The organism is Microbacterium aurantiacum (genome assembly GCF_040532595.1).
GTDB lineage: Bacteria > Actinomycetota > Actinomycetes > Actinomycetales > Microbacteriaceae > Microbacterium > Microbacterium chocolatum_B.
Genome location: NZ_JBEVYX010000001.1, coordinates 2,354,333 through 2,468,172, shown reverse-complemented (window position 1 = coordinate 2,468,172; position 113,840 = coordinate 2,354,333). Strand labels below are relative to the sequence as shown.

The following is a 113,840-nucleotide window of genomic DNA, read 5'->3' as shown; positions in this document are numbered from 1 at the left end:
GAGCTTGATCATCCAGTCCAGGTCCCACAGGTCGTCGGCGACGCCGACGACGACGATGAGCGCCGTCGCGCCGAGAATGGCCCACACCGGCCCCGGGTTGACCCAGAACAGCGAGAAGAACGGATGCTGCGACGACACCAGGAAGGCCGCGACCACGCCGAGGAACATGGCCACTCCCCCGAGCCGCGGGGTCGGGGTGGTGTGCACGTCCCGCTCCCGGATGCCGGGATAGAGCTTGTACTTGAGACTGAGTCGCCAGACCCCCCACGAGAGGGCGAAGGTCACCGCTGCCGTGAAGAGGATCGTGAAGACGTACTGCTTCACGCGGAGTCCGCGTCCTCGGGATCGGGGTCGGGCTCCAGCAGGTCTCCGAGCACCCCGCGCAGCTGTTCGCGCGACACCGCGCCGTCACGGAGCACACGCACCACCGGCTCACCGTCGTACCCGGTCACCAGCGACGTGGCGTCCACGATCGTCGAGGCCACGCCGTCCTTCGACGATCCGTCGTCGAGGTAGACCCGTACGCTCTCGCCCAGCATCGCCTCGGCGTCGCCGGCGGTGACGGCGGCGGCCTTTCCGGTGAGGTTGGCACTGGAGACCGCGAGGGGCCCGACGTCCTCCAGGACCTCGAGGGCGATGCGGTGCGCGGGCATCCGCACCGCGACGGTGCCCTTCGTGTCACCCAGGTCCCAGGACAGCGACGGCTGCGCCGGGAGGACGATGGTCAGCCCGCCCGGCCAGAACTCCTCGACGAGCCGTTCCACCGGCTCGGGGATCTCCGAGACCAGCGCGCGGAGCGTGGCGACGCCCGCGACGAGCACGGGCGGAGGTGACTGACGTCCGCGCCCCTTGGCCTCGAGCAGGCGCGTGACCGCCTGCGGGGAGAAGGCGTCGGCGGCGACGCCGTAGACGGTGTCGGTGGGGATCACCACGAGCTCTCCGCGACCGAGGGCACGGCGGGCTTCGCGGAGTCCGGCGAGGAGATCGGCCTCGCTCCGGCAGTCGTAGATCGGGGACATAACCCGCACATTCTACGGCGCGCGGACGCGCGAGCCGTGTCGGTGCACTCCGGGACGGGGGCCGCGTCGGGATGCGCCGCGGGTCAGGGGCGGACGGCCGTGGTGGCGCGGTCGCGCAGGGTGAGGTCGGGGTGGGTGGCGGCGGAGCGCCATCCGGCGGCGGTGAGGAGGGCTCGGATCGGCTCGCCCTGCCACTCGCCGTGCTCGAGGACGAGCGTCCCTCCGGGATGGAGCAGGCGCAGCCCCACCTCGCTGAGGACCCGCACGACGTCCAGGCCGTCGGCTCCGCCGTAGAGCGCCGCGGGCGGATCGTACAGGCGGACCTCGGGGTCGCGCGGAACGGCACCGTCGGGCACGTAGGGCGGATTGGACACGACGACGGAGACGGTGCCGTCCAACTCCGGGAACGCCTCGGCGAGGTCGATGAAGGCCAGACGCGCGTTCGGAGCGGCGACCCGGTCGAAGTTCTCCCGCGTCCAGAGGAAGGCGTCGACGGAGTTCTCGGCGGCGTGGACGCGGGCGTGCGGCACCTCGGTGGCCAGGGAGAGGGCGATCGCGCCGCTGCCGGTGCCGAGGTCGACGGCGATGGGCTCCGGAGTCGCCGAGGCCACGAGGGCGTCGATGGCGATCTGGGCGACGATCTCGGTCTCCGGGCGCGGGACGAAGACCCCCGGCCCCACGCGGAGCTCGAGGTGACGGAACCCGGCGACGCCGGTGATGTGCTGCAGCGGCTCACGGGTGGCCCGCCGCTCGATCGCGCGGCGAAGCTCCTCGCGACGCTCGTCGTCGATCGCGCCGCCCGTGATCAGCCGCGCCTGCAGCTCGCCGCGGCCGACGCCCAGCACGTGGGCGGCGAGGAGCTCGGCGTCCACGCGCGGGTCCTCGATGCCGGTCCGAGCGAGCGCCGCCGTGGCGGCATCCAGCTCGACGGCGAGAGGGACGACGGGGGGAACGGACGCTGGGGCGGGGCTGGTCATGGCGGATTCCACGATAGACCGCGCGGGGCGTCACATTGCGAGCGGGCAGATCCCCCTCCCAGGCCGGTCGCCTACGCTGGAACAGTTGTCACGACCGACTCTGAAGGGGCCCGAAGATGACCGGCATCCACTCCGATATCACCAGCGCGTTCGGGAACACGCCCCTGGTGCGCCTGAACCGTGTCGCCGAGGGCCTGCCCGGCACCATCCTCGCGAAGCTCGAGTTCTACAACCCGGCCTCCAGCGTCAAGGACCGTCTCGGCGTCGCGATCGTCGACGCCGCCGAGGCGTCCGGCCAGCTGCAGCCGGGCGGGACCATCGTCGAGGCGACCAGCGGCAACACCGGCATCGCTCTGGCGATGGTGGGCGCGGCCCGCGGCTACCGCGTGGTGCTGGCGATGCCCGCGTCGATGTCGATGGAACGGCGGCTCCTGCTCAAGGGATACGGCGCCGAGCTCGTCCTCACCGAGCCCGCGCAGGGCATGAAGGGCGCCGTCGCCAAGGCCGAGGAGCTGGTCGCCGACATCCCCGGCGCTGTGCTCGCCCGTCAGTTCGAGAACGAGGCGAACCCCGAGATCCACCGCCGCACCACCGCGGAGGAGATCCTGCGCGACACCGAGGGGAAGGTCGACTACTTCGTCGCCGGCATCGGCACCGGCGGCACCATCACCGGCGTCGGCCAGGTGCTGAAGGAACGCGTCCCCGGTGCGAAGGTCGTCGCGGTCGAGCCGGCGGACTCGCCCCTGCTGACCACCGGGACGCCCGGCCCTCACAAGATCCAGGGCATCGGCCCCAACTTCATCCCCGGAATCCTCGACCGCGATGTCATCGACGAGGTCTTCGACGTCGCGTTCGACGACGCCATCTCCACCGCCCGTGCGGTCGGCACCAAGGACGGCATCCTCGTGGGCATCTCCTCCGGCGCGGCCGTGTGGGCGGCGCTGCAGATCGCCGCCCGCCCCGAGGCCGCCGGAAAGAACATCGTCGTCATCATCCCCTCCTTCGGCGAGCGGTACCTCTCCACGGCGCTGTTCGAAGACCTCCGCGAGGGATGACCGCGCCGGCAGCGCCGGTCGAGATCCCCCCGCGCATCCACGACGACATCACCACAGCCTTCGGAGGCACGCCCCTGGTCCGGCTCAACCGGCTCACAGAGGGCCTGGATGCCGAGGTCGTGACGAAGCTGGAGTTCTACAACCCCGGCCGGAGCGTGAAATGCCGTCTGGGCATCGCGCTGCTCGACGCGGCGGAGGCCTCCGGCGAGCTCCGTCCCGGTGGGACGATCGTGGAGTCCACCAGCGGGAACACCGGCATCGCTCTGGCGCTCGCCGGCGCGGCGCGCGGCTACCGGGTGATCCTCACCATGCCCGCGTCCATGTCGAAGGAACGACGGACGCTCCTGAAGGCCTACGGCGCGGAACTGGTCCTGACCAACCCGCACAAGGGCATGACGGAGGCGGTCGAGACCGCCCGGCGCATCGTGGCCGAAACGCCCGGCGCGATCCTGGCGCGACAGTTCGAGAGCCCGGCGAATCCCGAGATCCACCGCCGCACGACCGCCGAGGAGATCTGGCGGGACACCGACGGCCGCCTGGACTACTTCGTCGCCGGACCGGGCACCGGCGGCACGCTGACCGGTGTCGGGCAGGCCCTGAAGGAGCGGTCGCCCGGACTGAAGGTCGTCGCGGTGGAACCGGCCGACTCCCCCATGCTGAGCGAGGGGCGCGCGGGCGGCCATCGGATCCAGGGCATCGGTCCGAACTTCGTTCCCGAGGTGCTGGACCGCTCCGTGATCGATGAGGTGATGACCGTGGGCTTCGACGACGCGATCGACGTCGCCCGCGACCTCGGCACCCGCGAAGGGATCCTCGCCGGGATGTCCGCGGGCGCCGCCGTGTGGGCGGCGCTGCAGATCGCCGCCCGGCCCGAGGCACGAGGATCCCGCATCGTCGTGATCGTCCCCGACAGCGGCGAACGCTACCTCTCGACCGCGCTCTACGCCCACCTGCGCGAGCCGGAGGCGAGCGCGTGAGCGCCGCTCGACCTGGCCTCCGCCGGGTGGTCGTCCGGGCCCTCTCCGGCATCCGCGAGGACCTCGCCGCGGCCAAGCTGCGCGATCCCGCCGCCCGGGGATCGCTCGAGATCGCCCTCCTGTACCCCGGGCTCCACGCCGTATGGGCCCACCGCGTGTGGCACGCCCTGTGGCGTCGGCGTGCTCGCTTCGTCGCCCGCGCCGGGTCGCAGGTCACCCGGTGGCTCACCGGGATCGAGATCCACCCCGGCGCGCGCATCGGACGCCGGTTCTTCATCGACCACGGCATGGGGGTCGTCATCGGCGAGACCGCCGAGGTCGGCGACGACGTCATGCTCTACCACGGGGTGACGCTCGGCGGCCGAACCCGCGACAGCGGGAAGCGGCATCCCACGCTCGGCGACGGGGTCGCCGTCGGCGCCGGTGCGAAGATCCTCGGTCCCATCTCGATCGGGGCGGGAAGCGCGGTCGGCGCGAACGCCGTGGTCACCCGCGATGCACCCGCGGACAGCGTCCTGGTGGGCGTGCCCGCCAAAGCGCGTCCTCGGAAGGTCGGCGAGGACACCCGCGCCCTCCTCGCGGCGCCCGAGTACATCATCTGACCCGCAGCGCGCGGATCAGGAGGCGGCGCCGGCCTTCTTCTCGCGACGCTCCTCGAGGCGCCTCTTCAGCAGCAGCATCGGCAGGAACAGGGTCGCCAGCGCCGTGACCAGCCACACGATCACTGGGGCCAGCACCCATGTGAGCAGGAACGGCTGGCCGATCGTGAGGCCGGCTCCCGGGATGAGCACCACGATCACCAGGGCGATGAGCGTCGAGAAGATGCCGATCCCGCCGAGGAGCGCGGGCGCGTTGCGGCGTGCGACCGTGGCGATCCACGGACTCAGCACGCTCTGGAGGGTGGCGAAGATCACGATCGCGAGGACGAAGCCCCACCAGTTCGACCAGTCGATCCGGAAGCCCGGCAGGAGGAGGTCGGCGACGATGAGGCCGAGAGCAGCCGACGCCACGAAGATGAAGGCGCGGATGAGGAACGTGATCACGGGCTCAGGATAGCCCGTGCCCGTGCCCGTGCACCGCCTCTTCCGCGCCGTCAGGCGTCGGTGCCGAGGGCGGCCAGACGCGCTTCCTCGTCGGCGGCGATCGCCGATTCGATGATCGGACCGAGAGCGCCGTCCATGACCTGGTCGAGGTTGTACGCCTTGTAGCCGGTGCGATGGTCGGCGATGCGGTTCTCGGGGAAGTTGTACGTGCGGATGCGCTCCGAGCGATCCATACCGCGGATCTGCGACTTGCGCGCGTCGGCGGCCAGCGCGTCGCGCTCCTCCTGCTGCCGCGCCAGCAGGCGGGCGCGGAGCACGCGCATGCCGGCCTCGCGGTTCTGCAGCTGCGACTTCTCGTTCTGCATGGACACGACGATGCCCGTCGGCACATGGGTGATCCGCACCGCCGAGTCGGTCGTGTTCACCGACTGCCCCCCGGGACCGGAGGAGCGGAAGACGTCGATCTTCAGATCGTTCTGATCGATCTGGACCTCCTCGGGCTCGTCGACCTCGGGGAAGACGAGGACACCGGTGGTGGAGGTGTGGATGCGGCCCTGCGACTCGGTGGCCGGCACGCGCTGGACGCGGTGCACACCGCCCTCGTACTTCAGATGGGCCCAGACCCCCTGGGCGGGGTCGCTGGAGGAGCCTTTGATGGCGACCTGGACGTCCTTGTAGCCGCCGAGATCGGACTCGTTGCGTTCGAGCAGCTCGGTCTTCCAGCCCTGCGCGGTGGCGTACTGGATGTACATCCGCAACAGGTCCGCAGCGAACAGGGCGCTCTCGGCGCCCCCCTCCCCCTGCTTGATCTCCATGATCACGTCGCGGGCGTCGTCCGGATCCCGCGGGATGAGGAGCCGGCGGAGCTTCTCCTGCGCCTCGGCGACGCGCGCCTGCATTCCGGGGACCTCGTCGGCGAAGGCGGCGTCCTCCTTGGCGAGCTCCTGCGCCGCGGCGAGGTCATCGGATGCCGCGACCCACGCGTCGTGGGCCGCGACGATCCGTGACAGCTCGGCGTAGCGCCGATTGACCCGCTTCGCCCGCGCGGCGTCCGCGTGCACCGCGGGATCCGAGAGCTCGACCTGGACGGCCTGGTGCTCCTGGATCAGTGCGGCGACGGAATCGAACACGACGGCGGGGCCGACTCAGCGGATGCTGTTGTCGTGACCGTGGCTGTGGCCGCCGGCGTGGGAGCCGGTGGGAGCCGGGATCGACTTCTGCATCTGCACGAGGAACTCGACGTTGGACTGCGTCTCCTTGAGCTTGCCGAGGACGACCTCCAGCGCCTGCTGGGGGTCGAGGCCCGCGAGCGCGCGACGCAGCTTCCAGGTGATCTTCACCTCGTCCGCGGACAGCAGCATCTCTTCGCGCCGGGTGCTGGAGGCGTTGACGTCGACGGCGGGGAAGATCCGCTTGTCGGCGAGCTGCCGCGACAGGCGGAGCTCGCTGTTGCCGGTGCCCTTGAACTCCTCGAAGATGACGTCGTCCATCTTGGACCCCGTCTCCACGAGAGCCGTCGCGAGGATCGTGAGCGAGCCGCCGTTCTCGATGTTGCGCGCGGCGCCGAAGAAACGCTTCGGCGGGTACAGCGCCGACGCGTCCACGCCGCCGGAGAGCACGCGGCCCGAGGTGGGCGCCGAGATGTTGTACGCCCGCCCGAGGCGGGTGATCGAATCCAGCAGGACGACGACGTCGCGACCGAGCTCCACGAGCCGCTTCGCGCGCTCGATGGCGAGTTCGGCGACCGTGGTGTGGTCTTCGGCCGGGCGGTCGAAGGTCGAGGCGATGACCTCGCCCTTCACGGTCCGCTGCATGTCGGTGACCTCTTCGGGACGCTCGTCCACGAGGACGACCATGAGGTGCACCTCGGGATTGTTCGTCGCGATCGCGTTGGCGATCTGCTGGAGCACGATCGTCTTGCCCGCCTTGGGCGGCGCGACGATGAGTCCGCGCTGGCCCTTGCCGATGGGGGCGACGAGGTCGATGATCCGCTGGGTCAGCTTCTCGGGCGCGGTCTCCAGGCGCAGGCGGTCCTGCGGGTAGAGCGGGGTGAGGTTGCCGAACTCCACGCGGGTGCCCGCGTCGTCCACGGACAGGCCGTTGACGGCGTCGACCTTGACCAGAGCGTTGTACTTCTGGCGGCCGGTCTGCTCGCCCTCGCGCGGCTGCTTGATGGCACCGACCACGGCGTCGCCCTTGCGCAGGTGGTACTTCTTGACCTGACCGAGGGAGACGTAGACGTCCTGCGGGCCGGGAAGGTAGCCGGTGGTGCGGACGAACGCGTAGTTGTCGAGGACGTCGAGGATGCCGGCGATCGGAATGAGGACGTCGTCCTCACCGATCTCCGTGTCGAACTCGTCTGCGTTCTGCGCGCCGCGGCGCTTGTTGCGCTGACGACCGCGGCCGTTCCCGCTGCTGTCGCCGTCGTCGTCGGACGCGTTCTGGGCGGCGGGTCCCGCATTGCCGCCCTGGCCGTTCTGCGCGTTCTGTCCACCGGAGTTGCGGTTGCGGTTGCGGCTCCGGCTGCGGCCGCGGCCACGGCCCGAGGTCTCGTCGCCATCGGAGCGGTCGCCCTCGGAGCGACCGGCGTCGCCGGCGTTGTCACCGGCATCCGCGTCGGGCGTCGACGGCGAGGCGTCGGCGGCCGGCTCGGGCGCGGCGTCCGCAGCCGGCTCCGCGGTCTCGGTGGCAGGGGGCTCCTCGACCGCGGGCTTCTTGGCGCGCGAACCGCGTCCACGTCCGCGGGGGGTCTTCGGCGCCTCGGCGGCCGGCTCCTCCTCAGCGGCGGGCTGAGCCTCCGCGGTCTCAGCGGTCTCGGCCGGAGCGTCGACGGCCGAGACAGCGGCGTCCTGCACCGGCGCGGCGTCCGCGTCGGTGGTGCTGTCGACGGTGCCCGCGTCGGTGGACGCCGCCGCGGCGTCCGCGGACGCCTCCTCGACGGGCGGATCGGCGGGGACGGCGGCCTCGTCGGCCGCGGCCTTCTTGGCGGTCGTCTTGCGCGCCGGCGCGTCCCCGGTCTTCGCCCGACGCGGTGCACGCTTGCGCGGCGCCTTGACGGGCGCTTCCTCCTCGGCGGGCGCAGCCTCCGGCGCGGGCGCTGCATCCTCTGTGGGCGCGGCGTCCTCGGCGGGCGCAGCGTCTTCGGCGGGCGCGGCGTCCTCGACGGGCGCGGCGTCCTCGACGGGCGCGGCATCCTCGGCGGGCGCGGCGCTGTCCGGGGCGGCGTCGACGGACTCGGCCGCCGGCGTCTCCTCGTCCGCGGCGGCGGCCTCGGCGGTGTCGTCGACGGATACCGCGTCAGCGGCGTCGTCGGTGGTCTCGACGTTCTCGGCGTTCTCGGGCGCCTCAGCGCGCTCGTCGGCCTGGGCGTCGGTGTGGATCTCGGAGATGGACTCCACGAGTTCTCCCTTGTGAAACGAATGGAATATGCACGAACGCGCGGCGATGATGGGCGCCGAACCCGAAGCGTGCTCAGAGAGCCGTTACGACCTCGAAGGTCGCGATGGCGTACAGAGTCCGTCAGCGGGAAGGGGCTGTGCGGGTTTCGCAGATTGCGACGGAGGCCAGATCACGTGTTTACGTGGCACTCTCCGCGTACTCGCCCACTGTACCACCCTTGACGTCGACGGCGAGCATGTGCGCCTCCCACGGGGTGTCCGCCGTCTCCGCCGCGAGGGCGGCCGCTTCGAGCCGTCGGCCCGGCCCGTCCGCGAGCACGAGGACGCTCGGACCTGCTCCCGAGACGACCGCCGCGAAGCCCTCGGCGCGCAGCGCGCGGACCAGCTGGTCCGTGCCGGGCATCGCCTGAGCGCGATAGCTCTGGTGGAGCTTGTCCTCGGTCGCTGCCAGCAGCAGCTCGGGGCTCTGCGTGAGCGCGGCGATCAGCAGCGCCGAGCGCGAGACGTTGAACACGGCGTCCTCTCGCGGCACCTGCAGGGGCTGCAGACTCCGCGCGACGCTCGTGGACATCGTGAAGTCCGGCACGAACACGAGCGGCGACACGCCGCGATGCACGATGAGCTTCTTGTGCTGCGGCCCGGTCTCATCGACCCACGCGATGGTGAGGCCGCCGAAGAGTCCTGGCGCGACGTTGTCGGGATGTCCCTCGAGCTCGGTGGCGAGGCGCAGCAGCGTCTCGTCGCCGATCTCCACGTCGCCGCGGAGGAGGCCCTTGGCCGCGAGGAGGCCGGAGACCACCGCGGCACCGGACGAGCCGAGTCCGCGGCCGTGCGGGATCACGTTCCGCGCACGGAGGCGCAGACCCGGCATCCTCCGCCCGACCGCCTCGTAGGCATACGCGATCGCACGCACGACGAGGTGCGAGGCGTCGCGCGGGACGTCGCCCATCCCCTCCCCCTCGACGTCGATCTCGAGCTCACCCTCCGGGAGGGCGGTCACATCCAGTTCGTCATAGATGCTCAGCGCGAGACCGAGGGTGTCGAAGCCCGGCCCGAGGTTCGCGCTGGTCGCGGGGACCCGCACGAGGACGCGTCGCCCCGGTTCCGGCGCGACGGGTGCGGTCACGCCGGCGCCTCGACCGGGACGAGATCGAGCACAGACGCCACTTCGGACGTCGCGGCGTCGACCACGGTGGGCTCGACCTGGGAGCCGTCGGCGTTGCGGAGGGCCCACTGCGGATCCTTCAGGCCGTGGCCCGTCACGGTCAGCACGACGCGGGAGCCGGCGGGGATGATGCCCTTCTCGGCGCGGTCGAGGAGTCCCGCGACGCTGATGGCCGAGGCCGGTTCGACGAAGATGCCCACCTCCCCCGCAAGGAGCTTCTGTGCGGCGAGGATCCGCTCGTCGTCGATCGCGCCGAACCAGCCGTCGGTGGCGTCGCGCGCCTCGAGGGCGAGCTCCCACGAGGCGGGGTTGCCGATGCGGATCGCGCTCGCGATCGTCTCGGGCTGGCGCACGACCTCGCCGCGGACGAGGGGCGCAGAGCCCTCGGCCTGGAATCCGAACATGCGCGGCACGCGCGTGGCGGCTCCCCGAGCGGCCTCTTCGCGGTACCCGCGCGAGTACGCGGTGTAGTTGCCGGCGTTCCCGACCGGGATGAAGTGGAAATCGGGCGCGTCGCCGAGGACCTCGACGACCTCGTAGGCCGCGGTCTTCTGGCCTTCGATGCGGTCGGGGTTGACCGAGTTGACCAAGTGCACCGGGTAGTGGTCGGCGAGCTCGCGGGCGATCTCGAGGCAGTCGTCGAAGTTGCCGCGGATCTGGATGAGACGACCGTTGTGGGCGACCGCCTGGCTGAGCTTGCCCATCGCGATCTTGCCCTCGGGGACGAGGACGGCGGCGGTGATGCCCGCGTGCGCGGCGTACGCCGCGGCCGAGGCGGACGTGTTGCCCGTCGACGCGCAGATCACCGCCTTGGCGCCGTGCTCGACGGCACGCGAGAGGGCCACGGTCATGCCGCGGTCCTTGAACGAACCGGTGGGGTTCATGCCCTCGAACTTCACCCACACGTCGGCACCGGTGCGGTGCGACAGCGCGGGGGCGGGAAGCAGCGGCGTGCCGCCCTCGCCCAGGGTGACGACGGTCGAGGCGTCGGTGACGCCCAGCCGGTCGGCGTACTCGCGGAGGACTCCGCGCCAGAGGTGTGCCATGTCAGTCTCCTTCCACGCGCAGGACCGACACGACCCGCTCGACGACCCCGCTGGCGGCGAGACGGTCGACGGTGTCGCTGAGATCCTGCTCGCGAGCTGTGTGGGTGCCGATGACGATGCGGGCCGTGCCGCCGGCGGCGGCGTCCGCGACCACGGTCTGCTCGAGGGTCGCGATCGACACGCGCCCCTCGCTCAGGATGCCGGCGACGGTGGCGAGGACGCCGGGCTCGTCGTCGACCTCGAGGGTGATCTGGTAGCTGGTGATGACGCGTCCGATCGGGACGACGGGCAGGTTCGCGCGCGTGGATTCGCCCACGCCGACGCCGCCGGCGATGTGACGGCGCGCGGCGGAGACCACGTCGCCGAGCACGGCGGAGGCGGTCTGCACACCGCCCGCTCCGGCTCCGTAGAACATCAGGTCGCCCGCGGCCTCGGCCTGGACGAACACGGCGTTGTTGGCACCGTGCACGGTCGCGAGCGGGTGCTCGCGGGAGACCAGGGCCGGGTAGACCCGGACCGAGATCGACTCGCCGGATGCCGCGCCGTCGGCGGGCTCGGGCAGACGCTCGCAGATCGCGAGGAGCTTGATGACCTGGCCGGCGCGGCGCGCGGCATCCATCATCGCCTTGTCGATGCGGGTGATCCCCTCGCGATGGACGGCGTCCAGCGGAACGGCGGTGTGGAAGGCGAGGCTCGCGAGGATGGCCGCCTTCTGCGCGGCGTCGTAGCCCTCGACGTCGGCGGTCGGGTCGGCCTCGGCGTAGCCGAGCGCCTGCGCGTCGGAGAGGACGTCGGCGAACTCCGCGCCCTCGGTGTCCATCCGGTCGAGGATGTAGTTCGTGGTGCCGTTGACGATGCCCATGATCCGCACGACGCGGTCGCCGGCGAGGGAGTCGCGCAGCGGACGGATGATGGGGATCGCTCCCGCTGCCGCGGCCTCGTAGTAGACCTGCGCACCCACGCGGTCGGCCGCATCGAAGATCTCGGGGCCGTGCGTGGCGAGGAGGGCCTTGTTGGCCGTGACCACGTCCGCGCCCGCGCCGATGGCCTGCAGGAGGTACTCGCGCGCAGGATCGATGCCGCCCATCAGCTCGATGACGATGTCGGCGCCCAGGATCAGCTGCTCGGCATCGGTGGTGAGGAGCTCGCGGGGGAACTCCGTCTCGCGCGGCGCGTCGAGGTCGCGGACGGCGATGCCGACCAGCTCGAGGCGGGCACCGGCCCGGTCGGCGAGCTCATCGGCGTGCTGGCGCAGCAGCGAGGCGACCTGGGAGCCGACGGCTCCGGCGCCGAGCAGAGCCACGCGCAGGCGGCGGTAGTCGGTCGTCATGCGGTCCCTTCCATCGGGGATTCGGGTGCGGGTGTCACGAGAGCGCGCACGGGGCCGGTGTACCCGGCGTCGCGCGAGAGGAGGTCGTCCACGGTCTCGCCGCGCACGATGACGCGCGCCTCGCCGCCGCGCAGGGCGACCACGGGCGGACGCGGCACGTAGTTGTAGGTGCTCGCGAGCGAGAAGCAGTAGGCCCCGGTCGCGGGGACGGCGAGGAGGTCGCCGGGCGCGACGTCACCGGGGAGGTGATCGGCGTCGACGACGATGTCGCCGGACTCGCAGTGCTTGCCGACGACGCGGACGAGCGCGGGCGCCGCCTCGCTCGTGCGGGAGGCGAGGCGCACCGAGTACTCGGCGCCGTAGAGCGCCGGGCGGGCGTTGTCGCTCATGCCCCCGTCGACGCTCACGTAGAGCCGAGCGCGGCCCTCGTCCAGGGTGACCGGCTTGGTCGTGCCGACCGAGTACAGGGTCACGCCCGCCCGGCCGACGATGGACCGGCCCGGCTCGAACGCCAGATCCGGCATCGGGATGCCGTGCGCGGCGCTTTCGGCGGCGACCGCGTCGACGATGCCCCGGGCGAGGTCTTCGATCGGTGTGGGGTCGTCGCGGACGGTGTAGGCGATGCCGAACCCGCCGCCGAGGTTCAGCAGAGGAAGCGGTCCGTCCGCCGACAGCGCGGCGTGGAGGTCGACCAGACGCGCCGCGGACTCGACGAATCCGGCGGTCCCGAAGATCTGCGAGCCGATGTGGCCGTGCAGGCCCACCAGCTCCAGCCCCGGGGCCTCGCGGACACGCGCGGCGGCGGTGACGGCATCCGTCAGGGTGAAGCCGAACTTCTGGTCCTCGTGCGCGGTGGCGAGGAAGTCGTGGGTCTCGGCGTGCACGCCGCTGTTGACGCGGATCATCACGCGGGCGGGAGTGGGACGCGCCGCCGTGAGCTCCGCGAGACGCGCGATCTCGACGAAGCTGTCGATCACGATCGTCCCGACGCCGGCGTCGAGGGCGGCGCGGAGCTCGAGCTCGCTCTTGTTGTTCCCGTGGAAGCCGAGCCGGGCGGGATCCACTCCGGCGGCGAGGGCGACCGCCAGCTCTCCGCCGGTGCAGACGTCGAGGGACAGGCCCTCCTCGGTCACCCAGCGGGCGACCTCGATGCTGAGGAAGGCCTTGCCGGCGTAGTAGATCCGCGCGGTGACCCCGTGCGCGGCGGCCGCCGCGGTGAAGGCGGCGCGCGCGCGGCGGGCCTGCGCGCGGACCTCGTCCTCGTCGAGGACCCACAGGGGCGTGCCGAACCGCGCGCGGAGGTCGGTCGCGGAGATGCCGCCGAGCGTCAGGACGCCGCTCTCGTCGCGCGTGGCGCCGCTCGGCCAGACCGCCGGGACGAGTTCGTTGACATCGGCGGGCGCACCCGATGTCGCCGACGAGGGCGAGGCGGAGTGCGGGGCGGCGGACACGGGTGAGACCAATCGATGGATGCTTCGGCGCGGCCCGCCGGGATCCGAAAGGTGGCGGGCGTCCCGGCCGGTGCGATCACGCGCCGGGGCGTCCCTGCGGACAGTGCCTGAAGTCTACGGCACGCGCCCGCGGCGCCCCGCGCGCTGCGCACTCTGCGACATCCGCGCCCTGCGGGCCGTGCGCTACGCGCAGGCACCCTCGGCTTGGAGTGCGGAATCGGAGAGGATCGCGCCGTCGATGTCGAGCTCGGCCACCACCCCCCGCTCCTGTACGGAGATCTCGCGCAGGGTGACCCCGGCGGGGATCTGGTCGGCCACGCACACCGTCCAGTCGCGGAGGATCACGTCGGCGACCAGGCCGAACTGCTCGCGGATGCGGTCGGCGGACAGCGCTGTGCCGGCGACGTCGATCTCGGACGGCGTCAGGACGATGTCGCCACCGTCCGCGACCGGGGTCAGCGCCACCCCGACCGGGATCTCCGCGGCGAAGACGGGGACGTCGATCGACACCGTCACATCCGGCGCGGCGAGGTCGACCGTGTCGACGGGGAAGGAGTCGATCGTCGCCAGGAGAGCGCGGAGCTGATCGGCGTCCATCGTCACGGTCGCGGATCCGGCATCCATCGCTCCCCCGCGGATGGGCACACCCCGGGCGACCACGAGGATGTCACCGGTGAACGCGTCACCGAGGGCGACGTCGTCGGACGACAGGGTCAGCTCGTCCAGGCGCCCCGCGATGAGCTGCGGGAGGACGGTTCCGGCGACCTCGACCTCCAGAGGCTGGTCGGCGGGGAGGTCGAGTGCGGTGATCACCTGCTCGCGCACCGTCGCGGTCACGATCGACCGCGCGATCGCCTCGCCGGCGAACCAGGCGCCGATCGCCAGCGCGCCGATCACGACGACGGCGGCGATCCAGGGCCAGACCCTGCGGCGCCGACGCGCGGGCGCGGCGGTGGGAACAGCCCAGTCGGGGAGGGGCTCGGTCGGTCGGGTCTGTCCCTGATCTGCCATCTCCACCCGTTCCTCAGTCGGTCACATGCGCTCGGGAGCACCGACGCCGAGCAGACGCAGGCCGTTGCGCAGCACCTGTCCGGTCGCGTCGTTCAGCCACAGCCGCGTGCGGTGCACGGGCTCGATCGGGTCGTCGCCCTGCGGGATCACGCGGCAGCTGTCGTACCACCGGTGGTACAGGCCCGCCAGCTCCTCGAGGTAGCGCGCCACCCGGTGCGGCTCGCGCACCTCTCCCGCGTAGGCGAGCACGCGCGGGAACTCCTGCAGCGCACCGAGGAGCGCGGCCTCGGTCTCGTGCGTGAGCGTCTCGGGGGCGAAGTCGCTGCGATCCACGCCCGACGCCGCGGCATTGCGCCCGACGTTGTGCGTGCGTGCGTGGGCGTACTGCACGTAGAAGACGGGGTTGTCGTTCGTACGCCGCTGCAGCACGTCGAGGTCGACGTCGAGGTTCGAGTCGGCGGAGCTGCGGGTCAGGGCGTAGCGCGCGGCATCCACTCCGACGATCTCGACGAGGTCCTCGAGGGTGACGACCGTGCCCGCACGCTTGGACATGCGGACCGGCTGGCCGTCCTTGACGAGGTTGACCATCTGCCCGATGAGGATCTGCAGGTTCACCCCCGGCTGGTCGCCGAACGCCGCGCACATCGCCATGAGGCGCTGGACGTACCCGTGATGGTCGGCGCCGAGCATGATGATGCACCGGTTGAAACCGCGCTCGCGCTTGTCGAGGTAGTACGCCAGGTCGCCGGAGATGTAGGCGGGGTTGCCGTCGGACTTGATGACGACACGGTCCTTGTCGTCGCCGAAGTCGGTCGAGCGCAGCCACGTGGCCCCGTCGGACTCGAAGATGTGACCGAGCTCGCGCAGCCGCGCCACGGCCCGCTCCACGGCACCGGAGTCGTGCAGGTCGTTCTCGTGGAAGTACACGTCGAAGTCGACGCCGAACTCGTGCAGGGACTGCTTGATCTCGGCGAACATGGCGTTCACTCCGAGCTCGCGGAACGCCTCCTGCTTGGCCGCCGGGTCGAGCGCGTCGATGTCGCCCTCGTAGGCCCGCGCGACGCGGCGCGCGATGTCGCCGATGTACGCACCGCCGTAGCCGTCCTCGGGCGTGGGCGCCCCCTCGTGCGCGGCGACGAGGCTGCGGGCGAAGCGGTCGATCTGCGCGCCGTGGTCGTTGAAGTAGTACTCCCGGGTGACGCGGGCGCCCTGCGAGGCGAGGATGCGCGCCAGAGCGTCGCCGACGGCGGCCCAGCGTGTGCCGCCGAGGTGGATCGGACCGGTCGGGTTCGCGCTGACGAACTCGAGGTTGATGATCTCGTCGGCGCGGGCGTCGGAGGTGCCAAACCTCTCCCCCGCGTCGACGATCGTCTTCGCCAGGGCACCGGCGGCGGCGGCGTCCAGCCGGATGTTGATGAATCCGGGGCCGGCGACCTCGACCGAGTCGATGCCGTCGACCGCCTCGAGGCCTGCGGCGATCTCCGCGGCGAGTTCGCGCGGGTTGGCGCCGGCGACCTTGGCGAGTTTCAGCGCGGCATTGGACGCCCAGTCTCCGTGGTCGCGGTTCTTCGGCCGCTCCAGGGGGAGGTCGGCGGCGGTGAGACCCTCCGACGCGCCGGGGCGTCGCGCCTCGACCAGGGGCGTGATGACGGCGAGCAGAGCGGCGGAGAGGACGTCGGGATTCATAGACCGATCAGTCTAGTTCGCCGGCCTGGACGCTCCCGTTCGGCGATCAGCCGATCTGGACGAGCGTGGTGAAATCGTCCGGCTCCGCGGCGGGCGGCGCGGAGCCGGCGTCCACCGTCTCGTCGTCGCCGGCGACGGCGCTCGCGTCGGCGACCCACGCGTCCACGCGGAGGCGGCGGAGTCCGACGTTGCCGCCGTGGTAGCTGAGGAATGCGCAGTCCGCGGCGTCGCGCCCGGTGGCGATCCGCACGAGCGAGCGACGGTCGGCCAGGCGCGTGGCGTCGATGACGTACCAGGCGCCGTCGAAGTAGGCCTCCGCGACGGCGTGGAAGTCCATGGGCTCCAGGCCCGGGGCGAAGCATGCGGCGTAGCGCGCGGGCATGTCCATGGCGCGCAGCAGCGCGATGACGACGTGCGCGTAGTCGCGGCAGACGCCCTGGCCGGTCATGAGGGTCGTCACCGCGCTGTCCGTGCCGTGGCTGAGACCCGGGGTGTAGGTGGTGCTGGTGGCGACGAAGTCCGACACCGCGGCGATGAGGTCGTAGCCGCTGAGACCGCGGAATTGCCGACGGGCCTGCGGGAAGACCTCGTCGGACTGGCAGTACCGGCTCGGACGCAGATACGTGATGGCCTCGAGGTCGCTGGTCCGGCTCGCCGTGGTGACGCCGTCGACGACCGCGTCGTAACGCACCGAGAGGAGGCCCGCCTCGCCGGTCAGGCGGTGCAGACGCGTACCGGACTGGTCGACGATCTCGGTCGGGGTGTACACGCGATCGTCCTGCGTGAAGCTCAGCTGCTCGCTCGATCGGGGCACCGGCTGGGCCGCCGTGATCTGGAAGATGAGGTCGACGGGAGAGGCGAGCTCCAGCTCCATTTCGGCGGTCACGACGCGATGCACCGGAGTATCCTCGCACGCCGGAAAGGCCGCTCGGGCCGCGTGCAGTACCGTCATCCCATGGGGCGCGGGGACGAGGTCTGGCACCGGCGTCCCGTCTGGGTCCTGACGGGCGTCGCCGTCGTCCTCGCGATCGTCCTCGGGCTCGGCGCGACCGCCCTCGGGACGGGGTTGTTCGGGCTCTTCCGGGCCGCCCCCGCGACCTCCGCCGACACCGCGGCCGACGCCGAGGCGCCGGCAGCGCCGCGCCCTCTCGTCCTCGAGGACGGACAGCGGATGCTGGTCTTCGGCGATTCGTGGACCTACGGTCTCGGGGCGCTGACCCGCGCCCTCGGCTATGCCCCGCGGGCCGCGGCGATCCTCGGCGCTCACGCGGTGGTCGACGGCGAGCCCGGCAGCGGATACCTCCGGGAGGGATGGGAGGGCGGCACCTACGGCGAGCGCATCGCGACGCTGTCGGCGGAGGCCGCGTTCGACGTCGTGATCGTGCCGGGGTCGATCAACGACCGCCGCGCGTACCCCGACGGGTACGACGCCGCGGTGACGGCCGCGTGGGATGCCCTGGCGGCGACCTATCCCGGCGCGGCGTTCGTCGTGCTCGGCCCGGCCCCGCACGTCCTCCCCGTGGACGACGCCGTGGCGGCGATCGATCGCGATCTCGCCGCGCTCGCCGCCGCGCGCGGGTGGGGCTACATCTCCCCCCTGTCGGAGGCATGGATCACGGAGGAGAACTACCTGTCGGTCATCGACATCGGTCCCGTGGGGCTCCGGCATCCGTCCACCGACGGCCACGCGTATCTCGCCGAGCGGCTCGCCGATGCGCTGCGCGCCCTCGCCGCCCCCGCGGTGGCTGCGGCGGAAACGCCCGCGGGCGGGTGGTAATCTCGACCGGTACGCCTCCGTAGCTCAGGGGATAGAGCGTTGGTTTCCGGTACCAAAGGTCGCAGGTTCGATTCCTGTCGGGGGCACGTCATCGCGAGAGGGGACCGTCCGGAGGGCGGTCCCCTCTCGCGATCTCTACACCCCCTGTCAGGCGGGCCCCTGCCGCCGGAGGCTCCGCGCGGCGCGCAGCGTCGGGTGGAGTGGCGGTAGGGCGCGGGGGCACGTCATCGCGAGAGGGGACCGTCCGGAGGGCGGTCCCCTCTCGCGATCTCTACACCCCCTGGCGCGCCCGGTCCCCGGCCTCGCGGGCGAGAGAGGTCAACAGCTCGAGGGCGGCGTCGACGGTCGCGGCGAGGATCTCGTGCGGCTCCCCCTTCAGCTCCAGGCGGCGGTGGCCGACGGCATCCGCGGTCGCCCAGCCGAGATAAACCTCGCCGGGCGGGTGACCGTCGTCGTCCTCGGGGCCGCCGACACCGGTGGTCGAGATCGCGAGGTCGGCCCGGAGGAGGTCGCGCACCCCCGCGGCCAGCTGGCGGGCGACCTCCGGTGAGCACGGATCCAGGTTCCCGTCGACCCCCAGGACCTCGTTCTTGACCGCGGTCTGGTAGGCGACGACTCCCCCGCGGAACCATTCGCTCGCGCCCGCTCCGCTGCCGATCGCACCGGCCAGGAGCCCGGCGGTGAGCGACTCGGCGACGGCGATCTGGACGTTTTTCACCGCGGCGATCTCGGACAGCTCGGCGGTTCCCATGCTCATCCAGCGTACGGATGCCGCAGCTCCGCGCAATCCCGAAGCGGCGCGTCTCGGGGTCGGCGGCCGCACGGCATCCGCGCCGCAGCGCGCTCAGGCGTGGTCGCCGCCGACGAGCTTCAGCCCGATGACGCAGCCGACCAGGCCGAGGATGAGCAGCATCCGCACGAGCGAGAAGCTCTCGTCACCGGTGATCATCGCGTAGCCGACGGTGAGGGCCGCGCCGATGCCGACCCACACCGCGTAGGCGGTGCCGGTGGGGATCTCGCGCATCGCGTAGGCGAGGCCGCCCATGCTCACCACGAGCGCGACGCCGAAGATCACGCTCGGCCAGAGCTTGGTGAATCCCTCGGTCTTGCCGAGGGCGGTCGCCCACACGGCCTCGAGGATTCCGGACAGGATGAGGATGATCCACGACATGGCACGTCTCCATGGCCAGTCTTGTCGCTCACCGGGTACTGAACCCTCGTCCGGGGATCCGGTCGGGATCCACGTGCCACTCTAGCGCCCCACCCTGCGCACCCCCTGGGCAGAGCGCACCCGGCACTCCTGTGGCGCTCGTGGCCGCGTCCGCGCGATCGAGGGGGCCGCGGGCGCCACATGAACGCCCGGCGAGAGCCCTCGCGACGCCCGGACCCGCGTCAGACGAGGAACCACCCGTCGAGGAGGCCCGGATTGTGGGCGTGGACGAGCACGGCGAAGACGACCGCGTCGAAGAGGAGGTGCACCGTCACGACGTAGGCCAGCGACCGGGTCTTCATGAAGATGAAGCCCTGGAGAAGGGCGAACGGGATGGTCAGGAACGGCCCCCACGCCTGGTAGCCGAGCTCCCACAGGAACGACACGAACACGATCGACTGCAGGATGTTCGCCTGCCAGTCCGGGAAGTGCCGGCGCAGCAGCGCGAAGCAGGTGCAGATGAAGAACAGCTCGTCCCAGATGCCGACGGCGCCGACCCCGACGAACAGGCGCGCGATCAGGTCGGGGGTGTCGACGACCGGCCAGTTCATGTAGACGCCGGAGGTGATGAAGTAGAACGGCAGGATCAGCCAGCCGAGGACGAGGACGGCGACGAGCCACGACCACTGGAACGCCGTCCACCGGCCACCGCCGCGCCACGGGAACCGGATGGCGTAGTCGCGGTACACCCACCGCGACAGCACGTAGGGCACCGCGACCGCACCGCCGAGGGCGAGGGTGAAGCGGAGGAAGGCGAGGTTGTCCAGCTCCGCCTTGAGCGGGATGACACTCACGACCAGCAGACCCGCCGCGATCAGCGAGAGGTCGCGCGTGAGGCTGGGGCGACGGATGCCGTCCCCCGCGGCGTCCGTCGACGGCGGCCGCTCGAAGGCCTCGCGCCGCTCGATGAGGAGGGCCGCCCCCACGCCGACGGCGAGGAGCACCCAGGCGAGCCACGGGGTGAGGAGGACGAAGAACGCCGGGGCCGCGAGGCACACCGCCAACGCCGGGAGGAGTCGCCACGTCCAGGCGGGACGGGTGGCGACGGGGGCGGCGGCGTGAGCGGGCATGAGTGTCCTTTCAACGGTCCTGCGGGTCGGGGGGTGCTGCGGGTCGGGATGGGTCCTGCGGATCAGCGGTCGAGCGGATGGGCGATCTCGTCCTGCCGCATACGCGCCACCCACAGCACCACGAAGCTGAGGACGAAAGGCACGAGACCGGCGACGATGAAGATGGTCGGGATCGGCACGACCTGGGCGAGGGGGCCCGCGAGCGCCATCGAGACCGGCATGAGCGCGAGCGAGACGAAGAAGTCCAGCGAGGAGACCCGCCCCAGCATGTGTCGCGGCACGCGGCGCTGCAGGAGCGTCCCCCAGATGACGTTGCCGTAGCTGAAGCCGAAGCCGATCAGGAACACCGACGCCATCATGAGCGCGTACACGTCGGTCAGGCCGATGACGATGAACGGAAGGGTCGACGCGCCCCACACGAGCGTCATCACGCTGAGGTAGCGCCGCGGAAGAGGCCGGGCCGAGACCACGAGCGACCCGACGACACCGCCGACGCCGTAGACGGCGAGGAGGAAGCCGAACCACCGCGGGTCCTCGCCGATGCGGTCGCGCGTGAGGAAGGGCAGCAGCACCTCCTCGGGTCCGAGAACCACGAGGACCCACACCGTCGCGAACAGCAGCGTCCACAGCAGCCAGCGGGTGCGGACGGTGAAGCGGACGGCGTCGGCGAGGTCGCCGAGCATGCCGCGTGTCGGCGCCGTCTCCTCTTCGGTGTCGGGCGCGGCATCCTCGTGGCGGACGAAGAACAGCAGCACGAGGGCGACGAGGTGGGCGAGCGCGACCCCGACGGTCGCGTGCGCGGGCGCGACGACGGCGGCCACCACCATTCCCGCCGCGGCCGGGCCTGCGGCCTGCTGCAGCGCCGGTCGGATCGCGCCCTCCAGGCCGTTCGCGGCCAGGAGCTGGTCGGCGGGCAGGATCCGCGGGAGGATCGCGCTGTAGGCCGGGAAGAAGAACCCGGCACCGGCGCCGAGGATGAACGCGAACACCGTCAGGTGCGGAATGGTCACCGTGGCGGTGAAGCTGACCACGACGACCGACCCGATGGCGACGACGTTGGCGGCCTCGACCACCCGCAGCACGGCACGGCGCGAGACCCGGTCGGCGACGATCCCGCCCGGGATCGCGCAGGCGAGGAGGCCCACGGCGCTCGCCGCCGCGACGATCGACAGCGCGACCTCGTCGCCCCCGGCGTCGATGACGGTGTAGACCATCACGACCGCCCACATGCCGGCGGCGAAGACCGACAGGACGACGGCGGAGAACAGCATCCGGAAGTCGGGGTGGCCGAGCGGCCGGACCATGCGCCAGCGATCCCGCGCCGAGGAGTCGGGGTCGTGCGCGCCGACCGGGATCGGCCCGGTCGGCTGCGGGCCCGTCGTGCGAAGGTCCGGTGTCTCGCTCACACGCGGTCGTCCCGCCGGTAGGCGAGGTCGCGGATCTCGCGCCCGACCCGCATGCCCTTCCGCTCGAAGGCCGTGAGCACGCGCCCCTCGAACCGTGGCGCCCACGCTCCCTCGAACGCGCGGGAGAACCGGTCGGCACCATCGAGGACGTCGCGCATCTGCAGCGCGTAGTCCTCCCAATCCGTTGCGAGCCGCAGCACTCCCCCGGGCCGGAGGGCGGATGCCGCGATGCCGGCGAACTCCTCCGTGACGAGGCGCCGCTTGTTGTGCTTCTTCTTGTGCCACGGATCCGGGAAGAACACCCACAGTTCGGCCAGGGAGCCGGGCGGCAGGAGGTGGCGGAGGACCTCGGGTGCGTTGGCCTCGACGAGGCGGAGGTTGCGGACACCCTCCCGATCGGCGTCGAGCATCGTGCGCGCGAGTCCCGCGGCGAAGACCTCGACGGCCAGGAAGTCGGTCTCCGGGGCCGCCGCCGCGGCGTGGACGATTGCGTGACCCTGCCCGGAACCGATCTCGGCGATCAGCGGTGCCGTACGTCCCCAGACGGATGCCGGATCGACCGTCGTCCCCGGCCGGATGCTCGTCGCAGCCTCGTCGCGGTCGACCTCGAGGACGAAGGCGGGGGCGAGCTCGCGCCAGGCGCGTTCCTGCGCCTCCGACATCCGGCCGCTGCGGCGGACGAACGAGACCGGTCGGTCGCGGAATCCGCGGGAGGGGACGGGGCTCGGCGACGCGGTCTCGGACACTCCCCCAGGCTACCGGCGGGGTGCCCCGCCGACGGCGCCGCCTCAGTCCACCGCGGTGACGAAGTCGATGAGCTCCTCCACCCGCCCGAGCAGCTCCGGCTCGAGGTCGCGGTACGAGTGGACGGAAGCGAGGATCCGCTGCCACGCGCGGGCGAGGTCGGCCTGATCCCGCGCGGGCCATCCGAGCGCGCGGCACACCCCGACCTTGTACTCGATGCCGCGGGGGACGTCGGGCCAGCGTTCGATCCCGACCGCGCGCGGGGTGACGCACTGCCAGACGTCCACCCACGGGTGTCCGACGATCCGCACGTGGGCGCCGTGCGGGCCGCGGGCGACGGCGTCGGCGACGCGGGACTCCTTGGAGCCTGGGACGAGGTGGTCCACGAGCACGCCGTAGCGACGCGCGGCCGAGGGCGGCTCGTCGTCGAGGGTGGCCTGGAGGAGGTCGACACCCTGCAGGTACTCCACCACGACGCCCTCGGCCCGGAGGTCGTCGCCCCACACCTTCTCGACCAGCTCGGCGTCATGGCGACCCTCCACGAGGATGCGGCTCGCGCGCGCGGTGCGGGCACGGGCCTCGGGGGCCGCGAAGGATCCGGATGCCGTGCGGCGGGGCCCCGCGGGCGCCGTCGGCGCCGGCGGGACGAGCACGACGTCGTCGCCGTCGATGAGGAAGCCCGCCCCGAGGGGGAACAGACGTCGGCGGCCGACGCGGTCCTCGAGCTCGACCATGCCGCCCGAGACCGCTGTCACGGCGCCGCAGAATCCGTCGTCGGCGACCTCGACGACCGTGTCTCGCGTCGCCTCCACCCGCGCCAGCTGTCTCGCCGCGCGCTGCTTCCAGCCGGCTGCCAGCACGTCGGTGCCGTATCGATCGTCCATGCGTCCTCCGCCACGGCACGCTACCCGCATAGCAGGTCGCGGGCGGCCCGACCCGCGGGAACGCCGAGAGGATCCCGGCGGGCTTCCCCGGTATGCGCGGCGGTGCATAGACTCGCCCCGTGGGTCGGAAACGACTCTCGCCGAAGGGGGATCTCCATGCGCGCACGGTGGGCGGCGATGCTCGCGCTGATGCTCGCGCTGGTGTGCGTCCCCGCGACCGCCGCGTTCGCGACACCCCCGGTCGACCTCGGCTCGGGCTACGTCCTCGACGATGCCGGCGTGCTCTCGAGTGCCGACGCGGATGCCGCCGAGGAGCGTCTGACGCAGCTGCGTGCGGAGACCGGCGTGGACCTCTGGGTGGTGTTCGTGGACACCTTCACCGACCCGGACTCGTCGGAGGCGTGGGCGAACGAGACCGCATCCCGAAACGGCCTCGGGCCGACGCAGTACCTCCTCGCCGTCGCCACCGACACGCGGCAGTTCTACATCTCCGGCGACAGCGAGGGCCCGGTCACATTCGACCAGCTCGGCGCGATCGAGCAGCAGGACGTGCAGCCGGCATTGGCGTCGGGCGACTGGCTCGGCGCGATCGACGCGGCCGCGACCGGGATCACCGAGGCGACCGGCGGCGGATCCGGTGGCGCGGGCGGGTCTGCCGGCGGCTCCGGAGGCGGCGTCCTCACCGTGATCCTCGCGATCGCCGCGGTCGGTGCCGCGATCGCCGTCATCGTGGTGTTCGTCCGGCGACGCCGTTCTGGCGCGCGCGGGGGCCCCGCGGGCACGGGACCGTCGGGTCCCCCGGCCGTCGCGACCGCCGAACTCGTCCGCCGTGCGGCATCCGCCCTCGTGGAGATGGACGACGCGATCAAGACGAGCACGCAGGAGCTCGGGTTCGCCACCGCGCAGTTCGGCGAGGCGGCTACCGAGGAGTTCTCGCGCGTCCTCGCCGAGGCGCGGGCGGATCTCGACACCGCTTTCGAGACCCAGCAGGCCCTCGACGACGAGACCCCCGAGTCGGATGCCGAGGTGCGGGCCGCCGCCACCCGCATCATCGAGCTGTGCGAGGGCGCGGGCGCCCGCCTCGACGCCAAAGCCGAGGCGTTCGACGAGCTCCGTCGTCTCGAGCAGAACGCGCCCGAGGCCCTCGCGCGTGTGCAGGACGAGCGTGAAGACGTGCTCGGCGCGCTGCCGGCCGCCGACGCGACGCTCGAGCGGCTGCGTGCGTCCTACGCCGACGAGGCGCTGGCGGCCGTGGCGGACAACCCCGCCCAGGCGCGCGCGCGGATCGAGTTCGCCGACGAGCAGATCGCCGTCGCGACCGCCGCGATCGGCGCCGGACGCGGTGGCGAGGCCGCTGTCGGCATCCGTGCCGCCGAGGAGGCCGTCTCGCAGGCGCGCCTGCTCGAGCGGGCCGTGGAGACGCTGGCCGCCGACCTCGCCGAGGGTGAGCGCGGGGCCCACGCCCTCATCGCGGAGCTCGAACGCGACCTCGCCACCGCATCGACGCTGCCCGACGGCGACGGTCGGGTCGCTGCGGCCATGGCCGCCACGCGCGCACAGATCGACACCGCGCGCGAGAACCTCGCCGGCACCGATCGGCGGCCCCTGGCGATGCTGCAGGGCCTGGAATCGGTCGACACGCAGATCGACGCGGTCGTGCAGGGCGTGCGCGACGCGGAGGCCGCCGCCCAGCGCGCGCGCCAGATGCTCGCGCAGCACCTGATGCAGGCTCAGGCGCAGGTCGCCGCCGCCGAGGACTACATCACCGCCCGCCGCGGCGGTGTCGGCGCCGAGGCGCGCACGCGCCTCGCCGAAGCCGGCGCCTCGCTCGTGCGCGCGCAGCAGCTGCAGGCGACCGATCCGGCACAGGCGCTGCAGCAGGCTCAGCGCGCCGAGCAGCTCGCAGGTCTCGCGATGCAGCGTGCGCAGGCCGACGTCGGTGCGTTCTCGGCCGGACCCTCGCAGGGCGGCGGAGGCAACGGGATGATGGGCGCCGTCCTCGGCGGGATCGTCCTCAACTCCCTCCTCGGAGGCGGCTCCTCGCGGGGATCGTCCGGGGGTTTCGGGGGCGGGTTCGGCGGGTTCGGCGGCGGCGGTCGTTCCGGCGGGGGAATGCGGCCCGGCAGCTTCGGCGGCGGCGGCACCCGCGGTCGCCGGGGAGGTGGCCGCTTCTGAATCACGCCGTCTCACCCGCGCAGGCCGCCTCACCCGCGCAGGCCGACCCACTCGCACAGGCCGCCCCGCGGCACCCGCTTCTCCCCTCATCGTGAATCGTTCGACAGGAAGGAACACCATGGCCAAGCAGTCCATCTTCGGTCGCATCTCGACCCTCGTGAAGGCCAACATCAACGCACTCCTCGACTCCGCCGAGGACCCGCAGAAGATGCTCGACCAGCTCGTGCGGGACTACACCAACTCCATCGCCGACGCCGAGGCCGCGATCGCAGAGACCATCGGCAACCTGCGCCTCCTCGAGCGCGACCATCAGGAGGACATCCAGGCGGCGGCCGAGTGGGGCAACAAGGCGCTGGCCGCGAGCCGCAAGGCCGACGAGCTGCGCGGACAGGGCAACACCGCCGACGCGGACAAGTTCGACAACCTCGCCAAGATCGCGCTGCAGCGTCAGATCAGCGAGGAGAACGAGGCCAAGGCCATCGCTCCCACCATCGCCGCGCAGACCGAGGTCGTCGACAAGCTCAAGGACGGCCTCAACGGCATGAAGCAGAAGCTCGACCAGCTGCGCTCCAAGCGCAGCGAGCTCCTTTCGCGCGCGAAGGTCGCCGAAGCGCAGAACAAGGTCCACGACGCCGTCAAGTCGATCGACGTCCTCGACCCGACGAGCGAGCTCGGCCGCTTCGAAGACAAGGTCCGCCGCCAGGAGGCCCTCGCGCAGGGCAAGCAGGAGCTGGCCGCGTCGAGCCTCGACGCGCAGTTCACGGCGCTCGAGGACGTCGGCGAGCTGACCGAGGTCGAGGCGCGTCTGGCGATGCTGAAGTCGGGCGGGTCCACCCCCGCCGCGATCAACGCCCCCACCACCCCGTGACCCCCGACCGTGGGGCGTCGATCATCGCGATCGGCGCCCCACGGTGCTTTCCGGACGCGGTGCCGGAGCGAGCGGAAGGAGACCGCCGATGACGCGGTTCGTCGTCGTCCCCCAGTGGCAGGGCAGCGCCTCGTCGCGCGCGATGCAGTTGATCGACGGAGCCGAGGCCCTCGCGGGCGACCTGCCGCGGCCGCGGACGGTCGTGATCGATGTGCCCATGGAGGCCGGTGAGGCGCTGGACACCGGGGTGCTCCGGGCGAGCTCCCTTGGCCGCATCCGTGCGCAGCTGGAGGCCGCTCTGAGCCTCTCCGACGAGCCGGTCCTGACCGTCGGCGGCGACGCCGGCGTCGCGCCCGCCGCGATCGCGCACGCGGCCGGACGATGCGCGCGGCTCGCGGTGCTGTGGATCGCCGCCCACCCGTCGCTCCATGACACGTCGTCGTCGCCGAGCGGCGCGTTCGAGACGATGGCGCTCGGCGCCGCGCTCGGACGGACGGATGCCGGACTCGGCCTCGCGCCCGGCATCCTCGCCCCGGAGCGGGTGCTGCTGGCGGCGGCGCGGGCCGCCGACACGGCGGAGGAGGCGGTCGCGGCGGAGCTCGGCATCCGTGCCTTCACGATTCCCGGCGACACCGACGCGCTCGTCGACGCGCTGTCGGCCGGGGACGCGGACGGCCTCTACGTGCACGTGGATGTCGCCGCCCTCGATCCGTCGGCGATCGCCGGGCTGGTGCGCCCCGTCCCGTTCGGGCCGAGCGTGACGGAGCTCACGACCGCGATCGCGCGCGCCCGCGAGGCGGTGCCGCTGGTGGGGTCGTCGCTGAGCGGCTACTCCCCCGCCTCGGCCACCGCCGCGACGGACGACCTCGGCCCGCTCCTGCGGATCGTGGGGGCACTCGCGTGAGCAGCGCCCAGGCGGCCGCCGCGGCGCACGCCCTCGCGACGGGGCGTCGGATCGATCGCTGGATCCCGCCCGTGCTGCTGGATTCGCCGATCAGCCGGCTGGGCTACCTGTACGGCTGCACCGTCGGCTGGGTGTGGGGGACGCTCTGGAGCACCGGCCGGGTGCAGCGTCGCGGCGGACTGTGGGTCTTCCGCGGAATGCCGTCGTGGGCCTTCCCGCGCGGCGGCGTGTGCGTCGGCGGGTGCTTCCTCACCGGCAACGGCGCGATCGACGATCGACTCCTGCGGCACGAGGCGGTGCACAAGCGGCAATGGCAGCGGTACGGCTTCCTGATGCCGCTCCTCTACGCCCTCGCGGGGCGCGATCCCCTGCGCAACCGCTTCGAGATCGAGGCGGGCCTGGAAGACGGGCGCTATCTCCCGCGGCGCCGCGGGGCAACGCGGACGGACGGGGTCGCCCGCTGACGGTCGTCTCGGTGGGTCGGCGGTGAACGGGACGATCTGTCAGCGGCGGACGCTGAGACCGAACCGCTCGGGCGTCTGGATGCGCTCGGCCGCGATGCCGAGGTCGCGGAGACCGTCGACGATGTCGGCCGTGCCCAGATAGCCGCCGAGGAGGTGGATGCGGGTCTGGTCGTCGTCGGCGCAGAGCATCTCGTCCGCCCAGGCACCGACGGCGCGGGCCAGCGCGAGACCCGGCGTGCACGCGCGCGCCGAGCCCGGGGCACCGGAACGGCGGGATCGATCGAGCCACGTCACCGTCATGCGCGCCGGGGCGCCGACCGCGAAGACGTGCCCGGCGTCGGGCACCTCGATGAACACACGGCCCGTGGAGCAGAGCGGCAGCGTCGAGAGCAGGGTCTCCAGCTCGACGAGGGACGACTCGTCGGCGGTGATGAGGTGCTGCACGCGCGTGTGACGGGAAGCCCGGCACGCGGCGGCGGAGTGCTCGGTGCTGTGCGACATGGTGCATCCAGCATAACCCCGACGAAGGGTTGGCTAACCTCACTCGTTGATATCGGCCGACGCCCGCGCACCCGGACGACGACTCAGCGCGAGACGAGCACCCGACCGAGCTCGACGACTTCGTCGTCGCTCAGTCCGTGCGCGAGCAGATAGTCGCGCGCGGAGCCGTACTCGGCATCGATGCGATCGAGCAGCCGCGCCATGACCTCCGCGGGCGAGCCCGCCACGAGCTGCTCGAGCTGGGTCGATTCCGGATGCTGCGCGCGCAGCCAGTCGATGACGGCGCGCGTCCGCTCGACGGGGAGGAGCGCCGCGGTCCGCGCGTAGTCGGCGACCACCTCGTCGCGGTCCACCCCGGCCGCCGACAGGGCGACGGCGACGGTCACTCCGGTGCGGTCCTTCCCGACCGTGCAGTGCACGAGCACCGGCTGATCGATCACCACGGCACGCACCGCGCGGACCACCGCCTCGGACGAGTCGTCGACGATGCGCCGGTACATCTCATCCAGCCCGATGTCCTCGGCGAAGAAGGACGTCACCGACCCGAGGAACAGCGGCACGCGCTCCACCGGCACGTCCGCCGGAAGGCGGCTCGGGTTGGCCTCGACCTCGGCCGCATCGCGGAGATCGACCACCCGTCGCAGGGACAGGCGTGACAGCGCGGCGACACCGTCATCGGCGAGGTGCGCCAGCGTTCCCGACCGGTAGAGCGTGCGCTCGCGCGTCACGCCGCCGCCCGCGCGCAGACCCCCGACATCGCGCAGATTCATCGCCCCGGCGACGGCCGCGAGATCGACCGGTTCCCCGCTCACCACGCCGAGCCCGCGGCGGCGTCCCGGTCCTCGCCCTTCAGATCCTCCCGCGGCGGCACCGCGTAGCGCCCGGCGATCGCCACCCGGTTGAACGCGTTGATCGCGACCAGGATCCAGCTGAGGGCGACGTACTCGTCCTCGCTGAAGACGCCGCCGACGCGGTCGTACAGCTCATCCGACACGCCCCCGTCGTGGATGCGCGCATACGCCTCCGCGAGCTCCAGACCCGCCCGCTCGCGGTCGGTGAAGACGCCCGACTCCCGCCAGACGGGGATCTGCGCGACGATGTCGGCACCCAGCCCGATCTTGGCCGCACGGTCGACGTGGACGCGCACGCAGAAGGCGCAGCCGTTGATCTGCGACGTGTGGATCTGGACGATCTCGCTCAACCGCGGCTCGATCGAACTCGAGGCCGCGAGCGACCCCACCGTCGTCGAGAACGCGGCGAGCGCCTTGTACACCGTGGGGGCCGAGCGGGACAGGTGCACGCGCGCTTCCGGACTCATGCCGTCAGCCTACCCACGCACCGGGCGCCTCCGACCGGACAGAATGGGCGGATGACCGAGCCCGAGAACGAGTTCTCCTTCCTCTCCGCGCAGGCCGTCGATGCGGGCGCGACCGGCCCGCTCCCCCGGGCCGAACGTCTCTTCCGCACCCTCGCGGACGGCCGCACGCTGAGCGCACTGCGCTACACCCCCGCAACGGCTCCGACGGCGGGCCCGGCGGTCACCTTCCTGCACGGGGCGGGCTTGAACGCCCACACCTGGGACACCACGATCCTCGCCCTCGGGCTCCCCGCCCTCGCGATCGACCTCCCCGGCCACGGCGACTCCTCCTGGCGCGAGGACGCGGCGTATGTCGGCCGCGTCCTCGCCCCCGACATCGTCGAGGGGATCCGCGCGTGGGCCGACGGACCGCAGGTGCTCGTGGGGCACTCGCTCGGCGGCCTCACCGCGGCGGCGGTCGCGGCATCCGCTCCCGAGCTCGTCCGCGACCTGGTGGTCGTCGACATCACCCCCGGCATCGACCCGAACGGCGGCGCCGCGCAGCTGCGCGCCTTCTTCGCCGGGCCCACCGACTGGGCCACCCGCGACGAGGTCGTCGACCGGGCGCTCGCCTTCGGTCTCGGCGGCGGCGCCCGCGCCAAGGTGGCGCGGGGCGTCTTCTTCAACACCCGGGTCCGCCCCGACGGGCGGGTGGAGTGGAAGCACCACTTCGCGCGCCTGGCCCACGACAGCGCCGCGTCCGCGGCGGACGGCAGCACCGCGGCCGCCGGCCCGGACGCCGTCGCCGCGGTGCTGGGCGCCGCAGGGTGGGAGGACCTCGCCGCCGTCACCGCGCCGCTCACGCTCGTCCGTGCCGAACGGGGCTTCCTCACCGACGACGACGAGTGGCAGTTCCGCGCGCGGCTCCCCTCAGCCCGGATCGTCCGCATGGATGCCGGTCACAACGTGCAGGAGGATCAGCCGCAGACCCTCGCCGCCCTCGTGCGGAGCATCTAGGCTGGTCTATCGCGGTCTGCACCCGAGCGGCCCGCGCCCCCTCGGTCCCGTCGTGTCCGGATGACACGGCCCCCTGAAAGGACGGGCATGCTCCGCCGCACCACCCTGGCCGCATCGACGCTGGCCCTCGTCGGCACCCTGGCCCTGAGCGCCTGCACCGCCGCCCCCGCCCCCGCCCCGACATCGACCGGCACCCCCGACCCGAACGCGTCGGTCGCGATCCGCCTCGTGCTCGAGCCGAGCAACCTCGACATCCGTCAGACCGCCGGAGCCGCGCTCGACCAGGTGCTCGTCGACAACGTGTATCAGGGGCTCGTGGCCCGCACCCCCGAGCAGGAGATCGTGCCCGCGCTCGCGAGGGAGTGGGACATCTCACCCGACGGGCTGACCTACTCCTTCACCCTGCGCGAGGGGGTCCTGTTCCACAACGGCGAAGAACTCACCCCCGAGGACGTCGTGTGGTCGCTGACCACCCGACGCGGCGACGCCGAATGGCGCGACTCCGCCCGGCTCGCCGGCATCCGGGAGATCACCGCCGACGGCCAGGAGATCACCCTCACCCTCGACGAGCCCGACTCCTCGCTGCTGTGGAACCTGTCCGGGCGCGCGGGCATCATCCTCGACGAGCAGACCGACATCGACTACAAGACCACGGCCAACGGCACCGGTCCCTTCGCGCTGGAGACCTGGCTCCGCGGCGACAGCATCGTCCTCGCCCGGAACGCCGACTACTGGGGCGACCCCGCCGGTGTGGCCGAAGTCGTCTTCGACTACATCCCCGACAACCAGTCCGCGCTGAACGCCGCGCTCGCGGGCGAAGTGGACGTCGTCACCGGGTTCGACGCGAACCTCGGGCCGCAGATCGAAGCCGACGGCACCTTCGCCCTCGAGATCGGGCCCTCCACCGACAAGGCGACGCTCGCCTTCAATCAGCAGGACGGCTCGCCGCTGGCCGACCGGCGGGTGCGTCAGGCCATCCGTCAGGCGATCGACCACCAGGCGTTCGTCACCGCGCTCGGCGCGGGAGAGACGCAGTACGGCCCGATCCCCGAGCTGGACCCCGGCTACGAGGACCTGTCGGACCTCGCACCCTACGACCCCGCGGCGGCCCGCGAGCTCCTCATCGCCGCCGATGCGGAAGACCTCGAGCTGACCCTGACCATCCCGAACTTCTACCCGACCACCATTCCCCAGGTGCTCGTGTCCAACCTCAACGAGGTCGGCATCGAGCTGCGTGTGGAATCGGTCGACTTCTCGACGTGGCTCAACGACGTCTACGTCAACCGCGACTACGACCTCAGCTTCGTCCTGCACACCGAGGCGCGGGACTTCGAGAACTGGGCGAACCCCGACTACTACTTCACCTACGACAACGAGGAGGTGCAGGAGCTCTACGCCGATGCCCTCGCCGCCACCGACCCCGCCGAGGTCGACGAGCTCCTCGCCCAAGCCGCACGCATCGTCTCGGAGGACGCGGCCGCCGACTGGCTCTACAACGGCGCCTCGGTCGTTGCCGTCGGCACCGGCATCGACGGGATGCCGACCACCAACGTCAACGAGCGGATGAACCTGGCCGCCCTCACCAAGAGCGACGGGTGATCCGATACGCCCTGACGCGCACAGCCCTGCTCCTGCTCGGGCTGTTCGTCGCCAGCGCGGTCATCTTCGTCACCCTGCGCGTGCTTCCCGGCGACGTCGCACAGCTCATCGCGGGAACCGGATCCACACCTGAGCAGCAGGAGGCCATCCGCACCCGCCTGGGCCTGGACCGCCCACTGCCCCTGCAGTACCTCGACTGGCTCGCGGGACTCCTCCGCGGCGATCTCGGCACCTCCCTGCTGACCGGCGCCGGCGTCGGCGAGGAGCTCGTGCGCCGCGCGGCCGTGACCGTGCCGCTCGGCATCCTGTCGCTTCTGATCGCCCTCGCCGTCAGCCTCCCCCTCGGCGTCGTCTCGGCGGTTCGACGCGCGCGGACCGACGGCACGGCGCTCAGCGTCGGCGCGCAGACGCTCGCCGCCGTACCCGTCGTCTGGGCCGGGATGATGCTCGTCGTCGTCTTCGCGGTCTGGCTCGGGTGGCTGCCCGCGCAGGGCTTCCCCCGCGAAGGGTGGGCGGACCCTGCCGCGGCCTTCCGCGCGCTGATCCTCCCCGCCCTGACGATCGGACTGATCGAGGGCGCGATGCTCCTGCGGTTCGTCCGGTCCGCGACACTCGCCGCGCTCGGGCAGGACCACGTCCGCGCCGCCGCGGCACGCGGACTCACCCGCACCACCGCGTTGGTCCGCCACGGACTCCCCGTCGTCGGCCTGTCGGTGGTGACGGTCCTGGGCCTGCAGATCGCCGGCATCATCGTCGGCGCCGTCGTCATCGAGCAGCTTTTCTCGCTCCCCGGGATCGGACGGATGCTGGTGGCCGACGTCGCCGCGCGCGACCTCCCCAAGGTGCAGGGCGCGCTGGTCGCCCTGACCGGTTTCGTCCTCCTCGTCGGCTTCGTCGTCGACCTGACCCACCGCGCGCTCGATCCCCGCCAGCGGGAGACCGCATGAGCCGCGCCGCCCTCCGCCGTCAGCGCCGTGCGCGCGTCCGCGCCGTCCGCTGGGGCTGGCTCGCGCGCCTCTGGGCTCTCGGAACGGGCCGATTCGGACTGGTCGTCATCGCCGCGGTCGCACTCACCGCACTCGTCGCCACCGTCTGGACGCCGTTCGACCCGCAGCAGGTCGACTTGGCCGCGCGATGGAGCCCTCCGGGCCTCGCCCATCCGCTCGGGACGGACGGGTCGGGACGCGACATCCTGAGTCTCGTGATGGCGGGAGCACGCACGACCGTCGTCGTCGCGATCGGTGCGGGCGCGATCGCGACGGGCCTCGGGCTCGTCCTCGCCGCCCTCGGCGCGCTCACCGCCCGTGTCGTCCGCGAGTCGGTGGCGGTGCTGGTCGACATCCTCATCGCGTTCCCGGTGCTGCTCATCGCCATGATGATCTCCGCCGTCTGGGGCGGGTCCCTCGCCGTGGTGATCTGGTCCGTCGGCATCGGGTTCGGGGTCAACATCGCCCGCGTCACCCGACCCGAGCTCCGCCGCGTACTGCACAGCGACGTCGTCCTCGCCGGGAGGGCGGCAGGGCTCACCCCCGTCCAGAACCTGACGCGCCACCTGCTCCCCCACGTCGCGCCCGTCTTCATCGTGCAGCTGTCGTGGGGCATGGCCGTGGCGGTCCTCGCCGAGGCAGGGCTGTCGTACCTCGGGTTCGGTGCACCCGTGACCGAACCCTCATGGGGTCTCCTCCTCGCCGAGCTCCAGCAGTACCTCACCGTGTACCCGCTCTCGGTGCTCTGGCCGGGTCTGGCGATCACCGCGACGGTGCTCGGCCTCAACCTCCTCGGCGACGGCCTCCGCGAGGCGACGGATCCGACGCTCCGCGGTGCGCGCGGAGCCGCTCGCACCGCGCGCACGCACGTGCCGGAGGTGGTCGCGTGAGCCTCGCCGTGCACGACCTGACCATCGACATCGGCGGACGCCGGGTCGTCGACGGCGTCTCGTTCGCCGTTCCCGACGGCGCCCGGGTCGGGCTCATCGGCGAATCGGGTTCGGGCAAGTCGCTCACGGCGCTCGCGATCCTCGGCCTGCTGCCGGATGCCGCCACCGTCGGCGGCCGGATCCTCTGGGACGACCAAGATCTCCGCGATCTCGACGATCGCGCGCTCGCGCGGCTCCGAGGCCGCGACATCGGGATGGTCTTCCAGGAGCCGCAGACGGCGCTGAACCCCGTGCGCCGCGTCGGGCGGCAGATGATCGAATCGCTCCGCATCCACGACGGCATGTCGCGCGCGGACGCGGCGGGTCGCGCGATCGAGCTCGCCGAGCGGATGGCGCTCCCCGACCCCGCGCGGATCGTCCGCCGCTACCCGCACCAGCTGTCCGGCGGACAGCGGCAGCGGGTCGCGCTCGCCGCGGCCCTCGCCTCTGCGCCCCGCCTCGTGATCGCCGACGAGCCGACCACGGCCCTCGACGTCACGGTGCAGGCCGGCATCCTGACCCTCCTCCGCGATCTCGTCGAGGACGAGGGACGGGGGCTCCTCTTCATCACGCACGACCTCGCGGTCCTGTCGCTGATCGCCACGCACGGCGTGGTCCTCCACCGGGGCCGCGTGGTGGAGGATGCGCCGGTGCAGACCCTGCTGACCGCACCGTCGTCGGAGATCACGCGCGGGCTCCTGCGCGACGCGCGGGCGACGTCCTGGGTCCCGCCGGCATCGACTCGACCGGACGAGGAACCGCGATGACCCCCGCCGCCGCATCATCGCCCCTCGTGCGGGCGCGCTCTCTCGCCCGCGTCCACGCCGGCGCTCGGGAGCGGCCCTTCGGCCCCCGCACCCGGACGACGGCGCTGCACGCGACCGATCTCGACATCCGCGCCGGGTCCTCGCTCGGCATCATCGGCGAATCGGGATCGGGCAAATCCACCCTCGTACGGCTGCTCGCCGCGCTCGACGTCCCGACCTCCGGCACCGTCGAGGTGGACGGCCGACCGGTGGATGCCGCGGGCGCGACCCGCTCGCTGCACTGGCTGCGCGCGCTCACGGGCGTCGTCTTCCAAGACCCCTACGCCTCCCTCGACGCACGGATGAGCGTCGGCCGCATCGTCGGCGAGCCGCTGTGGGCGCTCGGGATGCCGGGTGATCACCGCGCCCGGGTCGCGGAGGTCCTCCTCCGGGTGGGGCTGGACGCCGACGCGGCCGACCGCTTCCCGCACGAGTTCTCCGGGGGGCAGCGTCAGCGCATCGCGCTCGCGCGCGCCGTCGTCCACCGCCCGCGCCTCCTCCTCGCCGACGAACCGCTGTCGGCGCTGGACGTGAGCGTCCGGGCCCGCATCATCGAGCTGCTGGCGCAGCTGCGGACCGAAGAGGATCTGACCCTCGTCCTCGTCTCGCACGACATCGGCGTCGTGGCGCACGTGTGCGACGAGATCGCCGTCATGAAGGACGGGCGCATCGTCGAGCGCGGAACGACGGCCGTGGTCCTCGCCCGGCCGCAGCATCCGTACACGCAGGCGCTCCTCGCCGCGGCGCCCGTCCTCCCTCCGCCCCCCGACGGTATCGCGCCCGACGGAACGGATGTCGCCCGCTCGGACTAGGGTCTGTCCATGGCCGCCGCGATCGTCCCCCCGTACCTTCTGGCCCGCCTCGCCGCGGCTCCGCCCGAGCGCTTCGCGCACGCGGCGCACGCCGCGCGCGCGACGCTGGCGGTCCGCCGTGAGTACCGCCCGGGACGCACGCGTCTGCGCCTGTCGATCGATGCCGACGGCGCGCTCGTCGCCGAGACGGCTCCGGGCCCGGACCGCGCGATCTCCGATGCCGGGAACAGCGAGCGCCTCCCCGGACGCCTGGTGCGACGCGAAGACGACCCGGCGACCTTCGACGACGCCGTCGACGAAGCCTTCGACGGGCTCGGGGCCACGTACGACCTCCTGTGGGACGCGTTCGGCCGCGACGGCCTGAGCGGACGCGGCGGCGAGCTCCCCGCCACCGTCCACTACGGCATCGACTACGACAACGCGTTCTGGAACGGCGAGCGCATGGTGTTCGGCGACGGCGACGGCGAGGTGTTCACCGGGTTCACCCGCTCACTCTCCGTCATCGCGCACGAGCTGGCCCACGGAGTCATCGACGCCGAGGGCGGCCTCGACTATCGAGGGCAGTCCGGCGCGTTGAACGAGTCGTTCGCGGACGTCATCGGTGCGCTCGCCGAGCAGCACCTGCGCGGCCAGACCGCCGACCAGGCCTCCTGGCTCATCGGAGAAGGCATCTTCACCGCTGCGGTCCAGGGCCGCGCCCTCCGCTCGCTCGCCGCCCCCGGCACGGCCTACGACGACGACGTGCTCGGTCGCGACCCCCAGCCCGGGCACATGCGCGACTTCGTCGTCACCGACGACGACAACGGCGGGGTCCACATCAACTCCGGCATCCCGAATCGGGCGTTCCATCTCGTGGCCACCGCCCTCGGCGGATTCGCGTGGGAGCGCGCCGGGCGCATCTGGTACCGCACGCTCGCGGCGAGGGAGCTCCCTACGGATGCCGACTTCACCGCGTTCGCGGCCGCCACGGTGCGCACCGCCACCAGGGAGTACGGTGGGCAGTCCGAGGAGGCACGCGCCGTCCGGGCCGCATGGGCGGAGGTCGGCGTCGACAGCGATGAACCACCCGTCCCCTGACCCGACAGACGCCGAGCGCGCACAGGCGGGCGCTCTCGAGGTCGAGGTGACCCGATCCGGCGGAATGGCCGGGATCCGCCGCCGATGGCACACCGTCGCCGTCGACGACGCGCGCGGCCGCTGGGACGCCCTCCTCGCGCGCTGCCCGTGGGAGGAGCAGGCGCCCGAGACCGCGGGCGCCGATCGATTCGTCTGGCGGATCCGCGCCTCGTGTCCGGGCGAGGAGGTGCCCGAGCGCACCGCGACCCTCTCGGAGTCGGCCCTCGTCGGCCCGTGGCTGGAGGTCGTGCGCGCGGTGCAGGACGCCGCCGAGCGCCCGTGACCGTCAGCGGCCGAACAGCCGGCGCTTCTTCTTGGGGCTCAGCGACTTCTGCAGGTAGATCGTTCCGAGCCAGCGACCGAACTTGAATCCGACGCGGCCCATGCGGCCCACCTCGGTGAAGCCGAGCTTCTCGTGGAGGGCGACCGAGCCCTCCGCGCCCTTGTCGCTGATCACGGCGACGATCTCACGGATCCCCTGCTCCTCGCAGGCCTCGATGAGCGCCTCCAGAAGCGCCCGCCCGAGGCCCTTCCCGGTGGCGGCCTGACCGAGGTAGATCGAGTTCTCCACCGTGTAGCGGTACGAGGACTTGCCCGACCACGGCGCCACCAGGGCGTATCCGAGGATCTGGCCGGAGGGCGACTGCGCGACGAGGAAGGGCAGATCGAGCTTGCGGAGGTGCGCGACCTTGTCGCGCCACTGCGCGAGCGACCACTTCTTCTCGTCGAAGGTCACGACGGAGTTGGTGACGTAGTAGTTGTAGATCTCGCGGATGTCGGGCACGTCACGGTCCTCGACCGGGCGGATCACGTACGAGAATGCGGGCTCCGGCGCCGGCCGGCGACGAAGGTGCCAGGGCAGACGGCGGCGGTCGCGGTCGTATTCCTCCTCGAGCATGGCGTCAGCCTACGCGGCGCCGCGGGGCCCGGCGTCGGCATCGGAGATCCGCCAGTCCACCGGCGGGGCGCCCTGCGCCTCGAGCAGCGCGTTCGCGCGGGAGAACGGTCGCGAGCCGAAGAAGCCGCGCCGGGCGGACAGCGGCGACGGGTGGGCCGATGCGATGACGTCGGTGTCGCCCAGCAGCGGGCGGAGCGAGGCGGCATCCTTCCCCCAGAGGATGGCGACGAGCGGACGGCCGCGCGCCACGAGGGCGCGGATCGCGCAGTCCGTCACCTGCTCCCATCCCCATCCGCGGTGCGAGCCTGGAGCACCCGGCGCCACCGTGAGGACCCGGTTCAGCAGCATGACGCCCTGCGCGCTCCACGCGGAGAGGTCGCCGTGCGGGAGCGGATCGATGCCGAGGTCGTCGACGAGCTCGCGCGAGATGTTGCCGAGACTGCGCGGCAGAGGCCGGACCGCCGCGTCCACGGCGAAGGAGAGACCGATGGGATGCCCCGGCGTCGGGTACGGATCCTGCCCGACGATGAGCACCTTCACGTCCGACAGCGGCGCCGCGAACGCGCGCAGCACGTGGCGGCCCGCGGGGAGGTATCCGCGCCCGGCCGACGTCTCCGCGCGGAGGCGATCGCCGAGCGCGGCGATGTCGTCGGCGACCGGGGCGAGCGCCGCCGCCCACCCGGGATCGAGGAGGCCGTCCGCCGTCAGCGCCGCCAGACCTCGAGGTGCCGCCGCATCCGCCGTCGCATCGTCGCCCTCCATGAGCTGCCCTCCCCGCTGTCGTCCACGCGAGGACCCAGCCTAGGCGGGGCGCGGTGTTATCCTCAGCGCGTGTCCCGCGCCTCCGCCGCCGCCGACCGCCTGCGCGGGTCCGCGCTCGGCATCACCGCCGGCCTGATCGGCTGGTTCGTCCTCGTCGAGGTCACCAGCGGCATCCTGCAGGGGTTCTACGTCCCGCTCTTCAGCGACATCGTGATCCGCCTCGGGGTCACCGACGCCGACGTCAACTGGTTCGAGGCGGCGCAGCTGCTCCTGTCGGCGATCGTGGTGCCGATCCTGGCCAAGCTCGGCGACATGTACGGGCACAAGAAGATCCTGCTCGTCTCGGCGATCCTCACCGCCGGCGCCAGCTGGTGGCTCGCTTTCGCCGGGGACTTCTGGTCGTTCCTGATCGCGTGGGCGCTCCAGGGGTTCTATGTGGTGTGGCTGCCGCTCGAGATCGCGCTCATCTTCGAGCGGGGACGTCGGCAGAACCGAGGGGTGTCGCTGACGCGTCGCGCGGCCGGTCTCCTCGTGGTGGGACTCCAGGCCGGCGCCATCATCGGCGCTCTCGCCGCGGGGCGCATCTTCGCCGCGACCGGCGGAGATCTGGCGCTCACCCTGACGATCCCGGCGATCGCCGTGACACTCACGTGCGTCGTCATCGCCGTCGCGGTGCCGGAGTCGGAGCCCGTGCGCGGACGACGCCTGGACACCGGGGGCTTCGTCATCCTGACCCTCGCCCTGCTCCTCCTCACCAGCGCGCTGACGTTCCTGCGTCTGAACGGCGCGGGCTCGCCGATCGTGTGGCTCCTGCTGGCCCTCGGCATCGCGATGGTCGTGCTCTTCGTGCGCTTCGAGCTGCGTCAGGACGACCCGGCCATCGACATCCGCGTGCTCCGCCGTCCGGAGATGTGGCCGGTGCAGGCCACCGCCTTCCTCGTCGGGATCAGCCTGCTCGGCGCCCAGGGACCGCTGTCGACCTATGCGGGCACCGATCCGGCGCTCGGCTACGGTCTGGGTCTGGACGCGACCGGGCGGTCGAACGTCATCGGCGTCTACCTCGTCTCCCTCATCGTCGGCGCCGTGCTGTTCGCGGTGACCTCGCGACGGGCGAGTCCGCGCTTGATCCTCATCGGCTCGGCCGCGCTCGTCGGCATCGGCTACACCCTCTTCCTGCCGTTCCACCAGGAGCTCTGGCAGGTCCTGCTGAACCTCGGCATCGCCGGGCTCGGCTCGGGCGCCCTCGTCGGCGCCATGCCCGCCGCTGCGGCCGCCGCGGCGCCCCGCGGGCAGACGGGGGTCGCCTCGGCGCTGACGAACACGACGAAGACGATCGGGGGGACGTTCGCGTCCGCCGTCTTCGGCGTCGTCCTCGCCGCCGGCGCCGGCATCGTCGCGAGCGAGACCGCGGCATCCCTCGGAGGCTACATGGCGGTGTGGGCCATCTGCGCCGCGGGAGGATTCCTGGCCGCCGTGCTGCTCGTCTTCGTCCCTCGCGTCGCGTTCGCGGACGAGGTCTCGGCCGAGGTCACCGCGGCCGGGTGAGGGCGACCCGCGGGCGGGCTACGCGCTGCGCGGACGCAGCGGCCCCCGCGCCAGAAGGTGCTGCGCCGACTGCGCGACGGGGCGCATGGTCACGAGGTCGAGGTTGACGTGCGGTGGGGCGGCGAGCGCGTAGGCGATGACGTCGGCGACATCCCCCGCGGTGAGCGGCGCCTCGACCCCCTCGTAGACCCGCTCCGCGCTCTGCGCGTCACCCCGCAGGCGGTTCAGGGTGAACTCCTCCGTCTGCACCATGCCCGGAGCGACCTCCACGACGCGGATCGGTTCGCCGTTCAGCTCCAGCCGCAGCGCGTGGACGAGCATCGCCTCCCCCGCCTTCGCGGCGTTGTAGCCCGCCCCGCCGACGTAGGCGGTCTGCGCCGCGGTGGAGGTCACGAACACGGTGTCGGCGTGGCCCGTCTCCTCCGCCGCGGCGCGCAGCTGCGGCAGAAGACCGGCGACCAGGCGCTGGGCCGAGAGGACGTTGACCTCGAACATCCACTGCCAGTCCTCCGCGGTGCCGTCCTCGACCCGATCCGCCCCGCGGGCGCCGCCGGCGATGTGCACGAGGGCATCGACGCGTCCGGTCTCGGCGAGCCATCCGACGAGCGCGTCGACGTCGGGCGCGGACGTCAGGTCGGCGGCGTAGGCGCGGATGCCGATCTCCTCCTCCAGTCGGCGCAGGCGGTCGGCGCGCCGCGCGACGCCGACGACGTCCCATCCGGCGGTGCGCAGGGCTCGCGCCGTCGCCTCGCCGATACCCGAGCTCGCTCCGGTCACCACTGCACGTCTGATCGTCATGGCCTCCACGCTACCCACCGCGACCGCCGGACCCGGGAGGCCGGTTCGTTACGTCACATTTCCCGACCGTTGTCGCCGCGGCATCCGTTGCCTACTGTCGGTACTCGACCGGGTGCGTCCGCCCCGGCGCCCAGAAACCGCAGGAGCAAGCCATGTCCGCACCCGAGAACTGGCGTTTCGAGACCAAGCAGATCCACTCGGGCGCGCAGCCCGACCCGGTGACGAAGGCTCGTGCGACCCCCATCTACCAGACGACGTCGTATGTCTTCGACAACGCCGACCACGCCGCGAATCTCTTCGCCCTGGCCGAGTTCGGCAACATCTACACCCGCATCCAGAACCCGACGCAGGATGTCGTCGAGCAGCGTCTGGCGGCGCTGGAGGGCGGCACGGGGGCCCTCCTCGTCGCGAGCGGTCAGGCCGCGGAGACCTTCGCGGTGCTGAACATCGCCGAAGCCGGCGACCACATCGTCTCGTCGAGCTCGATCTACGGCGGCACGTACAACCTCTTCAAGTACACCCTCGCCAAGCTCGGCATCGAGACGACGTTCGTGGAGAACCAGGACGACCCCGAGGAGTGGCGCGCGGCGGTGCGCCCGAACACCAAGCTCTTCTTCGCCGAGACCATCGGCAACCCGAAGATCAACGTGCTCGACATCCGCACCGTCGCCGACGTCGCCCACGAGGCGGGCGTCCCTCTCATCGTGGACAACACCATCGCCACCCCGTACCTCATCAAGCCGTTCGAGCACGGGGCCGACATCGTCATCCACTCGGCGACGAAGTTCCTCGGCGGCCACGGCACGGTCATCGGCGGTGTCATCGTCGACGGCGGCAGCTTCCCGTGGTCGCAGAACGTCGACCGCTTCCCGGGCCTCACCGTTCCCGACCCCTCGTACCACGGCGCCAGCTACACCGCCGCCGTGGGCGACCCGCTCGCCTACATCATCAAGGCTCGCGTGCAGCTGCTTCGCGACCTCGGTGCGGCCATCTCGCCGCAGTCGGCCTGGCTGCTGATCCAGGGGATCGAGACGCTGTCGCTGCGCATCGAGCGCCACGTGCAGAACGCACAGGAGATCGCCGAGTGGCTCGAGGGCCGCGACGACGTCGCGTCGGTGAACTACTCGGGCCTGCCCACGTCCCCGTGGTACGCCGCGGCGAACACCTACGCCCCGAAGGGCGTCGGCGCGGTGCTCTCGTTCGAGCTCAAGGGCGGCGTGGAGGCCGGTCGCGAATTCGTCAACGCGCTGACCCTCTTCAGCCACCTCGCCAACATCGGCGACGTACGCTCGCTGGTCATCCACCCGGCATCCACCACGCACTCGCAGCTGACCCCCGAGCAGCAGCTCACCGCGGGCGTCACCCCGGGTCTGGTGCGCCTGTCGGTGGGTCTGGAGAACATCGACGACCTCAAGGCCGACCTCGATCAGGCGCTCGCGGCCGCACGTCGCGTGTCGGAGGCCGCGCGCGCCTGACACGCCACCCACCGCGCGTCGATGACGGCGCCCCGACCTCACCGGCCGGGGCGCCGTCATCCCTGTGAGAGGACTTACACGCGCACCTTCGGGCGCACGTGGCCGAGGCCGCCGTCGACGCCCAGGACCTGGCCCGTGATCCAGTGATTCGCCGGGTCGAGGAGGAACACGACGGCGCGCGCGACGTCCTCCGGCTCGCCGAGCCTGCCGAGCGCGTGCATGGCCTCGGACACCTTCCGGGACTGTTCGCTCGCCGTGAGTCCGGCCGTCAGCGGTGTCTGCGTGAGCCCCGGAGCGACGGCGTTGATGCGCAGGTTCTGCGCGGCATAGCTCGCCGCCGCCGACAGAGTGAGTCCGATCACGCCGGCTTTGGCGGCGGCGATGGCGTCGTGGTTCGACAGCCCGGCCATCGCGGCGGCGGAGGACACCAGGACGACGGATCCGCCACCCCGGAGGTGGCGCCCGGCCGCACGGACGGTGGCGAAGGCCGTCGTGAGCGACGCCGCCACGATGTCGTCGTACTGCGCGCGCGACGTCAGATGAGCGGGCTTGAGGAGCATCGAGCCGGCGAAGCACGCGACGCCGTCGACGTCGCCGGCCTCGGCGATGAGGCGATCGACCGCGTCGAAGTCGGTGGCGTCCAGTTCGGCATCCGGTGTGATCTTCTCGCTGTTGCGAGCGGTGGTGACCACGTCGTGCCCTGCACTGCGCAGCAGTTCGGCGGTGGCCTGACCGATGCCGCTCGAAGCGGCGATGAGGAGGAAGCGGGACATGACCACATTCTGACGGCCCGGTCAGGGGCCCGGGGTCGTCGCGGGGGAATCCTTCCCGCCGTACCCTGGCCCCATGATGACCGGGGACGGGGAGGCGCGCATCGCCGCGGCGTATGCCGACTTCGGGCGCCGCTGGGCGCACGGCACCTCGCCGCTGTACGAGGAATGGGCGGTCGGGTTCGCCGATGCGCCGGATCTCGTGGGATGGGTCGCCGGGCTCCCCCCGCGGATGCGCCAGCCGAATCTGATCTTCGCGGCGATGCGGTGGAACGGATGCCCGCTCGATGACTGGGCGTCGGCGCGCGTGTGGCTGGAGCAGCACAGGGAGGTCGTCGTCAACACCGCCGCGACGCGGTCCACGCAAACCAACGAGCCCGGTCGCTGCGCCACCCTGCTGCCACCGCTGTGCCGCCTCCCCGGACCGCTCGCGCTGCTCGAGGTCGGAGCGGCCGCCGGGCTCTGCCTCTTCCCCGACCGTTACGGCTACCGTTTCGAGACACCGGCCGGATCTCGCGTCATCCCGGCGTCCTCCGCAGTCGATCTGGTCTGTCGCGTCGACCGCGCCGACATCGTGCCCGACGCCGCACCCGAGGTGGTCTGGCGCCGCGGAATCGACCTCTCCCGCATCGACGCGGCTGACGCGGACGCCGTCGCCTGGCTCGCGACGCTCGTCTGGCCCGGTCCCGACCACGACCGCCGGGTCCGGCAGCTGCGGGCGGCGGCCGCGATCGCCGCCGCCGATCCGCCCGAGATCATCACCGGCGATCTGCGGACCCGGCTCGAAGACGCCGCGGCGACGGCGCCGGAGGACGCCACCCTGGTGGTGTTCCACAGCGCCGTCCTGATGTACCTCGATGCGCCCGCCCGCGACCGGTTCGCCGCCTTCGCCACCGACCTGGGGCGGCGGCTCGGCCGCGACGTCGTGTGGATCTCGAACGAGACGGTCGGCACGTTCTCCTCGATCGATGCCCGGCTCCCCGCCGCGCTGGACGGATCGGGGCGATTCGTCCAGACGGTCGACGGCATCCCGGTCGCCCTGGCCGGGCAGCACGGGGCGACGTACGAAGTCGGCCCGTTCGCCGGGTGAGGGGGGGTCGACGCGTGAACACCCGCGCCCATGCCGGGTCGCCGATTGGACCACCGTCTAGACTCACCCGATGCACCTACCGCGCACACGATTGATCACGATGCTCGCCGCAGCCATGCTCATCACGCCGGCACTCGCAGGCTGCGTCAGCTCGGCGGAGCCGAACGTGACCGTGGACGCTCCCACAGCCACAGTGACCGCAACCGTGACCGCGGCACCCGCACCCGAGGCCGCGTCCGAGCAACGCTCGCCCGACAGCGCTCTGACGGAGCTCGATGCCTGGTTGCTGTGCTGGGGCGCGACCTCGAACGAATACGGAGAGACCTCGGAGCTCTACTCGTACTCCGCGGATTCACCCTCGGGCGGTTCGACGGTCACCGACATCGGCGACGGGACGTTCCAGGTGCTCGTGCCGTTCGCAAGTGAAGGGCGCGGTGCCGAAGCGATCTGCATCGCGAGCGGAACGGTGGGTGCACCCTCGGTAGACCTCCAGGGCGGACGTGACTTCGGATGATCGGCACCCCGCTGGGACGTAACACGCGCGAGCACACCCACCCGTCGACATAGCCTGGTACCTCGCGCGAAAGGAGGTTCACGACGATGGACTGGCAGACCTCCGAAGACACCGTGCCCTCCGCGCCGGTGACGGAGGCCGACGCCCGGTCGCTGCTCGGCCGGCCGCCCGCGACGGGAGCGTGGCGCGACGGAGACGCCCCGGGGCAGCGCCGCTTCGCGCCGCTCGGCGCACTCCGCACCGAGAGCGGCGACGACATCCCGGTGGTGCGCCTCGCTTACGAGACCTGGGGCACGCTCAACGAGACGCGCGACAACGCGGTCCTCATCCTGCACGCCCTCACGGGCGATTCGCACGTGCGAGGACCGGCCGAACCCGGGCATCCGACCAGCGGCTGGTGGGACGACATCGTCGGGCCCGGCGGTCCGGTCGACACCGATCGGTGGTTCGTCGTCGCGCCGAACATGCTGGGCGGATGCCAGGGGTCGACGGGCCCGGCGAGCATCGCCCCCGACGGATACGAGTGGGCCGCGCGCTTCCCGTATCTCACCGTGCGCGACCAGGTCGCCGCACAGGCCCGCCTCGCCGATGCCCTCGGCATCGACGCCTGGGCCGCCGTGATCGGCGGCTCCATGGGCGGGATGCACGCGCTGGAATGGGCGGTGGGCCTCCCGGAGCGCGTCGAGCGCCTCGCGGTCCTCTCGGCGCCGCCCGTGAACACCGCCGATCAGATCGCGCTGAACTCCGTCCAACTGGGAGCGATCCGCCTCGACCCCCGCTTCGCCGGCGGCCAGTACTACGACGCCGGCGACGGGGACGGGCCGCACCGCGGCCTGGCCCTCGCCCGCCGCATGGCTCTGCTGAACTACCGTTCGCCCACCGAGCTGAATCAGCGCTTCCAGCGCTCCTGGCAGTCCGGCGTCAGCCCGCTCGGACACGGCGGCCGCTTCGCGGTGGAGTCCTACCTCGACTTCCACGGCAACAAGTTCACCCGCCGGTTCGACGCGAACTCCTACCTCACCCTCGTCGAGGCGATGAACTCGCACGACGTGGGGCGCGACCGCGGCGGCATCGAGGAGGCGCTGCAGCGCGTGCAGGCGCGCACACTCGTCCTCGGAATCGACAGCGACCGCCTCTTCCCGATCGAGGGCCAGCACCGCATCGCCCGCGGCATCCGTCGCACGATCGACGGGGACCGCGCCGTCGTGCTCGCGAGCGACTTCGGCCACGACGGCTTCCTCATCGAGACCGCGGCGGTGGGCACGCACCTGCGGCGACTGCTGGAGGACTGAGCCTCCGGTTCAGGACCGCTCGATCGCCGCTTCGAGACGCTCGAGCTTGCCGTCCAGTTCTCCGGTGTACCCCGGGCGGATGTCGGCCTTCAGCACGAGCGAGACGCGCGACCCGAACGGCGTGACGGCCTCGGTCGCACGCTTGACGACATCGAAGACCTCGTCCCACTCCCCCTCGATCTCGGTGAACATCGACGAGGTGCGATGCGGCAGACCGCTGTCGCGGACGACCCGCACGGCGGCGGCCACCGCATCGTGGACGGAGCCGTCGGCGCGGCCGGTGCCGCTCGGCGCGACGGAGAAGGCGACGATCATGGGTGTCCTTCCGGGGAGGCGGGTCGGGGATCGCCCGCGGCGACGCGGGCGGCGGTGGGGACGGCCACAAGGCGCGCCACGGTCCAGACGAACAGGACCACCTCCAGCAGGTTACGCCCCAGCAGCAGCGCGACCGCGGCCGGCTGCAGCGCCAGCAGCGCGTCGTACGTCCACGGGAAGAGCACCTGTGTGGCTGCGGTCATGACCAGCGCCAGGAGCGCCGGTCCCGCCCAGGCCCGTCGATCGATCACCAGGGCGAGCACGAAGGGCGCGATGATCCACACCATGTACTGCGGCGAGCCGACCTTGTTCACCGCGATCAGCGCGAGCACCAGCGAGAGCGCGAGCGGAGGGAAGAGGGAGACGAAGCGGGCCCCGCGCGCGACCTTCGCGGCGCCGACGGCTGCGAGCGCCGCGCCGACGAGGACGAGGAGGGGGGTCATGAGGGCGATCACGACGTCGACGTTCGGACCCGTGACCTGGAAGGTGACGATGTCGGGGTCGTAGTACACCGCGGCCCCGGACGAGCCGGCCAGTGCGAGCAGGACGTAGACCGAGCTGACGGGAGCCTCCAGCTGCAGCCCACGGGAGGCCTGGTCCCCCACGAAGCCGAGGAGGTGGGCCGCGCCGCCCGCTGACAGTGCGAGGGCGACCACGACGACGCTGAGCGCCGCGCCGCCGCCGATGATCGCTCCCCGACGACGGACAGCGATCATCGCGGCGAGCAGGAGCGCCGCCGGCCAGACCTTGATCCAGGTCGCCGCCGCGAGCAGCGCGGAGGCGAGCCACGGACGACCGATGAGCCACACGCAGCCGAGGATCGCCAGCGGCACGGTGACGGCGTCCAGGCGATACATGCCGACACCGCCGAGGGCGAGGATCGCGGCGAGCCAGAAGAGCGCGGCCGCGATGCGACCCCGCGAGCGGGCGGTGCCGATCAGGATGCCGAAGGCGACGGCATCCGCCGCGGTGACCAGCAGTCCCCACGCGAGGGTGAAGTCGACGACGGCGCCGAGGAAGCCCGCCAGGACGATCGGCACCAGCGCGAGGGGCGGGTAGATCCACTCCATGGTGACGCCGGGGATCGCGTCGCCCCGGATCGTCGTGCCCGCCCACCACCGGTAGAGCTGGTCGACGTCCCACGAGGCGGCGCGTCCGTCGACGAGACCCAGGACGATGACGAGGGCGTGCACGAGGGCGAACCCGCACCACAACGCCGCCCGCCTCGACACGGTCCCATCCTAGGGAGCGCGGCGTGTCTCACCGAGGCTGGGAACCGGCCGCGAGCTCCTCGCCGAGGACCGCGGGGACGGCCTCCGCGACGTCCAGAGCGGTGATGGGCCCACCCGCGTGCCGCGCGGAGGCACGGCGCGCGGCACGCCCGTGCACCCACGCGCCGGTCGCGGCGAGTCCTGCCAATCGCCGCGGATCGAGGCGGGGGTGGTCTGCGGCGGCGGCCGCCACAAGGGCGCCGATGATTCCGGCGAGGACGTCGCCCGTTCCCGCGGTCGCGAGCCACGGAGTGCCGGCCTCCACCGCGAGGAGCGTGCCGTCCGGTGCCGCCACGAGGGTCCGCGCGCCCTTGAGGAGCACGACCGCATCGACGGCACGCGCCGTCTCTGCGACGGATGCCGCGCGATCCGCGCCCGCGTCGGCGAGTCCGAGCGCCGCACGCAGACGATCGTGCTCGCGCGCGTGGGGCGTCAGGATGCGCGGCGCCGAAGCGTCCGGGGCCAGGTCGAGGGCGCCCGCATCGACGACGATCGGGACCTCCCCGTCGAGAAGATCCCGGAGCGCCGAGGTCTCCGCCGGCGCCCGGGTCGCGGCATCCGTTCCCGAGCCGAGCACCCACGCCTGCACCCGACCGCCCGCGGTGACCGTCTCGGGACGCCGCGCGAGGACGAGGTCCTCCGCACGACGCGGCCCGATGTAACGGACCATACCGGCGCCGGACCGCCACGCCGCTTCGACGCCGAGGACCGCGGCGCCCGGGTACTCGTCCGCGCCGGTGCGCAGCCCCACCACCCCGCGCCGGTACTTGTCGTCGTCGGAGCGCGGCGCGCGGACGTGCGCGCGGGCGTCCGTCTCCGCCCAGAGCGGGTCGTTCGGCGCGGCGGGTGCGGTCATCTCACCGCACCCCGCGTCGGGTGGCGTCCTGCACCTCGCCGACGAGCTCTTCGATGACGTCCTCGAGGAACAGCACCGCCGTCGTGGTGCCTTCCGCGTCTCGGACCTGCGCGAGGTGTCGTCCCGCGCGGCGCATGACGGCCAGCGCGTCCTCGAGGTCGGTCGTCTCCAGCACCGGAACCATATGGTGGATCCGCTTGCTCGGGACCGGGCGCGCGACGTCCGCCGCCAGCTCCGGGTCCTCCGCGGCGCGCAGCACGTCCTTCAGGTGGACGTAGCCGACGGGGAGTCCCTCGTCGTCGATGATGACGTAGCGCGAGAAGCCGTGCTTGGCCACGGCCCGCTCGATCTCGACCGGGGTCGTGTGCTGCGGCAGGGTCACGAGGTCGCTCATCGGCACGGCGATGTCGGCCGCCTTCTTGTCGGTGAACTCCATCACCGCCGCCACCGTGCCCGCCGCATCGTCGAGGACGCCTTCGATGCGGGACTGGTTGACGATCGTGGCGACCTCTTCCAGCGTGAACGTCGAGGCGGCCTCGTCCTTCGGCTCCACCTTCGCCAGACGCACGATGTGGTTGGCGATCCAGTTCAGCGTCACGATGATCGGGTGGAAGAGCTTCGAGACCCACACGAGCGGGGTCGCGAGCATCAGCACCGCACGATCGGGGACGCTGAAGGCGAGGTTCTTCGGCACCATCTCGCCGAAGACCACGTGCAGATAGGAGACGATCAGCAGCGCCACGACGAAGCCGATCGTGTCCACGAGCGCCTCGGGGAGGCCGGTGAGGCCGAGCGGCTCCGCGAGGAGATGGTGGATCGCCGGCTCGGAGACGTTCAGGATCAGCAGGGAGCAGATGGTGATGCCCAGCTGACTGGTCGCGAGCATGAGCGTGGCGTGCTCCATCGCGTACAGTGCGGTCTTCGCCGCGCGGGAGCCCTTCTCGGCGAGCGGCTCGATCTGCGAGCGCCGCGCGGAGATGACGGCGAACTCGGCGCCGACGAAGAAGGCGTTGGCCGCGAGCAGCACGACCAGCCAGGCCAGTCCCGCCCAATCGTTCATCGGCGATCACCCGCCTTCGACTCGGCGGTGCGCGACGAGCCCGGCACGGGGACGGCGACGGGCGAGGGGGTGAAGCGCACCCGGTCGACTCGGCGTCCGTCCATCCGGTGCACTTCGAGGTCGCCGTCGTCGATGGAGACCTTGTCGCCGACGGCGGGGATACGCTCCAGGACGCTCATGATGTAGCCGCCCACCGTGTCGTAGACCTCCCCCTCCGGGATCAGGATGCCCGTGCGGTCGCGCACCTCGTCGGGGCGGAGGTCGCCTGGCAGGAGGACCGAGTCGCCGCTGCGGACGACACCCGCGCGGCGCCGGTCGTGCTCGTCGAGGACTTCGCCGACGATCTCCTCGACGAGGTCCTCGAGGGTGACCACACCGGCCGTCCCGCCGTACTCGTCGACGACGACGGCCATCTGGTACCCGCGGGCGCGGAGCTCGGCGATCAGGACATCGAGGTGCACGGCTTCGGGGACGCGCAGCGGCTCCGTCGACAGCGCCGCCGCGGGGACGTCGGCGCGCCGGTCGCGCGGGACGCCGATCGCGGCCTTGAGGTGCACGATGCCCGTGATGTCGTCCATCGAGTCGTCGTAGACGGGGAAGCGGCTGTGCCCGGTCCGGCGGGCGAGCTGCACGACGTCCTCGGCGGAGTCGCCGGCGGCGACGGCGTGGATGCTCGGGCGCGGGGTCATGACGTCGGCGGCCGTGAGACGCGAGAACCGCAGGCTGCGGTCCAGGAGCGATGCGGTGTCCTTCTCCAGGACGCCCGCGCTCGCCGAACGGCGCACAAGGCTCGACAGCTCCTCGGCCGTGCGGGCTCCGGACAGCTCTTCCTTCGGCTCGACGCCCAGGGCCCGGAGGACGCCGTTGGCGCTGCCGTTCAGCATCCGGATGGCCGGACGGAAGACCGTCGTGAATGCGACTTGGAAGGGAATGACGAGCTTGGCGGTCTGACGCGGCACCGCGAGGGCGAAGTTCTTGGGGACGAGCTCGCCGATGATCATCGAGAAGATGGTGGCGACGCTGATCGCGACGATCACCGCGACCGGCGAGACGAGGGCCTCCGGCATCCCCCACGCGGTGAACACCGGGCGCAGGAGGTTGGAGATCGCCGGTTCCATCGTGTACCCGGTGAGGAGCGTGGTGAGGGTGATGCCCAGCTGTGCACTGGAGAGGTGGGTCGAGGTGATCCGCAGCGCGCTGATGGTCAGCGACAGCCGGGTCTCTCCCGCCTCGCGGCGGGCCTCGAGGTCGGCGCGGTCGAGATTGACCAGCGCGAATTCGCTGGCGACGAACAGTCCTGTTCCGATGGTGAGCAGCAGCCCCACGCCCAACATGACGTAATCCATCACACGTCACCTCCCTCGTTCGGGGAGGCGGAGCGGTGGGGCACGGGTCTGCAACTAGGAGGGTCGTCCATGGAGCAGAAGTGTACGGGACGCCGCCGCACGCGTGCCGCCCCGTCGCCGCCCGGACCGAACTCCTCAGATCCGCGCCCACGCCGACCGGAACGGACCGAGCGAGCCCCCCGGATCCGCGGATCGGAGGAGTTGCGCACGCGCGGGCGGGGCACCTACCAGCTGACCGGCAGCGCCTTGCCCTCTTCGTAACCGGCGGCGGACTGCAGACCGACGCGCGCGCGCTCGCGGAACTCGGGCACGGTGGCCGCGCCCGCATAGGTGAACGACGAGCGGACGCCGGAGGTGATCATGTCGAGCAGGTCCTCCAGGCTCGGCCGCAGCGGGTCGATGTAGATGCGCGAGGAGGAGATGCCCTCGGCGAACAGCTCCTTGCGCGCGAGTTCGTAGGGGTCGAGGCGTCCGAACCGCTCGTGCACCGCCTTCGTGGAGGCCATGCCCCACGACTCCTTGTACGCGCGCCCGTCGGCGTCCGTGCGCACCTCGCCGGGCGCCTCGATCGTGCCGGCGAACCACGACCCGATCATGACGGATGCCGCTCCCGCGGCGAGCGCCAGCGCGACGTCCCGCGGGTAGCGCACGCCGCCGTCCGCCCACACGTGCGCTCCGCGCTCCCGCGCGGCCTCCGCCGTCTCCAGGACGGCGGAGAACTGCGGCCGGCCGACGGCGGTCATCATGCGCGTGGTGCACATCGCACCGGGTCCGACCCCGACCTTCAGGATGCCGGCACCGGCGTCGACGAGATCGGCGACCCCGTCCGCGGTGACGATGTTGCCGGCGGCGATCGGGACGCCGAGTCCGAGATCGGACACGGTCCGCAGCGCCCGCAGCATTCCTTCCTGGTGGCCGTGCGCGGTGTCGACGACCAGCACGTCGACACCCGCGGCGACCAGGGCTCGGGCCTTCGCCGCCACATCGCCGTTGATGCCGACGGCGGCCGCGACGATGAGCCGGCCGTCGGCGTCCACCGCGGGACGGTACAGCGTCGACCGCAGCGCCGTCCGCGGCGAGAGCGTGCCCACCAGGTGGCCCCTCTCCACGACGCAGACGGTCGCCGCATCCGCCGCCACGAGGACGTCGAAGGCCGCACGGGACGAGCCGATGTCCTCCGCCTCGATCGAGACGGCGTGACCGCGGACGAGATCTCCGAGCCGGGCATCCGCCAGCGCGGTGCCGAGGCGCTCGGCGGGGACGACCCCCAGGATCCGATCGTGCGGAATGCCGGCATCCGTCGCCTGATCCGACGGGGCGACGACGATCCCGTGCCCCGGGGTGGCGGGGAGCAGGCGTGCCGCGTCGGCGACGGTCGCCTCCGGGGGCAGCACGAGCGGAGTGTCCCAGCGCACCGGCTGGCTCTTCACCCAGCGGATCGCCGCATCCAGTTCCTGCAGCGGCATGTCCTGCGGGAGCACCCCGAGGCCTCCGCGGCGGGCGAGGGTGGCCGCCAGCCGCGCCCCGGTGACGGAGTTCATGTTCGCCGAGACGAGCGGGATCGTGGCGGACGTGCCGTCACGCGGGGAGAGGTCGACATCGAGACGACTGGTCACCGCCGAGCGACGCGGGACGAGGAACACGTCGGAGTAGGTCAGATCGACATCGGGCTGCGCGCCGTAGAACTCCATGGCGCCCAAGAGTAGTGACCCTTCCTGTGCGGATGATTCTGCGGATTCTTATCTCTGATGGGCCCCCCTGCACCCCGAACGCCGGGTGCGGATGGGGTTAGGCTTGTCAGGTCGTGCGCGTGAGCGCGTCCGCGCCCCCGCGACCCACGGACATTCATCGATGAAAGCAGGCGATCCAGCGTGTCGAGCCAGGTGACGGGCCTTGGAGTTTCGAACGAAGGAGAGTTCGGAGCCAACGAATGGCTCGTCGACGAGCTGTACGAGCAGTACCGCGTCGATCCGAACTCCGTCGACAAGGCGTGGTGGCCGATTCTCGAGTCCTACACCCCGGTGGACGGGGCGGAGAAGCCGCAGGCGTCCGCACCGGCGCCGACCGCGTCGGTGACCGAGGCGGCGGCACCGTCGGCGAAGGCGGCCCCCACCACGAAAGAGCCGAAGCCGGTGACGGCGCCGATCCCCACCATCGGGTCGCAGCCCGTCGCGCGGACCACCGCACGCCCCGCGTCTCCGCAGCCGATCCCGGCGCAGGCTCCCGCTGCGGCACCGTCCGAGGCGAGCGAGCAGGCCGAAGACCAGGTGACCGTTCTGAAGGGGATGCCGAAGGCGCTCGCCGCCAACATGGACGAGTCCCTCACCGTCCCCACCGCGACGAGTGTGCGCACGGTCCCCGCGAAGCTCATGATCGACAACCGGATCGTGATCAACAACCACATGTCGCGCACGCGGGGCGGGAAGGTCAGCTTCACCCACCTCATCGGCTGGGCGATCATCCAGGCGCTCAAGGAGTTCCCGAGCCAGAACGTCTTCTACGCCGAGGTCGACGGCAAGCCCTCGGTCGTGGCTCCGGCGCACGTGAACCTCGGCATCGCGATCGATCTGCCGCGCCCCGACGGCACCCGCGCGCTGCTCGTGCCGAGCATCAAGCGCGCGGACCAGCTGACCTTCGGCGAGTACCTCAGCACCTACGAGGACCTGGTCACGCGCGCCCGCAAGAACAAGCTGACCGCGGCCGACTTCCAGGGCACGACGATCTCCCTGACCAACCCCGGCGGCATCGGCACCGTGCACTCGGTGCCCCGCCTGATGAAGGGGCAGGGCTGCATCGTCGGCGCCGGCGCGCTGGAGTACCCTGCCCAGTTCCAGGGCGCGAGCGAGAAGACGCTCAGCGAGCTGGCGATCGGCAAGACGATCACCCTCACCTCGACCTACGACCACCGCGTCATCCAGGGTGCGGGCTCCGGTGAGTTCCTGAAGAAGGTGCACGAGCTCCTCATCGGGCAGCGCGGGTTCTACGACTCGATCTTCGCCGAGCTGCGCATCCCCTACGCGCCGATCCACTGGGCGAACGACATCAACGTCGACCTCGCCGAGCGGGTCGACAAGACCTCGCGCGTGCAGGAGCTGATCAACTCCTTCCGTGTCCGCGGCCACCTCATGGCCGACATCGATCCGCTCGAGTACGTCCAGCGCACCCACCCGGACCTCGAGATCGAGAACCACGGTCTCACCTTCTGGGACCTCGACCGCGAGTTCGTCACCGGCGGCTTCGGCGGCAAGCGCCAGCTGAAGCTCCGCGACATCCTGGGCGTGCTCCGCGACTCGTACTGCCGCACCATCGGCCTCGAGTACATGCACATCCAGGACCCGGAGCAGCGCGCGTGGTTCCAGCGCAACGTCGAGCAGAAGTACCAGAAGCCGACGCATGACGAGCAGCTCCGCATCCTGGACAAGCTCAACCAGGCCGAGGCGTTCGAGACGTTCCTGCAGACGAAGTACGTCGGTCAGAAGCGCTTCAGCCTCGAGGGTGGCGAGTCGCTCATCCCTCTTCTGGACGAGATCCTCCAGGGAGCCGCGGAAGCCGGTCTCGACGGAGCCGCGATCGGCATGGCGCACCGAGGGCGTCTGAACGTCCTCACCAACATCGCCGGGAAGACGTATGGTCAGGTCTTCCGCGAGTTCGAGGGACAGGTCGCGATCGGCTCGAAGAGCGGATCCGGCGATGTGAAGTACCACCTCGGCACCGAGGGCACGTTCTCCGCCGACGACGGCGCCGAGCTTCCGGTCTACCTCGCGGCGAACCCGTCGCACCTCGAGACCGTCGATGGTGTGCTGGAGGGCATCGTCCGCGCCAAGCAGGACCGCAAGCCCATCGGCACCTTCTCGTGGCTGCCCATCCTCGTCCACGGCGACGCAGCGTTCGCCGGTCAGGGCGTGGTCGTGGAGACGCTCCAGATGTCGCAGCTGCGGGGCTACCGCACCGGCGGCACGGTCCATGTCGTGGTCAACAACCAGGTCGGCTTCACCACGACGCCGCAGGATGCCCGCAGCTCGGTCTACGCCACCGACGTCGCCAAGACCATCCAGGCGCCGATCCTGCACGTGAACGGCGACGACCCCGAGGCGGTCACCCGCGTCGCGCAGCTCGCCTTCGCCTACCGCGAGGAGTTCCACCGCGACGTCGTCATCGACCTGGTCTGCTACCGGCGCCGCGGCCACAACGAGGGCGACGACCCCTCGATGACCCAGCCGCTCATGACGAACCTCATCGAGGCGAAGCGATCCGTCCGCCGTCTGTACACCGAGTCGCTCGTCGGACGTGGCGACATCACCGAGGAGGAGTACGAGCAGGCCAAGCGCGACTTCCAGAACCGCCTCGAGGTCGCGTTCGCCGAGACGCACGCCGCCGAGACCGGCTCTTCCCCGGTGGTGGATGCCGAGGCCGATGTCGAGCCCGCGTCCGGCCAGCCGGAATCCACGGGCGTCTCGCGCGAGGTCGTGCACCTCATCGGCGATGCCTTCGTGAACAAGCCCGAGGGCTTCACGGTGCACGCGAAGCTGCAGCAGCTGCTCGACAAGCGCGCGGACATGAGCCGCAACGGCGCGATCGACTGGGCGTTCGGCGAACTGCTGGCGTTCGGGTCGCTTCTGCTCGAGAAGACCAACGTCCGCCTCGCGGGCCAGGACTCGCGCCGCGGCACCTTCGTGCAGCGCCACTCCGTGCTCCACGACCGCGGAAACGGCCAGGAGTGGATCCCGCTGACGAACCTCAGCGACGACCAGGGCCGCTTCTGGGTCTACGACTCGCTGCTCAGCGAGTACGCCGCGATGGCCTTCGAATACGGATACTCCGTCGAGCGGGCCGACGCGCTGGTGCTGTGGGAGGCGCAGTTCGGCGACTTCGGCAACGGCGCGCAGTCCGTCATCGACGAGTTCATCTCGTCTGCGGAGCAGAAGTGGGCTCAGCAGTCGAGCGTCGTCCTCCTTCTCCCCCACGGGTACGAGGGTCAGGGACCGGATCACTCGTCCGCCCGGATCGAGCGGTACCTGCAGATGTGCGCGCAGGACAACATGACGGTCGCGCGGCCCTCCACCCCGGCGTCGTACTTCCACCTGCTGCGCCGTCAGGCCTACGCACGACCGCGTCGGCCGCTGATCGTCTTCACCCCGAAGGCCATGCTGCGCCTGCGCGGTGCGACCAGCCCGGTCGAGGACTTCCTCACCGGCCGGTTCGAGCCGGTCATCGACGACACGCGGTCCATCGACGCCTCGGGCGTGAAGCGCGTGCTCCTGCACGCGGGCAAGATCCACTGGGACCTCAAGGCCGAGCTCGAGAAGAACCCGAACGACGGCATCGCGCTCGTGCGCCTGGAGCAGTACTACCCGGCGCCCATCGACGAACTGCGCGCGGTGCTCGACCGGTACCCGAACGCGGAGCTGGTGTGGGTCCAGGATGAGCCCGAGAACCAGGGAGCCTGGCCGTTCATCGCGTTGAACGTCGTCCCCGAGCTCGATGGTCGCACGATCCGTGTCGTGTCACGGTCCGCCGCAGCGTCCACGGCCACGGGATCCCCGAAGGTCCACGCTGTGGAGCAGGCCGCCATCATGCAGAAGGCGCTCGCCCTCTGAGCCGAGGCTGAGGCCGAGGTCGCCCCGCACCGGACGACGTCACGCCGCCGGTCATCCCTCGGGATGCCGGCGGCGTCGTCGTCAGTGCGTCGCCTGGATCGCGCGCAGGCGCTCGAGCACCTGGTCGCGCAGCTCCTCGGGCGCCGCCTCCTTGCACGCGCGTGCGACGACCTCGGTGAGCGTGCGCGCCACGAGCGCTTCGTCCCGGCATCCCTGGCAGTTCTCCAGGTGCTCGGCGATGTCGGTGTGCTGGGTCTTGCACACCTCGTTGCGCAGGAACTCCTCCAGCTCGCGCTGCGCCTTCTCGCAACCGCAATCGGTCATTTCGCACTCCTCGTGGCGGCACCGGCGATGCCGCGCTCCGTCGCATAGTCGGCCAGCAGGTCACGCAGCATGCGCCTGCCGCGGTGCAGGCGGCTCATGACCGTGCCGATCGGTGTTTTCATGATGTCGGCGATCTCCTGGTAGGCGAAGCCCTCGACGTCGGCGAGGTACACCGCCAACCGGAAATCCTCGGGGATCGCCTGCAGGGCATCCTTCACCACGGATGCCGGCATGTGATCGATCGCCTCGGCCTCAGCGGACCGGCTGGCCCGCGCCGTCGTGGACTCCGCCCCGCCGAGCTGCCAGTCCTCCAGCTCGTCGATCGTGCCCTGATACGGCTCCCGCTGCTTCTTGCGATAGATGTTGATGTAGGTGTTGGTGAGGATCCGGTACAGCCACGCCTTCAGGTTGGTGCCCTGGGTGAAGGTCTGCCATGAGGCGAACGCCTTGACGAACGTCTCCTGCACGAGGTCCGCGGCATCCGCGGGGTTGCGCGTCATCCGCATCGCGGCGGCGTACAACTGATCCATGAACGGGAGCGCCTGCTCCTCGAACTGGGTGCGCGCATCGGGCGCCTGGTCGGGCTGTTCGCTCATCAGGCGCCAGTCTACGGCGGTGTCCTCGCGCTCGAGCATGACGGTCACGACGTGCACACTCCCTTCCGTCCGGCTCCGCCGCGCTTCGGGCGTGGCGGTGCGTGTCAGTAGGCTAGGAACCGATGAGCGCCGATCGGTATTCCCCTGCCACCTCGACGGCCGCGACCTGGCTCGCACCGAGGGCGGAGTCCGACCTGCACGCCACGGTCACGGTTCCCGGCTCGAAGTCGCTGACCAACCGGGAGCTGATCCTCGCCGCCCTCGCCGACGGCCCCGGTCGGCTGGTCGCTCCCCTGCATTCGGACGACTCCGCCCGCATGGTCGACGCCCTCCGCGCTCTCGGCGTCGGGATCACCGAGGAGCCGGGCGCGGGGCCCTTCGGCCCGGACCTTCTCATCGAGCCCGTGTGGCCCCTCCGCGGCGAGGCGGTGGTGGACTGCGGGCAGGCGGGCACCGTCATGCGCTTCGCGGCCGCCGCCGCGGGTTTCGCGCAGGGCGAGGTGACACTGACCGCGCACGAGAGCGCGCTCCACCGCCCGATGGGAGCGATGATCTCGGCGCTGCGCGACGTCGGCGTCGACATCGACGACGGCGGCAGCTGGGCGCTCCCGTTCGTCGTGCGCGGTCACGGCCACGTGCGCGGCGGCGAGGTGACCATCGACGCCAGCGCGTCCAGCCAGTTCGTCTCGGGCCTGCTCCTGGCCGCGCCGCGGTTCGATGTGGGGCTGCACCTCGTCCACGCCGGCCACCGGCTTCCGAGCATGCCGCACATCGATATGACGGTGGAGAGCCTCGCACACCGCGGCGTCCACGTCGAGCGCCCTCGTCCCGGCGAATGGATCGTGCCCCCGGGGCCCCTTCGGGCGAAGGACATCGCCATCGAACCCGACCTCTCCAACGCCGCTCCGTTCCTCGCCGCCGCCATGATCGCGGGCGGATCGGTGTCGGTGACCGGATGGCCCGCGCATTCGACGCAGCCGGGCGCGATGCTCGGCGACATCCTCTCCCTGATGGGCGCGAAGGTCACCCGCCGCGGCGGAGCTCTCACCGTCACCTCCGGGGCCGGCATCCAGGGCGTCGACCTCGACCTCTCGGCGGCCGGCGAGCTCACACCCACGATCTTCGCCCTGGCGGCCTTCGCCGACGCGCCGACCACGCTCTACGGCATCGGCCACATCCGCGGCCACGAGACGGATCGCATCGCGGCGCTGGTGGGCGAGCTGCGCGGCCTCGGCGGGGAGGCGCACGAGCTGGAGGACGGCATCCGCATCGTCCCCCGCCCCCTGCACGGCGGCCTCTGGCGCGCCCACCACGACCATCGTCTCGCCACGACCGGCGCGCTCATCGGGCTGGCTGTGGACGGGGTCGAGATCGACGACATCGGAACGACCGCCAAGACCATGCCGCAGTTCCCGGAACTGTGGCATGGCATGCTCGAGGGCGCATGAGCTGGCTCGACGACCTCGATGACGAGGACGAGGCGGACTTCGACGAGAGCGACATCCGCGTCAGGCCCAACCCCAAGGCCAACCGCCCCCGCACCAAGCGGCGTCCCGCCCACGCCGACGCGACCGTGGCACGGGTGCTGGGCGTCGACCGGGGCCGGTACACGGTCCTCGTGGACGAGGACACGCCGCAGGAACGGACCATCCTCGCGGTGCGCGCGCGCGAGCTGCGGAAGACCCCGATCGTCACGGGAGACCAGGCTCGCGTCGTGGGCGACCTCTCGGGAGACGAGGGCACGCTCTGCCGGATCGTCGGGATCCTCGACCGCCGGTCGCTCCTGCGCCGCAGCGCCGATGACACCGACCAGGTCGAACGCATCATCGTCGCCAACGCCGATCAGATGCTCGTCGTCGTGGCTGCGGCCGACCCGGAACCGCGCGCTCGTCTGGTGGACCGCTACCTCGTCGCCGCCCTGGATGCCGGCATCCGCCCTCTCCTGGTCGTGACCAAGACCGACCTCGCCGACCCCACGGAGTTCCTCGCGCACTTCGAAGGACTCGGACTCGAGGTGTTCACGAGCGGGCAGGGCGCCGGACGGATGCCGCTCGAGCGCATCGGGGAGGCCCTCGTCGGGCACTCCACGGTGTTCGTCGGGCACTCCGGCGTCGGGAAGTCCACACTGGTCAACGCCCTGGTGCCCGAAGCCGGACGGGCGACCGGGCACGTCAACCAGGTCACCGGCCGGGGCCGGCACACCTCCAGCTCGACGGTCTCGCTGCGCTATCGCGGTGCGACGGGCAACGGCTGGGTGATCGACACTCCCGGCGTCCGTTCCTTCGGACTCGGACACGTCGACCCCGCGAACATCCTCCGCGCATTCACCGATCTGGACGAGGTCGCAGCACGCTGCCCCCGCGGGTGCACACATCTTCCCGACGCCCCGGACTGCGCCATCGTCGACGCCGTTGCGGCCGGTGAGCTCGGTCCCGGCGGTCACGCGCGACTGGACTCCCTGCAGCGCCTCCTCGAGACCTTCGCCGCGGGCAGGAGGGGTCCCATAGGCTGAGGGGATGACGCGTCTCTCCACCGGCGACACCGCCCCCGATTTCACCCTCGTCGACCAGGACGGCACCCCGGTGCGGCTCTCCGAGCGCCGTGGCACCGGCGTCGTCCTCTTCTTCTACCCCGCGGCGATGACGCCGGGGTGCACCACGGAGGCCTGCGACTTCCGCGACAGCCTCGCCCCGCTCCAGGCAGCCGGATACACCGTGCTCGGCATCTCGCGCGACGAGCCGGCGAAGCTCCGCGAGTTCCGCGAGCGCGATGCGCTCACCTACGACCTGCTGAGCGACCCGGACCACAGCGTGCACGAGGCCTACGGCGCGTGGGGCGAGAAGACCAACTACGGCAAGACCGTCCTCGGCGTGATCCGCTCCACGTTCGTGATCGACGGCGAGGGCCGCATCGAGCACGCCCTCTACAACGTCAAGGCCACCGGACACGTCGCGCGGGTGCGCTCGCTCCTCGGACTCGACGCCTGATCGGCTGAGCCTCAGACGTCGCCGCCCGCGCGATCCTCGCGGGGCGGTGCACTGGCGCGCACCGTCATCGCCAACAGCACGAGGGTGACGACCGCCGGCACCGCGAGGGCGAGGGCGACCCCCGGGGCGGCGAACGCACCGGTGACGGCTCCGAGTGCGACGGCGAGGATCAGCAGCTGGGTGACGACTCCTCCGGAGCGTCCCCAGCTGCGCTCACTCCACGTGGCGACCCCGAACGCGACGACGGCCGCGGCCCCGATCGCGGTGAGGACGGCGAGGGCGATCGCCGTGGTGAGGACGGCGGTGTCGCCCGCGAGCAGGGCGCCGATCTGCCACACGAGGAGAGCCAGGATGCCGAGCCCCTCGGCCACCAGGAGGACCGCCGCGGCGCGTCCCGTCGTTCTCGCCAGCATGCGCGCGACTCTCTTTCTGACCGGTCGAGATTATAGGAAGGCTCATGTGCTAGGCGCGAATCATCAGCGTCTTCCGCACAAACCTGCCGGTCAACCCTTGATTCAGGTAAACCGCTGTGGGACGATTGGTGAAGCCGTGTGCTCCCACAGCGACGTGGGGCGAGTCGATCTCGCACCCCCACCAGAGTAACGGACCCGAATCCGTCCCTCGTCTTTTCCCTCATCCCCCCGCATCAAGGAGCACCTCTATGGACTGGCGCGACAAGGCCGCCTGCCTCACCGTCGACCCCGAACTGTTCTTCCCCGTCGGGAACACCGGTCCGGCCGTCGACCAGATCGAGAAGGCCAAGTCCGTCTGTGCTCGGTGCACCGTCACCGAGGTGTGCCTGCAGTACGCACTCGAGTCCGGTCAGGACTCGGGCGTCTGGGGAGGCCTGTCCGAAGACGAGCGCCGTGCGCTCAAGCGCCGCGCCGCCCGCGCCCGCCGCGCCTCCTGAGCCGGAAGACCCTCAGCCCCGAGCGCGCTCGATGTAGCGCAGCGGGATCTCGATCGTGACTTCGGTCCCGCTGCCCATGATCGTGTGCCAGTCGATCGTGCCGCCCAGCTCCCCCTGGATCAGGGTGCGCACGATCTGCGTCCCCAGTCCCCGGCCGACCTGACCCTCGGGAAGACCCGACCCGGTGTCGCGCACGCGGACCTCGAGGGTCTCCCCCGTCCGTTCGGCGATGATCTCCACGTCGCCCTCCTGCCCCGCGAGCCCATGCTCGACCGCATTCGTGACGAGTTCGGTCAGAGCGAGCGCGAGGGGCGTGGCGTACTCGCTCGGCAGCGTGCCGAAACGCCCCGTCGACCGGGTGCGCGCGCGCGTGTTGGGCGCGGCCGCCACCTCGGCGACGAGCTTCAGCACACGGTCGAACACGTCGTCGAAGTCGACGTTCTGGGCGAGCCCCTCCGAGAGCGTGTCGTGCACCACGGCGATGGCCGACACGCGCCGCATGGCCTGGGTCAGCGCTTCGCGTGCCTCTTCGGAGTGCGACCGGCGGGCTTGGATCCGCAGAAGCGACGCCACCGTCTGCAGGTTGTTCTTCACCCGGTGGTGGATCTCGCGGATCGTGGCGTCCTTGGTGATGAGCTCCTGCTCCTGATGGCGGATCTCGGTGACATCGCGACACAGCACGATCGCGCCGATCCGCGTTCCGCGGTCTCGGAGCGGGATCGTTCGCAGCGAGACCGTGACGCCGCGCGCCTCGACATCGGCGCGCCACGGTGCGCGACCGGTGAGTACGACCGGGAGCGATTCGTCGAACTGGCGCTTGCCGGGGAGGATCTGCGTCACGACCTCCACGAGCGACTCGCCCTCGAGCTCATCGCCGAATCCGAGCCGGTTGAAGGCCGACAGCGCGTTCGGGCTCGCGAAGGTGGTGACTCCGTCGACGTCGAGCCGGACGAGGCCGTCCGATGCACGGGGTGCGCCGCGGCGGGGAGAGGTCGGGGCGGTGAGGTCGGGGAAGTCGCCGGAGGCGATCATGCCGAAGAGGTCGTCGGCGCAGTCGTTGAAGGTGATCTGCTGACGCGACGGCGTGCGCGCCTCGCCGAGGTTGGTGTGGCGGGTGAGAACCGCGATCGTCTCGTTGCGGCCGCCGCCGGAGCGCACGACCGGCACGGCGCGCACCCGGGTCGGGGTCTCCTCGAACCAGTCGGGGGACGCCGAGTCGACGATGCGTCCGGTGTGGAAGGCGTCACGCACCTGCGTCCGCCACTGGGGCCGCACGCGATCGCCCACGATGTCGCGGTAGAACAGCGTCGCCGCCCCGCTCGGGCGGGTATGCGCCACCGCGACGAACGAATCGTCGAGGGTGGGGACCCACAGCACGATGTCGGCGAAGGCGAGGTCCGCCAGCAGCTGACCGTCTCCGGCCAACCGGTGCAGCCACTCGACGTCCTGCGCACTGGAACGGCCCTGGGCATAGACGAGATCGCTGAGCGTGGACACCCCACCAGCTTAGGGTTCAGGCCCGGGTCGACAGCGCCGCGCGCTCACCTCGCCGAGGGCGCGCGGCCCGGACACGGCGCGTCGGGACGACCGAGTCCGCCGGCACGGCAGGAGGCGGCGGCAGGATCGCCTCACCGACCAGCCGACGGATGCCGAGCGTGACTCCGGAGCGCGGCGCGACGAGACCGATCGGGCGCGCGGCGAGGAGCGCCGCATCCGCCGACTTGCCGTCGTGCGGCAGGAACCAGACGTCGCCGATGCCGCCGAATCGGTCGAGCGCCCGGCGGACCTGACCCCGCGCGTCGATGCCGAGAACCCCCGGGCGCACGCGGTTGATCACGGAGACCACCGGGGTGGAGCCGACGATCGCCTTCAGCTCGGAGTGACCCCGCAGATATCGTGCGATCCCGACCGGATCAGCGGCGCCGACGGCCACCACGAGGTCGGCCGCCTGCAGCGCCGCCACGGTCGCGGCGTTGCGACGCGGGCCGTCCGCGAGATCGCTGACGATCTCCTCGTCCCGTTCGAGCGGTGCGGCGACATCGACGACGACGTGATCGACCCACCCCCGCGTCGCCTCCAGTGCGGCGGTGACCCGCGGCGCCGACAACTCCGGCCAGCGCGAGGGGCGGTTCACCCCGGTGAGCACCTCGACCCCGGTGTCGCGCAGCGGCAGTGCGATGCGTGTCAGCTCGGCGGCATCCAGCGCTCCGCGCTCGGCGCTGCGACATGCGGCGGCGAAGCCCGGTCCCTCGTCGGGAAGCGAGAGGCTGAGCGCCTGGGACGGAGCCGCGGTGTCCGCGTCCACCAGCGCGGTGCGACGTCCTCCGCGCGCGAGTTCGACGGCGAGCCCGGCGGCGATGGTCGAGCGGCCGGGCGCACCGGCCGGCCCCCACACGACGATGACCGCGGGGCCGGTCGACGGCGGCGCCGCGACGGCGACGGCGGGCGCGGCCGCGAGCACCTCGCACAACCGCCACACGGGGACGTCGGGCGCGAGGGGACTCTCGAGCCCCAGGGCCTCGGCCGCCCGGATGTCGTCCGTACGCGAGGCGACGGGGACGATGCGAGTCCGCGCACGGTCGCACAGCGCGACGACCGACGCGTCGACGACGGCGCGCGAGACCGTGAGCACCACGGCGTCGGCGTCCGCGAGCGCGCGGAGGGCCGCGGATGCGTCGGGTTCGGGGAGGTCGTCGCGTGCGAGGAGCGCCAGCGCCTCCGGGGCGAGGACGCCGACGATCTCGATGCCCTCGTGGACCAGCTCGACGGCCAGGCGATCGCCGTCCGCCACGGCGACGAGAACCCTCATGAGCCCGCTCCGGCAACCGGCACCACCGAGAGGGCGGACTGGTCGCTCATGGCGGTCAGCGCGGCGGCGACATCCGCTCGGGGGATCACCAGCTCCAGCTGCGCCGCTCCCCCGCCGATCATCGACTCGTCGCGCGCGACCGAGACGACGGTCGCGTCGGCGACGAGAATGCGTGGCGCGTCGTAGATCCCCCGTTCCCGCTGGGGTGCGGCCCACACCTCGACGACGGTGCCCGCGGATACGGAGGCCGGTACATCGACGGCGCTGCGCACCACGACGCGGGTGGTCCGTGCCGCGTCCGGGCTTCCCACGGAAGCGGCGGGGACCAGTTCGCCCGCCTCGATTGTGCGGGTGGCGACCACCCCCGTCTGGAGAGCGTCCGCCGTCAGATAGTTCTCCGCAACGGTGCCGAGGGAGACCTCGACGCTGCGCACCGCCTCGGCCGTGACCACGTCTCCGGGCACGATCGTGCGGGTCGCCACATACGCGGGAGCGGTCGTCCGCGCCGCCTGCACGGTGAACCACACCCCGCCGATGGAGGCCAGCACCAGAACGATTCCGAGCAGCAGCCGGAGATCCGGGCGCGCAGGGCGGCGCATCGACGGCGAGGAGACGGCGGCGGTCATGACCCCATGTTCGCTCAGAGCGATGATTCACCTCCGGCGTTATCCACAGGGGGTGTTTCGCGCCCCTGGACAGCGAGGGTGGCGGGTCGATAATGGGGGCATGCCCGAGAACACCACCCCTGCCGTGCGCCTGCTCGCGCCCAGTCAGGTGGCGGAGATTCTCGGCGTCGGCGTCGACGAGGTCATCGCCCTGGTCATGGACGGGCGGTTGCGCGGAATGCGCGTGGGAGCGCCGGCGCAGTGGCGGGTGGAAGAGGCGAGTGTCGCGACCTACCTCGACGACCAGGCCGAAGAGGCACGGCGCATCGCGCTGTGGCACCAGTCGCAGACGGCGAGCTTCCCGGAGCTGTGGGGCACCGGCATCGTCCGCAATCCCGACTGATCGTCGTCAGCGGATGACCGACGCGGCCTCGAGCCGCACCCAGGCCACCGCGTCGAAGGGGATGAGGCGGAAGCCCGAGACGGATGCCGCCCGCCGCGGCGATCCCGGATCGTGCAGCGCCAGGTCGAGGTGATCGGCACCCGCCCGATCGATCGTTCCGCTGAGCACTGCGCCGTCGACCAGGTGGACCGCGAGGGCGAGGCGTCGGCGGACGAAGTCGCGCAACACGAAGCCGAACGACATCCGCTCGCGCAGGCCCGCCGGGCGCTCGGAGGGCCGCGCGGTGGCGAGCAGTGCGGCGTGGCTGAGTGCGAGACCGCGCACAGCGGCGAAGGGAACGAGTGCCGCGACGGTCGCGGCCGCCGTGTCGGCGAGGTCGAGCGCCAGCCAGTCGGAGCCCGCAGCCGTGACGGTGCCACGCAGACGGTCGGCGGCGGCGTCCACCGTCACTTCCGCGCCCTCCGCGTCGGGTGAGAGCGGCGCCAGGGCGCGCAGACGCGCGGCGAGCGTGAGCGTCGACAGACGGAGCCTCTCCGCTTCGGTGTCGAGCGCGGCACGCTCGGCCTCCCACTCCGAAGCGACCTGGTCTTCCAGGTCATCGAAGAAGCGATCCCATCGCACCTCGGAAGGTTAGGCCAATCGTGAGGAGTCGATGAGAAGTTGTCCACAGGAGCGATCGGGCCGTGTTCCTGGGAGTTGCCTTTGTGTTCTACTACCGGCACGAACCTCCCTGTCCAGATTGGCCGACATGTCCCCCTCGCCCGCAGAACGACCCCGCGACACCTTCGCACCGGGGGCGGCCGAGCTCTCGGAGTTCTTCGCCCCGCAGCGCACCTCCTCGGATGCACTCCCGGATCCCGAACCGTTCCTGCGGAACATCACCGTCGGGGTGTTCGAAGTGCTCGCCGGCGTCCGTGAGGTCGAACAGCTCGCCCGCTGGCTGACCGAGGATGCATACCGCAAGCTCGTCACGCGCGCAGCCATGGCGACCCGCGCCCGCAGCGCGCGCGGCGTTCCCGCCATGCGCCCCGTGCACACGATCCTCTCGGTCAGGGCCACTCGACCCGCAGACGGTGTCGTCGAAGCGGTCGTGATCGTGCAGGGCCCCGCTCGCACGCGCGCGGTCGCGCTCCGTCTCGAGGGCATGGACGGTCGCTGGCGCTCACCGTCCCTCGCCGTGCTCTGAGGCCGCCTGGGCTGTCTTGCGGTGCCGGAACGGCTTCACCCCCGAAGCGCCGGCGAAGCGCCGGATCGGCGCCCACCGATCGGCAGCATCGGAATCGCCAGACCGGCGAACGCCACGAGTGGCCATACGCTGCTCGAGATGACCGCCAGGACGATGCCCACCACCGAAAGACTGAGAGAGATGCTCCACACGACGGCTCTCAACCACCGCGGCGGTCCTGCCACTCGATCGATCGTCATCTCACGATCCTAGGAACGTCGGCCGCGACGCATCCTGGATCCACATGGATCTCACAGACCGCATCACGGATGCACACCGTGGGAGGCGAGAAGCGGGCAATCAGAAGGGTGCGGGGTCGGGCGGTGGGGCGCCTCCGCCCCCTTGGTCCGGGGGTGGTGCTCCACCTCCGGACGGCATGAATCGCACGAGTTGTGCCGGTGGGTGGTCGATGTAGACCCTGCCGGTGGGGGAGGTCCATTCCAGGATCCCGCCGCCGAGTTGCCGGACGCCCCAGGAGGTGAATTGCTTCATCGAATGGTGTCTCTGACACAAATGGCAGAGGTTCCGGATGTCGGTGGGCCCGCCGAGGGCGAAGTCGAAGGTGTGGTCGAGTTCGCAGCGGATCGCGGGGCGGCGGCATCCGGGGAATCGGCAGTGCCGATCCCGGGCCTTCAAGAACCGTGCCATGGAGGCGGTGCGACGGTAGGAGTCGGTGCAGAGAACCTGTCCCGACACCGGGTGCACCACCAGACGCTCCCAGGTCGCGACGGCGCCGGCGAGTGCGCGGGCTGTGGCCGGGTCGATCGGCGCCGACCCGACGAGGTCGGCGGTAGAGGTGTCGTTCGCCGGGTCGTCGTCTTTCCCCAACAGAGCGAGGGCGGGGACGACGACCTGCACTTTCGCGCGGATCATCCCCAAAGTCCCGTCCGCGCGGATCTGATCCCGGGTCCGGCAATCCGCCTCCGCCTCCGTGTCGGCGTCGTCGTCCGCCCCGGCATCCGTTCCGTCGCCGACCGCGGGTGTGTTGCGGACGTCGATGATCGACGTCGCCTGCTCGTTCAGCCGGTCGCTGATCCCCTCCGCCAACAGGGTGGGAAGGGTCGCGACGAGTTCGGACATCCCATCCCGCAACGGCGTGACACTCACCCGACGTTCCTCGCGCGCCTTCGCGTGCCGCTCCGCCAACGTACGCGGATGCAGCTCCTGCGCGAGGTGATCGAGGCGATCCTTCACCCGCCCGGCCGATTGACCCACACACAACTCCGCCGCAGCCGCATCGAACTCCGCCCGCGCATCACGAGGCAGCACCGTCCCGCACCGCAACACCGCCGTCGCGTGGCCGCGGGTGATCCGCCCCGCCTCCCATGCCGAAAGCGTCGCGGGGTAGCACTCGACCCACTCCACCGCCTGGTTGATCTGGACCTGCATCGACCGGTCGGTCGTGAACGTCACCCCGGCAAGTTCCGCGGCGACGGAGCGGTAGACCATCTCCTGCGACCGCACCGACGCCGACTGCCGCCGCGCCACCCGCTCCGCGATCGCACCGGCGCGGGCCTGGTTCCGGACGTTCTCAACCTCCATCGCACCGAGCGCCGGGGTGATCTGCTCAGCGGCGCACGCGACCTCGTCGAGCTCCGCGAGGTCCTCCTCGCTGAACTCGACCAACCGGCTCGTATTCATATTCGAATACTAGCGACGTCCTCCGACATTCACATAGAACTCTTCACCGAGACTGCATCCTCCCGACGAGACTGCACGCTCCGCACGGGATCACCGTGCGTCCCGGATCACGGCCGGTACGACGCCAGGAAGTTCCCGAGCCTCTCGATCGCCTCGGTCAGGACGCGGGCCTCCGGAAGGGTCACGATGCGGACGTGATCGGGAGTCGGCCAGTTGAAGCCGGTCCCCTGCACGAGGAGCACGTGCTCGGCGATGAGGAAGTCGTAGACGAACTTGGCGTCGTCCGGAATCTCGTAGACCTCCGGATCGAATCGAGGGAAGGCGTACAGCGCACCCTGCGGCTTCAGACACGTGACCCCCGGGATCGCCTCCAGGGCGCTCCACGCGGCATCGCGCTGCTCGTGCAGGCGTCCCGCCGGTGCGATGAGGGCATCGATCGACTGGATGCCGGACAGGGCAGCCTGCACGGCGAACTGCGCGGGGACGTTGGGGCACAGGCGCGTCGAGGCGAGGAGCTGGATTCCCTCCAGGAATCCCGCGGCGTGCGCCTTGGGTCCCGTGATGACGAGCCACCCGGAGCGGTAGCCGGCGACCCGGTAGGTCTTGGACAGGCCGTTGAAGGTCAGGCAGAGCAGGTCGGGCGCGATCGTCGCCATCGGGATGTGGCGGGCGTCGTCGAAGACGATGCGGTCGTAGATCTCATCGGAGAGCAGGAGCAGGGAGTGCTCGCGGGCGATCTCGGCGATGCCCTCCAGCACCTCGCGCGTGTAGACGGCGCCGGTGGGGTTGTTCGGGTTGATCACGACGATCGCCTTGGTGCGGGGCGTGATCTTCGATCGGATGTCCTCGAGGTCCGGTTGCCACCCGTTCAGGTTGTCGCACCGGTAGTGGATCGGATCGCCCCCCGCGAGGCTCGTCGTGGCGGTCCAGAGCGGGTAGTCCGGGGCGGGGATGAGAACCTCGTCGCCCTCGTCGAGCAGCGCCTGCATCGTCATGGTGATGAGCTCGGAGACCCCGTTGCCGAGATAGACGTCGTCCGGGTCGACGTGCGGGAACCCGGGCTCCTGCTCGTAGCGCGACACGACCGCGCGACGCGCGGGCATGATGCCGCGGCTGTCGCTGTAACCGTGCGCCTGCGGCACCGCCTCGATCATGTCCCGCACGATCTGGAACGGCGCTTCGAACCCGAACACGGCGGGGTTGCCCGTGTTGAGCTTGAGGATGGTGTGCCCGTCGGCCTCGAGCCGATCGGCGGCGATGAGCGCCTGTCCTCTGATCTCGTAGAGGACGTTCTTCAGCTTGCTCGACTGATCGAGCGGACGCAGGGGGCTCATCGCCCCAGGATATCGAGCGGGCCACCGGGCCAATCGACCACCGGTGGCCCGCTCGATCGGGTCAGCGCGAAACCGCGGTCACTTCTTCTTGTCCGCCGCGCGACGCTGGGCGCGGTTGAGCGCCCCGGAGGCCTCACTCTCGCCCGCGTCGACCCTCTGACCGAAGGCACCGCGTGCCGCCTCGGCGGGCGCCGCAGCGGGAGCGGATGCCGCAGCCGCCTGCCGCACCCGATTGGTCGACGCCTGCTGGACCTGGCCGCGCTCGTTGCGGACCTCGACCTCGCCCGCGTCGTTGGCGGCGGTGTACTCCAGGCGCGCGTTCTCGACGGGGGTGGCGCCCAGGCCCTTGGCCTCGACCTGGGGCTCGCCGGCGTCGGCGCGGCGCACCTCCACCTCAAGGTTGTAGAGGTAGCCGACGGACTCCTCCTTGATCTGCCCCATCATCGCCTGGAACATCTGGTAGCCCTCGCGCTGGTACTCGATCAGCGGGTCGCGCTGCGCCATCGCCCGGAGACCGATGCCGTCCTTCAGGTAGTCCATCTCGTAGAGGTGGTCGCGCCAGCGGCGGTCGAGCACCTGGAGGACGACCCGGCGCTCGAGCTCGCGCATCGCCGGCTCGCCGAGCGATTCCTCGCGCTTGGCGTAGGCGATGCGCGCGTCGGAGAGGATCTCGCGCTTCAGGCCCTCGGGCGTGATGCCTCCCTTGCGGCCGGCCGCCTCGGCAACGACCTCGTCGATCGAGACGTCGACGGGGTAGAGGGTCTTCAGCTCCGTCCACAGCGCGTCGAAGTCCCAGCTCTCGTTGTGGCCGGTACCGGTGTGGTCGTCGATGAGGGAGTTGATCGCGTCCTCGATGAAGTGCTGCACACGGTCGGCGATGTCGTCGCCGTGCAGGATCTGCCGACGATCGGAGTAGATCGCCTCGCGCTGGCGGTTCAGGACGTCGTCGTACTTGAGGACGTTCTTGCGGATCTCGGCGTTGCGCGACTCCACCTGGCTTTGTGCGCTCTTGATCGCGCGCGAGACCATGCCGGATTCGATCGCGACATCGTCGGGGAAGTTCGTGCGCGCGAGGATGGCCTCGGCAGCCCCGGACTGGAACAGACGCATGAGGTCGTCGGTGAGCGACAGGTAGAAGCGGCTCTCCCCCGGGTCACCCTGACGACCCGAGCGACCACGCAGCTGGTTGTCGATGCGGCGTGACTCGTGACGCTCGGTGCCCAGCACGTAGAGACCGCCCGCCTCGACGACCTGCGCGCCCTCCTCGTCGACCGTCGCCTTCGTGGACTGGTAGACCTCGTCCCAGGCCGCCTCGTAGTCCTCGGGGGTCTCGACCGGGTCCAGGCCACGGGACTTCATCTCCTGGACGGCGAGGAACTCCGCGTTCCCCCCGAGCATGATGTCGGTACCGCGGCCGGCCATGTTGGTCGCGACGGTCACGGCGCCCAGGCGCCCGGCGCGGGCGACGATCTCCGCCTCGCGGGCATGGTTCTTGGCGTTGAGGACCTCGTGCTTGATCCCCTTCTTCGCCAAGAGTCGCGAGAGGTACTCGCTCTTCTCGACGCTGACGGTGCCGACCAGGACCGGCTGGCCCTTCTCGTGCCGCGCGACGATGTCCTCGACGACCTGGGCGAACTTGGCCTGCTCGTTCTTGTAGACCAGGTCGGGCATGTCCTTGCGGACCATCGGCTTGTTCGTCGGGATCGGCACGACGCCGAGCTTGTAGGTCGACATGAACTCCGCCGCCTCCGTCTCGGCGGTGCCGGTCATGCCGGCGAGCTTGTCGTAGAGGCGGAAGTAGTTCTGCAGCGTGACGGTGGCGAGCGTCTGGTTCTCCGCCTTGACGGGCACGCCCTCCTTCGCCTCGATGGCCTGGTGGATGCCCTCGTTGTAACGGCGACCCACGAGGATGCGGCCGGTGTGCTCGTCGACGATCATGACCTCGTCGTTCATCACGACGTAGTCGCTGTCGCGCTTGAACAGCGCCAGGGCCTTGATGGAGTTGTTGAGGAACGAGATCAGCGGCGTGTTCGCCGACTCGTAGAGGTTGTCGATGCCGAGGTAGTCCTCGACCTTCTCGATCCCGGGCTCGAGGACGCCGATCGTGCGCTTCTTCTCATCGACCTCGTAGTCGACGCCGGCCTCGAGGGTCTTGGCGATCCGCGCGAACTCCACGAACCAGCGGTTGGCCTCTCCTGAGGACGGCCCTGAGATGATGAGCGGCGTGCGGGCCTCGTCGATGAGGATCGAGTCGACCTCGTCGACGATGGCGAAGAAGTGACCGCGCTGGACGAGATCCTCCTTGCGCCACGCCATGTTGTCGCGGAGGTAGTCGAAGCCGAACTCGTTGTTCGTGCCGTAGGTGATGTCGGCGTTGTACTGCTCGCGGCGCACCTCCGGAGTCTGACCCGACACGATGGTGCCGGTCGTCATCCCGAGCGCGCGGTAGATGCGGCCCATGAGCTCGGACTGGTACGACGCGAGGAAGTCGTTGACGGTGATCACGTGCACGCCCTGGCCGGCGATGGCATTGAGGTACACGGGGAAGGCTCCGGTCAGGGTCTTGCCCTCACCGGTCTTCATCTCGGCGATGTTGCCGAGGTGGAGGGCGGCACCACCCATGATCTGCACGTCGTAGGCGCGCTGTCCGAGCGTGCGCTTGGCGGCCTCGCGGACGGCGGCGAACGCCTCCGGCATCAGCTGGTCCAGGGTCGCCCCGGCCTCGTAGCGGGCGCGCAGCTCAGCCGTCTCGCCGCGAAGCTCCTCGTCGGTGAGGCTCTCGTAGTCCTCTTCGAGGGCGTTGACGGCCTTGACGACCTGGTGAAGGCGCCGGAGGATCCGTCCCTCGCCGGCGCGAAGCAGTTTCTCGAGAGGGTTGGCCACGAAGAGATCTCCATCTGTCGGGTGCGACGCGACGCGTCGGGCCGCCGGGCGTCGCCCGGGCACACTCGCCCATGTTATCCACCTGTGACCTTGAGGTGTGCTGGATGGCGGGCGGGTCCACATCTCTATACTCGGAAAACACATACCCGGTATGCAGCCCGCCGCGACGGCGGAGTCGAGGAGTGGTCGATGTCGGTGCGTCAGAGCCTGTTGGCGATCCTCGATCAGGGCGCCTGCTACGGCTACCAGCTGCGCGCGGAGTTCGACCGGCGCACGGGGTCCACCTGGCCCCTGAACGTCGGGCAGATCTACAACACGCTCGACCGCCTCGAGCGTGACGGCATGGTCCGTCGAGGCGACGCCGACGAGCGGGGCCACGTGTACTGGCACATCACCGACCTCGGGCGCGCGCAGGTGACGGCGTGGTGGGAGGAACCCGTCCCCCGGAACGGCGGCGTGCGCGACACCCTCGCGATGAAGCTCGCCGTCGCCGCGACACTCCCCGGAGTGGACGCCGCAGAGCTTGTACGGCGTCAGCGGGAGGTCTCCGCGCGGGCGCTCGAAGAGCTCCGCGCGACACAGACCGAGGCCTCCCCCGCGACGCTCGACCCCGAGGACTTCGCGCGGGCGCTGGTCCAGGATGCGGTGGCGTTCCAGGCGGAGGCCGAGGTGCGCTGGCTCGATCACCTCGCCGCCCTGCTCGCCGAACATCCCGCGCACGCGATGGGTCTCTCCCTCTCGACGCAGACCCCCAAGCGCGGACGCCCGGTCGCCGCGGCGCCGGCCTGAGAGACGGCGCCGGACCGACCGCCCCGGACGGCGTGCTGTCGCCTCACAGGCCGCGCACACTACCCTGAAGCGTGACCGAAACACAGCCTTCGCCCGATTCCGACCCCCAGATCGAGGCCGAGGCTCCGCAGGAGCCCGCCTCGCCGACCTTCGCCGACCTCGGGCTCGGGGACGCGGTGCTCGAAGCGCTCCGCGGCGTCGGGTACGAAACCCCGTCCGCCATCCAGGCCGCCACCATCCCGCCGCTGCTCGCGGGACGCGACGTGGTGGGCCTCGCCCAGACCGGCACGGGAAAGACCGCCGCCTTCGCGCTGCCGGTCATCGATCGCCTGGATCTGGCGCAGAAGACGCCGCAGGCCCTCGTTCTCGCGCCCACCCGCGAACTCGCCCTCCAGGTGTGCGAGGCCTTCGAGAAGTACGCCTCCCACCTCGACGGCGTGCACGTGCTCCCCGTCTACGGCGGCCAGGGCTACGGCGTCCAGCTCTCGGCCCTGCGCCGCGGCGTCCACATCGTCGTCGGCACCCCCGGCCGCATCATCGACCACCTCGAGAAGGGCACACTCGATCTCTCCGAGCTGCGCTACCTCGTTCTCGACGAGGCCGACGAGATGCTGAAGATGGGCTTCGCGGAGGACGTGGAGACGATCCTCGCCGACACGCCCAAGACCAAGCAGGTCGCCCTCTTCTCGGCCACCATGCCGGCATCCATCCGACGGATGTCGCAGCAGTACCTGAACGATCCCGCCGAGATCACGGTCAAGACCAAGACCACGACGTCGGCGACGATCAGCCAGCGCTACCTGATGGTCTCGTGGCAGCAGAAGATGGACGCCCTCACCCGCATCCTCGAGGTCGAGAACTTCGACGGGATGATCGTGTTCGGACGCACCCGCAGCGTCACGGAGGAGATCGCCGAGAAGCTCCGCGCACGCGGGTATTCCGCCGCCGCCATCAACGGCGACGTCGCGCAGCCGATGCGCGAGAAGACGGTGAATCAGCTGAAGTCCGGCGCACTCGACGTGCTCGTCGCCACCGACGTCGCGGCGCGCGGCCTGGACGTCGAGCGGATCTCCCACGTCGTCAACTTCGACATCCCCACCGACACCGAGTCGTACGTGCACCGCATCGGACGCACGGGCCGGGCGGGCCGCACCGGCGACGCGATCAGCTTCGTCACCCCGCGCGAACGCTGGCTGGTCAAGGCCATCGAGAAGGCCACGCGGCAGGAGGTGACCGAGATGTCGCTGCCGAGCGTGGACGAGGTCAACGAGACCCGCCTCGCCCGGTTCGACGACCGCATCACCGCCGCCCTCGCCGAGACGGAACGTGTCGACCGCTTCCGCGACATCGTCGCGCACTACGTCCGCAACCACGACGTGCCCGAGGTGGACGTCGCGGCGGCCCTCGCCATCGTCGCGCAGGGCGAGACCCCGCTGCTGCTCGAGCCCGATCCCGAGCCCTCCGCCCGTCCCGCTCGAGCTCCTCGCGACGGCGACCGCCCCGGTGCGGCCCGCGACCGGGGCGCAGATCGCGAGCGCGGCGGCGACCGCGACCGCGACCGCGGCGAGCGCACGCCCCGCAAGGCGCCGCGTGGCGGGTTCGCGATGTACCGCATCGCCGTCGGCAAGCGACACCGCGTCGAGCCCCGTCAGATCGTCGGCGCACTCGCGAACGAGGGCGGCCTGCGTCGCGACGACTTCGGGGCGATCCAGATCCGCCCCGACTTCTCCCTCGTGGAGCTGCCGTCGCCCCTGCCGGCGGGCACCGAGGAGCGCCTCAGCGACACGCGGATCTCCGGCCGGCTGATCGAGCTGCGTCCCGACACCGGTGGCCCCCGTCGCCGGGACGGTGACCGGGATCGCGACCGCGACGACGCGCGCGGCCGCAAGCCCCGCCACAGCGGCGCCCGCGACTGACGACGCCGCGCCGCGGCGGGACCCCTTCACGTTCGCCGAGAGCGAGGGGGCGGTCCCGCCGAGCGGGTGGTCGCCTGCATAGGATCGAGGGTATGGCCGGATTCTGGGGCAGTCGTAAGAAAGAGCGCGAAGAACTCGCCGCGGCGGATGCCGATCTCGCCCGCAACGCGCAGACCGCGCTGGTCGAGGCGGACGAGCGCATCCGCACCACGTCGGACGAGCTCGTGTTCGCCGTCGCGGAGCTCGGCAACGACGCCACGAAGGACCTGCGCGAGGCTCTCGACGCCGTGCGTACGCACCTCCAGGAGGCGTTCCACCTCCACCAGCTGAACCACGACGAGATCCCCGACACCCCGGAGGAGCTCCGCACCCGGAACGCCCGCATCGTGCAGCTGTGCGAATGGGCGGGGTCCCTCCTCGACGACCGCACCGGTGCGCTGTCCGAGGCGATCGCCCGTGCGCGGCGTGCCCCGGAGATCATCGCGCGGGTGCGAGCGGATGCCGCCACCCTCCGCACCCGCCTTCCTCACGCCCGCGACACGGTCGAGCGCCTGGCCGCCCGATACTCCGACCACGCGCTGGCCCAGGTGCGTTCGAACCCCGCCGAGGCGGATCAGCTCCTCGGATTCGCCGAGCACAGCGCCTCCGTCGCCGAGCGGCGTCGTGATGCGGGCAACCGCGAGCAGGCGAACATGGCCCTCGAGGCGGCGACGGAGTCGGTGCGCCGCGCCGAGACCCTGCTGGACGCGGTGGAGACCTTCGAGGTCGAGGCCTTGCGGGCCGAGTCGCTGCTCGCCGCGATCATCGACGACTCCCGCGAGGACATCGCCGTGGCGCTGCGGGAACCGCAGTCCCCGGGGGTGAGCGCGGCGATCGGCGAGTTGCAGGCCGCCCTGGCCGCCCTGCCCGCCGCCGGTGTGAACACCGACCCGTTCGAGCAGCTCTCCCGACTCCGCGAAGCCAACGCGGGGCTGGATGCCGCGATCGCCGCCGCCCGCGAGCGCGCGGCACGCCCGATTCCACCCCTCGAGCACGTCCGGCACGCGATCGACGACGCCGATCGGCAGCTCGCCGTCGCCCGCGACGTCATCGCCGGCCACCGCGGATGGATCGGAGCGGACGCTCGGACGCGTCTGGCCGAGGCCGAGCGCGTGCGGCAGGACCTCGACCGGACGCTCGGCACGAGCGCGTCGACCGCGGTGACGATCGCCGAGGACGACCGCGAGCCGGCGATGGCGCACGCCCGACGCGCCGCGTTCCTCGCCGGGGAGGCGCTCCAGCTGGCCCAGCGCGACATCGATCAGTCCCGCCCGCAGAACCCCGACTCGTGGGGCGGCGGCCCGGGCTGGGGCGGCGGCGGGCGCCGCGACGGCGGGTCGGGGGTCATGGGCGGTCTTCTCGGCGGCCTCGTGATCGGCAGCCTCCTGGACGGCATGTTCGACTGACGCCCTCGGGGCCCGCGGGCTCTTGCGCGACCACGCCCGGACGCACGTGTGCCCCGGCACGCAGCCGGGGCACACGGGGGATGTCAGGACGCCACGACCTCCGGGGCCGTCTGCGTCGTCAGAGCGATGACGCCGTAGTCCCAGCCCTTGCGGCGGTACACGACGCTCGGCTGATCGCTGCGCGCGTCGATGAACAGGAAGAAGTCGTGCCCGACCAGCTCCATGCGGTCGACGGCATCCTCGACGGTCATCCATTCGGCGTCGAAGCTCTTGGTGCGGATGACGACAGGGGTGTACTCCTCCTCCTCGTCGGAAGCGACGATCGGGACCTCCCCGGTGGCCACGGCACGGAGCATCTCCACGGATGCCGGCTGCACGTCGATGCCGTGCAGTTCGCCGCTCTCCTTCTCGAACTTCGCCCCGCGCGGGTGGTTCCGGGCGTCGATGCGCTTGTCCTTCGCGCGGCGCAGCTGCTCGCACAGCTTGTCCACGGCGAGATCGAGAGCGGTGAACTTGTCACCGTCCGTCGCCTCCGCCCGCACGATCGGGCCCTTGCCGGTCACGGTGAGTTCGACGGTGTCGTCCTCGACGCGACCGTTGTGGTACGCGCGGTGCGTCACCTTCACATCCACGCGCTGCGCGCGCGGAGCGAGATGCTCGATCCGGGTGACCTTGTCTTCGACGACCGAGCGGAATCGCTCGGTGATGTTCACCCCCACGCCGACGATGCTGGTTTCCATCCCTGACCTCCTTGTTCCGGTCCTCCCGGTCAAGGGCGGACCTTCAGTCGCCTTGTGTCCTCCACGCTAGTGCCGCGGGGGGACGAAGTCACCTGGCAGTTTCCGATGGGATGGATCCGGCATCCGGATGCTCGCCGCCGGCGCGGTGACGACGGGGCGTCGCGGCGATCGCGACCGCGGCGACGACGTGGGCACCGCCCGCGCGGAGGGCACGCACAGCCTCGCCGAGGGAGGCTCCGGTCGTCACGACGTCGTCGATGACGACGACGGCCCGTCCCTCGACGCCCGCGGCCACGAGACTCCCGCGCACATTCCTCCGCCGACCCTCGTGATCGAGGCCGCGCTGATCCGCCGTCGCACGCACGAGCCGCAGCCCGCGGAGCGTCGTCAATCCGGCGCGTCGCGCGAGGAGCTCCGGCACGCGGTAGCCGCGGCGGCGGAACGCCGCCCGGGAGGTGGGCATGGGGACGAAGACCGGCTCAGCGGAGGCGGCCACGGCCTCGACGGCGGCGCGGAGCGCGGGGGCCAGCGCCGCTGCCAGCGAGGTCCTCCCGTCTTCCTTCAGCGCGCGCAGGACGCGCGCGGGCACCCCCTCGAACCGGAGTGCGCTCGCGAGGGACACGTCGGTGCAGGGCACGCGGGCAAGGGCGATCATCGGGGCCAGGGCGATCCGGCACAGCGCGCACAGGGCGACGTCCTCGGCACCGCATCCCGCGCAGTCGACCGGGAGGAGCAGCGTGAGGGCGTCGGCGAGCGCGCCCCGCACGGCGGCGGGCCACGGCGAGGTGTCCATCCGCCGAGCCTCGCCGCTGCGCGCGTGTCCGCACGGCGCTGGCCCGACATCCGTGGACGGATGTCCCCCACCCCGAGGACACGCGGACCTGGGGAGGAGGCTACTGGGGCGCGCCCTGCTGCGTGGCGAGGACGCGGATGCCGGCGGCCGCCTGCTGCCAGGTGGAACCGCGGCGCACGTAGAGCGCGCCGTCCTCGCCGCGGAGCCGGACGTTCGACAGCGACGTGCCGCCCGCGAGGGACGCCGCATCGCGCGGGGCCACCACCGTGGCTCCGGGGCCGCCCACGGACTGCTCCAGGACGACGGTGGTGTCGTCCTGGCGCACGAGGACGCCGACGGTCTGATCGTCGAGCCAGGCGACGTCGACCCCGGATCCGCCGAGGACCGACAGGAGCAGCGGCTCGTCGAGCACCACGGTGCCCTCGTCCGCGCCGCGTCCGACTCCGGTGGCCCACAGCACCGAGCGACCACCCGCGGTCACCACGGCGGCGAGCCGCGTCCCGTCGCGGGACAGCGACAGCGCCTCGATACGGGTCGCGTCGGGGAAGGCCCCGGCGACCTCGATCGGCTCGCCCGCGAGCAGGTACACCCGCAGCGCCGATGGGTCCTCTCGCGGGACGCTCCAGACCCCGCCGTCGGGACCGATCGTCGGGTCGATGAGACCGGCACGTTCGTCGAGGACCACGCTCGTCCGGTCGTCGCGCACGCGCGCGACCTCGCCGGTGCGGAGCAGGAGCGCGGCGAGATCCCGATCGGCGGAGGTCTGGATCGCCACGGGATCGACGGTCGTCATCACGTCGCTGAGCCCCTCGACGGGTTCGAGTTCGTCGCCGGCGAGGTAGCCGAAACCGAGTTCCGTGAGGACGAGCGGGGCACCGGGGATGCGGGTGGAGCGGACGGGAGCCGCCGTCGCCTCCAGGGGCGTGCCGTCGACGCTCATCTGCACGGCGGAGACGTTCGCCGTCGCGAGGCTCGCCTCCAGCTGGGCCTGCATGCGGTCGAGCGCCTGGGTGTCGGCGGCGAGCACGCTCTCGGTGAGTTCCACCTCGGCCACACCGGCCGACACCGGCACCGTCGGCCGTGCCTCGACGCCCTCGGGGAAGGCGGAGAACACAGCGCCGTCGAGCCAGTCGCTCGCGCTGCGGTTCACGAGGGCGTCGACGATGCTGGTCGCGGCCGTCGTCGTCGGGAACCATCGGACGTCGGGGACGAGGTACTCCCAGCCGGGCGAGAAGTACATCACCGCGTACTCGTGGAACACGCTCGGGAACAGTGCGCGGTCGAGGACCACGAGATCGGGCGCTGAGGTGATCCGCCACTCGCCGTCGTCCTGCTGGGCGAGCTCGTACGACAGGGTGGTGGCTGCCTCGTCGGCCTGCTGGTAGGAGCCTCGGGCGTCGGTGGTCCCGACCGTCGTCAGCGACACCGAGACCAGCCCCTCCGCCGTCTCGACCGGGACGCGGTCGCTCTCCACGTCGATGATCACTCCCGACGAGGGCCGCCACGCCGACCGGAAGCCGGGCGCGAGGAACTCCCGCGCCCGCTCCCAGCGCGCGCCTGCGCCCGGCGCGGATCCGGCGCGGATGAAGCCCTCGACGATCTGCTGCGGGGTCGCACCCGGCAGCGGGCCGACCGGTCGGAAGAAGACCTCCTGCGAGCCCTCCGCCTCCCCCGGAGCCCGCCCCGGATTGACCGGACCGCTGGTGGGAAGCCCCGCGCAGGCGGTCAGGACGAGGGCGAGGAGGACCGCGCCGAGCCAGGCGATCACGCGACGTCCGGTGTTCATCGCGCTCCCTCCGTCTGCGTTCCGTCCGGCAGGAGCACGTCGATCGGCTGGGTGCCGCCCAGGGCGTCCAGCGGCGCCACCGAGTCGTCGCCGGGATCGAGGGAGATGGGCGAAGGGCCGGTGAGCACGCCACCGCGCCGCGGAAGGGTCAGGACGAAGTGCGAGCCCCGCCCGATCTCCGTCCACACCGCCAGGTCGCCGCCGTGCAGCCGCGCGTCCCCGAGGGAGATCGACAGGCCGAGACCCGTGCCGCCGATCGTGCGCTTGCGGGACGGGTCGGCGCGCCAGAACCGGTCGAAGACCCGCTCGGCATCGGCCGCCGTCATGCCGAGCCCGTAATCGCGCACGCCGAGGGCGACCGCCTGCTGATCGCTGTCGACGGTGACGACGATGGGGCGTCCCTCGCCGTGCTCGATCGCGTTCCCGAGGAGGTTGCGGACGACCCGGCGCACGCGACGCGGGTCCATGTCGACCGGGGAGTATCCTCCCGGGGCGACGAGGCGGACATCGGTGCCGTTCTGATCGGCGAGCTGCTGCATCGATGCGATGACATCCTCCGCGAGGTGGGCGAGGCTCGTCGGCTCGAGTTCCAGCTGCACAGAGCCGGCGTCATAGCGCGAGATCTCCAGCAGGTCGGTCAGGAGCGTCTCGAAGCGCTGCACCTGGGCGTTCAGAAGCTCGGCGGCGCGGGCGGTGGCCGGATCGAACTCGTCCCTGCGGTCGTTGATCATGTCGGCGGCCAGGCGGATGGTCGTCAGCGGCGTCCGCAGCTCGTGCGAGACATCCGACACGAAGCGCTGCTGCACGAGGGAGAGATCGGCGAGCTCTTTGATCTGCGACTCGATGCTGTCGGCCATCGCGTTGAAGGAGCGTCCGAGCGTCGCCAGCTCGTCCTCTCCCCGCACCGGAAGCCGCACGCCCAGCTCGCCTGCGGCGAGTTTGGCGCTCGTGTCGGCGGCCTCCCCGATCGGCGTGGTGACCGAACGCAGGACGACCCAGGCGATGCCGCTGATGAGCAGGACCAGTCCGATGCCGACGATCCACAGGGTGCTCTGGATGAAGCCCAGCGTCTGCGGCGCCCCGGCGAGGTCGTAGCCGAGATACAGCTCGTACGGACCGATCTCGGGAACCGAGAGCTGCTGCCCGACCAGGATGCCGGGGACCGTGGTGCCGTCGCCGGCCGGCAGCGCCACCGACTGCCACCACTGCTGATCCGGGTCCAGCTGCACCCGATCGCGGAGTCCGTCGGAGACGATCTCCTCGATGCCGAGGAGGGAGGTGAAGTCCTGCGGAGCGTCGGCGCTCGGTGGCCCGATGCGGAACGCCGCGCTCACCGTGCTCGCGGACTGCTGCGCCAGGGTGTTGCGCACGACCGTCCAGACGTTCTGGAGCTGCACGCCGTCGCCCTGCACCGACGCATCGATCGTCCGCTGCGCGGCCACGGTCGCGCGCTGCGCGTCCCGCAGCACCTGGTCCTTGCGCGATTCGAAGAGCTCGTTCTGGATCGCCAGTGCCATCCACACGCACGCGATGGTCACCGCCAGCGCGGTGAGTCCGAGCGTGACCAGGATCGTCCGGAAGCGCAGGCTCCGTCGCCAGAGCGTCCGGAGGTTGCGCCACCAGACCCGCCAGCGCACCCGGCGGCTGAGCGGTGTCGAGGTGGTGATCACCCCGGTGGTGACGGTACCCGCGGGACCGACGCCCGGGGCGGACGGCGGCGTCACCTCACACGACCGTGCCCGCTCGATAGCCCACGCCGCGCACCGTCGTGACGATCCGCGGGTTGTCGGGGTCGAGCTCGACCTTGGCGCGCAGCCGCTGTACGTGGACGTTCACCAGGCGCGTGTCGGCCTTGTAGTGGTATCCCCACACCTGCTCGAGGAGCATCTCGCGCGAGAAGACCTGCTGCGGCTTCGAGGCCAGAGCCACGAGGAGCTCGAACTCCAGGGGCGTCAGCGGGATGACCTCGTCAGCCCGACGGACCTCGTGAGCGGCGACGTCGACGGTCAGGTCGCCGATGCGCAGCGCATCCCCCGCGGGCTGGCCGGCCGGGCGCAGGCGCGTGCGGATGCGCGCGACCAGCTCCTTCGGGTTGAACGGCTTGACGATGTAGTCGTCGGCGCCCGATTCGAGGCCCTTGACCACGTCGGCGGTGTCGGTGCGCGCCGTGAGCATGATGATCGGGATGCCGGACTCCGCGCGCACACGCGTGCAGATCTCGATCCCGTCCATGCCGGGGAGCATGAGGTCGAGCAGGATCAGGTCCGGCCGCTCGGTCCGCCACGCCTCGACCGCCTGTCCGCCGTCCGCGCAGAACACCGTGTCGAAGCCCTCCGTGCGCAGGACGATGCCGATCATCTCGGCGAGAGCGGTGTCGTCGTCGACCACCAGGATGCGTGAGGTCATCTCGCGGGTTCGTCCTTCACGTTCGGCGGGGTCGCCGATCAAGCGATCCCCGTGCGCTCGTCACAGAGTAGTCGACCCGTCTGGATACCCGCCGCACACCGGGCCGGTGTCGCCGACCGGCGGCGGCGCGTGTGACACGATAGGACCACCCGTCCGGCCCCGCGGCAGGACGGTGATCCGAGCACAGGGAAACCATGCACAAGGGGGCACCGTGACCGCGTACCCGGCCTGGACGCCGGCCTCTCGTCCGGGGATCATCCCCCTGCATCCGCTGACCTTCGGCACCATCCTCGGCCGCTCCTTCACCGCGCTCCGGCAGAACCCGCGCGTGCTGCTCGGCTTCGCGCTGGTGGTGCAGACGGTGGCCTACCTCGTCGTCCTCGTCGCTATCGGCGGCGTCGCCTTCGCGACCTTCGCGCGACTGGACACGCTGCGCCCGGGCACCGAGGAGTTCGAGACGATCCTCATCGGCTCGATCGCCATCACCGCCATCGCCTCGCTCGTGCTCGGCCTCGCGGCCGGCGCCCTGGGCGTCCTCGTCCAGGCGATCGTGGTGACCGAGGTCGCCCATGCGGCCGTCGCCGAGAAGCTGCGCCTGGGCCAGCTGTGGCAGCGCGTGAAGCCGGTCGCGTGGCGCCTCATCGGCTACACGGCCCTGATCCTCCTCGTCATCGTCGGCGCGCTCGCACTCGTGGCTCTCGTGATCGTCTCGCTCGCGCTCGTCGCCGTCCCCGTCGCCGTCATCCTCGGCATCCTGATCGTGCTCGGGATGATCCCGCTCGTCTGGTGGCTGACGATCAAGCTCCTCCTCGTGCCGGCGGTCATCCTCATGGAGCAGGCCACGATCGGCCGCGCCATCGCCCGGTCCTGGCGCCTTACCAAGGGACGCTTCTGGCCCGCGCTCGGCGTGATATTCCTGATCTCGCTGGTCTTCGGCGCGGTGGGACAGGTCATCTCGATCCCCTTCACCTTCCTCTCCAGCGGTCTGACGAGGATCATCTCCCCCACCGGCGACCCCGCACCGGCGGTCATCATCGGCACGATCGTGACGCTCCTCCTCGCGCAGGTGCTCACCCTCCTGATCCAGGCGGTCGCGGTCGTGGTGACCTCCACCGCCACCGCGCTCATCTACATCGACGCGCGCATGAGGCGCGAGGGCCTCGACCTCGACCTCATGGCGTACGTCGAGCAGCGCGACGCCGGCGCCACGAACCTCGGCGACCCCTACCGCGCGCACATCGGGCGCGAGATCGCCCCGCGCCCGACGGCATCCGCCCCCGGGTCCGCACCGTACCCGCCGTCGGCCGGATACCCCGGCCCGGGATACGTGGCCCCGGGAGCGGGGTACGCGCCGCCCGCCGGATACGCACCTGCGGCGCCGGCGATGCCCGAGGCGCCCGCGACCCCCGACGCAGCGCCGGCGACCGACGCGCCGCCGGCGGCTCCGAGCGCGCCCGCATCGACCGAATGGGCAGCTCCGGGTTCCGCCGGATCCGAGGCCCCGCGCGAGTGAGGACCCCGCTGATCCCCGCCGCCGTGCCGCCGCTCCTCCCCGACGGGGACGAGGCACGGGAGTGGGCCGAGCGCGAGCTCGCCGATCCCGCCTATCGGATCGCCGAGCCGACCCCGCTCGACCGCGCCGCGCGTGCGGTCGTGGACTTCTTCACCGATCTGTTCTCCACTCCCCTCGACGGAGGCCTCGGCCCGACGGTCGCGCTGATCGCGGCCGTCGTCGCCGTCCTCCTCATCGGAGCCGCCTTCGCGGTGTGGGGGATGCCGCGTCGGCGCCCCCGGGCTCCCGCGGCGCCGACGATCCTCTTCGGCGAGCGCGAGGACCGATCCGCCGATGACCTCCGCCGGGCCGCCGAAGAGCGCGCACGCGCCGAGGACTTCGACGCCGCGATGATCCTCCGCTTCCGCGCCCTTGCCCGCGCGTGCCTCGAGCGGGGCGTGGTCGACCTCCCGCCCGGGGCGACCGTGCACGCGTTCGCGCGCGCGGCTGCGGCATCCTTCCCCGCCTCCCGTGACGGTCTCGACCGTGCCGCCGATGACTTCGACGACGTGCGGTACCTCCGCAAACCCGGCTCCGCGGCCGCCTACCGACGCGTCAGCGATGTCGACGACGAGGTCCGCCGCGCCACCCCGCGCGTCGCCGCGGCGGTGCCGGCATGAGTGCGACATCCGTCGCCGAGCGGTCGACGACGCGCGGACGGCGTATCGGCACGTGGGTCGTCATCGTCGTCGTCCTGCTGCTGGTCGGCGCGGCCGGCGCCGGTATCTCGAGCCTGTCCGAGTGGAGTCAGCGCGGAGCGCTCGACCCCGAGTCGGCCGGACCCCAGGGCACCCGGGCGGTGGTGGAGATCCTGCGCGACCAGGGTGTGGACGTCCGGGTCGCTCGATCGCGCGACGACGCCGCCGATCTGCTCGCGACCGGTGACGCGACCCTGGTCCTCCCGGACTCCCCTGCCCTCTCGGACGAGGCGCTCCGAGCGCTCGCCGACGACGCCGCGGATGTCGTGCTGATCGAGCCGCGCTCGCGCACCCTCTCGATGTTCCTCGCGGATGCCGCACCCGGCGGGGTCGCCGACGGCGGCGCGGTCGCGCCCGCCTGCGCGCTCCCCGCCGCGGAGCGCGCCGGCGAGATCACCGCGGGCGTGCTCTACGGCGCCGGCGACGCGACCACGGCCTGCTACCCGGTCGACGGGTCCTACGGCCTGCTCGTGACCGCGGACGGCGACGCCTCGCGCAGCGCCGTCGACGGCCGGGCGATCATGACGAACGAGAACCTCGCCGCGGAGGGGAATGCGGCACTGTCGCTCGCGCTCCTCGGGCAGAACCCCGTGGCGGTCTGGTACGTGCCGAACGTCACAGATTCCGACCTCGCCCCCGGCGACCTGACGCTCGGCGAACTCACTCCCCGATGGGTCAGCCCCGTCATCGTGCTGCTCCTCGCCGCCGGGGTCGCGGCGGCGATCTGGCAGGGGCGCCGGTTCGGCCCGCTCGTCGCCGAGCGGCTGCCTGTGACCGTCCGCGCCGCGGAGACGACGCAGGGCCGAGCGCGCCTGTACGCGCAGACGCGCGACCGAACCCACGCGCTCGACGAGCTGCGCATCGCGGCCCTCCGTCGCCTCGCGCGGGCCCTCGGCCTCGGACCCGCGGCCGCTGCGCCCGAGATCGCCGATGCCGCGTCGCTGCGCACCGGCATCGACCGCGGCGTCGCGCGCGGCATCCTGATCGACGATCTTCCCGGCACCGACGAGCGGTTCGTCGCGATCGCCGCGTCCCTGCGAGACCTCGAGGAGGCCGTGCACGCGGCCGTCCGACCGGAAAGGAACACCCCGTGACCGATTCCCCGCTCACCCCCGCGCCCGCCGAGACCGACGTCGCGGCCCCCGCCGCCGGTTCCGGCCCGGACGACGCTGCCCTCCGGGAGGCCATGAACCGCGTGCGCACCGAGGTCGGCAAGGCCGTCGTCGGGCAGGACGGCACCGTCACCGGGCTGCTCATCGCGCTGCTCGCCCGCGGCCACGTGCTGCTGGAGGGCGTGCCGGGTGTCGCCAAGACGCTCCTCGTCCGTGCTTTCAGCACCGCCCTCGGGCTCGACACCAAGCGCATCCAGTTCACGCCGGACCTCATGCCCGGCGACGTCTCGGGATCGCTGGTCTACGACGCGCGGACCGGGGAGTTCGAGTTCCGCGACGGTCCGGTGTTCACCAACATCGTGCTCGCCGACGAGATCAACCGCACCCCACCCAAGACGCAGTCCGCGCTCCTGGAGGCGATGGAGGAGCGCCAGGTCTCGACCGACGGCGTCTCGCGACGCCTTCCCGATCCGTTCCTCGTGGCCGCCACGCAGAATCCGATCGAGCACGAGGGCACGTACACACTCCCCGAGGCGCAGCTGGACCGGTTCCTGCTGAAGCTCATCGTCGAGGCGCCGTCGCGCGAGGCCGAGATGACCGTCCTCCGCCGCCACGCGAGCGGATTCGATCCGCGGGACCTCGCCGCCGCCGGTCTCGTGCGCGCCGCGAGCATCGACGAGGTCCACGCCGCGCAGCGCGCCGCGGCCCGCGTGGACGTCTCGGACGACCTCCTCGGCTACGTCGTCGACCTCGCCCAGGCCACGCGTCGGAGCCCCTCGGTGCAGGTCGGCGTGAGCCCCCGCGCGACGACGGCACTCCTCGCCGCGGCGAAGGCATGGGCGTGGCTCGGGGGCTACCCCGCGATCACCCCCGATCACGTCCAGACCATGCTCGTGCCGACCTGGAGACACCGCATCCGTCTGCGGGCGGATGCCGAGCTCGAGGGTGTGTCGATCGACGCCGTGCTGACCTCGGTGCTCCAGCAGACCCGCGTTCCCGTCTGACCGCCGTGTTCGTCACCGCCCGCCTCCCCCTGCTCGTCGCCGTCGGCGCCGTGCCGGTGGTGCTGCTGTCGTCGGCGGGCGTCGACCCCTGGATCGGCGCCGGCGCGTGGCTGCTGCTGTGCATCGCCGTGACCCTCGTCGATGCGTGGGCTGCGCCCGATCCCGGCGGCCTGCGCGTCGAACGCTCGATTCCGCGCAGGGCGCGACTCGGAACCCCCGTCGCCACCGATCTGACGCTCCGCAACACCGGTGCGCGCCGCATCCGCGGGCGGGTGCGCGACGCCTGGCAGCCCACCGCCGGTGCGCCGACGGAGCGGCCGCGGATCGACATCCCCGCGGGCGAGGCGCGTACGCTCGGCATCCCTCTGCTCCCCCGGCGTCGCGGCGAACTCACCTCGCGCTTCATCGTCGTCCGCGCGGAGGGACCGCTCCGCCTCGCGGGTCGCCAGCGGCGCCTCGACGACGTGGGCGCCATCCGCGTCCTCCCCCCGTTCCACGCGCGACGACACCTGCCGTCGCGCCTGGCGCGCCTGCGCGAACTCGACGGCAACACCAGCGTCCACGTGCGCGGCCAGGGCACCGAGTTCGACAGCCTGCGGGAGTACGTCCGCGGGGATGACGTCCGCTCCATCGACTGGCGGGCGACCGCGCGCGCCGGCACCACGATGCTCCGCACGTGGCGGCCCGAGCGCGACCGCCACATCGTGATCGTCATCGACACCGGCCGCACCTCGGCCGCCCGCGTCGGCGACGGCGTGCGCATGGATGCCGCGATGGAGGCCGCCCTCCTCCTCTCGGCGCTCGCCACCCGCGCGGGCGATCACGTCCACCTCGTCATGTTCGATCGCGCCGTTCGCGCGCGGGTGAGTCGGGTGGACGGCTCTGCGCTCCTCCCCGCCCTCGTGGATGCGATGGCACCGGTGGAGCCGCAGCTGATCGACACCGACTGGGAGGCGGCGATCGCGCAGGTCCGCGCCCTCACCTCCCGCCCCTCGCTGGTGGTGCTGCTGACCGCGCAGGACGCGGTGGGCGCCGCGCGCGGATTCCTCGCGACGCTCCCCGCCCTGACCAAGGACGCGGTGGTGCTCGTGGGGTCGGTCACCGAGGACGCGGCATCCGTTCCCGCCCGCCCCGATGCCGATGACCTGTACGCGCAGGCGGCCGCAGCCCGCGCCGAAAGGGACGCCGCCGCCGTCGCCGCAGCGGTCGTGCGCGCGGGCGCCGATGCGATCGCCGGCTCGCCCGACGACCTCCCTCCGCGGATCGCCGACCGCTATCTCGCCCTGAAGGCCGCCGGACGCCTGTAGCCGCGCCGCGGCCGTCGCTCGTGTGGCGCGCAAGGACGTCTCCCGCGCGCCGAGGCGGCCGCGAGCGCCACCCGAACGCCACAGAGCGATATCTCGCGCGCCGAGTCTGGGAAAAGCCTGGGTACATCGGTACTCTCACGTCGAGGAAAGGAGTCCGCCATGTCGGATGCCGCCACCACCCCGTCTACGGCGACCAAGCTCGTCGCAGAGGCCTTGGGGACGTTTCTGCTGGTTTTCGGCGCGATCGGGACGGCGCTCGTCGCCGGCGAGGTCGTGGGAGTGCTCGGGATATCACTGGCCTTCGGCCTGACGATCCTCGCGGGCATCTACGCGTGGGGCCCGATCTCGGGCGGCCACTTCAATCCCGCGGTCACCGTGGGACTCGCCGCCGCGGGACGCTTCGCCTGGAAGGACGCCCCGGCCTACATCATCGCCCAGGTCATCGGCGGGGCGCTCGGCACGACCCTCATCGTGCTGATCGGCCTGTTCGGACCTGACGGGTGGCTCACCGCCGCCCAGGACGGCGGCTTCGCCAGCAACGGCTTCGGCGGGGCCTCGCCCGGCGGGTTCGGCCTGGGGGCCGCGATCATCGCCGAGATCCTGTTCACCGCGATCTTCGTGCTGATCATCCTGGGGGTCACCCACCCGCAGCGGGGTACGGCGGGCTTCGCCGGCATCGCCATCGGCTTGACCCTCACCCTCATCCACCTCGCCTCGATCCCGATCGACAACACCTCGGTGAACCCGGCCCGCTCCTTCGCCACCGCCCTGTACGGCGGCGGCGAAGCGCTCCTCCAACTCTGGGTGTTCCTGGTCTTCCCGGTCGTGGGCGCCCTCGTCGCGGGCCTGCTGCACCGCGCGCTCTTCGAGCCCAAGGGATCGGTACCGCCGGCCCCGAAGGAAGCGCGCGTCAAGTAACCCGTCCCCCGTCACCTCGGTTCACTTGTCCCGAAATGCGGGTGCGAAGCCCTCGCACCCGCAACAGGCGACGAGTGAACCGATGAGCGCCGACCGGACCGGGAACGCCCGGCGCCGCGGGGCATCGGCGGCCTCCGCGTGAAAGACGCGGGAGAAATCGCGCGAAACGGGCCCGAGGACGGCCGACACGCCGAGAATCGCCCCGGCGTTTCACCGACGAAAGGCCCGCCCCGGAGGTTCGGGGCGGGCCTGTCGTGTCGCTCAGGTGTCAGTGCGGATCAGCGCAGGTCGAACCGATCCAGCTCGGTGACCTTGCCCCACGCCTTCACGAACTCGCGGACGAACTTCTCGTTCGCGTCGTCGGAGGCGTACACCTCGGCGAGGGCGCGCAGCTCGGAGTTCGAGCCGAACAGCAGGTCGGCGCGCGTGCCGATGCCCACGACCTCGCCGGAGCCGTCCTTGGTGCCCTGGAACGCGTGCGATCCCGGGTCGAGCGGCTTCCAGGTGGTGCCGAGGTCGAGGAGGTTCACGAAGAAGTCGTTCGTGAGGACTCCGGGACGCTCGGTGAAGACGCCGAGCTGCGAGCCGTCGTAGTTCGCACCCAGGACGCGGAGTCCGCCGACGAGGACGGTCATCTCCGGAGCGCTGAGGGTGAGGAGGTTCGCCTTGTCGACCAGCAGGTACTCCGCCGGCAGCTCCGCGAGCGGGCCGTAGTAGTTGCGGAAGCCGTCGGCGACCGGCTCGAGCCAGTCGAAGGACTCCACGTCGGTCTGCTCGATCGAGGCGTCGGTGCGACCGGGGTGGAAGACCACCTCGGCCGCGACCCCGGCATCCGCCGCGGCCTTCTCGACCGCCGCATTGCCCGCGAGGACGATGAGGTCGGCCAGCGACACCTTCTTGCCGTCGGTGCGGTCGGCGTCGAACGAGGACTTGATGCCCTCGAGCACGTCGAGCACCTTCTGCAGCTGCGCGGGGTTGTTGACGACCCAGTCCTTCTGCGGAGCCAGCCGCACGCGGGCGCCGTTCACGCCGCCGCGCTTGTCGCTGCCGCGGAAGGTGGATGCCGCCGCCCAGGTGGTCGAGACGAGCTCGGCCACCGTGAGTCCGGAGTCCAGGATCTGCGCCTTCAGCGCCGCCGCATCGGCGTCGTCGATGAGGACGTGGTCGACCGCGGGGATCGGGTCCTGCCAGATGAGGTCTTCCGTCGGCACCTCGGGCCCGAGGTAGCGGGCCTTGGGTCCCATGTCGCGGTGGGTCAGCTTGAACCACGCGCGGGCGAACGCGTCGCCGAAGGCCACCGGATCCTCGAGGAACCGGCGCGAGATCTTCTCGTACGCGGGGTCCATGCGCAGCGCCAGGTCGGTCGTCAGCATGCGCGGCTCGCGACGCTGAGACGGGTCGTGCGCGAGGGGCACCATGTCGGCGCCGCCGCCGTTCTTCGGACGCCACTGGTGCGCGCCGGCCGGGCTCTTCGTCAGCTCCCATTCGTAGGCGAAGAGGATGTGGAAGAACTCGTTGTCCCAGCGGGTCGGGTGGTAGGTCCACGTCACCTCGAGGCCCGAGGTGATCGTGTCGTCGCCCTTTCCGGTGCCGTAGGAGTTGCTCCAACCGAGTCCCTGCTCCTCGAGACCGGCGGCCTCGGGGTTCACGTCGAGGTTCGCATCGGATGCCGCACCGTGGGTCTTGCCGAAGGTGTGCCCACCGGCGATGAGGGCGACGGTCTCCTCGTCGTTCATGGCCATGCGGCCGAACGTCTCGCGGATGTCGTGCGCCGCCAGCAGCGGGTCCGGGTTGCCCTCCGGTCCCTCGGGGTTGACGTAGATGAGGCCCATGTGGGTCGCGCCCAGGGGTCCGCGGAGCTTGCGGTCGGAGCCGGTGAAGCGCTGGTCGCTGCCCATCCACTCCGTCTCGCCGCCCCAGTACACGTCGTCGTCGGGCTCCCAGACGTCGGGGCGCCCACCGGCGAAGCCGAAGGTGGTGAAGCCCATGGACTCCAGCGCGACGTTGCCGGCGAGGATCATGAGGTCGGCCCACGACAGCGACTGGCCGTACTTCTTCTTCACGGGCCACAGCAGGCGCCGGGCCTTGTCGAGGTTGACGTTGTCGGGCCAGCTGTTCAGCGGCGCGAAGCGCTGCTGACCGGCGCCGCCACCGCCGCGGCCGTCGGTGACGCGGTAGGTGCCGGCCGAGTGCCAGGCCATGCGGATCATCAGCGGACCGTAGTGTCCGAAGTCGGCGGGCCACCAGTCCTGCGAGGTGGTCATCAGCTCTTCGATGTCCTTCTTCACCGCGGCGAGGTCGAGCTTCGCGAACGCCTCGGCGTAGTCGAAGTCCTCGCCGAGCGGATTCGCCACGGCCGGGTTCTTCGCGAGGATCTTGAGGTTCAGCTTGTTCGGCCACCACACGCGGTTGGCCTCGCCCGCGGTGGGGTGGGGCATCGAGGTGTGGACGACCGGGCAGCCGCCGGCGGACTCGGGCTCGTCAGTGACGGTGACGGACTGTTCGGGCTCGACCTCCCCGCCGACGCCGGCGGTGGCCTCATCGTGATGGGACATGGGGTTCCTTCCTCGAGGGGTGGGGTGACGGATGCCGGTTCACTCGACGGGTGCGCCCGCGCACGCGGGACACACCCCCCAGAACGTGACCTCCGCGGAGGCCACGGTGAACCCGCGGGAATGGGAGGGGGTCAGGCACGGGGCCTCGCCGACGACGCAGTCCACGTCCTCCACCACGCCGCAGCGGGAGCAGACGAGGTGGTGGTGGTTGTCGCCGACGCGGAGCTCGTACATCCCCGCGCGTCCGGCCGGTTCGATCCGGCGGGCGATGCCCGCGTCGGTGAAGTCGCCGAGGGCGTTGTACACCGACTGACGACTGGCGCCCGGCATCCGTTCGACGACGAGCGGGAAGAGCTCGTCGACGGAGGAATGCGGGCGCGCGCCGAGCGCGTCGAGCACGGCACGACGGGACTCGGTGACCCTCAGACCCGCGTCGCGCAGAACGGCGCTCGCGTCGGGTCCGGAGTGGTCGTCATGCATCCCACCATCGTACCGCTTTTTTGATCAGATCAAAAGAAGAGCGGATGCCGGATCAGCCGGCGACCAGGGTCGGCGTGCCCGCGTCGGCCTCTTCGAGATCGCCGGTCTCGCCCGACCGGACGGCACGTCGACCGACCACGAGCATGTAGACGAGGAACAGGGCCAGGGCAGCGGCGCCGATCCCGATCTTGATCGGCCACGGCCACGGCTGCGCGGTGACGAAGCCCTCGATGAGGCCCGAGACGCCGAGCGCGATGACGAGGCCGATCGCGATGGTCGCGAGGGAGCGCCCGGCCGAGGCGAGAGCCTCTCCCCGCGAGCGCCGGCCCGGGACCACCCACGCCCAGAAGATGTGCAGACCCGCGGCCCCGGCGACGAAGATCGAGGTCAGCTCCAGCAGGCCGTGCGGGAGGATGAAGAGGAGGAACACATCGCCGCGGTCGAATGCGAGCATGATGGCCGCGGCGGTCCCGACACCCACGGCGTTCTGCACCAGCACCATCAGCGGCCAGATGCCGGTGATGCCGAAGAGGACGCACTGCGCCGCGATCCAGGCGTTGTTCGTCCACACCGTTCCGGCGAACACCGCCGCCGGGTTCTCGCTGTAGTAGTCGGTGAACTGCTCCTCGGCGTACTGCTCGAGCTGCAGCTGCGGACCGAGGCTCGCCACGAGCGCCGGGTCGCCGGACACCCAGAAGGCCACGACCGCACCGACCGCGATGAACGCGAGCGCGATCACCAGCGTCGTCCAGCGGACGCGGTACAGCGCCGCGGGCAGCTGGAGCACGAAGAAGCGCGGGATCTGACGGAGGACGTTCTCGGGGGCCCCGGTCAGCTTCAGCCGCGCGCGGGCGAGGACGGTCGAGAGATAGTCGCCCTGCGTGCTGCGCCCCGCGGAGGTCTTCACATCGGCGAGATCGGCGGATGCCGCCCGGTATCGCTCGACGAGCTCGTCGATCTCGGCCCCGGTGAGGTGGCGCTGCCTGCTCAGCGCGTCCAGGCGGGCCCACTCCTCGCGCCGCGCGGAGGTCAGGGCGTCGAGGTCCATTTGATTTACTGTACCCATGGCCGCCGACCCGATCCTCGTCCAGATCCATCAGGACGAGGTGCTCACCGGTGAGGCCGTCGCCCTCGACGTGCAGCCGGTCGGCTACTTCCTCCGCGCCCTCGGCGTCCTCATCGACATGCTGGCGAGCCTCGCGCTCCTCGTGCTGTTCGCGATCGTGGCGTCCTGGATGGTCGGCGCGGGCGTCGTCGACGACACCGTCGTCCCGATCCTCACCGTCGTGATGGTCGTCCTCGTCCTGGTCGTCCTCCCCACCGTGATCGAGACCACCACCCGCGGGCGGAGCCTCGGCCGACTCGCTGTGGGCGGTCGGATCGTCCGCGCCGACGGCGGGGCGTCCGGATTCCGGCAGGCCTTCATCCGCGCCCTCACCGGCGTGCTCGAGCTGTGGTTCACCTTCGGCGCCCTCGCCGCGATCGTCGGTGCGTTCACACCTCGGTCGCAGCGCCTCGGCGACCTGCTGGCCGGCACCTACTCCGAGCGCACGCGGACGCCGAAGCTCGTCGACGCGCCGCTCCCGGTTCCGCCGCCTCTGGCGGCCTGGGCCGAGGTCGCCGATGTCGCGCGTCTCCCCGACCCGCTCGCTCGCCGCATCGCGCGGTTCGCGGTGTCGGCGCCGAACCTCGATCCGGGCGTGCGCGCGAGGCTTGCGGCATCCCTCGTCGAAGAATCGCGCGCGTTCGTCTCGCCCCTCCCCGCGATGGATGCCGAGACCGTGCTCCGGGGAATCACCGCCGTCCGGCGGGAGCGAGAGGAGCGGGCGCTCCAGCTGCGCGCAGAGCGCGTCGACGCCCTCGCCCGGCACGCCGGCGATCCGCCGCGGGGCTTCCCCACCCGCTGAGCCGCATGTGCGAAGGGCCCCGGACGACGCCGCGTCCGGGGCCCTTCGCGGGGCATCAGTACCGGTAGTGCTCGAGCTTGTACGGGCCCTCGACCGGAACGCCGATGTAGTCGGCCTGGTCGCGGGTCAGCTCGGTGAGCTGCACTCCGAGCGCGTCGAGATGCAGGCGGGCGACCTTCTCGTCGAGGTGCTTGGGGAGCACGTAGACGCCGACCGGGTACTCCTCGCGCTTGGTGTAGAGCTCGAGCTGGGCGAGGACCTGGTTGGTGAACGACGCGCTCATGACGAAGGACGGGTGCCCGGTGGCGTTCCCGAGGTTCATCAGGCGTCCCTCGCTGAGGATCAGCACGCTGCGTCCGTTCGGCAGCCGCCACTCGTGCACCTGCGGCTTGATCTCGATGCGCTCGGCACCCGGCAGCGACTCGAGGGCCGCCATGTCGATCTCGTTGTCGAAGTGGCCGACGTTCCCGACGATCGCGAGGTGCTTCAGCGACAGCAGGTCGTCGACCGTGACGACGTCCTTGTTGCCGGTTCCGGTGATGAGGATGTCGATCTGGTCGGCGACGTCGGTCAGACGCGCGACCTGGTACCCGTCCATCGCGGCCTGGAGCGCGCAGATCGGGTCGACCTCGCTCACGATGACCCGCGCGCCCTGCCCGCGGAGCGCCTCGGCCGCACCCTTGCCGACGTCGCCGTAGCCGGCCACGAACGCGACCTTGCCGCCGACCAGGACGTCGGTGGCGCGGTTGATGCCGTCGGGCAGGGAGTGGCGGATGCCGTACTTGTTGTCGAACTTCGACTTGGTGACCGAGTCGTTGACGTTGATGGCGGGGAAGAGCAGATCCCCCGCGGCGAAGAGCTCGTAGAGACGGTGGACGCCGGTCGTGGTCTCCTCGGTGACGCCGATGAGCCCCTCGGCCATCCGGGTGAAGCGCTGCCCGTCGCGGGCGAGGCTCTCGCGCAGGGTGTCGAGGATGACGCGGTACTCGCCCGAGTCGCCGGCCCCGGCATCCGGCACCGCGCCCTCGCGCTCGAACTGGACGCCCTTGTGGACCAGGAGCGTCGCGTCGCCGCCGTCGTCGAGGATGAGGTTCGGCCCGTCGGCGCCTTCGGCGCTCCAGTCGAAGATGCGGTCGGTGCAGCGCCAGTACTCCTCGAGCGTCTCACCCTTCCACGCGAAGACGGGGACACCGGCGGGGGCGTCGACCGTGCCGGTCGGACCGACGACGACCGCCGCGGCCGCTTCGTCCTGCGTCGAGAAGATGTTGCAGCTGGCCCACCGCACCTGTGCACCGAGACTCACGAGGGTCTCGATGAGGACGGCGGTCTGCACCGTCATGTGCAGGGACCCGGCGATGCGTGCACCCTTCAGGGGCTGCCGTGGCCCGAACTCCTCGCGCAGGGCCATGAGGCCCGGCATCTCGTTCTCGGCGAGGCGGAGCTGGTGGCGTCCGGCCTCGGCGAGGCTCAGATCGGCCACCTCGAAGTCGAGGGTGGGAACAACGGGAGCGGCGGGAGCAGCGGCGGTGTCGATGGACATTCCGACATTCTCCCACGCGCGGGATCGGGCCCGGCGGTGTGCGTCAGACCCGCAGCGTCTCGTGACGGACGACGACCCACCCGCGCGGGACCGAGAGCCGGTCGGTGTGGATGGCGCACAGATCGTGGGCGTGCGGGTCGTTGCCCGCGCCCAGCGGTCCCAGGGCCGCCATCTGATCGCCGTAGTCGTACGTCAGGGTCGTGACGGCCTCACGGGCGCACCCGACCTTGGAACACAGTCTCTCGCGCATCGCCTCGACACTATCCGGCGTCACGACACGTCGGACGGATGCCGCGCCGCACGACGTAGGCTGTGTCCATGGCATGGCGGCGTACGCGCACCCCGGAGAAGTCCCCGGTCCGTCGCTCGCGGCACGGCCGGCACGGACGCGAGGGCCGCAGCGCCGTCGTCCGTCCGCCGCTCCCGCCGCTGGACACCCGGGTCGAGCGCTTCGACCTGGCCGTCGGCACCGCTGTCGAGTTCCTCCGCTCGGCGTGGCCCGAGCTGCGCGAGGTCCGCTTCGAGATCGCCGACATGCCCACCGCTGCGGACGCCGACGGCATCCCTCGATGGAGCGTGCTCTCGGAGGAGCGTCGCATCGTGCTCTACCGACTCCCGATCGAGCGCCTCGGACACCCGCACCGCGACGACGACCTCCACCGGCGGATGATCGTGGAGGGCGCCGTCTTCCGTGCCGCCGCGCAGTACCTCGACCGCGATCCGTGGGATCTCGGTCACGACCGGTTCCACTGACGCGACGCCGCGCCCGTCAGGGGTAGACGATGATCGGCGGGGCCGCGGCATCCGCCGGCCACACCGGGTAGCCCGCGAGCGCGCCGTCGCCCGAGACGGAGACCGCCGCACGGAGGGGGACGGATGCCGCGTCCAGCGTGTAGACGGTCTCCGGAGCGAGCCGGAGGGTCGTGCTCTCCCCCGCCAGGACGATGACCTCGACGCGCGAACCCCCGTTCGCCGCCGCGAGGACGACCGTGGCGTCGGTGTCGCCCGGGTTCAGCAGGCTCAGCACGGGTTCCGGACCGGCGGGGGTCGCGAAGACGCTGGGGACGTCGATGAGCGGCGCGGGCGTGTACCAGGCGAAGTCGTCCCCCGCCTCGAATCCCGTGGCCTGCCAGACGGCACTGACGACGGGCTGGTCGGAGGTGACGTCGACGAGGTAGGTGCCGTTCTCCAGCCCGCCGAGGTCGACCTCCAGCGGCTCCCCGGCGACGAGGTCGACCTCGGTCGGGGTGAGGGCGGGGGAGGTGGAGCCGATGGGCGTGACGGTCACGCGGGCGGTGGCATCGGTCGAGGGCGAGAGCACCCGCACCAGGGTCGCGACCTGGGCCGCGTCGCCGGTGCCGCCGGTGACGGTGACTCCCAGGATCGCGGCATCCGTCGTCGGCTGAGCGAGCGCGCCGACCTGGTCGACGCCGCCGGCGGTCAGGGTGCGCGTGATGCTCGACTGGAGCGATGCCTGCACCGGCGCCCCCGTCGCCTGCACGCGCACGACCGGGCGCTCTTCGCCGATGGCGAGTCCGGCGAGCGGGACGACGCCCTGGGAGCGCGCCGGCACCACGACACCCGCACCGCCCGGCGGCACTGTGACCCCCTCGGCGCCGAAGACGGCGAGCTCGACCGTCGCGGCCACGTCTCCCGGGTTGCTCAGCACGACGAGATCGGCGGCCCCCGTGGCGGCGGACCCGCCGACGAGCCACGACTCGAGGAGCGGCGGACGGCACGCGGATGCCGCGTACCCGGCGAGGTCGGCCTCGGCGATCTGCGCGGAGGCGGCTGCGGCGATGTCGGCGCGGGTGCGCCCCTCGGGCAGCGCGGTGAACGCCGCACCGCCGTCACCCTCGGTGAGGAACGGTGCCGCGAGCGCGACGGGCTCGGGCACGGCGACCTCCTCGCGCGCGCCCGCGGTGACCGCCGCGCTGGCCGCGATGCTCAACCCGTCGGCGGCGACCGGGTCACGGCCGAGGGAGAGGAGCCCTCCCCCGCACGCGAGGACCACGGGGGCGGGGGCAGGCACCGCGGCGATCTCGGCCGGTTCGCGCTGGATGGCGGGCCACGGCGCGGTGAGGCCGGCGACGACGGCGACGACCACACCCGCAGCGAGCGCACCCCCGCCGATGAGCCGCGCTCCCGCGCGGGCTGCTCGCCGTCCCCGTCCATCGCTCATGCGGACACTCCTGTCGTGGGGCCGACCGTGCGGGGCGTCCGGCGTGCCTCGCGTCGGGACGCGGCGGTGGGAACGGCCAGCAGCAGCGCGATGCCGACGACGACCAGCTGCGAGATCGCGATACCCGTCGCGATGTCGCGAATGGCAGTCGGCTCCGCCGGACGCGGCGTGATCTCGGAGGTGATGCGCCAGAGCGTCCCGCGAGCGGTCTCACCCACGCCGTCGAGCGTCGCGCGCTGAGCGATCGCGTTCGCCGCCGACAGCCGGGTGCCGCGGGCGATGTCGGATTCCGGCGGTGCGGCCGACGCGAGCAGCACGAACCCGACTCCGCGGGAGGCGAGGGCTTCGACCGCGCCATCGGCGGACGAGGTGACGAGGTCGGCCGCGATCTCGGCGACGAGGACGTCGGCCGGTGCGGCGAGAGTGCGCGTGCGCAGCGACGTCGCCTGACCGTCGAGGGTCTCGGTGGCGCCCCAGACGACGCGCGCGGAGAGTCCGCCGTCGTTCTGCGGCGTGAGGATCATGGTGCCCACGTTCGGATCGCCGCGTCCCTCCGCGCTGACGTAGGCGGGGAGAGTCGAGGCCGGCCCATCGGTGAGGTTCGCGGTGCCGCGCGCGACGGCGGTGAGGGGCGGGACGGCGAGCGCGAGCACGCACAGGCAGACGCCCGCACCGACGAGCACCCGCGTCCAGCGCGCGGGCGCGGGGAGCCCCGCCTCGAGGGTCACGGTCGCGCCGCCGACGAGTCCGAGCCACGCAAGGCTGAGCGCCGCGCCCGGCCAGATCGCGACCGGCACGGACTGCGCGAAGGACACCGCCACCCCCACGACGGCGAAGGCCGTCCCGAGTCCGAGGGCGGCGACGACGAGCATCGCCACGCCCTGGGGCCAGCGACGGGTGACGGGGGCGAGGAGGGCGAGCATGAGCACCGGGGCGGCGAGAAGCGGAACCCACCAGGACGGGGCGTCGCCGAGGAGCGGCATCCAGCCGAGGAGATCCGGCGTCGGGATGCCGAAAGCGAGCAGCGTGCGCCCCGCCGCGTCGGCGGACACCTGCCCCCCGGTCCACACGAGACCGGGGTCGGCGAGGAGGGCCCACCCGTCGCCGTCCGCGACCGCGCTCCAGATGAGGGGCGCCGCGAACACCACGAGCGGCACGATCACCCACACGAGCCGGCTCGCGCCCCGGCCGCCGAGGGCGGTGAGGACGACGAGCATCGCGAGGAACCACAGCACCACGAGCGCCGGGACCAGGGACGGGGATGCCGCGGCGACCGCGACGAGGAGCAGCGACGCCATGCCCGCGCCGGTCCACGAGCGGTGGGCGACGGATCCGGTGATGAACAGCCACGGGAGGAGCAGATGAAGGAGCACCGCCGCCGGGCGACCTGTCGTGAGCGCCGCGAGGAAGGTGGGCGCGAGCGCCCACAGGACACCGGCGATGATCCGCAGCGACGAGCGCTCGGTCAGGCGCGTCGCGGCGAACCAGCCGCCGAGGGCGGCGAGCGGGAGGGCGGCGATCCACAGGATCACGAGAGACAGAGACGGCGCCCACGGGGTGAACGACCCGACCAGGGCGACCATCGCGGCGAACGGGTCTGCCGGCGCGATCGTCTCGAAACCCTCCGAGCGCAGCCCGAAGCGCGTCTGCGCCCAGAGCTGACCGAGGTCGGCGGTCAGCGGGAGGATTCCGCCCCCGCCCAGGACCGGCCAGGCGAGGAGCGCAGGGAATGCAGCGACCGAGACCGCCAGAGCACCGAGGACGAGCCAGGGCGCGCCGCCCGAGAAGAAGCGGAGCTCACCGCGGCGGTGGGCGCCGGCGACGAGGTCGTCGACGGGCTCGTGGTCGAGGCGCTCGCGGAACTCCGCGCGCGTCATCCGCAGCTGGTCCAGCTGCCGCCACGAGGTCGTGCGGTTCTTCGCGATCCGGCGCCGGGCGCGCACGAGGGCTGCCAGGCGCACGGTCACCAGGATCGATGCGGCCCACTCGGGCCCGATGAGACCGGGCTCCTTGCGCACGAGGTGCAGCAGCGAACGCGCGAGGGCGAGCGGGAGGAGGGTCAGCCAGTGCAGCGGCACGACGAACCACGGCGCGTAGGCGAGGCGGCGGTGCAGCTGCGCGGTCCGGGACGACAGGGCGGCGGCGCGGCGACGCCCGGCGGTGAGCGGTTCGGGTTCGCCCGCCACGCCGTCCCCGGCCGTGGCGACGACCGCACTGGAGACCAGCGAGACACGGTCGCCGGCGAGGCGCGCGCGGACGCCCAGATCGAGACCCTCGTCGGCGCCGAGGAGCGCGCGGTCGAGGCCGCCGAGCGCGCGCCAGCGGTCCGATCGGACGAGAAGTCCGCGCACGTCGGCGCCGAGCGCGTCCTCGCGCGCGTCGTGCTGGCCCTGATCGAGCTCGCCGTCGGAGACGCCGACGGCCCGGCCGCCCCGAGTCACGGTGACCCCGAGCGAGACGATCTCGGTGCGGTCGTCCCAGCGGACGACCTTCGGGGCGACGTAGGCGACGGTCGGCGAGAGCTCGAGGATTCCGGCGAGACGCTCGAGAGCGTCGGGCTCGGGGGCGGTGTCCTGGGCGAGGAGCCAGACCGCGTCGCCGTCCAGGCGGCGGGTCGCGAGCGCGACGGCTTCGGCGTAGCGCGTGGAGGCGGGAGCGCTGATCACGCCCTCCGCGGGGGCGGCGGAGACGACGTCACGGACGCCCGGGTCGTCGCCGCAGACCACGATGGTGAGCACGTCGACGGGGCGGGTCTGGGCACGCAGGGACGCGAGCGTGCGACGCAGGTGGTACGCGGCCGGCGTGCGCCCGTCGGGGCGCACCACGAGCAGGGCGTGAACTCGGAGGGGCATGACGTCGACAGCCTAGGCGGCGGTGGCGCGGGGCCGTGGCGCACGCGCCGTGGCGCGCAGAGCGCCGAGGGGACGGGAGCGGATGCCGCTCAGCCGGCGCGACGCTTGAGCTTGCGACGCTCGCGCTCGCTGAGACCGCCCCAGATGCCGAAGCGCTCGTCGTTGGCCAACGCGTACTCGAGGCACTCGGTGCGCACGTCGCACGTGGTGCACACGCGCTTGGCGTCGCGGGTCGATCCGCCCTTCTCGGGGAAGAACGCCTCAGGGTCGGTCTGAGCGCAGAGGGCGTCGGTCTGCCACGCGAGGGCGTTCTCTTCGTCCTCGACAGCCGGTCGACGCACACCCGGCACACCGAGGTTTACCGGATCGACGAACCAGTCTTCTGGAACGCCGGAACGATAGTGCGAAGTCGTCATCTCTCGTTCTCCCCCCTGGGAATCCCCCGTCACGCGTTTTGCGCTTGAGTAATTACACCCGTGTCATTCCCGGAGGTCAAGTCGCAGATAGTAAATCCTCAACCCGGTATTGAACCTTTGCGACGCGCCGGGCGTGTCGACCGATCGGTAACGGTCCGATCTCACTGGCCGGGAGTCGCGATGAAGACGGTGCCGCTCCCCCGGAGGGTGAGGGCTCCCTCGTCGGCGCTCGCGAACACCGCCTGTCCGGGGCGGAGGCCCACGGCATCCGATCCCGCGGAGGAGACCTCCACCTCGCCCGCCACGGCGAGCGCGATCGCATCGCCGGATGCCGGGAACTCGACGTCGTCGTCGGTGAGTTCGACGCGCACGAGAGCGAAGTCCGACACCGGGACCGGGTACCGCGCGACCCCGGCCGAGACGGCCTCCGCGGCGACGGTGGGAGCGGCGGACGGCCGGGCGTCCAGCACGCTCAGCAACTCGTCGATGTCGATGTGCTTCGGCGTGAGCCCGCCGCGGAGCACGTTGTCGCTCGCAGCCATGAGCTCGACGCCGAGCCCGGACAGGTAGGCGTGGAGGACGCCGGCGGGGACGAACAGCCCCTCCCCCTGCCGGAGCTCGACGAGGTTCATCAGCATCGCCACGACGATGCCGGGGTCGCCCGGGTACGCCGCGTTCAGCTCGGCGACCAGCGCGAGCTCGGCGGCGAACTCCTCCGACGATGCGGCGAGCGCGGCGTCGATGACGGCGCGGGTGTCGCCGTCCGAGGAGGGCGACAGCACCCACTCGATGACGTCGGCGAGGGTGTCCACGGCGGTCGCCAGACGCTCGGCGAGCGGCGCCGCCGACAGGCCGAGCTCGGCGATGAAGCGGCGCGTGGCGTCCAGATCGCGGATACCGGCGAGCGCGCGGAACGTCGGGCTCACGGCGACGATGAGCTCGGGCTTGTGGTTGGCGTCGCGGTAGGTGCGCGTCGGGGCGTCCCGGTCGATGCCGGCCGACTCCTCACGGGCGAACCCCTCGATGGCCTGCGGCCGGGAGGGGTGCGCCTGGATCGACAGCGGAGACCCCGCGGCGAGGAGCTTCAGCAGGTAGGGCAGCGCCTGCTCCTGCGCGTCCGTCGCCCCCAGCACCTCATCGAGGCGGCCGTCGGGCGTCTCGGCCGGGTCTCCCGGATGGGCGCCGAACCACACCTCCGCCTCGGGGCGTCCGGAGGGCTCGCGTCCCTCGAGTTCGGCGATCAGCGTCGTCGAGCCCCAGGCGTAGTCGCGCGGCTCATTGCGGAGGGGTGCCAGCATGCCCCCACTTTATTGCGCGGCCCCTCGCACGCCTGTCGCGCGCAGGGCGCGCGCGGGCGGCGGGGGTACCCTGAGGGACGATGGCCGTCCACTCGAAGCACCCCGCGTCGGCACCGCCGACCGCTCCGGTGCGCGAGAAAACCGGACACCTGCTGCTCCGGGGCTGGTGCATCCTCGTCCTCGTCCTCGCCCTCGGCGGCACGGCGTGGGTGAACGCGTTCGGCGAGACCGTCGCCGCGGTCGGGGCGATCGCCTCCGGCATCCTGTCGGTCGTCCTCTGGATCGTCGTGCGGCCGCCGGTCCAATGGCGGCGTCTGCCCTGGTTCGCCGTGGCCTACGTGGCCTGGGCGACGGCCTCCCTCCTCTGGTCGGCGTGGCCAGCGACGACGGCGCTGACGCTCCTGCTGCTGTACATCACCACGGTGCAGGCCCTCTTCGTCGGCACCGTGCTGACGTGGGCGGAGCTCGTGCGCGCAGTGGCATCGGCGCTGAAATGGGTCATCGGCCTCTCGCTCGCGTTCGAACTGTGGGTGTCGCTGGTCATCGGCGGGCCGCTCCTCCCCGGCTTCATCGTTCCGAGCGAACCGGCGGCCGATCCGATCCTCTACTGGTCGCGCGACAACCTCTTCGACGGGGGGCGCATCCAGGGGATCATGGGCAACGCCAACCTCCTCGGCTCGGTCGCCCTCCTCGCGATCATCGTCTTCGCCGTGCGCCTCGGCGCCCGCGCGCCCCGGCGGGTGACGCTGTGGATGTGGATCGCCGTGTCGGCCTACCTGCTGGTGCGGTCCTCGTCGGCCACGGCGTTCGTCGCCGGAGCCATGGTCCTCGTCGTGCTCGTCACGGTCCTGCTCATGCGCCGCGCGCGGCGCCCCGGCGAGCGGACCCGCTACTACATCGCGTACGCCGTCATCGCGGTGGGGGGCGGGCTGACGCTCTGGACCCTCCGCGACGCGATCTTCGGCGCCCTCGGCCGCGACTCGGATCTCACCGGGCGCGAGCAGATCTGGGAGCAGGTGCTCGCCCGGGCGAACGAGCACCCCGTGATCGGGTGGGGCTTCGCGACGCCCTGGCTCCCCTCCGACCCCGCGTTCGACGGATGGATCATCGACCACGGCCAGACGGTCATGCAGGCGCACAACGTGTGGGTGGACGTGTACCTCCAGCTCGGCGCGATCGGGGTGGCGCTCCTCGGCCTGGTGTACCTCGCGTTCGTCTGGCGCGCGTGGTTCTTCGCCGTCGACCGGCCCCGGTGGGACCTCCGCGCCGACCGCCCCTACTCCGCGCTCACCCTGCTGCCGACGCTCGTGGGAGCGGTCGTGCTCGTGCAGGGGTTCGCGGAATCCACGCCGCTCCTCCTGTGGGGCTGGATGTTCGTGGTCATGTTCGGCGCGAAGATCAAGCAGTCGCCGCACGTCGGCGTCGGTCCCGCCGAGCAGAGCGCGGCCATCGAGCGCGGCGAACCGGCGAAGCAGGCCCCGTGAGCGGCGGGGGCACCGCCTCCCCGGGGTGGGTGACGACTCTCCTCGCCTCGGCCTCCTTCGCCCACGCCTACACGCTCACCGTCTTCGCGGCGGTCTTCTCGTCGTTCGCGATCGAACGGCTCACGAGCCCCCTCACCCACGTGACGATCGTCGCGGGGCTCTGTCTCCTCGGCATCGGTGTCCTGGCCGCACGTCGCGAGGAGATCGCGCTGCTGCGCCTCGTCCCTTTCACGGTGCTCGCGTTCGTCGCCTGGGCGATGATCAGCGCGCTCTGGAGCACGGATGCCGCCGCCACGCTCCGGAACGGGCTCACGCTCGCGGGCATCGCGCTGCTCGCCGTCGTCATCGGTCACGTCCGCGACACCCTGCAGACCGTCCGCGCCCTCGGCGATGTCCTGCGGACGCTCCTCGGCATCTCGCTCGGGGTGGAGATCCTCTCCGGCATCCTGCTGGACACCCCGTTCCGCTTCCTGTCCGTGGAGGGGAACCTCGCGTCCCTCGGCCCGGTGCAGGGCATCTTCGGCACCCGGAACCTGCTCGGCTTCGTCGCGGTGCTGGCCCTCATCACCTTCCTCATCGAGTACCGCACGCAGTCGGTGCGCACGGGCGTCTCGCTCGCCTCGGTGATCCTCGCGGGATCGCTCGCGGCGTTCAGCGACTCCCCCACCGTCCTCGTCCTCGCCGTCGCCGTGGGGCTTGCCGTCGGTGCGCTCGTGCTCGTACGTCGCGTGCGTCCAGAGCGCCGGCGCGCGGTGCAGTTCGCCCTCGGCGGGGTCGTCGTCGTCGGGATCGCCCTGGGCTACGCCCTGCGGCATCCGATCGTCGCGCTCCTCGGCGCCGGCACCGACTTCTCGATGCGGGTCGACCTGTGGAACCTGATGGTCGACTACCTGCGGTTCCGTCCCGTCCAGGGGTGGGGCTGGTACGGGCCGTGGGACGACGGAGAGTTCCCCTTCAACGCGCTGAACTTCGCCCTGCGCGCCGATCACGCCACCGGCCTCAACTCCTACTTCGACGTACTCCTCCAGCTCGGCTGGCTGGGCCTTCTCCTCTTCCTCGCCCTGGCCGGCATCGCCCTCGTGCGCGCGTGGCTGGTCGCGACCGAACGACGCTCCGTCGTCTACGCCTGGACCCCGCTCATACTCGTCGCGCTCCTCGTCGACTCGATGTTCGAGAGCTTCACCCTCACCGGACTCGGCTGGCTCATGCTCGTCCTGTGCGCCGTCCGCGCCGGGCAGTCCCGCTCCTGGCGCGAGCGCATCGGCGAGCGCCTCGACCCGCAGCTGCCGCCCGCCGCACCGGGCTTGTGAAGGTGACGCGGCATCCGTCCTCCCGGGGAACGCGCGAGAGGGCACGGTAGGCTTACGCCTCGGCCCGACGCCCTCGGCGCCCCCGCCTGCCTTTCGGAGAAGCCCCGTGCCCCACGTCCTGCAGAACGTCGTCTTCCCGACCGACCGCGACCCGGACCTGCTGCCCCTGTACGTCGACCCCGAGACCTGGTCGGTCATCGACGAGGAGCCGGTGCGGGTGTCGAACCGCGCGCAGCTGGGGAACATCCTCGGCCGCACCACGGCCCGGATCGTCGCCGGCCGACGGGTGTCGTTCGGCACCTACTTCAACGCTTTCCCCGCGTCGTACTGGCAGCATTGGACGCCGGTCCGGCAGGTCACTCTGACCGTCGACACCGAGGGCACGGCGACGATCCTCGTCTACCGCTCGAACGGCGCCGGTGTCCGCCAGCGACTCGAGACGCGCGAGGTCCAGGGGGTCGAGCAGTCGACGTTCGAGCTCGTGCTCGACCAGTACAGCGACGGGGGCTTCATCTGGTTCGACATCGTCGCCGACGACAACACGGCGATCTTCCGTGGCGCGCAGTACAGCACCGAGCAGGTGCCGGCCCGCGGCGGCAAGGCCTCGATCGGGATCACCACGTACAACAAGCCCGACTACTGTGTCGGCACCCTGCAGGCGCTCGCGGCCGAACCGGAGGTGCTCGAGCTCATCGACCGCATCTTCCTCGTCGACCAGGGAGACCGACGCGTCGATGCCGAAGCCGAGTATCCCGAGGTCGCCGCATCCCTCGGCGACACGCTGCAGGTCATCACCCAGCCGAACCTCGGCGGCTCGGGTGGGTTCGCCCGCGCGATGTCCGAGTCGCTCGAGCGCCCCGACAGCGACTTCGTTCAGCTCCTCGACGACGACGTGCGGATCGAGCCCGAGTCTCTCCGACGCTCGGTCGTCTTCGGTCGCTTCGCGAGCACTCCGACGATCGTCGGCGCGCACATGTTCGATCTCCTCGACCGGCCGAAGCTGCACGCGTGGGCCGAGGTCATCGACGACGCGCCCTTCATGTGGCGTGCGCTCTACCAGGAGAAGCTGCCGCACGACTTCAGCGTCGCCAACCTCCGGCAGTCGCCGATCCTGCACCAGCGGCTGGATGCCGACTACAACGGCTGGTGGATGTGCCTCATCCCCCTGTCGATCATCCGCGAGGTGGGCCTGGCTCTGCCCGCCTTCATCAAGTGGGATGACGCGGAGTTCTGCATCCGTGCCCGCAACGCCGGCTTCCCGACGGTGTCGATGCCCGGCGTCGCGCTGTGGCACGTCTCGTGGGTCGGCAAGGACGACTCGATCGACTGGCAGGCCTACTTCCACGCACGGAACCGCATCGTCGCCGCGCTCCTGCACTCCCCCATCCCCGACGGCGGGACGCTCCTGCGGCACAGTCGTCGTGTCGACCTCAAGCACCTGATGATGATGCAGTACTACCCGGTCGCCCTCCGCCACCGGGCGCTGCGCGATGTCCTCTCCGGCCCCCGTCACATGCGCGCCAACCTCGCCACGGCCATGCCCGCTGCGCGCGCTCTCGCGAAGTCGTTCCCCGAGACCGTGGTGCACAAGGACGCCGGAGTTCCGCTCCGCGCCCGCCGCGGGCGCGTGGTGTTCAAGAAGCTGAAGAACCACGAGTTCGACAGTCCGCGCGGTTGGCGCCTGCGCTGGTTCACCGCGACCACCCTCATCGCACACTGGCTGCACGCGCCCAAGCCCGAGAACGTCAGCCACCCCGAGGTCGAGTTCGGCAAGCTCGATGCTCACTGGTGGCGCGTCCCGCTCTACGACAGCGCCCTGGTCAGCGCAGCCGACGGCTCGGGCAAGAACATCTACACCCGCGACCGGGCACAGTACCGACGGATGCTGCGCGACACCGTCCTCCTCCACCGCCGTCTCCGGCGTGAGTGGCCCGCCCTGTCGGCGAGATACCGGGCAGCAGCGGCCGAGCTGAGCTCGGTCGACGCGTGGCGACGCACGTTCGGGGAGGGCGCATGAGCACCGCGACCGCGTTCGACCCCGCATCCGCGACGATCGCGATCGTCACGTACAACCGTTCGGGTCTGCTCACGCGCCTCCTCGGCAGCATCGCGTCGATGGACCCTAAGCCGGGACACGTCGTCATCATCGACAACGCCTCGACGGACGACACCGGCGACGTCGTGGAGTCGTTCCGCGACAAGGTCGGGTCCGAGCTGGTCTACCGCCGGATGGAGACGAACACCGGCGGATCCGGCGGCTTCAGCGAGGGAATGCGTGTCGCGCACGAGATCGGCTCCACGTGGATCTGGCTGATGGACGACGACGTCGAGGTCATCCCCGACGGGCTGGCGAAGATGGGCAAGTGGGCCCCGCGCTTCCAGAGCATCCAAGGACGGCGTTACGACTACGACGGCAGCGAGTTCTACTGGCAATACCGCGTCGCCGAGCCGCTCGGCATCCCGATCCCCTTTGCTCCCGCCGGTTTCGACGCCTCCGGGTACAAGGAGATGAACTCCGGATGCTTCGAGGGCATGTTCATCCACCGCGACATCGTGTCGCGGATCGGCCTCCCCGACCCGCGGTTCTTCATCTACTGGGACGATCAGCTCTACGGCTGGCTGGCATCCCGGCAGACCACGTCGGTGATCGTGGACGAGTTCGTCCTCCGCCGCACGCGCGAGATCAAGCAGTGGGACATGGGCATCCGCCACATGAACGCCTCGAGCAACGCGTACCGCTACTACATCATGCGCAACCGGGCATACATCAAGCACTACTACCGGGAGCTCGGCGTCTACCGCCCCGTGCCGTTCGCGCTCGGCACTGCTCTGACCTTCGGCAAAGAGCTCATCCGGCTCTTCTTCGTCGAGCGCACCGTCCGCGGCACCTCCAACCTCTTCCGCGGCCTCCGCGACGGCGGGAAGATCTCGCGCGACCGGTCCTGGAAGCCGATGCCGCCGTTGGAACGGGAGGTGTGATGACGAGGCGACTTGCGATCCTCGCGCACTACAACGCTCGGGGTGATCTCGCTCCCCATGTCCGCCGACAGCTGGACATGCTCGGGCGCTCCTTCGACCGCGTCATCGTCGCCTCGACGAGTTCCTTCACCGAGGTTGCGAAGCGACAGGTTCTCGAACGAGCAGACCTCATCGAGCGAGCGAACCTCGGCCAAGACTTCGGATCGTGGCACGAGGTGCTCGAAAGGGAGGATTTCGGAAAGCGGTTCGACGAACTCCTCCTCACGAACGACTCATATGTCAGCGCTGTCGATGACCTGGAGCCGATCATCTCCGCGATGGCCGGTCGCCCCGTCGAGGCGTGGGGAATGACGAAGACGTGGCGGCACCAGGAGCACATTCAGAGCTACTTCGTCTATCTCACACGACCCGTGATGAAGTCCACGACGTTCGACCGGTTCTGGGCTGAGTTCCGGCCTGCCCGTGATCGCACGTCCGCGATCATGAATCAAGAGATCGGTCTGAGCGCCTCGCTGCGGTCGGCGGGGTTCCGGTTGGGGTCTTACTTCCAACCGACCACATCGGAGCGGCGTCTGGCGAACGCGCGCGGCGTCCATTGGCTCTGGCGCCGCCGTCGGACGTTTCCAACGAAGTTTCACGGCTTCGGCGACCATTTCCGCATCCGCCATGCGCTCGACCCTCAGGAAAGCAACAATCTCAACTGGGCGACGGATTTCGCTGACTTCGTGTTCGATCGTCGCCGCTACCCCGTCGTGAAGTTCGACACGCTCCGCTACGACCCGCACTGGCTCGGCGCCGACCGTCTCATGGCCGATTGCGAACGAGCCTTTCCGGAGCATTTTGACGGCGTGAGGGAGTACATCGACGCGACCTCCGCGGCCTACCCGGGGAGGCCATTCGAGAACTCGGGGCCTGCACGCCTCACTACGCTCGAGCGCGCAACGGTCGGATACCGCAGACAAGGTTCACGGAAACGGAAACTGGCATGAGTGGTCCCTGGGACGCCGCACTGAGCGTGGCGCGCGAGATGCGCCGAGTGCCCGGCCTTCGGCGGGCATTCGAGAACACCGACGATGCTCGACGCGCACGCCGCCTCGAGAAGTCAGGCCTGATCGACACCCACCTGTACGCGCGTTTCCTCGATGTGGAGTCCATCACTGCCGCCGAAGCAGCTCGCCACTACGTGCGATGGGGTCACTGGGCAGGGCTGACGGTGAACGCCCTGATCGATGATCGTGCGTTGCGAGCGACGCTGCCGACCCACGGTCGGCCTCCCATCTTCGAGTACCTCTGGACCCGAAGTTGGGATCGCTCCGTCAGTCCCGAGTGGGATCTCGCCCGTTACACCAGCGAGCACCCGGACTCGCTCTCGCATGAGCACGGCCCCGTAGGGCACCTCTGGGAGAGGGTACGGCAGGACCCATCTGTGGAGGTGCCGACAGCTTCGGGTGGACGGATCCCGTTCCGCGAACTTCGCACCCGACAGCTGGACGCCTTCTCCGAATGGGCTCGGTGGGATGCGATGCGCCGGTCCCGGAATCTCCGACGTCACTATCGCGGCGAGAAGACGTTGGGCGATTGGGATCGGGTGGACGAGGCCCCTCTCGTCAGTATCGTGCTGGCAACGTGGAACCGCTCGGGAGAGCTGCGCCGGGCCGTGGAGTCCGTTCTGGCGCAGACGTGGCAGCGGTGGGAGCTTCTCATCGTCGACGATGGATCGTGGGACGACACCGCCGTGATCGCAGGCGTCCTCGCCACTCGCGATCCCCGAGTGCGCTTCCTGCCGGAAGAACATCGCGGCGTCGCGCAGGCGAGGAACACCGGCATTCACGCCTCCACGGGTGAGTTCGTCGCGTTCCTCGACAGCGACAACGCCTGGGAGCCCCGCTTTCTCGAAGAGATGATGCTCGGCATGCGTGCTGGCGAATCCGTCGCGTTCTCGACTATCGAGGTGGACAACGGCACGCATCGACTGTTCCGGGAATCACCTGCAACGCCGGAGAATCTGAGTCTCGGCAACGTCGTCGATCTCAACACCCTCGTCGTGCGTCGCGATGCTCTCATCGAGGTCGGTGGATTCGACGTGGGCTTGCGGAGGGCGGTCGACTACGACCTCATCCTGCGCTTGTCGGCGAACCACGAGATCGTCCATGTTCCCGTTCTCGGCGCGATCTACGAGAACAAGTTCAGCGCGGGGTACCGGATCTCGACGAGCGAAGCGCTCGGCTGGAACACCCTTGTGCGACTCAAGGCGTCGATCGACTGGGAAGCGGTCCGTAATCGCCCGTTGCAGCCCGGAACGGCGTACCTCTTGATCTCCACGCGCGCCGACCCCTGGCTCGACGAACGCCTCGATGCGGCAGCAGAGTTCGGCGACCTCGCCGATACGACGGTGCACGTCGCCATGCTCGACCCGTCCCCCAGCGAATGGCTCGCGGCTTCCCGGCTCGCGGGCTCCTACGCGCATGTACGGCTCCACATGTTCGCGTCCGGGGAACCCTACGCCTACGTGGTGAACACGGTGGTGGCGACCGTGGACAGGGAGCACCTCGTCGTGGTCGAGCCTTCCGTACGCTGGCAGGGCGAGGACCTGCAGCGGATCGCCGCGGAGCTTGACGAGAAAGCGGCACGGGTCGTCGCTCCGGTCCTTCTCGCGTCGGACGGCACCATGCGCGGAATCGGTGCCTTCTTCCCCAAGCCCGCAAGCCCTCCCTGCGACATCCTCGAAGGCCATCCCATCGAAGACGCCCTCGCCTTGGGCGCCCTCGTCGACGTCCCGGCGCTCACCGGGCGTACGTTCGGCGTTCGTACGCGAGACCTCGTCGCAGTCGGTGGGCTGAATCCGCTGATGTACAACGAGTTCGACCTTCCGGCGCTCAGCGTGACGCTCGCGACGACTATTCCCGACATCCGCTTCACCGCGCTGCCCGGCATACAGATGCGTCACCTCGCCCTTCCCTTCGACTTCGAAGCGCGCGACCCGCTCGGGAGCAGGGCCGCGGTCAGAGAACTCACGAAGGATGTCGTGGTCCCGGCAATAGACGGGCTTCTCGCGCCACTGGAGATGAGCGTTGCCCATTTCGAGGTACGTGACGAACCCGTGGTCGTCCCAGTGAGCGAGGAGGCTCCAGACGCCGCCCCGGTGATCCCGACCCTCAAAGCTGTCCTGCAGCGTTCCAGAACTCCCCTTCGCGTCTCCGATCGGAGTACCCGTCCCCTTCGTTGGGCGATCCGGGTTGCTTCGCCGCGGTGGCCCGTGGGGGCGACGTGGGGCGACACGCATTTCGCCCATTCGCTCGCAGACGCCCTGCGACGTCTGGGGCAGCAGGTCATCATCGATCATCACGAGACGGGAGCACGAAGGACTGCCTACCTCGATGACGTCACGCTCGTGGTGAGAGGCCTCGACGACGTGCGTCCGGTGACCGGCGGGGCGTCGATGCTCTGGATAATCAGCCACCCCGAGCTGATCAGCAAGAGCGAGATCGGCGAGTACGACGCCGTCTTCGCGGCCTCATCATTGTGGGCCGAACAACAGAACTCGCGCTGGAACACGTCCATCACACCTCTCCTGCAGTGCACCGACGCCAGCGTGTTCTCACCCCAGCCCGGGCCCGAGGATCAGGGCATTCTGTTCGTCGGGAAGAGCCGGGGCGTGGCCCGGCCCGTCGTCGTGTACCCGTACCGGGCCGGTGTGCCTCTGCGTGTGATCGGAAGCGAGTGGGAGGGGATTCTCCCGCCGGAAGCCGTGGAGGCCCCGTACGTCCCCAACGGAGAGTTGGGATCGCTGTATGGATCTGCGACGGTAGTGCTCAACGACCACTGGGCGGAGATGCGCCGCGATGGGTTCATCTCCAATCGGATCTTCGATGTCGTAGCGGCGGGCGGGCGCGTGATCAGCGATCGAGTCGAGGGGATCGAGGAGATCTTCGGACCCGCGGTCGTCATGTACGACTCTCCTCAGCATCTGGTCGACCTCCTTCGAGGTGATGTCACGGCTCTCTTCCCGTCACGGCCGGCGCTCGCGGAGATCTCCGAGCGTGTGAGAGCAGAGCACAGCTTCGATGCCAGAGCGCGGGTGCTCCTCGACCGGGCGACGGGCTTGCTCGCGCCCGGGCGGTCGATCCGCGAGGGGAACGCGTGAACCTCGATCGAAACAGCCCGTCGACAGTGGCAGCACCTTCGGACTCAGCGAAGCGGAGCGCTCCGCGGGTGGTTTGGGTCCTTTCCGTGGCGATGATGCTGCTGACAGCAACGTGGTCGCTTCTCACCCCGCAGTTCCTGGCGCCGGATGAGTCCGCGCACTTCGCATCCTCGGTGCGGGTGTCCGAGGGCTTCTCGTGGCCCGACCCCGCGACGGCGAAGTTTCCTGCTTCCGTGGAAGCGGCGGGAGAGCAAGCGCGCGTACCGCATTCAGACCGGAGCACGCTGAGCGATCTGGACCGCGCACATCCTGGTGATGGCGAACGATACGACCAGATGACGCAGCATCCGCCGCTGTACTACATCTTGACCGGCGGGGCGCTTGCGGCTCCGGGAGTAAGCGACCTCGTTTGGGATCAGGCGATGCTGATCGCTCGCCTGTTGGGCGCGTTGCTGGCCGCTCCGCTGGTATGGCTGACCTGGAACACCGTGACGACGCTGACGAAGTCCTCGCGGATGGGAACCGTCGCCGCCTTCAGCATCTTCGCCGTACCCCAGCTCCCGCAGACGATGGGTGTCGTCACCAACGACAGCTTGGCGATCCTTGCGGCCTGGACGACGACCTGGTTGGCCGTGAAGATTCTCTGCGGCGACCGCAGGTGGCCATGGATCGTCGGGCTGGGGGTCGCGTTCGGGTTCGGTTGTCTGGTGAAGGGTACGGTGCTCCCTCTGGGCATCCTCCTGCCTCTCGTTCTGCTTCTCGGGGCAGGCGGAGAGAAGTGGAGTCGTCGGCTCACACAAACCGCGGCCGCGCTGGCAGTGGCATTCATCACGGGCGGGTGGTGGTGGGCACGAAACGTCCTCCTTTTCGGGACGCTGCAACCTGACGGCCTCGTCCAAGACTCGGGGGTGCCTCCGGCCGGCGGACCGAGCGTGGGGTACTACATCGACGAGGTCTGGTCGACGACTCCGACGACGTTCTGGGGCTGGTTCGGTCGAGTGAACGTGCCGCTGCCCGAGGTTCTGGTCGATGTGCTCACGATCAGCTGCGCACTTGTAGTGATCGTGGGCACCTTCCGTCGCAGTGAGACCCTTCGATCTTCGGCTGTGCTGGCTGCTCCTGTGATTCTGGCGACCGTCCTCTTCGTCAGGACGAGCTGGGTTGCGTACGAGGACACGGGCGCCGTTCGGGGTCTCCATGGGCGGTACTTCTTCCCCGTCCTGCTGGCGATCGTCGCGATCGCGGCGATCGCTGCCGCGAACATCGTGGTGACGCGATCGGCTCGACGGGCATTCGGGCACGCCGTAGTGGGGGGAGCCGCTGCCTTGACGATTACCGGACTTGGAGTCGCATTTCTCGGTTTCTACGCCGATAACGCCTATGGCAATTGGCGACTCGGGTTGGACGCGTGGCTCCACTCGTACTCGCCCGTGCCCGGTGCTGTGACCCTGGGCGTGCCCTTCGTCGCCCTCGCCTCGCTCGCGCTCGCGCTCGCGATGTACCTGGCGTCCGAGCGGACTGCCGCCGTCGAGGATCGGTCGGCGCCCATCCAAACGGCGTGAGGAGCGCAGTCGTCACCTGGTGGGCGGCTGTTGCCAACCCCGCCGATGGTGCACCGCATCTGCGCTGACGGGCAGCGAAGGGTGACGCGCGGCGTCTCGATCACTCACCGTGGCGGGATCGATCACCCGCTCAGGCGCGTACTGCAGCAGCTTGATCCGCTCGAGAGAGTCCTCGAGCAGAGTGCGATTCGTCCGCAGCATGTCCGATATGACGAGGAGCGCAAGGCAGAGTAGCGAACCGACCAGGAGAGAGCTGCCCAAGACGAGCGACTGGATGTGGTCACCGGCAACGCCGAGCCACGTCAGGATGAGAAACCGCCCGAAGGGTATCGCTGCTCCGAGGAAGAAGAGTGCGGCGAGGGTCAGGAACACCGCGTGCGGCTTGAACATCACATAGCTCCGCATGATCGCCTGCGCAGAGCGACCCATGTGCTGAAAGATGTTCGTGAACAGTCGCGATTCGCGCGTCTTGGCATTGGTCGTGATCGGAAGGCTTGCGATCCGGAGCCGCTTATTCCCCGCCTGGATGATCGTTTCCATGCAGTAGCTGAACTGCGTGACCACATTTAGTCTCACGAGAGACTCGCGAGAGTAGGCACGGAATCCACTGGCCGCGTCGGGGAGGTCTGTCTCCGC

The 113,840-nt window shown here is 71.2% G+C and carries 103 protein-coding genes, 1 tRNA gene and 1 riboswitch (2 of these 105 running past the window's edge); of the genes, 47 read left to right on the top strand and 57 right to left on the bottom strand.

The window, feature by feature from the left end:
* From ABXJ56_RS11520 to prmC, 3 genes are all read right to left on the bottom strand, one after another.
* Positions 1-324: the 5' end (the start) of an MraY family glycosyltransferase gene (locus tag ABXJ56_RS11520; protein WP_353999799.1), read on the bottom strand. Its footprint begins 870 nt before the window's first position; the window shows 324 of its 1,194 coding nt (coding positions 1-324); its start codon is at positions 322-324; its stop codon lies beyond the left edge, outside the window.
* Entirely contained in the window at positions 321-1,019 is a 699-nt protein-coding gene (locus tag ABXJ56_RS11515) for an L-threonylcarbamoyladenylate synthase (protein ID WP_353999798.1), read from the bottom strand. Before ABXJ56_RS11515 ends, ABXJ56_RS11520 begins: the two co-directional genes overlap by 4 nt.
* An 83-nt stretch (positions 1,020-1,102) precedes the next feature.
* Positions 1,103-1,996, bottom strand: a complete 894-nt coding sequence (gene prmC, locus ABXJ56_RS11510; protein ID WP_353999797.1) for a peptide chain release factor N(5)-glutamine methyltransferase — start codon at positions 1,994-1,996, stop codon at positions 1,103-1,105.
* Positions 1,997-2,112: 116 nt separating this feature from the next.
* On the opposite strand from prmC, the gene cysK (ABXJ56_RS11505) reads away from it, so the two are divergent.
* From cysK (ABXJ56_RS11505) to epsC, 3 genes are read left to right on the top strand one after another with little or no spacing between them, the layout of a single operon-like run.
* A complete protein-coding gene (cysK, locus tag ABXJ56_RS11505) occupies positions 2,113-3,051 on the top strand; it encodes a cysteine synthase A (RefSeq protein ID WP_353999796.1) in 939 nt (312 codons plus the stop codon).
* A complete protein-coding gene (gene cysK, locus ABXJ56_RS11500) occupies positions 3,048-4,028 on the top strand; it encodes a cysteine synthase A (protein WP_353999795.1) in 981 nt (326 codons plus the stop codon). The genes cysK (ABXJ56_RS11505) and cysK (ABXJ56_RS11500) overlap by 4 nt, the downstream gene beginning before the upstream one ends.
* Complete coding sequence (gene epsC / locus ABXJ56_RS11495) at positions 4,025-4,630, top strand: serine O-acetyltransferase EpsC (protein WP_353999794.1); 606 nt, start codon at positions 4,025-4,027, stop codon at positions 4,628-4,630. Before cysK (ABXJ56_RS11500) ends, epsC begins: the two co-directional genes overlap by 4 nt.
* A gap of 15 nt (positions 4,631-4,645) precedes the next feature.
* Here the strand turns inward: epsC and ABXJ56_RS11490 are convergent, their stop codons facing one another.
* The 10 genes from ABXJ56_RS11490 to ABXJ56_RS11445 all read right to left on the bottom strand — a co-directional run bounded on the left by ABXJ56_RS11490 (position 4,646) and on the right by ABXJ56_RS11445 (position 17,056).
* Positions 4,646-5,071: a hypothetical protein gene (locus ABXJ56_RS11490; protein WP_353999793.1), complete on the bottom strand. Its 426-nt coding sequence runs from the start codon at positions 5,069-5,071 to the stop codon at positions 4,646-4,648.
* Positions 5,072-5,121: 50 nt separating this feature from the next.
* On the bottom strand, positions 5,122-6,201 hold the full coding sequence (gene prfA, locus ABXJ56_RS11485; protein WP_353999792.1) for a peptide chain release factor 1: 1,080 nt from the start codon (positions 6,199-6,201) through the stop codon (positions 5,122-5,124).
* A gap of 15 nt (positions 6,202-6,216) precedes the next feature.
* Complete coding sequence (rho, locus tag ABXJ56_RS11480) at positions 6,217-8,469, bottom strand: transcription termination factor Rho (protein WP_353999791.1); 2,253 nt, start codon at positions 8,467-8,469, stop codon at positions 6,217-6,219.
* 178 nt (positions 8,470-8,647) lie between these two features.
* Positions 8,648-9,595 carry a homoserine kinase gene (gene thrB, locus ABXJ56_RS11475; protein WP_353999790.1) on the bottom strand — a complete coding sequence of 316 codons (948 nt, stop codon included), beginning with the start codon at positions 9,593-9,595 and terminating at the stop codon, positions 8,648-8,650.
* Positions 9,592-10,680, bottom strand: a complete 1,089-nt coding sequence (thrC, locus tag ABXJ56_RS11470; protein ID WP_053547639.1) for a threonine synthase — start codon at positions 10,678-10,680, stop codon at positions 9,592-9,594. Before thrC ends, thrB begins: the two co-directional genes overlap by 4 nt.
* A gap of 1 nt (position 10,681) precedes the next feature.
* Entirely contained in the window at positions 10,682-12,010 is a 1,329-nt protein-coding gene (locus ABXJ56_RS11465; protein WP_353999789.1) for a homoserine dehydrogenase, read from the bottom strand.
* Positions 12,007-13,461 carry a diaminopimelate decarboxylase gene (gene lysA / locus ABXJ56_RS11460; RefSeq protein ID WP_354000014.1) on the bottom strand — a complete coding sequence of 485 codons (1,455 nt, stop codon included), beginning with the start codon at positions 13,459-13,461 and terminating at the stop codon, positions 12,007-12,009. Before lysA ends, ABXJ56_RS11465 begins: the two co-directional genes overlap by 4 nt.
* A 183-nt stretch (positions 13,462-13,644) precedes the next feature.
* Positions 13,645-14,472, bottom strand: a complete 828-nt coding sequence (locus tag ABXJ56_RS11455; protein ID WP_353999788.1) for an LmeA family phospholipid-binding protein — start codon at positions 14,470-14,472, stop codon at positions 13,645-13,647.
* Positions 14,473-14,493: 21 nt separating this feature from the next.
* Positions 14,494-16,158 (bottom strand): arginine--tRNA ligase, encoded by a 1,665-nt coding sequence (gene argS / locus ABXJ56_RS11450; protein ID WP_353999787.1) that lies wholly within the window; start codon positions 16,156-16,158, stop codon positions 14,494-14,496.
* A 46-nt stretch (positions 16,159-16,204) separates the two neighbouring features.
* A complete protein-coding gene (locus ABXJ56_RS11445) occupies positions 16,205-17,056 on the bottom strand; it encodes a transglutaminase-like domain-containing protein (protein ID WP_353999786.1) in 852 nt (283 codons plus the stop codon).
* A gap of 57 nt (positions 17,057-17,113) precedes the next feature.
* On the opposite strand from ABXJ56_RS11445, the gene ABXJ56_RS11440 reads away from it, so the two are divergent.
* A complete protein-coding gene (locus ABXJ56_RS11440; RefSeq protein ID WP_353999785.1) occupies positions 17,114-17,935 on the top strand; it encodes an SGNH/GDSL hydrolase family protein in 822 nt (273 codons plus the stop codon).
* Positions 17,936-17,948: 13 nt separating this feature from the next.
* Positions 17,949-18,021: transfer RNA gene (locus ABXJ56_RS11435), tRNA-Arg, on the top strand.
* A 185-nt stretch (positions 18,022-18,206) separates the two neighbouring features.
* Here the strand turns inward: ABXJ56_RS11435 and ABXJ56_RS11430 are convergent.
* The 6 genes from ABXJ56_RS11430 to ABXJ56_RS11405 form a co-directional block, all read right to left on the bottom strand.
* Entirely contained in the window at positions 18,207-18,692 is a 486-nt protein-coding gene (locus tag ABXJ56_RS11430; protein WP_353999784.1) for a CinA family protein, read from the bottom strand.
* Positions 18,693-18,779: 87 nt separating this feature from the next.
* Positions 18,780-19,106, bottom strand: coding sequence for a DMT family transporter (locus ABXJ56_RS11425; RefSeq protein ID WP_353999783.1), 327 nt, complete (start codon positions 19,104-19,106; stop codon positions 18,780-18,782).
* A gap of 10 nt (positions 19,107-19,116) precedes the next feature.
* Positions 19,117-19,181, bottom strand: a riboswitch (guanidine-III (ykkC-III) riboswitch).
* 146 nt (positions 19,182-19,327) lie between these two features.
* Positions 19,328-20,215, bottom strand: coding sequence for a CPBP family intramembrane glutamic endopeptidase (locus ABXJ56_RS11420; protein WP_353999782.1), 888 nt, complete (start codon positions 20,213-20,215; stop codon positions 19,328-19,330).
* Between the two features lie 62 nt (positions 20,216-20,277).
* Entirely contained in the window at positions 20,278-21,519 is a 1,242-nt protein-coding gene (locus ABXJ56_RS11415) for an MFS transporter (protein ID WP_354000013.1), read from the bottom strand.
* Between the two features lie 98 nt (positions 21,520-21,617).
* The gene (gene trmB, locus ABXJ56_RS11410) at positions 21,618-22,283 is read right to left on the bottom strand and encodes a tRNA (guanosine(46)-N7)-methyltransferase TrmB (RefSeq protein ID WP_435404994.1); all 666 of its coding nucleotides are present in this window, start codon (positions 22,281-22,283) and stop codon (positions 21,618-21,620) included.
* 126 nt (positions 22,284-22,409) lie between these two features.
* Positions 22,410-23,249 (bottom strand): DUF3097 family protein, encoded by an 840-nt coding sequence (locus tag ABXJ56_RS11405; protein WP_353999780.1) that lies wholly within the window; start codon positions 23,247-23,249, stop codon positions 22,410-22,412.
* A gap of 156 nt (positions 23,250-23,405) precedes the next feature.
* Here ABXJ56_RS11405 and ABXJ56_RS11400 point away from each other — a divergent pair, with 156 nt between their 5' ends.
* The 4 genes from ABXJ56_RS11400 (at position 23,406) to ABXJ56_RS11385 (ending at position 27,660) form a co-directional block, all read left to right on the top strand.
* On the top strand, positions 23,406-25,424 hold the full coding sequence (locus ABXJ56_RS11400) for a TPM domain-containing protein (protein WP_353999779.1): 2,019 nt from the start codon (positions 23,406-23,408) through the stop codon (positions 25,422-25,424).
* A 118-nt stretch (positions 25,425-25,542) separates the two neighbouring features.
* The gene (locus ABXJ56_RS11395) at positions 25,543-26,292 is read left to right on the top strand and encodes a PspA/IM30 family protein (protein ID WP_353999778.1); all 750 of its coding nucleotides are present in this window, start codon (positions 25,543-25,545) and stop codon (positions 26,290-26,292) included.
* Positions 26,293-26,380: 88 nt separating this feature from the next.
* Positions 26,381-27,196: an arginase family protein gene (locus ABXJ56_RS11390; RefSeq protein ID WP_353999777.1), complete on the top strand. Its 816-nt coding sequence runs from the start codon at positions 26,381-26,383 to the stop codon at positions 27,194-27,196.
* The gene (locus tag ABXJ56_RS11385; protein WP_353999776.1) at positions 27,193-27,660 is read left to right on the top strand and encodes a Fe-S oxidoreductase; all 468 of its coding nucleotides are present in this window, start codon (positions 27,193-27,195) and stop codon (positions 27,658-27,660) included. Before ABXJ56_RS11390 ends, ABXJ56_RS11385 begins: the two co-directional genes overlap by 4 nt.
* Before the next feature lie 39 nt (positions 27,661-27,699).
* Here ABXJ56_RS11385 and ABXJ56_RS11380 read toward each other — a convergent pair whose 3' ends face one another.
* From ABXJ56_RS11380 to ABXJ56_RS11370, 3 genes are all read right to left on the bottom strand, one after another.
* A complete protein-coding gene (locus ABXJ56_RS11380) occupies positions 27,700-28,161 on the bottom strand; it encodes an SIP domain-containing protein (protein ID WP_353999775.1) in 462 nt (153 codons plus the stop codon).
* An 83-nt stretch (positions 28,162-28,244) separates the two neighbouring features.
* Entirely contained in the window at positions 28,245-28,973 is a 729-nt protein-coding gene (locus ABXJ56_RS11375) for a tyrosine-protein phosphatase (protein WP_353999774.1), read from the bottom strand.
* A complete protein-coding gene (locus ABXJ56_RS11370) occupies positions 28,970-29,479 on the bottom strand; it encodes a carboxymuconolactone decarboxylase family protein (RefSeq protein ID WP_353999773.1) in 510 nt (169 codons plus the stop codon). The genes ABXJ56_RS11375 and ABXJ56_RS11370 overlap by 4 nt, the downstream gene beginning before the upstream one ends.
* Positions 29,480-29,530: 51 nt before the next feature.
* Between ABXJ56_RS11370 and ABXJ56_RS11365 the strand changes: the two genes are divergently transcribed.
* The 8 genes from ABXJ56_RS11365 (at position 29,531) to ABXJ56_RS11330 (ending at position 37,006) form a co-directional block, all read left to right on the top strand.
* A complete protein-coding gene (locus ABXJ56_RS11365; protein WP_353999772.1) occupies positions 29,531-30,475 on the top strand; it encodes an alpha/beta fold hydrolase in 945 nt (314 codons plus the stop codon).
* A gap of 87 nt (positions 30,476-30,562) precedes the next feature.
* On the top strand, positions 30,563-32,074 hold the full coding sequence (locus ABXJ56_RS11360) for an ABC transporter substrate-binding protein (protein ID WP_353999771.1): 1,512 nt from the start codon (positions 30,563-30,565) through the stop codon (positions 32,072-32,074).
* Positions 32,071-33,021, top strand: coding sequence for an ABC transporter permease (locus ABXJ56_RS11355; RefSeq protein WP_353999770.1), 951 nt, complete (start codon positions 32,071-32,073; stop codon positions 33,019-33,021). The genes ABXJ56_RS11360 and ABXJ56_RS11355 overlap by 4 nt, the downstream gene beginning before the upstream one ends.
* Complete coding sequence (locus tag ABXJ56_RS11350; protein WP_353999769.1) at positions 33,018-33,950, top strand: ABC transporter permease; 933 nt, start codon at positions 33,018-33,020, stop codon at positions 33,948-33,950. The genes ABXJ56_RS11355 and ABXJ56_RS11350 overlap by 4 nt, the downstream gene beginning before the upstream one ends.
* Positions 33,947-34,756 carry an ABC transporter ATP-binding protein gene (locus ABXJ56_RS11345; RefSeq protein ID WP_353999768.1) on the top strand — a complete coding sequence of 270 codons (810 nt, stop codon included), beginning with the start codon at positions 33,947-33,949 and terminating at the stop codon, positions 34,754-34,756. The genes ABXJ56_RS11350 and ABXJ56_RS11345 overlap by 4 nt, the downstream gene beginning before the upstream one ends.
* Positions 34,753-35,607 (top strand): ABC transporter ATP-binding protein, encoded by an 855-nt coding sequence (locus ABXJ56_RS11340; RefSeq protein ID WP_353999767.1) that lies wholly within the window; start codon positions 34,753-34,755, stop codon positions 35,605-35,607. Before ABXJ56_RS11345 ends, ABXJ56_RS11340 begins: the two co-directional genes overlap by 4 nt.
* Before the next feature lie 9 nt (positions 35,608-35,616).
* Positions 35,617-36,684, top strand: a complete 1,068-nt coding sequence (locus ABXJ56_RS11335) for a M4 family metallopeptidase (RefSeq protein WP_353999766.1) — start codon at positions 35,617-35,619, stop codon at positions 36,682-36,684.
* A complete protein-coding gene (locus ABXJ56_RS11330; protein WP_353999765.1) occupies positions 36,665-37,006 on the top strand; it encodes a protealysin inhibitor emfourin in 342 nt (113 codons plus the stop codon). The genes ABXJ56_RS11335 and ABXJ56_RS11330 overlap by 20 nt, the downstream gene beginning before the upstream one ends.
* Before the next feature lie 3 nt (positions 37,007-37,009).
* On the opposite strand, the gene ABXJ56_RS11325 is transcribed toward ABXJ56_RS11330, so the two are convergent.
* Positions 37,010-37,621 (bottom strand): GNAT family N-acetyltransferase, encoded by a 612-nt coding sequence (locus ABXJ56_RS11325; protein ID WP_353999764.1) that lies wholly within the window; start codon positions 37,619-37,621, stop codon positions 37,010-37,012.
* A 9-nt stretch (positions 37,622-37,630) separates the two neighbouring features.
* On the bottom strand, positions 37,631-38,383 hold the full coding sequence (locus ABXJ56_RS11320; protein ID WP_353999763.1) for a uracil-DNA glycosylase: 753 nt from the start codon (positions 38,381-38,383) through the stop codon (positions 37,631-37,633).
* A gap of 69 nt (positions 38,384-38,452) precedes the next feature.
* Here ABXJ56_RS11320 and ABXJ56_RS11315 point away from each other — a divergent pair, with 69 nt between their 5' ends.
* Entirely contained in the window at positions 38,453-39,928 is a 1,476-nt protein-coding gene (locus tag ABXJ56_RS11315; RefSeq protein WP_353999762.1) for an MFS transporter, read from the top strand.
* Positions 39,929-39,946: 18 nt separating this feature from the next.
* Here ABXJ56_RS11315 and ABXJ56_RS11310 read toward each other — a convergent pair whose 3' ends face one another.
* Positions 39,947-40,726, bottom strand: a complete 780-nt coding sequence (locus tag ABXJ56_RS11310; protein ID WP_353999761.1) for an SDR family oxidoreductase — start codon at positions 40,724-40,726, stop codon at positions 39,947-39,949.
* Positions 40,727-40,878: 152 nt separating this feature from the next.
* Here ABXJ56_RS11310 and ABXJ56_RS11305 point away from each other — a divergent pair, with 152 nt between their 5' ends.
* Complete coding sequence (locus ABXJ56_RS11305) at positions 40,879-42,201, top strand: bifunctional o-acetylhomoserine/o-acetylserine sulfhydrylase (RefSeq protein ID WP_353999760.1); 1,323 nt, start codon at positions 40,879-40,881, stop codon at positions 42,199-42,201.
* A 74-nt stretch (positions 42,202-42,275) separates the two neighbouring features.
* On the opposite strand, the gene ABXJ56_RS11300 is transcribed toward ABXJ56_RS11305, so the two are convergent.
* Positions 42,276-42,974 carry an SDR family NAD(P)-dependent oxidoreductase gene (locus tag ABXJ56_RS11300; protein WP_053547786.1) on the bottom strand — a complete coding sequence of 233 codons (699 nt, stop codon included), beginning with the start codon at positions 42,972-42,974 and terminating at the stop codon, positions 42,276-42,278.
* A gap of 73 nt (positions 42,975-43,047) precedes the next feature.
* On the opposite strand from ABXJ56_RS11300, the gene ABXJ56_RS11295 reads away from it, so the two are divergent.
* From ABXJ56_RS11295 to metX, 3 genes are all read left to right on the top strand, one after another.
* Entirely contained in the window at positions 43,048-44,061 is a 1,014-nt protein-coding gene (locus ABXJ56_RS11295; protein ID WP_353999759.1) for a DUF2332 domain-containing protein, read from the top strand.
* 70 nt (positions 44,062-44,131) lie between these two features.
* Positions 44,132-44,575, top strand: a complete 444-nt coding sequence (locus ABXJ56_RS11290; RefSeq protein WP_353999758.1) for a hypothetical protein — start codon at positions 44,132-44,134, stop codon at positions 44,573-44,575.
* 86 nt (positions 44,576-44,661) lie between these two features.
* Positions 44,662-45,867: a homoserine O-acetyltransferase MetX gene (gene metX, locus ABXJ56_RS11285; protein ID WP_353999757.1), complete on the top strand. Its 1,206-nt coding sequence runs from the start codon at positions 44,662-44,664 to the stop codon at positions 45,865-45,867.
* A 9-nt stretch (positions 45,868-45,876) separates the two neighbouring features.
* On the opposite strand, the gene ABXJ56_RS11280 is transcribed toward metX, so the two are convergent.
* The 6 genes from ABXJ56_RS11280 to ABXJ56_RS11255 all read right to left on the bottom strand — a co-directional run bounded on the left by ABXJ56_RS11280 (position 45,877) and on the right by ABXJ56_RS11255 (position 52,406).
* Entirely contained in the window at positions 45,877-46,182 is a 306-nt protein-coding gene (locus tag ABXJ56_RS11280; RefSeq protein ID WP_353999756.1) for a thiamine-binding protein, read from the bottom strand.
* Complete coding sequence (locus ABXJ56_RS11275) at positions 46,179-47,414, bottom strand: hypothetical protein (RefSeq protein ID WP_353999755.1); 1,236 nt, start codon at positions 47,412-47,414, stop codon at positions 46,179-46,181. The genes ABXJ56_RS11280 and ABXJ56_RS11275 overlap by 4 nt, the downstream gene beginning before the upstream one ends.
* Positions 47,415-47,442: 28 nt before the next feature.
* On the bottom strand, positions 47,443-48,309 hold the full coding sequence (locus ABXJ56_RS11270) for an NAD(P)H-hydrate dehydratase (RefSeq protein WP_353999754.1): 867 nt from the start codon (positions 48,307-48,309) through the stop codon (positions 47,443-47,445).
* 1 nt (position 48,310) lies between these two features.
* The gene (locus tag ABXJ56_RS11265) at positions 48,311-49,369 is read right to left on the bottom strand and encodes a hemolysin family protein (RefSeq protein ID WP_353999753.1); all 1,059 of its coding nucleotides are present in this window, start codon (positions 49,367-49,369) and stop codon (positions 48,311-48,313) included.
* The gene (locus tag ABXJ56_RS11260) at positions 49,366-50,715 is read right to left on the bottom strand and encodes a hemolysin family protein (RefSeq protein WP_353999752.1); all 1,350 of its coding nucleotides are present in this window, start codon (positions 50,713-50,715) and stop codon (positions 49,366-49,368) included. The genes ABXJ56_RS11265 and ABXJ56_RS11260 overlap by 4 nt, the downstream gene beginning before the upstream one ends.
* Before the next feature lie 224 nt (positions 50,716-50,939).
* Positions 50,940-52,406: a GuaB1 family IMP dehydrogenase-related protein gene (locus ABXJ56_RS11255; RefSeq protein ID WP_353999751.1), complete on the bottom strand. Its 1,467-nt coding sequence runs from the start codon at positions 52,404-52,406 to the stop codon at positions 50,940-50,942.
* Positions 52,407-52,586: 180 nt separating this feature from the next.
* Between ABXJ56_RS11255 and ABXJ56_RS11250 the strand changes: the two genes are divergently transcribed.
* Complete coding sequence (locus ABXJ56_RS11250; protein ID WP_353999750.1) at positions 52,587-56,312, top strand: multifunctional oxoglutarate decarboxylase/oxoglutarate dehydrogenase thiamine pyrophosphate-binding subunit/dihydrolipoyllysine-residue succinyltransferase subunit; 3,726 nt, start codon at positions 52,587-52,589, stop codon at positions 56,310-56,312.
* Between the two features lie 81 nt (positions 56,313-56,393).
* Here the strand turns inward: ABXJ56_RS11250 and ABXJ56_RS11245 are convergent, their stop codons facing one another.
* Both ABXJ56_RS11245 and ABXJ56_RS11240 read right to left on the bottom strand, forming a co-directional pair.
* On the bottom strand, positions 56,394-56,636 hold the full coding sequence (locus ABXJ56_RS11245) for an alpha-ketoglutarate decarboxylase (RefSeq protein WP_053547686.1): 243 nt from the start codon (positions 56,634-56,636) through the stop codon (positions 56,394-56,396).
* Positions 56,633-57,232 (bottom strand): sigma-70 family RNA polymerase sigma factor, encoded by a 600-nt coding sequence (locus ABXJ56_RS11240; RefSeq protein ID WP_310892175.1) that lies wholly within the window; start codon positions 57,230-57,232, stop codon positions 56,633-56,635. The genes ABXJ56_RS11245 and ABXJ56_RS11240 overlap by 4 nt, the downstream gene beginning before the upstream one ends.
* Positions 57,233-57,354: 122 nt before the next feature.
* On the opposite strand from ABXJ56_RS11240, the gene aroA reads away from it, so the two are divergent.
* Genes aroA through bcp form a run of 3 tightly spaced genes read left to right on the top strand, consistent with a single transcriptional unit; the run spans position 57,355 to position 60,219 of the window.
* Complete coding sequence (gene aroA / locus ABXJ56_RS11235; protein WP_353999749.1) at positions 57,355-58,680, top strand: 3-phosphoshikimate 1-carboxyvinyltransferase; 1,326 nt, start codon at positions 57,355-57,357, stop codon at positions 58,678-58,680.
* The gene (gene rsgA / locus ABXJ56_RS11230; RefSeq protein WP_353999748.1) at positions 58,677-59,744 is read left to right on the top strand and encodes a ribosome small subunit-dependent GTPase A; all 1,068 of its coding nucleotides are present in this window, start codon (positions 58,677-58,679) and stop codon (positions 59,742-59,744) included. The genes aroA and rsgA overlap by 4 nt, the downstream gene beginning before the upstream one ends.
* Positions 59,745-59,748: 4 nt before the next feature.
* On the top strand, positions 59,749-60,219 hold the full coding sequence (gene bcp / locus ABXJ56_RS11225) for a thioredoxin-dependent thiol peroxidase (RefSeq protein WP_353999747.1): 471 nt from the start codon (positions 59,749-59,751) through the stop codon (positions 60,217-60,219).
* An 11-nt stretch (positions 60,220-60,230) separates the two neighbouring features.
* Here bcp and ABXJ56_RS11220 read toward each other — a convergent pair whose 3' ends face one another.
* Positions 60,231-60,632 (bottom strand): histidine kinase, encoded by a 402-nt coding sequence (locus ABXJ56_RS11220; protein ID WP_353999746.1) that lies wholly within the window; start codon positions 60,630-60,632, stop codon positions 60,231-60,233.
* A gap of 248 nt (positions 60,633-60,880) precedes the next feature.
* On the opposite strand from ABXJ56_RS11220, the gene ABXJ56_RS11215 reads away from it, so the two are divergent.
* The gene (locus tag ABXJ56_RS11215) at positions 60,881-61,129 is read left to right on the top strand and encodes a WhiB family transcriptional regulator (protein WP_013583608.1); all 249 of its coding nucleotides are present in this window, start codon (positions 60,881-60,883) and stop codon (positions 61,127-61,129) included.
* 12 nt (positions 61,130-61,141) lie between these two features.
* Here ABXJ56_RS11215 and ABXJ56_RS11210 read toward each other — a convergent pair whose 3' ends face one another.
* The 3 genes from ABXJ56_RS11210 to ABXJ56_RS11200 are packed head-to-tail and all read right to left on the bottom strand — an operon-like array spanning position 61,142 to position 64,564.
* A complete protein-coding gene (locus ABXJ56_RS11210) occupies positions 61,142-62,626 on the bottom strand; it encodes a sensor histidine kinase (protein ID WP_353999745.1) in 1,485 nt (494 codons plus the stop codon).
* Positions 62,627-62,642: 16 nt separating this feature from the next.
* Complete coding sequence (locus ABXJ56_RS11205) at positions 62,643-63,938, bottom strand: AAA family ATPase (RefSeq protein WP_353999744.1); 1,296 nt, start codon at positions 63,936-63,938, stop codon at positions 62,643-62,645.
* Positions 63,935-64,564, bottom strand: coding sequence for an SAF domain-containing protein (locus ABXJ56_RS11200; protein WP_353999743.1), 630 nt, complete (start codon positions 64,562-64,564; stop codon positions 63,935-63,937). Before ABXJ56_RS11200 ends, ABXJ56_RS11205 begins: the two co-directional genes overlap by 4 nt.
* A gap of 100 nt (positions 64,565-64,664) precedes the next feature.
* On the opposite strand from ABXJ56_RS11200, the gene ABXJ56_RS11195 reads away from it, so the two are divergent.
* Positions 64,665-64,946 (top strand): helix-turn-helix domain-containing protein, encoded by a 282-nt coding sequence (locus tag ABXJ56_RS11195; protein ID WP_353999742.1) that lies wholly within the window; start codon positions 64,665-64,667, stop codon positions 64,944-64,946.
* Positions 64,947-64,952: 6 nt separating this feature from the next.
* On the opposite strand, the gene ABXJ56_RS11190 is transcribed toward ABXJ56_RS11195, so the two are convergent.
* Complete coding sequence (locus ABXJ56_RS11190; RefSeq protein WP_353999741.1) at positions 64,953-65,567, bottom strand: hypothetical protein; 615 nt, start codon at positions 65,565-65,567, stop codon at positions 64,953-64,955.
* A gap of 127 nt (positions 65,568-65,694) precedes the next feature.
* Here ABXJ56_RS11190 and ABXJ56_RS11185 point away from each other — a divergent pair, with 127 nt between their 5' ends.
* Positions 65,695-66,132, top strand: a complete 438-nt coding sequence (locus tag ABXJ56_RS11185) for an Rv3235 family protein (RefSeq protein WP_353999740.1) — start codon at positions 65,695-65,697, stop codon at positions 66,130-66,132.
* A 339-nt stretch (positions 66,133-66,471) separates the two neighbouring features.
* On the opposite strand, the gene ABXJ56_RS11180 is transcribed toward ABXJ56_RS11185, so the two are convergent.
* The 3 genes from ABXJ56_RS11180 to secA all read right to left on the bottom strand — a co-directional run bounded on the left by ABXJ56_RS11180 (position 66,472) and on the right by secA (position 72,029).
* A complete protein-coding gene (locus tag ABXJ56_RS11180) occupies positions 66,472-67,812 on the bottom strand; it encodes an HNH endonuclease signature motif containing protein (protein WP_353999739.1) in 1,341 nt (446 codons plus the stop codon).
* A gap of 107 nt (positions 67,813-67,919) precedes the next feature.
* On the bottom strand, positions 67,920-69,146 hold the full coding sequence (locus ABXJ56_RS11175; protein WP_353999738.1) for a pyridoxal phosphate-dependent aminotransferase: 1,227 nt from the start codon (positions 69,144-69,146) through the stop codon (positions 67,920-67,922).
* 78 nt (positions 69,147-69,224) lie between these two features.
* Positions 69,225-72,029 carry a preprotein translocase subunit SecA gene (gene secA / locus ABXJ56_RS11170; protein WP_353999737.1) on the bottom strand — a complete coding sequence of 935 codons (2,805 nt, stop codon included), beginning with the start codon at positions 72,027-72,029 and terminating at the stop codon, positions 69,225-69,227.
* A 189-nt stretch (positions 72,030-72,218) separates the two neighbouring features.
* On the opposite strand from secA, the gene ABXJ56_RS11165 reads away from it, so the two are divergent.
* From ABXJ56_RS11165 to ABXJ56_RS11155, 3 genes are all read left to right on the top strand, one after another.
* Positions 72,219-72,818, top strand: coding sequence for a PadR family transcriptional regulator (locus tag ABXJ56_RS11165; RefSeq protein WP_353999736.1), 600 nt, complete (start codon positions 72,219-72,221; stop codon positions 72,816-72,818).
* A 71-nt stretch (positions 72,819-72,889) separates the two neighbouring features.
* Positions 72,890-74,734 (top strand): DEAD/DEAH box helicase, encoded by a 1,845-nt coding sequence (locus ABXJ56_RS11160; RefSeq protein WP_435404978.1) that lies wholly within the window; start codon positions 72,890-72,892, stop codon positions 74,732-74,734.
* Between the two features lie 92 nt (positions 74,735-74,826).
* Complete coding sequence (locus ABXJ56_RS11155) at positions 74,827-76,179, top strand: hypothetical protein (RefSeq protein WP_353999735.1); 1,353 nt, start codon at positions 74,827-74,829, stop codon at positions 76,177-76,179.
* Between the two features lie 83 nt (positions 76,180-76,262).
* On the opposite strand, the gene hpf is transcribed toward ABXJ56_RS11155, so the two are convergent.
* From hpf to mtrA, 5 genes are all read right to left on the bottom strand, one after another.
* The gene (hpf, locus tag ABXJ56_RS11150) at positions 76,263-76,919 is read right to left on the bottom strand and encodes a ribosome hibernation-promoting factor, HPF/YfiA family (protein WP_353999734.1); all 657 of its coding nucleotides are present in this window, start codon (positions 76,917-76,919) and stop codon (positions 76,263-76,265) included.
* 88 nt (positions 76,920-77,007) lie between these two features.
* Positions 77,008-77,712: a ComF family protein gene (locus ABXJ56_RS11145; RefSeq protein WP_353999733.1), complete on the bottom strand. Its 705-nt coding sequence runs from the start codon at positions 77,710-77,712 to the stop codon at positions 77,008-77,010.
* A 100-nt stretch (positions 77,713-77,812) separates the two neighbouring features.
* On the bottom strand, positions 77,813-79,498 hold the full coding sequence (locus tag ABXJ56_RS11140; RefSeq protein WP_353999732.1) for an LpqB family beta-propeller domain-containing protein: 1,686 nt from the start codon (positions 79,496-79,498) through the stop codon (positions 77,813-77,815).
* Positions 79,495-81,168 (bottom strand): MtrAB system histidine kinase MtrB, encoded by a 1,674-nt coding sequence (gene mtrB, locus ABXJ56_RS11135; RefSeq protein WP_435404993.1) that lies wholly within the window; start codon positions 81,166-81,168, stop codon positions 79,495-79,497. The genes ABXJ56_RS11140 and mtrB overlap by 4 nt, the downstream gene beginning before the upstream one ends.
* A gap of 55 nt (positions 81,169-81,223) precedes the next feature.
* Entirely contained in the window at positions 81,224-81,904 is a 681-nt protein-coding gene (gene mtrA / locus ABXJ56_RS11130) for an MtrAB system response regulator MtrA (protein WP_353999731.1), read from the bottom strand.
* Positions 81,905-82,115: 211 nt separating this feature from the next.
* Here mtrA and ABXJ56_RS11125 point away from each other — a divergent pair, with 211 nt between their 5' ends.
* From ABXJ56_RS11125 to ABXJ56_RS11100, 6 genes are all read left to right on the top strand, one after another.
* Entirely contained in the window at positions 82,116-83,417 is a 1,302-nt protein-coding gene (locus ABXJ56_RS11125) for a glycerophosphoryl diester phosphodiesterase membrane domain-containing protein (protein WP_353999730.1), read from the top strand.
* Positions 83,414-84,076 carry a DUF4129 domain-containing protein gene (locus ABXJ56_RS11120; RefSeq protein WP_353999729.1) on the top strand — a complete coding sequence of 221 codons (663 nt, stop codon included), beginning with the start codon at positions 83,414-83,416 and terminating at the stop codon, positions 84,074-84,076. The genes ABXJ56_RS11125 and ABXJ56_RS11120 overlap by 4 nt, the downstream gene beginning before the upstream one ends.
* Positions 84,073-85,248 carry a DUF4350 domain-containing protein gene (locus tag ABXJ56_RS11115; protein WP_353999728.1) on the top strand — a complete coding sequence of 392 codons (1,176 nt, stop codon included), beginning with the start codon at positions 84,073-84,075 and terminating at the stop codon, positions 85,246-85,248. The genes ABXJ56_RS11120 and ABXJ56_RS11115 overlap by 4 nt, the downstream gene beginning before the upstream one ends.
* Before the next feature lie 92 nt (positions 85,249-85,340).
* Positions 85,341-86,270 (top strand): AAA family ATPase, encoded by a 930-nt coding sequence (locus tag ABXJ56_RS11110; RefSeq protein WP_354000010.1) that lies wholly within the window; start codon positions 85,341-85,343, stop codon positions 86,268-86,270.
* A 5-nt stretch (positions 86,271-86,275) separates the two neighbouring features.
* Entirely contained in the window at positions 86,276-87,577 is a 1,302-nt protein-coding gene (locus ABXJ56_RS11105) for a DUF58 domain-containing protein (RefSeq protein WP_353999727.1), read from the top strand.
* Positions 87,578-87,736: 159 nt separating this feature from the next.
* Positions 87,737-88,495, top strand: coding sequence for an aquaporin (locus ABXJ56_RS11100; protein ID WP_353999726.1), 759 nt, complete (start codon positions 87,737-87,739; stop codon positions 88,493-88,495).
* 278 nt (positions 88,496-88,773) lie between these two features.
* Here ABXJ56_RS11100 and katG read toward each other — a convergent pair whose 3' ends face one another.
* From katG to ABXJ56_RS11085, 3 genes are read right to left on the bottom strand one after another with little or no spacing between them, the layout of a single operon-like run.
* Entirely contained in the window at positions 88,774-91,050 is a 2,277-nt protein-coding gene (katG, locus tag ABXJ56_RS11095; RefSeq protein WP_353999725.1) for a catalase/peroxidase HPI, read from the bottom strand.
* Positions 91,051-91,089: 39 nt separating this feature from the next.
* Positions 91,090-91,530: a Fur family transcriptional regulator gene (locus ABXJ56_RS11090; RefSeq protein WP_353999724.1), complete on the bottom strand. Its 441-nt coding sequence runs from the start codon at positions 91,528-91,530 to the stop codon at positions 91,090-91,092.
* A gap of 52 nt (positions 91,531-91,582) precedes the next feature.
* Positions 91,583-92,578: a stage II sporulation protein M gene (locus ABXJ56_RS11085; RefSeq protein WP_353999723.1), complete on the bottom strand. Its 996-nt coding sequence runs from the start codon at positions 92,576-92,578 to the stop codon at positions 91,583-91,585.
* Positions 92,579-92,594: 16 nt separating this feature from the next.
* Here ABXJ56_RS11085 and ABXJ56_RS11080 point away from each other — a divergent pair, with 16 nt between their 5' ends.
* Positions 92,595-93,437 (top strand): RDD family protein, encoded by an 843-nt coding sequence (locus tag ABXJ56_RS11080; protein ID WP_353999722.1) that lies wholly within the window; start codon positions 92,595-92,597, stop codon positions 93,435-93,437.
* Between the two features lie 55 nt (positions 93,438-93,492).
* Here the strand turns inward: ABXJ56_RS11080 and ahcY are convergent, their stop codons facing one another.
* Positions 93,493-94,977, bottom strand: coding sequence for an adenosylhomocysteinase (gene ahcY, locus ABXJ56_RS11075; protein ID WP_353999720.1), 1,485 nt, complete (start codon positions 94,975-94,977; stop codon positions 93,493-93,495).
* Between the two features lie 43 nt (positions 94,978-95,020).
* On the bottom strand, positions 95,021-95,227 hold the full coding sequence (locus tag ABXJ56_RS11070; RefSeq protein ID WP_053547717.1) for a DUF3499 family protein: 207 nt from the start codon (positions 95,225-95,227) through the stop codon (positions 95,021-95,023).
* A 68-nt stretch (positions 95,228-95,295) separates the two neighbouring features.
* On the opposite strand from ABXJ56_RS11070, the gene ABXJ56_RS11065 reads away from it, so the two are divergent.
* Complete coding sequence (locus tag ABXJ56_RS11065) at positions 95,296-95,730, top strand: metallopeptidase family protein (RefSeq protein WP_353999719.1); 435 nt, start codon at positions 95,296-95,298, stop codon at positions 95,728-95,730.
* A 16-nt stretch (positions 95,731-95,746) separates the two neighbouring features.
* On the opposite strand, the gene ABXJ56_RS11060 is transcribed toward ABXJ56_RS11065, so the two are convergent.
* The 4 genes from ABXJ56_RS11060 to manA all read right to left on the bottom strand — a co-directional run bounded on the left by ABXJ56_RS11060 (position 95,747) and on the right by manA (position 101,725).
* Complete coding sequence (locus ABXJ56_RS11060; RefSeq protein WP_353999718.1) at positions 95,747-97,159, bottom strand: DUF5719 family protein; 1,413 nt, start codon at positions 97,157-97,159, stop codon at positions 95,747-95,749.
* Positions 97,156-100,011, bottom strand: a complete 2,856-nt coding sequence (locus tag ABXJ56_RS11055; RefSeq protein WP_353999717.1) for a glycosyltransferase — start codon at positions 100,009-100,011, stop codon at positions 97,156-97,158. The genes ABXJ56_RS11060 and ABXJ56_RS11055 overlap by 4 nt, the downstream gene beginning before the upstream one ends.
* Before the next feature lie 89 nt (positions 100,012-100,100).
* Positions 100,101-100,427 carry a WhiB family transcriptional regulator gene (locus ABXJ56_RS11050; protein WP_353999716.1) on the bottom strand — a complete coding sequence of 109 codons (327 nt, stop codon included), beginning with the start codon at positions 100,425-100,427 and terminating at the stop codon, positions 100,101-100,103.
* Between the two features lie 161 nt (positions 100,428-100,588).
* Complete coding sequence (gene manA, locus ABXJ56_RS11045; protein ID WP_353999715.1) at positions 100,589-101,725, bottom strand: mannose-6-phosphate isomerase, class I; 1,137 nt, start codon at positions 101,723-101,725, stop codon at positions 100,589-100,591.
* Between the two features lie 80 nt (positions 101,726-101,805).
* Between manA and ABXJ56_RS11040 the strand changes: the two genes are divergently transcribed.
* The 7 genes from ABXJ56_RS11040 to ABXJ56_RS11010 all read left to right on the top strand — a co-directional run bounded on the left by ABXJ56_RS11040 (position 101,806) and on the right by ABXJ56_RS11010 (position 113,204).
* Positions 101,806-103,209, top strand: coding sequence for an O-antigen ligase family protein (locus ABXJ56_RS11040; protein ID WP_353999714.1), 1,404 nt, complete (start codon positions 101,806-101,808; stop codon positions 103,207-103,209).
* Positions 103,206-104,519, top strand: coding sequence for an O-antigen ligase family protein (locus ABXJ56_RS11035; RefSeq protein ID WP_353999713.1), 1,314 nt, complete (start codon positions 103,206-103,208; stop codon positions 104,517-104,519). Before ABXJ56_RS11040 ends, ABXJ56_RS11035 begins: the two co-directional genes overlap by 4 nt.
* Before the next feature lie 106 nt (positions 104,520-104,625).
* Positions 104,626-106,536, top strand: a complete 1,911-nt coding sequence (locus tag ABXJ56_RS11030; protein ID WP_353999712.1) for a glycosyltransferase — start codon at positions 104,626-104,628, stop codon at positions 106,534-106,536.
* Positions 106,533-107,498, top strand: coding sequence for a glycosyltransferase (locus ABXJ56_RS11025; RefSeq protein WP_353999711.1), 966 nt, complete (start codon positions 106,533-106,535; stop codon positions 107,496-107,498). The genes ABXJ56_RS11030 and ABXJ56_RS11025 overlap by 4 nt, the downstream gene beginning before the upstream one ends.
* 77 nt (positions 107,499-107,575) lie before the next feature.
* Positions 107,576-108,487 carry a rhamnan synthesis F family protein gene (locus ABXJ56_RS11020; protein WP_353999710.1) on the top strand — a complete coding sequence of 304 codons (912 nt, stop codon included), beginning with the start codon at positions 107,576-107,578 and terminating at the stop codon, positions 108,485-108,487.
* Positions 108,484-111,642, top strand: coding sequence for a glycosyltransferase (locus ABXJ56_RS11015; RefSeq protein WP_353999709.1), 3,159 nt, complete (start codon positions 108,484-108,486; stop codon positions 111,640-111,642). The genes ABXJ56_RS11020 and ABXJ56_RS11015 overlap by 4 nt, the downstream gene beginning before the upstream one ends.
* Positions 111,639-113,204: a DUF2142 domain-containing protein gene (locus tag ABXJ56_RS11010; RefSeq protein ID WP_353999708.1), complete on the top strand. Its 1,566-nt coding sequence runs from the start codon at positions 111,639-111,641 to the stop codon at positions 113,202-113,204. Before ABXJ56_RS11015 ends, ABXJ56_RS11010 begins: the two co-directional genes overlap by 4 nt.
* A gap of 12 nt (positions 113,205-113,216) precedes the next feature.
* On the opposite strand, the gene ABXJ56_RS11005 is transcribed toward ABXJ56_RS11010, so the two are convergent.
* Positions 113,217-113,840, bottom strand: partial view of a glycosyltransferase family 2 protein gene (locus ABXJ56_RS11005; RefSeq protein WP_353999707.1) — the 3' portion only. The gene runs 435 nt beyond the window's last position; only the last 624 of its 1,059 coding nucleotides appear in the window; its start codon lies off the right edge, out of view — the gene reads right to left on this strand; the stop codon is at positions 113,217-113,219.

Bases quoted from the DNA above. Each gene is read 5' to 3' on its own strand.
- ABXJ56_RS11055 (WP_353999717.1), bottom strand. From the start codon at position 100,011: ATGCCCCTCCGAGTTCACGCCCTGCTCGTGGTGCGCCCCGACGGGCGC.
- ABXJ56_RS11140 (WP_353999732.1), bottom strand. From the start codon at position 79,498: ATGAACACCGGACGTCGCGTGATCGCCTGGCTCGGCGCGGTCCTCCTC.
- ABXJ56_RS11260 (WP_353999752.1), bottom strand. From the start codon at position 50,715: ATGGATTACGTCATGTTGGGCGTGGGGCTGCTGCTCACCATCGGAACA.
- ahcY (WP_353999720.1), bottom strand. From the start codon at position 94,977: ATGTCCATCGACACCGCCGCTGCTCCCGCCGCTCCCGTTGTTCCCACC.
- ABXJ56_RS11515 (WP_353999798.1), bottom strand. From the start codon at position 1,019: ATGTCCCCGATCTACGACTGCCGGAGCGAGGCCGATCTCCTCGCCGGA.
- ABXJ56_RS11070 (WP_053547717.1), bottom strand. From the start codon at position 95,227: ATGCGCGAGAGACTGTGTTCCAAGGTCGGGTGCGCCCGTGAGGCCGTC.
- bcp (WP_353999747.1), top strand. From the start codon at position 59,749: ATGACGCGTCTCTCCACCGGCGACACCGCCCCCGATTTCACCCTCGTC.
- ABXJ56_RS11320 (WP_353999763.1), bottom strand. From the start codon at position 38,383: ATGGAGGGCGACGATGCGACGGCGGATGCGGCGGCACCTCGAGGTCTG.
- ABXJ56_RS11015 (WP_353999709.1), top strand. From the start codon at position 108,484: ATGAGTGGTCCCTGGGACGCCGCACTGAGCGTGGCGCGCGAGATGCGC.
- ABXJ56_RS11425 (WP_353999783.1), bottom strand. From the start codon at position 19,106: ATGTCGTGGATCATCCTCATCCTGTCCGGAATCCTCGAGGCCGTGTGG.
- cysK (WP_353999795.1), top strand. From the start codon at position 3,048: ATGACCGCGCCGGCAGCGCCGGTCGAGATCCCCCCGCGCATCCACGAC.
- ABXJ56_RS11415 (WP_354000013.1), bottom strand. From the start codon at position 21,519: ATGGTCCGGCCGCTCGGCCACCCCGACTTCCGGATGCTGTTCTCCGCC.
- ABXJ56_RS11290 (WP_353999758.1), top strand. From the start codon at position 44,132: ATGCACCTACCGCGCACACGATTGATCACGATGCTCGCCGCAGCCATG.
- metX (WP_353999757.1), top strand. From the start codon at position 44,662: ATGGACTGGCAGACCTCCGAAGACACCGTGCCCTCCGCGCCGGTGACG.
- ABXJ56_RS11200 (WP_353999743.1), bottom strand. From the start codon at position 64,564: ATGACCGCCGCCGTCTCCTCGCCGTCGATGCGCCGCCCTGCGCGCCCG.
- ABXJ56_RS11085 (WP_353999723.1), bottom strand. From the start codon at position 92,578: ATGGACCTCGACGCCCTGACCTCCGCGCGGCGCGAGGAGTGGGCCCGC.
- ABXJ56_RS11365 (WP_353999772.1), top strand. From the start codon at position 29,531: ATGACCGAGCCCGAGAACGAGTTCTCCTTCCTCTCCGCGCAGGCCGTC.
- ABXJ56_RS11335 (WP_353999766.1), top strand. From the start codon at position 35,617: ATGGCCGCCGCGATCGTCCCCCCGTACCTTCTGGCCCGCCTCGCCGCG.
- argS (WP_353999787.1), bottom strand. From the start codon at position 16,158: ATGAATCCCGACGTCCTCTCCGCCGCTCTGCTCGCCGTCATCACGCCC.
- cysK (WP_353999796.1), top strand. From the start codon at position 2,113: ATGACCGGCATCCACTCCGATATCACCAGCGCGTTCGGGAACACGCCC.
- ABXJ56_RS11300 (WP_053547786.1), bottom strand. From the start codon at position 42,974: ATGTCCCGCTTCCTCCTCATCGCCGCTTCGAGCGGCATCGGTCAGGCC.
- thrC (WP_053547639.1), bottom strand. From the start codon at position 10,680: ATGGCACACCTCTGGCGCGGAGTCCTCCGCGAGTACGCCGACCGGCTG.
- trmB (WP_435404994.1), bottom strand. From the start codon at position 22,283: ATGTCGGAGGCGCAGGAACGCGCCTGGCGCGAGCTCGCCCCCGCCTTC.
- ABXJ56_RS11040 (WP_353999714.1), top strand. From the start codon at position 101,806: ATGGCCGTCCACTCGAAGCACCCCGCGTCGGCACCGCCGACCGCTCCG.
- ABXJ56_RS11065 (WP_353999719.1), top strand. From the start codon at position 95,296: ATGGCATGGCGGCGTACGCGCACCCCGGAGAAGTCCCCGGTCCGTCGC.
- ABXJ56_RS11185 (WP_353999740.1), top strand. From the start codon at position 65,695: ATGTCCCCCTCGCCCGCAGAACGACCCCGCGACACCTTCGCACCGGGG.
- ABXJ56_RS11090 (WP_353999724.1), bottom strand. From the start codon at position 91,530: ATGCATGACGACCACTCCGGACCCGACGCGAGCGCCGTTCTGCGCGAC.
- ABXJ56_RS11295 (WP_353999759.1), top strand. From the start codon at position 43,048: ATGATGACCGGGGACGGGGAGGCGCGCATCGCCGCGGCGTATGCCGAC.
- hpf (WP_353999734.1), bottom strand. From the start codon at position 76,919: ATGGAAACCAGCATCGTCGGCGTGGGGGTGAACATCACCGAGCGATTC.
- ABXJ56_RS11215 (WP_013583608.1), top strand. From the start codon at position 60,881: ATGGACTGGCGCGACAAGGCCGCCTGCCTCACCGTCGACCCCGAACTG.
- ABXJ56_RS11370 (WP_353999773.1), bottom strand. From the start codon at position 29,479: ATGAGTCCGGAAGCGCGCGTGCACCTGTCCCGCTCGGCCCCCACGGTG.
- ABXJ56_RS11110 (WP_354000010.1), top strand. From the start codon at position 85,341: ATGAACCGCGTGCGCACCGAGGTCGGCAAGGCCGTCGTCGGGCAGGAC.
- ABXJ56_RS11165 (WP_353999736.1), top strand. From the start codon at position 72,219: ATGTCGGTGCGTCAGAGCCTGTTGGCGATCCTCGATCAGGGCGCCTGC.
- ABXJ56_RS11175 (WP_353999738.1), bottom strand. From the start codon at position 69,146: ATGAGCCCCCTGCGTCCGCTCGATCAGTCGAGCAAGCTGAAGAACGTC.
- ABXJ56_RS11245 (WP_053547686.1), bottom strand. From the start codon at position 56,636: ATGACCGATTGCGGTTGCGAGAAGGCGCAGCGCGAGCTGGAGGAGTTC.
- ABXJ56_RS11255 (WP_353999751.1), bottom strand. From the start codon at position 52,406: ATGGAGTTCTACGGCGCGCAGCCCGATGTCGATCTGACCTACTCCGAC.
- ABXJ56_RS11220 (WP_353999746.1), bottom strand. From the start codon at position 60,632: ATGCTGGCGAGAACGACGGGACGCGCCGCGGCGGTCCTCCTGGTGGCC.
- ABXJ56_RS11465 (WP_353999789.1), bottom strand. From the start codon at position 12,010: ATGACGACCGACTACCGCCGCCTGCGCGTGGCTCTGCTCGGCGCCGGA.
- ABXJ56_RS11205 (WP_353999744.1), bottom strand. From the start codon at position 63,938: ATGAGGGTTCTCGTCGCCGTGGCGGACGGCGATCGCCTGGCCGTCGAG.
- ABXJ56_RS11145 (WP_353999733.1), bottom strand. From the start codon at position 77,712: ATGGACACCTCGCCGTGGCCCGCCGCCGTGCGGGGCGCGCTCGCCGAC.
- ABXJ56_RS11195 (WP_353999742.1), top strand. From the start codon at position 64,665: ATGCCCGAGAACACCACCCCTGCCGTGCGCCTGCTCGCGCCCAGTCAG.
- manA (WP_353999715.1), bottom strand. From the start codon at position 101,725: ATGCTGGCACCCCTCCGCAATGAGCCGCGCGACTACGCCTGGGGCTCG.
- ABXJ56_RS11420 (WP_353999782.1), bottom strand. From the start codon at position 20,215: ATGCCCGCTCACGCCGCCGCCCCCGTCGCCACCCGTCCCGCCTGGACG.
- ABXJ56_RS11440 (WP_353999785.1), top strand. From the start codon at position 17,114: ATGGGGCGCGGGGACGAGGTCTGGCACCGGCGTCCCGTCTGGGTCCTG.
- ABXJ56_RS11325 (WP_353999764.1), bottom strand. From the start codon at position 37,621: ATGCTCGAGGAGGAATACGACCGCGACCGCCGCCGTCTGCCCTGGCAC.
- ABXJ56_RS11350 (WP_353999769.1), top strand. From the start codon at position 33,018: ATGAGCCGCGCCGCCCTCCGCCGTCAGCGCCGTGCGCGCGTCCGCGCC.
- ABXJ56_RS11380 (WP_353999775.1), bottom strand. From the start codon at position 28,161: ATGTCGCACAGCACCGAGCACTCCGCCGCCGCGTGCCGGGCTTCCCGT.
- ABXJ56_RS11270 (WP_353999754.1), bottom strand. From the start codon at position 48,309: ATGACCGCACCCGCCGCGCCGAACGACCCGCTCTGGGCGGAGACGGAC.
- ABXJ56_RS11115 (WP_353999728.1), top strand. From the start codon at position 84,073: ATGAGTGCGACATCCGTCGCCGAGCGGTCGACGACGCGCGGACGGCGT.
- ABXJ56_RS11180 (WP_353999739.1), bottom strand. From the start codon at position 67,812: ATGAATACGAGCCGGTTGGTCGAGTTCAGCGAGGAGGACCTCGCGGAG.
- ABXJ56_RS11050 (WP_353999716.1), bottom strand. From the start codon at position 100,427: ATGACGACTTCGCACTATCGTTCCGGCGTTCCAGAAGACTGGTTCGTC.
- ABXJ56_RS11330 (WP_353999765.1), top strand. From the start codon at position 36,665: ATGAACCACCCGTCCCCTGACCCGACAGACGCCGAGCGCGCACAGGCG.
- ABXJ56_RS11395 (WP_353999778.1), top strand. From the start codon at position 25,543: ATGGCCAAGCAGTCCATCTTCGGTCGCATCTCGACCCTCGTGAAGGCC.
- ABXJ56_RS11360 (WP_353999771.1), top strand. From the start codon at position 30,563: ATGCTCCGCCGCACCACCCTGGCCGCATCGACGCTGGCCCTCGTCGGC.
- ABXJ56_RS11405 (WP_353999780.1), bottom strand. From the start codon at position 23,249: ATGGACGATCGATACGGCACCGACGTGCTGGCAGCCGGCTGGAAGCAG.
- ABXJ56_RS11455 (WP_353999788.1), bottom strand. From the start codon at position 14,472: ATGGCAGATCAGGGACAGACCCGACCGACCGAGCCCCTCCCCGACTGG.
- ABXJ56_RS11310 (WP_353999761.1), bottom strand. From the start codon at position 40,726: ATGACGATCAGACGTGCAGTGGTGACCGGAGCGAGCTCGGGTATCGGC.
- ABXJ56_RS11025 (WP_353999711.1), top strand. From the start codon at position 106,533: ATGAGCACCGCGACCGCGTTCGACCCCGCATCCGCGACGATCGCGATC.
- ABXJ56_RS11080 (WP_353999722.1), top strand. From the start codon at position 92,595: ATGGCCGCCGACCCGATCCTCGTCCAGATCCATCAGGACGAGGTGCTC.
- ABXJ56_RS11430 (WP_353999784.1), bottom strand. From the start codon at position 18,692: ATGAGCATGGGAACCGCCGAGCTGTCCGAGATCGCCGCGGTGAAAAAC.
- katG (WP_353999725.1), bottom strand. From the start codon at position 91,050: ATGTCCCATCACGATGAGGCCACCGCCGGCGTCGGCGGGGAGGTCGAG.
- prmC (WP_353999797.1), bottom strand. From the start codon at position 1,996: ATGACCAGCCCCGCCCCAGCGTCCGTTCCCCCCGTCGTCCCTCTCGCC.
- ABXJ56_RS11340 (WP_353999767.1), top strand. From the start codon at position 34,753: ATGACCCCCGCCGCCGCATCATCGCCCCTCGTGCGGGCGCGCTCTCTC.
- ABXJ56_RS11280 (WP_353999756.1), bottom strand. From the start codon at position 46,182: ATGATCGTCGCCTTCTCCGTCGCGCCGAGCGGCACCGGCCGCGCCGAC.
- ABXJ56_RS11390 (WP_353999777.1), top strand. From the start codon at position 26,381: ATGACGCGGTTCGTCGTCGTCCCCCAGTGGCAGGGCAGCGCCTCGTCG.
- rsgA (WP_353999748.1), top strand. From the start codon at position 58,677: ATGAGCTGGCTCGACGACCTCGATGACGAGGACGAGGCGGACTTCGAC.
- ABXJ56_RS11155 (WP_353999735.1), top strand. From the start codon at position 74,827: ATGGCCGGATTCTGGGGCAGTCGTAAGAAAGAGCGCGAAGAACTCGCC.
- ABXJ56_RS11240 (WP_310892175.1), bottom strand. From the start codon at position 57,232: ATGAGCGAACAGCCCGACCAGGCGCCCGATGCGCGCACCCAGTTCGAG.
- ABXJ56_RS11400 (WP_353999779.1), top strand. From the start codon at position 23,406: ATGCGCGCACGGTGGGCGGCGATGCTCGCGCTGATGCTCGCGCTGGTG.
- ABXJ56_RS11060 (WP_353999718.1), bottom strand. From the start codon at position 97,159: ATGAGCGATGGACGGGGACGGCGAGCAGCCCGCGCGGGAGCGCGGCTC.
- ABXJ56_RS11020 (WP_353999710.1), top strand. From the start codon at position 107,576: ATGCTCGGGCGCTCCTTCGACCGCGTCATCGTCGCCTCGACGAGTTCC.
- ABXJ56_RS11305 (WP_353999760.1), top strand. From the start codon at position 40,879: ATGTCCGCACCCGAGAACTGGCGTTTCGAGACCAAGCAGATCCACTCG.
- ABXJ56_RS11100 (WP_353999726.1), top strand. From the start codon at position 87,737: ATGTCGGATGCCGCCACCACCCCGTCTACGGCGACCAAGCTCGTCGCA.
- mtrA (WP_353999731.1), bottom strand. From the start codon at position 81,904: ATGACCTCACGCATCCTGGTGGTCGACGACGACACCGCTCTCGCCGAG.
- ABXJ56_RS11265 (WP_353999753.1), bottom strand. From the start codon at position 49,369: ATGAACGATTGGGCGGGACTGGCCTGGCTGGTCGTGCTGCTCGCGGCC.
- aroA (WP_353999749.1), top strand. From the start codon at position 57,355: ATGAGCGCCGATCGGTATTCCCCTGCCACCTCGACGGCCGCGACCTGG.